This window comes from Eoetvoesiella caeni, from assembly GCF_003315175.1.
In the GTDB taxonomy this organism is placed as follows: domain Bacteria; phylum Pseudomonadota; class Gammaproteobacteria; order Burkholderiales; family Burkholderiaceae_B; genus Eoetvoesia; species Eoetvoesia caeni.
The window spans coordinates 1-113,320 of the sequence record NZ_QNRQ01000003.1 but is presented as its reverse complement, the minus strand read 5'-3'; the positions used below and the strand labels follow the sequence as shown (position 1 = coordinate 113,320).

Annotated in this window: 104 protein-coding genes and 1 tRNA gene (1 of these 105 cut by a window edge); 63 read left to right on the top strand and 42 right to left on the bottom strand. The window is 58.5% G+C overall.

The window, feature by feature from the left end:
- The 4 genes from DFR37_RS07100 to DFR37_RS07085 form a co-directional block, all read right to left on the bottom strand.
- A protein-coding gene (locus DFR37_RS07100; RefSeq protein ID WP_113932540.1) for a fumarylacetoacetate hydrolase family protein crosses the window boundary here: on the bottom strand, positions 1–648 show its 5' portion. 261 nt of this gene lie to the left of the window's left edge; 648 of the gene's 909 nt are visible here — the first part of the coding sequence; its start codon is at positions 646–648; its stop codon lies off the left edge, out of view.
- 9 nt (positions 649–657) lie between these two features.
- A complete protein-coding gene (locus tag DFR37_RS07095; protein WP_113932539.1) occupies positions 658–2,361 on the bottom strand; it encodes a hydantoinase B/oxoprolinase family protein in 1,704 nt (567 codons plus the stop codon).
- Between the two features lies 1 nt (position 2,362).
- Positions 2,363–4,453, bottom strand: a complete 2,091-nt coding sequence (locus tag DFR37_RS07090) for a hydantoinase/oxoprolinase family protein (protein ID WP_113932538.1) — start codon at positions 4,451–4,453, stop codon at positions 2,363–2,365.
- Positions 4,454–4,554: 101 nt separating this feature from the next.
- Positions 4,555–5,976, bottom strand: coding sequence for an MFS transporter (locus DFR37_RS07085; protein ID WP_113932537.1), 1,422 nt, complete (start codon positions 5,974–5,976; stop codon positions 4,555–4,557).
- Positions 5,977–6,341: 365 nt separating this feature from the next.
- Between DFR37_RS07085 and DFR37_RS07075 the strand changes: the two genes are divergently transcribed.
- A complete protein-coding gene (locus DFR37_RS07075; protein ID WP_113932535.1) occupies positions 6,342–7,865 on the top strand; it encodes a YifB family Mg chelatase-like AAA ATPase in 1,524 nt (507 codons plus the stop codon).
- A gap of 21 nt (positions 7,866–7,886) precedes the next feature.
- On the opposite strand, the gene DFR37_RS07070 is transcribed toward DFR37_RS07075, so the two are convergent.
- Positions 7,887–9,248, bottom strand: a complete 1,362-nt coding sequence (locus tag DFR37_RS07070) for an MFS transporter (protein ID WP_113932856.1) — start codon at positions 9,246–9,248, stop codon at positions 7,887–7,889.
- Positions 9,249–9,459: 211 nt separating this feature from the next.
- On the opposite strand from DFR37_RS07070, the gene DFR37_RS07065 reads away from it, so the two are divergent.
- Positions 9,460–9,945, top strand: a complete 486-nt coding sequence (locus DFR37_RS07065; RefSeq protein ID WP_113932534.1) for a MarR family winged helix-turn-helix transcriptional regulator — start codon at positions 9,460–9,462, stop codon at positions 9,943–9,945.
- Positions 9,946–9,950: 5 nt separating this feature from the next.
- Here DFR37_RS07065 and DFR37_RS07060 read toward each other — a convergent pair whose 3' ends face one another.
- Positions 9,951–10,859 (bottom strand): LysR family transcriptional regulator, encoded by a 909-nt coding sequence (locus DFR37_RS07060; protein ID WP_113932533.1) that lies wholly within the window; start codon positions 10,857–10,859, stop codon positions 9,951–9,953.
- Positions 10,860–11,029: 170 nt separating this feature from the next.
- Here DFR37_RS07060 and DFR37_RS07055 point away from each other — a divergent pair, with 170 nt between their 5' ends.
- From DFR37_RS07055 to DFR37_RS07015, 9 genes are all read left to right on the top strand, one after another.
- A complete protein-coding gene (locus DFR37_RS07055) occupies positions 11,030–12,115 on the top strand; it encodes an aromatic ring-hydroxylating dioxygenase subunit alpha (protein ID WP_113932532.1) in 1,086 nt (361 codons plus the stop codon).
- Positions 12,116–12,127: 12 nt separating this feature from the next.
- Entirely contained in the window at positions 12,128–13,192 is a 1,065-nt protein-coding gene (locus DFR37_RS07050; protein WP_242341760.1) for a xylose isomerase, read from the top strand.
- Positions 13,193–13,294: 102 nt separating this feature from the next.
- A complete protein-coding gene (locus DFR37_RS07045) occupies positions 13,295–14,695 on the top strand; it encodes a nucleobase:cation symporter-2 family protein (protein ID WP_242341761.1) in 1,401 nt (466 codons plus the stop codon).
- Positions 14,696–14,920: 225 nt separating this feature from the next.
- A complete protein-coding gene (gene rpmI, locus DFR37_RS07040; RefSeq protein WP_113932531.1) occupies positions 14,921–15,118 on the top strand; it encodes a 50S ribosomal protein L35 in 198 nt (65 codons plus the stop codon).
- A 19-nt stretch (positions 15,119–15,137) separates the two neighbouring features.
- Complete coding sequence (gene rplT / locus DFR37_RS07035; RefSeq protein WP_113932530.1) at positions 15,138–15,497, top strand: 50S ribosomal protein L20; 360 nt, start codon at positions 15,138–15,140, stop codon at positions 15,495–15,497.
- A 110-nt stretch (positions 15,498–15,607) separates the two neighbouring features.
- Positions 15,608–16,630, top strand: coding sequence for a phenylalanine--tRNA ligase subunit alpha (pheS, locus tag DFR37_RS07030; protein ID WP_113932529.1), 1,023 nt, complete (start codon positions 15,608–15,610; stop codon positions 16,628–16,630).
- A 37-nt stretch (positions 16,631–16,667) separates the two neighbouring features.
- On the top strand, positions 16,668–19,079 hold the full coding sequence (gene pheT, locus DFR37_RS07025) for a phenylalanine--tRNA ligase subunit beta (RefSeq protein ID WP_113932528.1): 2,412 nt from the start codon (positions 16,668–16,670) through the stop codon (positions 19,077–19,079).
- 12 nt (positions 19,080–19,091) lie between these two features.
- Positions 19,092–19,421, top strand: a complete 330-nt coding sequence (locus DFR37_RS07020) for an integration host factor subunit alpha (protein WP_113932527.1) — start codon at positions 19,092–19,094, stop codon at positions 19,419–19,421.
- Between the two features lie 75 nt (positions 19,422–19,496).
- Positions 19,497–19,883, top strand: coding sequence for a MerR family transcriptional regulator (locus DFR37_RS07015; RefSeq protein ID WP_113932526.1), 387 nt, complete (start codon positions 19,497–19,499; stop codon positions 19,881–19,883).
- Positions 19,884–20,041: 158 nt separating this feature from the next.
- Here the strand turns inward: DFR37_RS07015 and DFR37_RS07010 are convergent, their stop codons facing one another.
- Entirely contained in the window at positions 20,042–20,947 is a 906-nt protein-coding gene (locus DFR37_RS07010) for an anti-sigma factor domain-containing protein (protein WP_113932525.1), read from the bottom strand.
- Positions 20,944–21,471 (bottom strand): sigma-70 family RNA polymerase sigma factor, encoded by a 528-nt coding sequence (locus tag DFR37_RS07005; RefSeq protein ID WP_170139848.1) that lies wholly within the window; start codon positions 21,469–21,471, stop codon positions 20,944–20,946. The genes DFR37_RS07010 and DFR37_RS07005 overlap by 4 nt, the downstream gene beginning before the upstream one ends.
- A 133-nt stretch (positions 21,472–21,604) precedes the next feature.
- On the opposite strand from DFR37_RS07005, the gene DFR37_RS07000 reads away from it, so the two are divergent.
- The 8 genes from DFR37_RS07000 to sufT all read left to right on the top strand — a co-directional run bounded on the left by DFR37_RS07000 (position 21,605) and on the right by sufT (position 29,800).
- On the top strand, positions 21,605–23,404 hold the full coding sequence (locus DFR37_RS07000) for an ABCB family ABC transporter ATP-binding protein/permease (RefSeq protein WP_113932524.1): 1,800 nt from the start codon (positions 21,605–21,607) through the stop codon (positions 23,402–23,404).
- Positions 23,405–23,528: 124 nt separating this feature from the next.
- A complete protein-coding gene (locus DFR37_RS06995; protein WP_113932523.1) occupies positions 23,529–24,002 on the top strand; it encodes an SUF system Fe-S cluster assembly regulator in 474 nt (157 codons plus the stop codon).
- Positions 23,965–25,413 (top strand): Fe-S cluster assembly protein SufB, encoded by a 1,449-nt coding sequence (gene sufB / locus DFR37_RS06990; RefSeq protein ID WP_113932522.1) that lies wholly within the window; start codon positions 23,965–23,967, stop codon positions 25,411–25,413. Before DFR37_RS06995 ends, sufB begins: the two co-directional genes overlap by 38 nt.
- 15 nt (positions 25,414–25,428) lie before the next feature.
- The gene (gene sufC / locus DFR37_RS06985) at positions 25,429–26,208 is read left to right on the top strand and encodes a Fe-S cluster assembly ATPase SufC (protein WP_113932521.1); all 780 of its coding nucleotides are present in this window, start codon (positions 25,429–25,431) and stop codon (positions 26,206–26,208) included.
- Positions 26,205–27,518 (top strand): Fe-S cluster assembly protein SufD, encoded by a 1,314-nt coding sequence (gene sufD, locus DFR37_RS06980; RefSeq protein WP_113932520.1) that lies wholly within the window; start codon positions 26,205–26,207, stop codon positions 27,516–27,518. The genes sufC and sufD overlap by 4 nt, the downstream gene beginning before the upstream one ends.
- Positions 27,515–28,768 (top strand): cysteine desulfurase, encoded by a 1,254-nt coding sequence (locus tag DFR37_RS06975; RefSeq protein ID WP_113932519.1) that lies wholly within the window; start codon positions 27,515–27,517, stop codon positions 28,766–28,768. The genes sufD and DFR37_RS06975 overlap by 4 nt, the downstream gene beginning before the upstream one ends.
- Before the next feature lie 11 nt (positions 28,769–28,779).
- On the top strand, positions 28,780–29,226 hold the full coding sequence (sufU, locus tag DFR37_RS06970) for a Fe-S cluster assembly sulfur transfer protein SufU (protein ID WP_180148058.1): 447 nt from the start codon (positions 28,780–28,782) through the stop codon (positions 29,224–29,226).
- A 13-nt stretch (positions 29,227–29,239) separates the two neighbouring features.
- On the top strand, positions 29,240–29,800 hold the full coding sequence (gene sufT, locus DFR37_RS06965) for a putative Fe-S cluster assembly protein SufT (protein ID WP_113932517.1): 561 nt from the start codon (positions 29,240–29,242) through the stop codon (positions 29,798–29,800).
- A 37-nt stretch (positions 29,801–29,837) separates the two neighbouring features.
- Here the strand turns inward: sufT and DFR37_RS06960 are convergent, their stop codons facing one another.
- On the bottom strand, positions 29,838–30,593 hold the full coding sequence (locus DFR37_RS06960) for a response regulator transcription factor (RefSeq protein WP_170139847.1): 756 nt from the start codon (positions 30,591–30,593) through the stop codon (positions 29,838–29,840).
- Between DFR37_RS06960 and pgaD the strand changes: the two genes are divergently transcribed.
- The 7 genes from pgaD to csgH all read left to right on the top strand — a co-directional run bounded on the left by pgaD (position 30,583) and on the right by csgH (position 35,022).
- Positions 30,583–31,053 carry a poly-beta-1,6-N-acetyl-D-glucosamine biosynthesis protein PgaD gene (gene pgaD, locus DFR37_RS06955; RefSeq protein WP_170139846.1) on the top strand — a complete coding sequence of 157 codons (471 nt, stop codon included), beginning with the start codon at positions 30,583–30,585 and terminating at the stop codon, positions 31,051–31,053. The genes DFR37_RS06960 and pgaD overlap by 11 nt on opposite strands.
- 329 nt (positions 31,054–31,382) lie before the next feature.
- A complete protein-coding gene (locus tag DFR37_RS06950; RefSeq protein WP_113932515.1) occupies positions 31,383–31,832 on the top strand; it encodes a curli production assembly/transport protein CsgE in 450 nt (149 codons plus the stop codon).
- A complete protein-coding gene (locus DFR37_RS06945; RefSeq protein ID WP_113932514.1) occupies positions 31,833–32,219 on the top strand; it encodes a curli assembly protein CsgF in 387 nt (128 codons plus the stop codon).
- The gene (locus DFR37_RS06940) at positions 32,216–33,166 is read left to right on the top strand and encodes a CsgG/HfaB family protein (protein ID WP_113932513.1); all 951 of its coding nucleotides are present in this window, start codon (positions 32,216–32,218) and stop codon (positions 33,164–33,166) included. The genes DFR37_RS06945 and DFR37_RS06940 overlap by 4 nt, the downstream gene beginning before the upstream one ends.
- A gap of 39 nt (positions 33,167–33,205) precedes the next feature.
- Complete coding sequence (locus DFR37_RS06935; RefSeq protein WP_113932512.1) at positions 33,206–33,754, top strand: hypothetical protein; 549 nt, start codon at positions 33,206–33,208, stop codon at positions 33,752–33,754.
- 103 nt (positions 33,755–33,857) lie between these two features.
- The gene (locus tag DFR37_RS06930; RefSeq protein ID WP_113932511.1) at positions 33,858–34,616 is read left to right on the top strand and encodes a hypothetical protein; all 759 of its coding nucleotides are present in this window, start codon (positions 33,858–33,860) and stop codon (positions 34,614–34,616) included.
- Between the two features lie 88 nt (positions 34,617–34,704).
- Positions 34,705–35,022 (top strand): curli-like amyloid fiber formation chaperone CsgH, encoded by a 318-nt coding sequence (gene csgH / locus DFR37_RS06925; protein WP_113932510.1) that lies wholly within the window; start codon positions 34,705–34,707, stop codon positions 35,020–35,022.
- A gap of 439 nt (positions 35,023–35,461) precedes the next feature.
- On the opposite strand, the gene pgaC is transcribed toward csgH, so the two are convergent.
- From pgaC to pgaA, 3 genes are read right to left on the bottom strand one after another with little or no spacing between them, the layout of a single operon-like run.
- The gene (gene pgaC / locus DFR37_RS06920; RefSeq protein WP_113932509.1) at positions 35,462–36,793 is read right to left on the bottom strand and encodes a poly-beta-1,6-N-acetyl-D-glucosamine synthase; all 1,332 of its coding nucleotides are present in this window, start codon (positions 36,791–36,793) and stop codon (positions 35,462–35,464) included.
- Positions 36,790–38,841: a poly-beta-1,6-N-acetyl-D-glucosamine N-deacetylase PgaB gene (pgaB, locus tag DFR37_RS06915; RefSeq protein WP_113932508.1), complete on the bottom strand. Its 2,052-nt coding sequence runs from the start codon at positions 38,839–38,841 to the stop codon at positions 36,790–36,792. Before pgaB ends, pgaC begins: the two co-directional genes overlap by 4 nt.
- A 9-nt stretch (positions 38,842–38,850) precedes the next feature.
- Complete coding sequence (gene pgaA, locus DFR37_RS06910) at positions 38,851–41,295, bottom strand: poly-beta-1,6 N-acetyl-D-glucosamine export porin PgaA (protein WP_242341762.1); 2,445 nt, start codon at positions 41,293–41,295, stop codon at positions 38,851–38,853.
- A gap of 453 nt (positions 41,296–41,748) precedes the next feature.
- Between pgaA and DFR37_RS06905 the strand changes: the two genes are divergently transcribed.
- On the top strand, positions 41,749–43,539 hold the full coding sequence (locus DFR37_RS06905) for a GGDEF domain-containing protein (protein WP_113932507.1): 1,791 nt from the start codon (positions 41,749–41,751) through the stop codon (positions 43,537–43,539).
- Between the two features lie 89 nt (positions 43,540–43,628).
- Here the strand turns inward: DFR37_RS06905 and DFR37_RS06900 are convergent.
- From DFR37_RS06900 to DFR37_RS06890, 3 genes are all read right to left on the bottom strand, one after another.
- Positions 43,629–43,705: transfer RNA gene (locus DFR37_RS06900), tRNA-Pro, on the bottom strand.
- A 177-nt stretch (positions 43,706–43,882) separates the two neighbouring features.
- Positions 43,883–45,250, bottom strand: coding sequence for a TrkH family potassium uptake protein (locus DFR37_RS06895; RefSeq protein WP_113932506.1), 1,368 nt, complete (start codon positions 45,248–45,250; stop codon positions 43,883–43,885).
- 5 nt (positions 45,251–45,255) lie between these two features.
- Complete coding sequence (locus DFR37_RS06890; RefSeq protein WP_113932505.1) at positions 45,256–45,909, bottom strand: potassium channel family protein; 654 nt, start codon at positions 45,907–45,909, stop codon at positions 45,256–45,258.
- Positions 45,910–46,169: 260 nt separating this feature from the next.
- Between DFR37_RS06890 and DFR37_RS06885 the strand changes: the two genes are divergently transcribed.
- Positions 46,170–47,249, top strand: a complete 1,080-nt coding sequence (locus DFR37_RS06885; protein WP_113932504.1) for an alkene reductase — start codon at positions 46,170–46,172, stop codon at positions 47,247–47,249.
- Positions 47,250–47,276: 27 nt separating this feature from the next.
- A complete protein-coding gene (locus DFR37_RS06880) occupies positions 47,277–47,678 on the top strand; it encodes a BPTD_2524 family lipoprotein (protein ID WP_113932503.1) in 402 nt (133 codons plus the stop codon).
- A 66-nt stretch (positions 47,679–47,744) separates the two neighbouring features.
- Here DFR37_RS06880 and DFR37_RS06875 read toward each other — a convergent pair whose 3' ends face one another.
- From DFR37_RS06875 to imuA, 5 genes are all read right to left on the bottom strand, one after another.
- Positions 47,745–48,164 carry a PaaI family thioesterase gene (locus DFR37_RS06875; protein ID WP_276330268.1) on the bottom strand — a complete coding sequence of 140 codons (420 nt, stop codon included), beginning with the start codon at positions 48,162–48,164 and terminating at the stop codon, positions 47,745–47,747.
- On the bottom strand, positions 48,161–48,619 hold the full coding sequence (locus DFR37_RS06870) for a GatB/YqeY domain-containing protein (RefSeq protein ID WP_218951429.1): 459 nt from the start codon (positions 48,617–48,619) through the stop codon (positions 48,161–48,163). Before DFR37_RS06870 ends, DFR37_RS06875 begins: the two co-directional genes overlap by 4 nt.
- 231 nt (positions 48,620–48,850) lie before the next feature.
- Complete coding sequence (locus DFR37_RS06860; RefSeq protein ID WP_113932502.1) at positions 48,851–52,042, bottom strand: error-prone DNA polymerase; 3,192 nt, start codon at positions 52,040–52,042, stop codon at positions 48,851–48,853.
- Between the two features lie 23 nt (positions 52,043–52,065).
- Entirely contained in the window at positions 52,066–53,610 is a 1,545-nt protein-coding gene (locus tag DFR37_RS06855; RefSeq protein ID WP_113932501.1) for a Y-family DNA polymerase, read from the bottom strand.
- On the bottom strand, positions 53,540–54,265 hold the full coding sequence (imuA, locus tag DFR37_RS06850; RefSeq protein ID WP_242341763.1) for a translesion DNA synthesis-associated protein ImuA: 726 nt from the start codon (positions 54,263–54,265) through the stop codon (positions 53,540–53,542). The genes DFR37_RS06855 and imuA overlap by 71 nt, the downstream gene beginning before the upstream one ends.
- Before the next feature lie 278 nt (positions 54,266–54,543).
- Here imuA and ypfH point away from each other — a divergent pair, with 278 nt between their 5' ends.
- Complete coding sequence (gene ypfH, locus DFR37_RS06845; RefSeq protein ID WP_113932500.1) at positions 54,544–55,299, top strand: esterase; 756 nt, start codon at positions 54,544–54,546, stop codon at positions 55,297–55,299.
- A 15-nt stretch (positions 55,300–55,314) separates the two neighbouring features.
- Here the strand turns inward: ypfH and DFR37_RS06840 are convergent, their stop codons facing one another.
- Together DFR37_RS06840 and pbpG are read right to left on the bottom strand one after the other, a co-directional pair.
- On the bottom strand, positions 55,315–56,100 hold the full coding sequence (locus DFR37_RS06840) for an NRDE family protein (protein ID WP_113932499.1): 786 nt from the start codon (positions 56,098–56,100) through the stop codon (positions 55,315–55,317).
- A gap of 27 nt (positions 56,101–56,127) precedes the next feature.
- Complete coding sequence (pbpG, locus tag DFR37_RS06835; RefSeq protein WP_113932847.1) at positions 56,128–57,174, bottom strand: D-alanyl-D-alanine endopeptidase; 1,047 nt, start codon at positions 57,172–57,174, stop codon at positions 56,128–56,130.
- Between the two features lie 328 nt (positions 57,175–57,502).
- On the opposite strand from pbpG, the gene DFR37_RS06830 reads away from it, so the two are divergent.
- Positions 57,503–58,453 (top strand): 5'-methylthioadenosine/S-adenosylhomocysteine nucleosidase, encoded by a 951-nt coding sequence (locus DFR37_RS06830; RefSeq protein WP_113932498.1) that lies wholly within the window; start codon positions 57,503–57,505, stop codon positions 58,451–58,453.
- Positions 58,450–58,959 carry a cupin domain-containing protein gene (locus tag DFR37_RS06825; RefSeq protein WP_113932497.1) on the top strand — a complete coding sequence of 170 codons (510 nt, stop codon included), beginning with the start codon at positions 58,450–58,452 and terminating at the stop codon, positions 58,957–58,959. The genes DFR37_RS06830 and DFR37_RS06825 overlap by 4 nt, the downstream gene beginning before the upstream one ends.
- A gap of 10 nt (positions 58,960–58,969) precedes the next feature.
- On the opposite strand, the gene DFR37_RS06820 is transcribed toward DFR37_RS06825, so the two are convergent.
- Entirely contained in the window at positions 58,970–59,701 is a 732-nt protein-coding gene (locus DFR37_RS06820; RefSeq protein ID WP_113932496.1) for a hypothetical protein, read from the bottom strand.
- Positions 59,702–59,732: 31 nt separating this feature from the next.
- Positions 59,733–60,689: a YicC family protein gene (locus DFR37_RS06815; protein ID WP_113932495.1), complete on the bottom strand. Its 957-nt coding sequence runs from the start codon at positions 60,687–60,689 to the stop codon at positions 59,733–59,735.
- A 296-nt stretch (positions 60,690–60,985) separates the two neighbouring features.
- On the opposite strand from DFR37_RS06815, the gene rph reads away from it, so the two are divergent.
- The 6 genes from rph to ntrC all read left to right on the top strand — a co-directional run bounded on the left by rph (position 60,986) and on the right by ntrC (position 67,916).
- The gene (gene rph, locus DFR37_RS06810; protein ID WP_113932494.1) at positions 60,986–61,726 is read left to right on the top strand and encodes a ribonuclease PH; all 741 of its coding nucleotides are present in this window, start codon (positions 60,986–60,988) and stop codon (positions 61,724–61,726) included.
- 43 nt (positions 61,727–61,769) lie between these two features.
- Positions 61,770–62,381, top strand: coding sequence for an RdgB/HAM1 family non-canonical purine NTP pyrophosphatase (gene rdgB / locus DFR37_RS06805; RefSeq protein WP_113932493.1), 612 nt, complete (start codon positions 61,770–61,772; stop codon positions 62,379–62,381).
- Positions 62,382–63,629 carry a radical SAM family heme chaperone HemW gene (gene hemW, locus DFR37_RS06800; RefSeq protein ID WP_113932492.1) on the top strand — a complete coding sequence of 416 codons (1,248 nt, stop codon included), beginning with the start codon at positions 62,382–62,384 and terminating at the stop codon, positions 63,627–63,629.
- A 283-nt stretch (positions 63,630–63,912) separates the two neighbouring features.
- Entirely contained in the window at positions 63,913–65,325 is a 1,413-nt protein-coding gene (glnA, locus tag DFR37_RS06795) for a type I glutamate--ammonia ligase (RefSeq protein WP_113932491.1), read from the top strand.
- A gap of 30 nt (positions 65,326–65,355) precedes the next feature.
- Entirely contained in the window at positions 65,356–66,408 is a 1,053-nt protein-coding gene (glnL, locus tag DFR37_RS06790) for a nitrogen regulation protein NR(II) (protein WP_113932490.1), read from the top strand.
- Entirely contained in the window at positions 66,405–67,916 is a 1,512-nt protein-coding gene (ntrC, locus tag DFR37_RS06785) for a nitrogen regulation protein NR(I) (RefSeq protein WP_113932489.1), read from the top strand. The genes glnL and ntrC overlap by 4 nt, the downstream gene beginning before the upstream one ends.
- A gap of 51 nt (positions 67,917–67,967) precedes the next feature.
- Here the strand turns inward: ntrC and DFR37_RS06780 are convergent, their stop codons facing one another.
- From DFR37_RS06780 to DFR37_RS06770, 3 genes are all read right to left on the bottom strand, one after another.
- The gene (locus DFR37_RS06780; protein ID WP_113932488.1) at positions 67,968–68,750 is read right to left on the bottom strand and encodes an ABC transporter ATP-binding protein; all 783 of its coding nucleotides are present in this window, start codon (positions 68,748–68,750) and stop codon (positions 67,968–67,970) included.
- A gap of 3 nt (positions 68,751–68,753) precedes the next feature.
- The gene (locus DFR37_RS06775) at positions 68,754–70,433 is read right to left on the bottom strand and encodes an ABC transporter permease (RefSeq protein ID WP_242341765.1); all 1,680 of its coding nucleotides are present in this window, start codon (positions 70,431–70,433) and stop codon (positions 68,754–68,756) included.
- Between the two features lie 124 nt (positions 70,434–70,557).
- Positions 70,558–71,598: a Fe(3+) ABC transporter substrate-binding protein gene (locus tag DFR37_RS06770; RefSeq protein ID WP_113932487.1), complete on the bottom strand. Its 1,041-nt coding sequence runs from the start codon at positions 71,596–71,598 to the stop codon at positions 70,558–70,560.
- A gap of 476 nt (positions 71,599–72,074) precedes the next feature.
- Between DFR37_RS06770 and DFR37_RS06765 the strand changes: the two genes are divergently transcribed.
- The 12 genes from DFR37_RS06765 to DFR37_RS06705 all read left to right on the top strand — a co-directional run bounded on the left by DFR37_RS06765 (position 72,075) and on the right by DFR37_RS06705 (position 83,764).
- Positions 72,075–72,851: a ferredoxin--NADP reductase gene (locus tag DFR37_RS06765; RefSeq protein WP_113932486.1), complete on the top strand. Its 777-nt coding sequence runs from the start codon at positions 72,075–72,077 to the stop codon at positions 72,849–72,851.
- A gap of 155 nt (positions 72,852–73,006) precedes the next feature.
- Positions 73,007–73,393 carry a Rid family detoxifying hydrolase gene (locus DFR37_RS06760; RefSeq protein WP_113932485.1) on the top strand — a complete coding sequence of 129 codons (387 nt, stop codon included), beginning with the start codon at positions 73,007–73,009 and terminating at the stop codon, positions 73,391–73,393.
- Positions 73,394–73,499: 106 nt separating this feature from the next.
- Positions 73,500–75,518, top strand: a complete 2,019-nt coding sequence (gene recG / locus DFR37_RS06755; RefSeq protein WP_218951442.1) for an ATP-dependent DNA helicase RecG — start codon at positions 73,500–73,502, stop codon at positions 75,516–75,518.
- 23 nt (positions 75,519–75,541) lie between these two features.
- Positions 75,542–76,498 carry a LysR substrate-binding domain-containing protein gene (locus DFR37_RS06750; RefSeq protein ID WP_113932483.1) on the top strand — a complete coding sequence of 319 codons (957 nt, stop codon included), beginning with the start codon at positions 75,542–75,544 and terminating at the stop codon, positions 76,496–76,498.
- Positions 76,499–76,618: 120 nt separating this feature from the next.
- Complete coding sequence (locus DFR37_RS06745) at positions 76,619–77,119, top strand: Dps family protein (RefSeq protein WP_113932482.1); 501 nt, start codon at positions 76,619–76,621, stop codon at positions 77,117–77,119.
- Positions 77,120–77,127: 8 nt separating this feature from the next.
- Positions 77,128–78,240, top strand: coding sequence for a high-affinity branched-chain amino acid ABC transporter substrate-binding protein (locus tag DFR37_RS06740; RefSeq protein WP_113932845.1), 1,113 nt, complete (start codon positions 77,128–77,130; stop codon positions 78,238–78,240).
- Between the two features lie 43 nt (positions 78,241–78,283).
- The gene (gene proC / locus DFR37_RS06735; RefSeq protein WP_113932481.1) at positions 78,284–79,117 is read left to right on the top strand and encodes a pyrroline-5-carboxylate reductase; all 834 of its coding nucleotides are present in this window, start codon (positions 78,284–78,286) and stop codon (positions 79,115–79,117) included.
- Positions 79,114–79,719 carry a VUT family protein gene (locus DFR37_RS06730; protein WP_113932480.1) on the top strand — a complete coding sequence of 202 codons (606 nt, stop codon included), beginning with the start codon at positions 79,114–79,116 and terminating at the stop codon, positions 79,717–79,719. The genes proC and DFR37_RS06730 overlap by 4 nt, the downstream gene beginning before the upstream one ends.
- A gap of 19 nt (positions 79,720–79,738) precedes the next feature.
- Positions 79,739–80,668, top strand: coding sequence for an ABC transporter permease subunit (locus DFR37_RS06725; RefSeq protein ID WP_113932479.1), 930 nt, complete (start codon positions 79,739–79,741; stop codon positions 80,666–80,668).
- The gene (gene livM / locus DFR37_RS23275) at positions 80,665–82,164 is read left to right on the top strand and encodes a high-affinity branched-chain amino acid ABC transporter permease LivM (RefSeq protein ID WP_242341766.1); all 1,500 of its coding nucleotides are present in this window, start codon (positions 80,665–80,667) and stop codon (positions 82,162–82,164) included. Before DFR37_RS06725 ends, livM begins: the two co-directional genes overlap by 4 nt.
- Positions 82,161–82,928, top strand: a complete 768-nt coding sequence (livG, locus tag DFR37_RS06710; RefSeq protein ID WP_113932478.1) for a high-affinity branched-chain amino acid ABC transporter ATP-binding protein LivG — start codon at positions 82,161–82,163, stop codon at positions 82,926–82,928. Before livM ends, livG begins: the two co-directional genes overlap by 4 nt.
- A 98-nt stretch (positions 82,929–83,026) precedes the next feature.
- Positions 83,027–83,764, top strand: coding sequence for an ABC transporter ATP-binding protein (locus DFR37_RS06705; RefSeq protein ID WP_113932477.1), 738 nt, complete (start codon positions 83,027–83,029; stop codon positions 83,762–83,764).
- Here DFR37_RS06705 and DFR37_RS06700 read toward each other — a convergent pair.
- Together DFR37_RS06700 and DFR37_RS06695 are read right to left on the bottom strand one after the other, a co-directional pair.
- A complete protein-coding gene (locus tag DFR37_RS06700; protein WP_211317227.1) occupies positions 83,691–84,911 on the bottom strand; it encodes an MFS transporter in 1,221 nt (406 codons plus the stop codon). The two genes, DFR37_RS06705 and DFR37_RS06700, sit on opposite strands and share 74 nt — an antisense overlap.
- Positions 84,912–85,063: 152 nt before the next feature.
- Positions 85,064–85,675, bottom strand: coding sequence for a glutathione S-transferase family protein (locus DFR37_RS06695; RefSeq protein WP_113932476.1), 612 nt, complete (start codon positions 85,673–85,675; stop codon positions 85,064–85,066).
- A gap of 227 nt (positions 85,676–85,902) precedes the next feature.
- Between DFR37_RS06695 and DFR37_RS06690 the strand changes: the two genes are divergently transcribed.
- The 6 genes from DFR37_RS06690 (at position 85,903) to DFR37_RS06665 (ending at position 92,284) form a co-directional block, all read left to right on the top strand.
- Positions 85,903–86,676: an SDR family oxidoreductase gene (locus DFR37_RS06690; protein WP_113932475.1), complete on the top strand. Its 774-nt coding sequence runs from the start codon at positions 85,903–85,905 to the stop codon at positions 86,674–86,676.
- A gap of 8 nt (positions 86,677–86,684) precedes the next feature.
- Positions 86,685–87,842, top strand: coding sequence for a type I glyceraldehyde-3-phosphate dehydrogenase (locus DFR37_RS06685; protein ID WP_242341767.1), 1,158 nt, complete (start codon positions 86,685–86,687; stop codon positions 87,840–87,842).
- Positions 87,843–87,972: 130 nt separating this feature from the next.
- Entirely contained in the window at positions 87,973–89,370 is a 1,398-nt protein-coding gene (fumC, locus tag DFR37_RS06680) for a class II fumarate hydratase (RefSeq protein ID WP_113932474.1), read from the top strand.
- A gap of 72 nt (positions 89,371–89,442) precedes the next feature.
- On the top strand, positions 89,443–89,826 hold the full coding sequence (locus DFR37_RS06675; protein WP_113932473.1) for a DUF488 domain-containing protein: 384 nt from the start codon (positions 89,443–89,445) through the stop codon (positions 89,824–89,826).
- A gap of 89 nt (positions 89,827–89,915) precedes the next feature.
- Entirely contained in the window at positions 89,916–91,370 is a 1,455-nt protein-coding gene (locus DFR37_RS06670; protein ID WP_242341768.1) for an NfeD family protein, read from the top strand.
- 56 nt (positions 91,371–91,426) lie between these two features.
- Positions 91,427–92,284, top strand: coding sequence for a slipin family protein (locus DFR37_RS06665; protein WP_113932471.1), 858 nt, complete (start codon positions 91,427–91,429; stop codon positions 92,282–92,284).
- 47 nt (positions 92,285–92,331) lie between these two features.
- Here DFR37_RS06665 and DFR37_RS06660 read toward each other — a convergent pair whose 3' ends face one another.
- The 4 genes from DFR37_RS06660 to DFR37_RS06650 all read right to left on the bottom strand — a co-directional run bounded on the left by DFR37_RS06660 (position 92,332) and on the right by DFR37_RS06650 (position 95,495).
- A complete protein-coding gene (locus DFR37_RS06660) occupies positions 92,332–92,757 on the bottom strand; it encodes a universal stress protein (protein WP_113932470.1) in 426 nt (141 codons plus the stop codon).
- 15 nt (positions 92,758–92,772) lie between these two features.
- Positions 92,773–92,898 carry a hypothetical protein gene (locus tag DFR37_RS23420; protein WP_276330267.1) on the bottom strand — a complete coding sequence of 42 codons (126 nt, stop codon included), beginning with the start codon at positions 92,896–92,898 and terminating at the stop codon, positions 92,773–92,775.
- 67 nt (positions 92,899–92,965) lie between these two features.
- Complete coding sequence (locus DFR37_RS06655) at positions 92,966–93,433, bottom strand: MarR family winged helix-turn-helix transcriptional regulator (RefSeq protein ID WP_242341769.1); 468 nt, start codon at positions 93,431–93,433, stop codon at positions 92,966–92,968.
- A gap of 70 nt (positions 93,434–93,503) precedes the next feature.
- A complete protein-coding gene (locus DFR37_RS06650) occupies positions 93,504–95,495 on the bottom strand; it encodes an acetoacetate--CoA ligase (protein ID WP_113932469.1) in 1,992 nt (663 codons plus the stop codon).
- A 230-nt stretch (positions 95,496–95,725) separates the two neighbouring features.
- On the opposite strand from DFR37_RS06650, the gene DFR37_RS06645 reads away from it, so the two are divergent.
- Entirely contained in the window at positions 95,726–96,277 is a 552-nt protein-coding gene (locus tag DFR37_RS06645) for an NADPH-dependent FMN reductase (protein ID WP_113932468.1), read from the top strand.
- 181 nt (positions 96,278–96,458) lie between these two features.
- On the opposite strand, the gene DFR37_RS06640 is transcribed toward DFR37_RS06645, so the two are convergent.
- Both DFR37_RS06640 and mgtA read right to left on the bottom strand, forming a co-directional pair.
- The gene (locus DFR37_RS06640; RefSeq protein WP_113932467.1) at positions 96,459–97,613 is read right to left on the bottom strand and encodes an ABC transporter substrate-binding protein; all 1,155 of its coding nucleotides are present in this window, start codon (positions 97,611–97,613) and stop codon (positions 96,459–96,461) included.
- A 205-nt stretch (positions 97,614–97,818) separates the two neighbouring features.
- Complete coding sequence (gene mgtA, locus DFR37_RS06635) at positions 97,819–100,608, bottom strand: magnesium-translocating P-type ATPase (RefSeq protein ID WP_113932466.1); 2,790 nt, start codon at positions 100,606–100,608, stop codon at positions 97,819–97,821.
- Positions 100,609–100,963: 355 nt separating this feature from the next.
- Between mgtA and DFR37_RS06630 the strand changes: the two genes are divergently transcribed.
- A complete protein-coding gene (locus DFR37_RS06630) occupies positions 100,964–101,833 on the top strand; it encodes a pirin family protein (RefSeq protein ID WP_113932465.1) in 870 nt (289 codons plus the stop codon).
- A gap of 29 nt (positions 101,834–101,862) precedes the next feature.
- Here DFR37_RS06630 and DFR37_RS06625 read toward each other — a convergent pair whose 3' ends face one another.
- Complete coding sequence (locus DFR37_RS06625; RefSeq protein WP_113932464.1) at positions 101,863–102,135, bottom strand: hypothetical protein; 273 nt, start codon at positions 102,133–102,135, stop codon at positions 101,863–101,865.
- A 339-nt stretch (positions 102,136–102,474) separates the two neighbouring features.
- On the opposite strand from DFR37_RS06625, the gene DFR37_RS06620 reads away from it, so the two are divergent.
- Both DFR37_RS06620 and DFR37_RS06615 read left to right on the top strand, forming a co-directional pair.
- Positions 102,475–104,229 (top strand): methyl-accepting chemotaxis protein, encoded by a 1,755-nt coding sequence (locus DFR37_RS06620; protein WP_113932463.1) that lies wholly within the window; start codon positions 102,475–102,477, stop codon positions 104,227–104,229.
- A gap of 178 nt (positions 104,230–104,407) precedes the next feature.
- On the top strand, positions 104,408–104,824 hold the full coding sequence (locus DFR37_RS06615; protein ID WP_113932462.1) for a hypothetical protein: 417 nt from the start codon (positions 104,408–104,410) through the stop codon (positions 104,822–104,824).
- Positions 104,825–104,832: 8 nt separating this feature from the next.
- Here DFR37_RS06615 and DFR37_RS06610 read toward each other — a convergent pair whose 3' ends face one another.
- Genes DFR37_RS06610 through DFR37_RS06590 form a run of 5 tightly spaced genes read right to left on the bottom strand, consistent with a single transcriptional unit; the run spans position 104,833 to position 109,416 of the window.
- Complete coding sequence (locus DFR37_RS06610) at positions 104,833–105,561, bottom strand: ABC transporter ATP-binding protein (protein WP_113932461.1); 729 nt, start codon at positions 105,559–105,561, stop codon at positions 104,833–104,835.
- Positions 105,558–106,367, bottom strand: a complete 810-nt coding sequence (locus DFR37_RS06605) for an ABC transporter ATP-binding protein (protein WP_242341770.1) — start codon at positions 106,365–106,367, stop codon at positions 105,558–105,560. Before DFR37_RS06605 ends, DFR37_RS06610 begins: the two co-directional genes overlap by 4 nt.
- An 11-nt stretch (positions 106,368–106,378) precedes the next feature.
- Positions 106,379–107,326, bottom strand: coding sequence for a branched-chain amino acid ABC transporter permease (locus DFR37_RS06600; RefSeq protein WP_113932460.1), 948 nt, complete (start codon positions 107,324–107,326; stop codon positions 106,379–106,381).
- The gene (locus DFR37_RS06595) at positions 107,323–108,186 is read right to left on the bottom strand and encodes a branched-chain amino acid ABC transporter permease (RefSeq protein ID WP_113932459.1); all 864 of its coding nucleotides are present in this window, start codon (positions 108,184–108,186) and stop codon (positions 107,323–107,325) included. The genes DFR37_RS06600 and DFR37_RS06595 overlap by 4 nt, the downstream gene beginning before the upstream one ends.
- A gap of 18 nt (positions 108,187–108,204) precedes the next feature.
- Positions 108,205–109,416, bottom strand: a complete 1,212-nt coding sequence (locus DFR37_RS06590; protein ID WP_113932458.1) for an amino acid ABC transporter substrate-binding protein — start codon at positions 109,414–109,416, stop codon at positions 108,205–108,207.
- Positions 109,417–109,656: 240 nt separating this feature from the next.
- On the opposite strand from DFR37_RS06590, the gene DFR37_RS06585 reads away from it, so the two are divergent.
- The 3 genes from DFR37_RS06585 to DFR37_RS06575 all read left to right on the top strand — a co-directional run bounded on the left by DFR37_RS06585 (position 109,657) and on the right by DFR37_RS06575 (position 112,453).
- Positions 109,657–110,730 carry a diguanylate cyclase domain-containing protein gene (locus tag DFR37_RS06585; protein ID WP_113932457.1) on the top strand — a complete coding sequence of 358 codons (1,074 nt, stop codon included), beginning with the start codon at positions 109,657–109,659 and terminating at the stop codon, positions 110,728–110,730.
- Between the two features lie 83 nt (positions 110,731–110,813).
- On the top strand, positions 110,814–111,824 hold the full coding sequence (locus DFR37_RS06580) for a VTT domain-containing protein (RefSeq protein WP_211317226.1): 1,011 nt from the start codon (positions 110,814–110,816) through the stop codon (positions 111,822–111,824).
- A 185-nt stretch (positions 111,825–112,009) separates the two neighbouring features.
- Positions 112,010–112,453 carry a CHRD domain-containing protein gene (locus tag DFR37_RS06575; protein ID WP_113932456.1) on the top strand — a complete coding sequence of 148 codons (444 nt, stop codon included), beginning with the start codon at positions 112,010–112,012 and terminating at the stop codon, positions 112,451–112,453.
- Here DFR37_RS06575 and DFR37_RS06570 read toward each other — a convergent pair.
- Complete coding sequence (locus tag DFR37_RS06570) at positions 112,443–112,643, bottom strand: c-type cytochrome (RefSeq protein WP_245954002.1); 201 nt, start codon at positions 112,641–112,643, stop codon at positions 112,443–112,445. The genes DFR37_RS06575 and DFR37_RS06570 overlap by 11 nt on opposite strands.
- Positions 112,644–113,320: the final 677 nt, after the last annotated feature.

The following is a 113,320-nucleotide window of genomic DNA, read 5'->3' as shown; positions in this document are numbered from 1 at the left end:
ATCCTCCACCGGAGTCAGCCAGGGGCCAAGAGGGCAAGAGCCGTCGAAGCTCTTCTGGCCTATCCAGTCGTATTTGAAGGGCGAGCGAAAGTCCGCCTGCTCGCGCTGCAAATAGTCCCGCGCCGAGAAGTCGTTGGCGCAGGTTACCGCAGCGATGCAGCTCAGGGCGTTGTCCAGGTTAAGGTGGCGCGCCCGTGTCCCCACCACCAGGGCCAGTTCGGCCTCCCAGTCGAGCTTTTCGGATTCCGCCGCCACCGTCGTTCCAGTTGCCGTGACGCAGGCCGACGATTTAATGAAATGCCACGGCTTGAAGCCGGTTTCGTGAGGGTCGGCTTCGCGTTCGAGCTTCAGGATCCTGGCCATGTTCTCGACATGGTCCTTGTAGTTGGCGCCGGCGCAGTAGATGGCCGGCGGGCGGGGGATGGGAGCGGCCAGCGTTATGTCTTCCAGCGGAACGCCGGTCCCGGTGGTGCTGGCTGCAAAGGCGGCCAGTCTGGGGCGGAGCGTACTCCAGTCTTCAAGAATGTGGATCATCGAATGGTAGCGTGCATCGGCCAGCGCTTCCGTTGCCGGGTAGACTAGGCCGTTCACCAGAATGCCGGCGACGATCTCGTCTCCTGCTTGATAGCTAAGTAATTTGTATGCCATGTTTTCCTCTTAATCCGGGATGAAACCGTAGTCGCGCTTGGCTGCGGCAAGACTGATGTATCCTTCCGCCACGTCGTGGGCTATTTTTTCTCGTGGGCGTTTTGCTGGGTCGCCGTAGCCGCCTCCGCCGCCGGAATGCAGCGCAACAGCGTCGCCCTTCTTCAGGCGCCGGTGGGCCAGCTTTGCATTGGGAAGCCTGGGTTCCCAGACGCCGTTCGTACGGATGCCGACCGAGTTGCCTTCAGCTTCCAGGCCGCCGTTCAGGCCCCAGGGCTTGCAGCGCGAGCGCTCTATGGATGTATTGAACGAGAAGGGGGCCAGGGCCTGCACCACCAGCGTGGCTCCCAGCCCGCCGCGATGCAGGCCGGCTCCGCCGCTGTCTTGCCTGAGTTCGTAGCGTTCGATCAATATGGGGTACTTGGCTTCGATCTGCTCTGACGGGCTGTTGTGCGTGTCGCCGTCATTGATGCAAACCGTCACTGAAACGCCGTCCTCTGTCGACTTGGCGCCCCAGCCGCCGCCCAGAGGGCCGATGCTGGCAATGAAGAAGCGTCCGTCTTTTGGCGAAAAGCCGTGCAGTGTCGCAACCACCAGGTCCGCGTGGTGGCCGGCGATGACGTGATCGGGGAGAGCCGGGGCAAGCGCCTTGAATATAGTGTCGATGACGGTCATGGGGAAGGTCATCCACCAGCGCATCGGCGCGGGGCGGGTGGCGCTGATGACGCTGCCTTCCGGCATGATGACTTTCAGGGACCGGAAGCTGCCGTCGTTGACGGGATACCATTCGGGAGTGGTCAGGCATTTATAGGCCACTTGCGCGCAGGCAATGCCGGTTGTGATGCCCGAGTTGTAAAAGCCGCCGACCTGCTTGCTGACTTCGGAGAGGTCGATGGTGACCTGGCCGCCCTTGACGATAACGCTGACGCGAATCGGGATAGGCACGCCTTCGTTGATGCCGTCGTCGTCCATGAACGATTCGGCGTTATAGACGCCGTCCGGTATTTTCTCGGCATTGGCCCGTGCCGCCGCATCGGTATGGTCCATGATGCTTGCTATGGACTCCAGCACTTCGTTCCGGCCGTAGCGTTCGATCAGTTCCAGAAAGCGCCGTTCGCCAGTGGTGACAGCCGTGATCTGGGCTCTCAGGTCGCCCATGGCCAGGTCGGGAAGCCGCACATTGATCATGATCATGTCCAGCAGGTCCTGGTTGACGATTCCCCGGCTCTGGTACTTGAGGATGGGAATCTGCAAGCCCTCGGAATAAATGTCCGTGGTGACATGGCCCATGGATCCGCCGATATCCAGCCAATGCGCCATGCAGCAGGTGAATCCGACGAGTTCATTTTTATGGAAAACCGGCAAGGTGAAAGTGACGTGGTTCAGATGGCTGCCGGTAATATAGGCATCGTTGGTTACGATGATGTCGCCCGGGTGGATGTTTTCCAGGCCGTAGTGGCGAATTTTGGCCTTGATGGTTTCGGACATTCCCCGGATGAACATCGGCAGCCCCAGGCCGATCGAAATCGTGTCGCCTTCAGCCGTGAACAAGCCTACCGTGAAATCCAGAGCCTCATAGATGATCATGTTGTAGGCAGTGCGCATGAGATTGGTTTTCATCTCTTCGGTAACCGCCAGTACACCGTTGCGAACAAGTTCCACCGTGATGGCGTCGACCTTGTGCCGGTGGCCGGCCTCAAGTGCTATTGCGTTCATATTATTCTCCGATGGTGATGTCAAGATTGCCGAAGGCATCCACCAGCAAGCTGTCGCCCGGGTATATGACCGTGGTCGATGCATGTTCTTCAACCAGGGCGGGGCCGGAAATCTGATGTCCGCTTTGCAGCAGCAGGCGGTCATATACGGGTGTGTCGATGAATCCCTTTTGATCGAAAAAGACTTTCTTCGTGCGGGCGACGGCTTGGCGAACGTTCCTGCTGGCATCCGGCGTTTGTTTCTCTTGCGGCGGCTTCGGCATACGGCCCGCCACCGAGACTCTGACGCTGACGATCTGCGCGGCTTCTTTCGGGGCGCAAGTGCCGTAGCGCTGCAAGTGCACCTGATCAAAAGCCTGCTTCACTGCGTCGACGTCGCGCCGGTCAAAATGCTGCTGGGCCAGCTCGACCGTAACGGCATGCTCTTGTCCGACATAGCGCATGTCTGCGTACCGCTTGATCTGGATAGATTGGGGCAGGATCGCCGAGTTCGAAATCGCGTTGCGCCCGGTTTGTTCCATTTCGGAGTACAGCGTTTCAATGCCGTCGAAAGCTCCCGGCGTCAGGGCTTCGAAACATGAGCGGACATAGTCGTATCGCAGATCGCTGAACAGCATGCCGTAGGCGGAAAAGTGTCCGGGAGAGAAGGGGATGATGACCCTGCGTATGCCAAGTTCGCGGGCTATGGCCGATGAGTGCAATGGGCCTGCTCCGCCGTAAACAATCATTGTGAACGCGCCGGCATCCAGCCCACGCTCGGTCGTTACGCCCTTGACGGCGTATGACATGGCTGTGACTGCGATTCGAAGGACACCGTTGGCGGCTGTCGTGGTGTCGAGGTGCAGCGGTTCGGCAAGGTGGCGGTCGACGGCATCGGCGGCCGCGCCGACATCCAGCTTCATGCTGCCGCCCAGAAACGAGTCGGGGTCCAGTCGTCCCAGCAACAGGTTGGCATCGGTTACTGTCGGCTTGTCGCCGCCGCGCCCATAGCATGCCGGACCCGGCATCGATCCGGCGCTGCGCGGCCCAACCCGCAGCGCGCCGCCTTCGTTCAATACGGCAATACTGCCGCCGCCGGTGCCCACCTCGAATATGTCGATCATGGGAATCTGGATGGGTAGCGCCTTGGCATAGCCTCCGATCAAGGCGTTGCTGGTCGTTAGCGGCGCTCCGTTGCTGATGACGCCGGCCTTGGCCGTTGTGCCGCCCATGTCGAAGGCGATTGCCTGGGTCAGGCCCAACTGGGCGCATACCGCCTGGGCGCCTATGACGCCCGCGGCGGGTCCGGACTCCAGCATCCGCACACAGTGCTGCTTGGCGTCCTCGACGGGAAAGAGGCCGCCGGTTGATTGCACGGCATAGAAGTTTCCCGGAAATCCGTTCTGCTCCAGGTGCGATTCCAGCAACTGGAGATAGTTCGCGACCTTGGGTCCTACGTAGGCATTGGCCGCTACGGTCGATGCGCGCTCAAACTCGCGGTATTCCTTGGACAGCTCGTGCGAGGCGCTGACAAAGGCCATGGGCAGTTCTTCCCGGATGATTTCCTTTACCCGTTTCTCATGGGCGTCGTTGCTATAGGAATGCAGCAAGATTATGGCAACGGCCTCTACACCCTGTTCGCGCAGCCCGGCGGCGACATCCCTGACAGCGTTCTCGTCCAGTTCCTTGTGGACGCTTCCGTCCGCCAGCAGCCGCTCGTTCACTTCAAAACGTAAAGAACGTTTTATCAACGGCTCGTGTTTGGAAAAGAACAAGTTGTAGGCATCGGGCCGGTTGATGCGGCCAATTTCATAAATGTCCCGGAAACCTTCGGTCACCAAGAGAGCGGTGTGGGCGCCGCTGCGCTCAAGCAGGGTATTGATGGCTATGGTCGACCCATGCAGGAAGAGATCGGCCTCGCTGAACTGAACGCCGGCAATGTCCAGGGTCTCTTGAATACCCGTTACAAGGTTGTCGTGGGTTGACAAGGACTTGCCGAACAGCAGCTGCTTTCCGGTTTCGTCGAATGCGGCCAAATCGGTGAAGGTTCCGCCGATGTCCACGGCCAGCCGCAAGCGGCGCTGTTTCTGAACTACTGAAGTGTTGTCGTTCATTGTGCTCATGCTGAGTATGGAATCACGCGCCAAAGGCTTCGCACGTGTTCAATGTCTGTTTCAGAGCCGAAGCAGGCTCGGGGTCGACAGGGTTCGCAGGACTATGACGCAATCTCGTCCAAGGCCTTGCCTTTTGTTTCCAGGCCCAATACAGCAACAGCCAGCAGCCCCACTACGGCGGTACCGCCAAAGAGCAGGAACACGGAGTTGATGCTGACGTTGGTAAGCAGGGCGCCGACCACCACGGGGCCGATGATCGAACCGACCCGCAGCGATGCGCTGGCCGCGCCCGCCCCGGTGGCGCGAATGCGCGTCGGATAGATTTCGGGGGCGTATACATACAGGCCGGCAAGCAGGAAAGTAATGAAGAACAGGCCGATGGACGCATAGATCATGACTTCAAACGCCGGAAGGCTTGTGCCTGCATAAGTCAGGTACAACATCGGCAACGCACTGCCCAGGAATCCCAGCATGAAGGTCATGCGGCGCCCGATATAGTCGATCAACAGAATGCCGGCGACCATGGCCGCCAAGCCCGCAATATTGCTGAACATGCCATAGCGCAGGGCGACGTCCACAGGCATGTGATATTCGGTGCGGTACAGCGTAGGCATCCACACTATCAGCCCATAGCCCGTCACCGAGGTGCAGAACGCAAGTATCCATACGCCGATGGTCCGTGGGGCCAGCCCGTCGGTAAACAAATGCTTGAAGGAAGGGCGCTTGCGCAGCGGCGGCGTGGCGACATTCAAAGGCGGCAAGGCGGCCCTGGCCTGGCTGGAAAGGTGGCTTTCCATGCCGGTGACGATTTCCTGGGCTTTGCGCAGCTGGCCATTGGTGGCCAGCCAGCGTGGCGACTCGGGGGCAAGGCGGGGAAGCAAAGCCGCAAGCACAATCGGCAAGGCGCCGATAAAGAACATGGACTGCCACCCGAAAGCCGGAATCACCCACACAGCAATGATCGAGGTCAGCAATACACCGAACGAGAAGCCGGACTGCAAGGTGAAGATGATGCGGCCTCTGTTCTTGGCGGGGCTCAATTCGTTCAAGTAAGTCGCCGCCACCGGCACTTCCCCGCCCAGTCCAATGCCCTGAATAAAACGCAGGATCAGGAAAATGGTGAATCCCCAAGCAAATGCGGACCCCAGGCTGAATACCGCAATGATGACAAGAGCGGCCCTGAAGGTCGGTATCCTGCCGTAACGTTCGGCCGCGGCTCCCATCATCAAGGCGCCGATCAACTGTCCGAAATAGCCGGCGGATATCAGCAGCCCGACCTCGCCGGGGGTCATGTGCCACTGGACGACAAGGACGGGCAGAACGAAGGCAATCGTTATGGCGTCGAAGGCGTCAAACACATGTCCGGTTGCCACGACGGCCAGCGCCTTGGCGTGCCACTTCGAAAAAGGCAGGCGCTCCAGCCGCGCCGATACTAAAGCTGCTTCCCGCCGGTCAATACCGGCACTGTCCGAGTCTGTCGCGGCAAGGCCTTCGGCCATCTCCGCAGGTATTGTATTTTCCATTGTCTCTCCAATTGGTGAAATATTTCACTTTTATGCATCTGTTCACTTTATGGTTGTTTTTGGACTACGAAGCACGCGTTTGCGTTTTTGTGAAATATTTCACTTTTATATGCAGCCTACGTCAAACGGGAACTTCTGAACTTATTAAATCAGTTTTTTTTTATGAGTGCAAGAAAATTGAACAGATTCGCTTTTCCGGTTCACGGGGGCGCCTGGAGCAGGTTCAGGCCGAAGCGCCAGGGCCAATTCTTCGCTGCGTACGTAGAACTGCCAAGGTTGTTTTTATCATTTTTCGGCGCCGGGATGCCATCCCGTGAGGCACACTTCCTCTATTGCCGTTCTGGGCTTTGTCTTGGAGGAAAGCCATGTCGCTGGCGGTGTTGGCAAGCCGGGCTTTGTGCGGCCTGGACGGCCTGGCGGTGCGGGTCGAGGTGCATGTGGGCAGCGGATTGCCGGCATTTCATTTGGTGGGGCTGCCCGACGCGGGCGTGCGCGAAAGCCGCGAGCGCGTGCGTTCGGCCGTCATCAGCAGCGGGTTTGAATTTCCCGCGGGACGCATCACGGCAAACTTGGCGCCGGCCGATCTGCCCAAAGAATCGGGGCGCTTCGATTTGCCGATAGCCTTGGGAATTCTGCTGGCTTCGGGGCAAGTCGCATTGCCCAACGGAGAAGCCGTCAGCGGGCTTGGCCAGTATGTGTTTGCGGGCGAGCTGTCCCTGACCGGCGCGCTGGCCCCGGTAGAAGCGCCTTTGGCCATCGCAATGGCGGTGCATCGCTCGCGCCCCGGATCCACCCTGGTCTTGCCGGCGTCCAGCGCCGGCATTGCCGCCAATGTCCATGGCTTGACGGTATTGGCCGCCCAAAGCCTGTGCGAAGTGGTGGCGCATTTTACGGGCTCAGTGCCTTTGCCCGTCGCCAGCGCCAGCCCGATAGCCGCCGATGGGGCGGCGGGCCTGTGCTTGTCCGAGGTGCGGGGCCAGGCCGTGGCGCGGCGGGTCCTGGAAATTGCGGCGGCGGGCGGGCATAGCCTTCTTATGGCCGGCCCGCCGGGTGCCGGCAAGAGCATGCTGGCGCATCGCTTGCCGGGCCTGCTGCCCGGCCTGGACGCCGAACAATCGCTTGAGGTCGCGGCCTTGCACAACGCGGCCGGCACAGCCCAGTGCCTGATCAGCAGTACGCCGCCATTCCGGGCGCCGCATCATTCGGCCTCCATGCCGGCGCTGGTTGGCGGGGGCATTCTTCCTCGCCCCGGAGAAATCAGCCTGGCTCATCGGGGCGTACTTTTTCTGGACGAGTTGCCTGAGTTCGGCCGCCGGGTGCTTGAATCGCTGCGCGAGCCGCTGGAAACCGGCACGGTGTCGATTGCCCGCGCTGCCCGCACAATGACGTTTCCAGCTTCGTTTCAACTTATCGCCGCAATGAATCCTTGCCCCTGCGGTTGGCTCGGCCATGCCCGGGTGGTTTGCCGCTGCACCGCCGAGCAAATAGCAAGATACCGCAATCGCTTGTCGGGGCCTTTACTGGATCGTGTGGACTTGCAGATAGCCTTGCCTTCGGCCGGCCTTGAATGGATGGACGATCCGCCCGGCGAAGCGTCGGCGCCAGTCCGGGCAAGAGTCATCCTGTGCCGCGAACTGCAGCAGGCCAGGCAAGCCTGCAGCAATGCCAGGCTAAGCGTGGCCGACCTTGAGCGCTTTTGCGTGCTGGACGGCAAGGCGAAGTCTTTGCTGCGCCAGGCCGTGCTGCGCTGGAGCTGGTCTGCGCGCGTGGTGCACCGGGTGTTGCGTGTCGCGCGCACACTGGCCGATTTATCGGCGCTAGATGCGATAGGCTCGGCGCATATAGCCGAAGCCATCCAATATCGGCAACCCTGGGGAACCCCGCCGTAAGCGCGGCGGGTGCCCAACGAATCAGGCTTGCTGCAAGGCGGCGTCTTGCGTTGTGTCGCTGCCGCGTTGCTGTTTGCGCTTGCGGGCCATCAGCGATATGGCGCCTGCCGCAATCAACGAAGGAATGCCGACGACCATGAACATGGTGGACATGCCCCAGCCCAGCGCCAGCATCCAGCCTCCGGCCAGAGAGCCCAGCACGGAGCCAATCCGGCCGATGCCCAAGGACCAGCTTACGCCCGTGGCGCGCGATGCTGTGGGGTAGAATGCGGCCGCCAGTGCGTTGGTGCCGACTTGCCCGCCCGAAACGCAGAAGCCCGCGGCAAATACGACGAATACCAGCATGGCTGTGTTGCCGGCGCTGCTTCCTATCAGGGCCGTAAAGACGGCGCCCAGCAGGTAGGTGATGGCCAGCACTCGCTGCGGCGAGTGGCGATCCATGAGGCGTCCGAGAATGATGGCGCCCAGCGTGCCGCCCACCTGGAACATGGCGGTAACCAGCGAGGCATTTTTCAGGGACATCCCGGTATTGTTGATGACAGTGGGCAGCCAGCTCGAAAGCAGATAGATGACCAGCAGCGTCATGAAGACGACGACCCATAGCGCCACGGTGCCGGCACGCAGTTTTGCGCTGAACAATTGCTTGACGGGGAATCCGGTCTGGGGCTTTTCAGCGACGGTGAATGTTGCGCTCGCCAGGTCTTCTTGCGGCGCAATGCGCTGCAATAGCTTTGTGATTCGCTGCGAGGCTCCTTGCTTGATTGCCAGGTAGCGCGCGGACTCCGGCAAGGCAAAGGCCAGGACGGGGACGAGCGCCAGCGGCAGTATGCCGCCCGCGATCAAAACGTAGTGCCAGCCCATGCTGGCCACGATATGCGCGGCGGCGATTCCGCCTAGCGCCGAGCCCAGGGTAAAGCCGCAGAACATGGTGGTGACGAGCACCGAGCGGTGCCGCGCCGGCGAGTACTCGGAGCTAAGAGTAATGGCGGTCGGCATGGCGCCGCCCAGGCCCAGGCCCGTCAGGAATCGCAGTGCGATCAACATCTCCACATTGGTGGACCACGCCGACAATAATGTCATCAGGCCAAAGAAGGCGACGCACACGATCAAGATCGGTTTGCGCCCGTAGCGGTCGGCCAGAGGGCCGAAGAGCAGGGCGCCGCCCATCAGGCCCACCAGGCCAGCACCGAAGACCGGCGCCAGGTGAACAGCGTCCAGCTGCCATTCGGCACGGATGGCGGGCGCAATGAAGCCTATTGCCGCTGTATCGAAGCCGTCGACGGCAACAATGAAGAAGCACAGTATGAGCGTGAGTATTTGAAAGCCTGACAGCTTTTTTTCATCAATAAAGTGTTGGACGTCGATAAAACGTGATGTTGGCATGATGGATAGTATTAGCGGATTTTTAAAGCGAACGATGAACTGGGACGCTATGGGAAGGTAATTTGGTCTGTCGGGCGGTGAATAGGCCCAACGGGCAGGCAAGTGCATCGCGCGGGTTATCCCCGATTGATTCAGAGTACTGATAGTTTGTATGCTTACTATAAGTATACTTCTAACAAGTCATGGCTGAATAAGGGAAAACCCTAGGATCATGGAAAATAGCAAACTGGTTTTCGAAGACGCAAATAGTCTGCCGGGCTATTACATTCGCCATCTGCAGCAGATTTCGGTTGCTATATTCCTGCGTGAAACCGAAGAGTTCGGCATTACGCCCGTGCAGTTTGCCGCACTGCGCTTCGTGGCCGCCAATCCGGATATCGACCAGCGCACATTGGCGGGTGCGGCGGGCCTGGATGCCTCGACCACGACCGGTGTCATCGACAGGCTGGAAGCGCGCAAGCTGCTCGAACGCCAGGCCTCTGCGACGGATCGCCGGGTCAAGCATGTGCGGGTGACGCCTGCTGGCGGCAAGCTGCTCGAAAGGATATTGCCCGCGGTTTCGCATGCTCAGCGTCTTATGCTTGAACCACTGCCGGAAAACGAACGCAAAGAATTCGTACGGATGCTTAGTGTGTTGGTCGAAGGCAACAACGAATTAAGCAGAGCCCCGAAAAACGAGCGCCATGCCTCCCGCTGACCAGCTTAGCCCAGGCTTTCGCCATTGCTCTTGATATAAGCATGCAGAAATTCCGCAAATGCCGCCGCGCCCGGCGACAGCGAACGGTGGCTGGGTGTGAAGATGGAAATCTTGCGCGTGATGATGGGGTCTACCAGGCGGCAGGCATGTAGATTGAAAGCGGGCAGCGAAGGGTGGTTGTTCATAGGCAGTACGCTTACACCCAGGCCGGCGCTGACCAGGCTTAATACGGTCGTGGCGAACGACACTTCATTGACAATATTCAGGTCCAGGCCATGATCGGCCAGGGCCTTGTCTATAAGCCTGCGTATGGGGCTTTTCGCAGCCAGCGCGATAAAAGGCAAGCCCTGCAAGTCGCTCCAGCTTACTTCGTCGCGCTGGGCCAGCGGATGATCATGCTGGAATAAGGCAATGAACCGGTCGTCGAAAAGCCAGTCTTCGTCCAGCCCGTGTTCAAGCTCGTTCGAGGTGCCAATGCCGAAGTCCACATTGCCCGACAGCACGGTGCGCATGATGTCTTCTTCGGCGATGTCGTGCAGGACGAACTGCATGTTGGGGTGGGCCTCTTTGAATTTCTTGAAGGTCTTGGACAGCAGGCCCGACGAAATCACCGTCGAAGCCACAATGCGCACGCGCCCGGTGCGCAAGGACGCCAGTTCGTGCATTTCCGCAATGGCGTTGTCCAGGGTGCCAAGCGTCTTGTCGGCTTCGCCGTAGAAGCGGGCTCCCGCTTCCGTCAGTTCGACCATGCGGGTGTGGCGGTCGAACAGGCGCACATTCAGGCTGTTCTCCAGCTCTTTGATCAGAGTGCTCAACGCCGACTGCGTGATGTGCATTTTCTGGGCGGCCAACGTGAACTGGCCCGTCTGAGCAACATGCAGGAAAGCGCGTAATTGGCGAACCGTTGGATCCATGATGGGTGTGCTGTTTGGTTAATTTATCGAATCATATTATGAATACATCTAAATTAACAATTTGTCTGATAAGTTGCCGTCGGATTAAATAGCAAAACAAGGCAGAATGCCGCCGACTTCTGCTACGGCATCGAATGCCTGATCAAGATATTTGCCAATAGGGGGTACGAATGAAGATGGAAAACGCGGCGCGCGATTATAGCGACCACCCACTCTACAAAACCATGCATCAGTTCTGGCATCCGGTGGCGTATTCGAGCGAGGTGGGCGAAAGCCCCATGCAAGTCGTGCTGCTCGACCAGGCCATTGTTCTTGTCCGGATCGAAGGCAAGGTCGCCGCCCTGGCCGATCGCTGTGCGCACCGCGGCGCGGCTCTGTCCAACGGCATGGTCGTGGACGGTGTGCTTGAGTGTCCTTATCATGGCTGGCGCTACGATGCCGCCGGCCGCTGCGTGAAGATTCCGGCCCGCAACGAACTCGTGGCGGCCATGAAGCCCAGCGTTCCCGCATACGCTGTGTGCGAGTCCGTAGGCATCGTATGGGTCTGCCTGGAGTCCGAGCCGAGGTTTCCCGTACCCGATTTTCCCGAGTATGACGACCCTAGCTACCGTCACATCCAGGGACCGGTTTACGACTGGGAAACCAGCGCACCGCGCCGCCTGGAGAATTTCGTAGATTTTTCGCATTTTGCCTTTGTGCACGACGGCAGCATAGGCAGCCGCTCGCGTCCCGAAGTCGACACTGTCGAGCCCTGGCGTGAAGAGCATGTGCTGCGATTCGAACGCCCCTACATTAAAGAGCCCAGCGTGGGCCAGAAACGCAAGATGCTGGGTATCGAAGGCGACCAGTGGATCGCTGTGGCCAACTCGTATCGCGTGATGCTGCCGCATGCCGTGCATTTGCGCCGTACATTCGAGAACGGCAAGCACTACGTGCTGATGATGGCGGCGTCGCCCGTGTCGGCCACCAAGACTCGCAGTTTTTGGTGGATCAGCCGTGACTTCGGTGTCGAACCCGAACACGATGGCATCTTGCTGGACTTCGAACGAGTAGTGCTGGAGCAGGACAAGCCGGTCATCGAGTCGCAGCAGCCTAAATTGGCGCCCATGGTGGGGGAGGAAGTCCGTCTGGAGCTGCCGGTCGGCGGCGCGGATGCCGTAACGCTGGCGTATCGCCGCTGGTATGTGGAATTGATCCGAGAGTATCAGGCGCGTGGCCAGGCCCAAGGCGTCAAGGCTGCGGCGGCAGTTGCATAACAGGAGCCAGGCATGGATATGAAAGCAAACAAATTGGCTGATAAACGCATCAAGCTGGGTTGCGCTGGCCGGGGGGTGCAGAACTCGGCCCCGGGCAATCCGGTGTCTTTGCAGGAACTGCCGGTCGACACCCAGTTTCGCATGGTGGTCGAGGCGGGGGTGTTCGACTTTTTCGACCGCCTGCCGCTGGCCGATAAAGTCGACGACTACATCAAGGCCGTCGAAAAATACGATTTTCCGGTTTGGGGGTCGGCCTGGACTTACCGCATCGGCGACGAGCCCTTGAAAGTCCTGGAAGGGCATTTGGTCAATTGCGCCGCGACCGGGGTGCGCTATCACAATATGATGGTGCTTACTCACCATGCCAAAGGCCATGTGGTTACCGACGAGGAACTGATCGATCTGTATTTGCGTTCATACGAACTGGGACACAAATATGGAATTGAAATCGGGTTCGAAGTGCACATCCTGATGTGGTCGGAAGATTTCAGGCGGGTGACTCCCGTGGCGAACAAGATCCGCGCCCAGGGCGTTCCGTTCAACTTTGTAATGGACTACAGCCATTGCATCTTCAAGATAGGCAATCCGTCCGAGCAGGACATTTCCGGCATACGCGAAGATGTGGCGGCTGGAAAAGTGGTGCTGGATCCGTTTGAGAAGGGCAATCTGGCCGACGAATGGCTTTCAATGAACATGGTCTGGTGGCAGCAGAACCGGCCCGCCGTGCCCAATGGGCCGGTCAATATATGGGCCAAGGGCGACGACGGTAAACCGGGCCGCGGCGTGCAGTATCCGTTTGTGCGGCCGCGGCCGGGCGAGTGGTACGACGAATGGCATGAATACTTGCTCGAGCCGAGCAAAGAGCTTATTCGCAAGACGTTGCGCTACCACCTGACGCATGACGACAGCCCATTGCAGCTTATGACTGTGGACTACATCAATCTGCCCGACTACGGTTTGGGCGTGCACTACAACACTTACGAAAGTAGCGTCGCCGTGGGCCGTTTTATTCGCGAGACGCAGGCGCAAATCGAAAAGGAACTGCAAGCCCTCAAAGAATCCCAACCGGTCGATTAAGTGGCATGATGCCGGCCGGGGGTGCACAAGAAAAAATTACGAGACAACAACGTCGGCCCGGTTCAAATAAAAGCAAGGCCGGCATGCTTCTAAGGAGTAAGCATGGAGATGGATGCAGCGATCGACGGCGCGGAGCGCGCCAGGATGTCGGCGGATAACCAGCGCGAGCAGGCCGTCGCGCCGGTGGACGAAGTCCTGCCGGCCAATAAACTGTTTTTCTTCGGCCTGCAGCATGTGCTGGTCATGTATGCCGGCGCTATTGCGGTCCCCATACTTATAGGCGGCGCGGCCAAGCTCTCGATGGAGGAAATCGGCTTTTTGATCAGCGCCGATTTGTTCGTCTGCGGCGTTGCTTCCATTATTCAGTCGGTCGGCATCTGGAAGTTCGGCATTCGCTTGCCTTTGATGATGGGCTGTACCTTTGCCGCCGTGCCGCCCATGATGGTCATGGTCAGCAACCCGGAGACCGGCCTGCTTGGCATGTTCGGGGCGATCATAGCCGCCGGCCTCATCACGATGCTGCTGGCGCCCCTGGTAGGGCGCTTGATCAAATTGTTTCCGCCGGTGGTCACGGGCACCGTCATCACGGTGACCGGCCTTAACCTGATTCCTGTCGGGGTGAATTGGGTGGCGGGCAGGGGCCAGGCTGTCGGCGACCCGGTCAATCTGCTCATCAGCCTTATTGTCTTGCTTTCCATCATCACCATAACCAAATACGCCAGCGGGTTCTTGCGCAATGTGGCCGTGCTTATCGGCATCGGCATTGGCTTCGCCGTGGCGGCGATTCTGGGCAAGGTGGACTTCTCGCGCATGAGCAACGCCCATTGGTTCGAATTCATCGCGCCCATGCACTTTGGCGTGCCGCAGTTCGACATCGGCCCTATTATTGCCTTGTCGGTCATCATGATCGTGGTGATGGTCGAGACCACCGGCATGATGCTGGCCGTCGCGGAAATGGTCGGCAAGAAAGTAAATGCCAAAGACATTACCAGGGGTCTGCGGGTCGATGGCCTGGCAACGTTCATCGGCGGTATTTTCAACACCTTTCCCTATGTCACATACTCGCAGAATGTCGGGCTGGTGGGGGTGACAGGAATCAAAAGCCGCTGGGTCTGCGCGGCGGCCGGCCTGATCATGATTGTGCTGGCGTTGCTGCCCAAGCTTTCGATTGTGTTTGCGCTGATACCCCAGTCGGTTCTGGGCGGCGCCGGCATCGTCATGTTCGGCATGGTCGTTGCCACGGGCATCAAGGTGCTGGCCGATGTGAACTATTCAAAAGAAAGCAGCCGCCATAATTTGTTCATTGTGGCGGTCAGCATGGTCATGGGCATGATTCCCATGGTCAATCCAGGAGTATTCAGCAGGCTGCCCCAGTGGCTGTCGCCGTTTACGCACAGCGGTATTGTCCTGGCGGCGCTTACCGCATTGCTGCTGAATTTATATCTGAACGGCTATGACGGTAAACTGTCGGACGACGCCATTGCGCAGCGCGTGGGGTCGTAGTTGCTGAATTTGGCACTGGACACGGACGACAAAATCGTCATATAATCAGGGGCTTTTCGTAATTTATTGATTGCGGGAAGTGTATTTTGCCTTACACATTGAAAAATGAAATGCGCCAAGGTACTTAATACATTTTGATAAGCGACGCGCTGGTTGTACAAGTATTTTCGTTGCATGAAAATCACCTGCCGTCGTATCGAACATAGCTAAAAGCAAAGTCACATCATGCCTAAGATGAAAACCAAGCGGGGCGCTGCCAAGCGCTTCCAGGTCCGTGGTAGCGGGTCGATCAAGCGGGGCCAGGCGTTCAAGCGTCACATCCTCACCAAAAAAACCACCAAGAACAAGCGCCAGCTGCGCGGTTCGGCGGCCGTCCATAAGTCGGACGTCGCTTCGGTCAAGGCCATGTTGCCTTTTGCTTGATTAACGGAGATCCACTACTATGCCACGCGTAAAACGCGGCGTTACTGCCCGTGCCCGTCACAAAAAAGTTATTAAAGCAGCAAAAGGTTATCGCGGCCGCCGCGGTAATGTATTCCGCATCGCCAAACAGGCGGTCATGCGCGCAGGGCAATACGCCTACCGCGACCGCCGCAACAAGAAGCGCACTTTCCGCGCTTTGTGGATCACTCGCATCAACGCGGCTTGCCGCGAGCTGGGCGTTTCGTACAGCGTGTTCATCGCCGGTACGAAAAAAGCCTCGATCGAGCTCGACCGCAAGGTACTGGCCGATATGGCTGTGCATGACAAGGCTGGTTTTGCAGCGGTTGTTGCACAGGCGCAAGCTGCTTTGGCAGCCTAATCGGTTATATATCGGTTGCAGTGTCCGGGGCCGGCAATGGCTCCGGTTCTGTTTTGCTACGAACGGGGCTCTTTGCGGGCTCCGTTTGCATTTGGAAAAGCGATTAATCCATGACTTCTTCGGTTGACGGCCTGATTCTCCAGGCGAAAGAACTGTTTGCCCAAGCCACCGAGGCGGCGGCGTTGGAAAACGCCAAAGCCAAGTTTCTTGGCAAGCAGGGCGCCCTGACCGCCATGCTCAAGGGCATGGCCCAGATGGACCCCGAAACCAAACGCACCGAAGGCGCACGCATTAATCAGCTCAAGCAGCAAATCGAAGGCTTGCTCAACGACCGGCGCGCCGAACTGGCCCAGGCCGAGCTGGACAAGCGTCTGGCTTCCGAGACCATCGATGTTTCCTTGCCTGGGCGCGGCCGCCGCGCCGGGGGCGTCCACCCGGTAATCCAGACTTGGCAACGGGTCGAGGCTATTTTCCAGTCTATTGGTTTCGATGTGGCCGACGGCCCCGAGATCGAGAACGACTGGACCAATTTCACCGCCTTGAACAATCCGGAAAATCATCCGGCGCGTTCCATGCAGGACACTTTTTATGTCGACATGAAGGATGCTCAGGGCTTGCCTTTGCTGCTGCGCACGCATACCAGTCCCATGCAGGTACGTTATGCGCGCATGCACAAGCCGCCCATCAAAGTCATAGCGCCAGGGCGCACCTATCGCGTCGACAGCGATGCAACGCATTCGCCCATGTTCCATCAAGTGGAAGGCCTGTGGATCGCCGAAGACATTTCTTTTGCCGACCTCAAAGGCGTGTACAGCAATTTCTTGCGGGCATTCTTTGAAACCGACGATCTGTCCGTCCGGTTTCGTCCTTCGTTTTTCCCGTTTACCGAGCCGTCGGCCGAAATCGACATGATGTTTACCTCGGGCCCCAACCAGGGCCGGTGGCTGGAAATCTCGGGGTCCGGCCAGGTGCATCCCCAGGTCGTGCGCAATTTCGGCCTGGACCCCGAGCGTTACATCGGGTTTGCGTTTGGTTCGGGGCTGGAGCGCCTGGCCATGTTGCGTTATGGCGTCAACGATTTGCGCCAGTTCTTCGAAGGCGATCTGCGCTTTTTACGCCAGTTCAATCGCTAATTCCTTTACCTGCGCAGTTAAACGGACCTGACTTATTATGCAATTCCCAGAATCCTGGCTACGTACGTTCGCCAATCCCGGCCTCAGCACCGACGAGCTGTCGCACCGCCTGACCATGGCGGGGCTGGAAGTCGAGGAGACCGCGGCGGCCGCTCCTCCTTTTACCGGCATCGTCGTGGCGCATATTGTCGAGATTGCGCCGCACCCCGATGCCGACAAGTTGCGTGTTTGCCAGGTGGACGATGGCTCCGGCTCGCTTTTGCAAATCGTTTGCGGCGCGCCCAACGCGGCCGCGGGGCTTAAAGTGCCTTTGGCGCGCATTGGCGCGCGGCTGCCCGGCGACATGAAAATAAGCAAGGCCAAGATGCGTGGAGTCGAGTCCTTCGGCATGCTGTGCTCGGCGCGCGAGCTGGGTATTTCCCAGGACCATGGCGGCTTGCTTGAACTGGCTGCCGATGCGCAAGTGGGGCTGTCCATACGCGAAGCGCTGGACCTGGACGATACGCTGTTCACGATCAAGCTGACTCCCAACCGCGCCGACTGCCTTTCTATATTGGGCGTGGCGCGCGAAGTGGCGGCGTTGACCGGCGTACCTTTGATCATGCCGGCTTTTGACGCCGTACCGGTCGAGCTCGAAGACCGCCTTGCCGTGGACGTGCAGGCGCCCGATTTATGCGGCCGCTTTGCCGGGCGCGTGGTTCGCGGGGTCAATGCGCGCGCGGCAACGCCCGCCTGGATGAAGTCGCGCCTTGAACGCGCGGGGCAGCGCTCGATCTCGGCTTTGGTCGACATTTCCAATTACGTCATGCTCGAGTTGGGCCGTCCCACCCATGTGTTCGATCTGCAGCGTGTAGACGGCGGTCTGACGGTACGCTGGGCGCGCAGCGGCGAGACGCTGGAACTGCTTAACGGCCAGACGGTGACGCTGGAACCCGATGTCGGCATTGTCGCAGCCGGCGGCATGCCCGAAAGCCTGGCCGGCATCATGGGCGGTGAAGCCAGCGCTGTAACGCTGGACACCACAGACATATACCTGGAAGCGGCTTTCTGGTGGCCCGAAGCCATCATGGGCCGCTCCAAGCGTTTCAAATTCAGCTCCGAGGCCAGCCACCGATTCGAGCGCGGCGTGGATTTCGATTCGATCCCGCAGCACCTGGAACGCATGACCCGGCTGATCATCGATATTTGCGGTGGCCAGGCCGGCCCGATCGACGACCAGATCGTCAATCTGCCGCCGCGGGCCCCGGTGGACATGCGCCTGGCGCGCTGCCATCGCATTCTGGGCGTGCCGGTCGAGCAAAGCGAAGTCGAGCGCATCTTTACCAGCCTGAACTTGCCGTTCACGCTGCAGGACGGCGTGTTCACGGTGACGCCGCCATCGTATCGCTTCGATATTTTCATTGAAGAAGACCTCATCGAAGAAGTGGCGCGTGTCTACGGCTTCGAGCGCATTCCCGACTTGCCACCGCTGGCCAGGGCCGAGATGCGCGTGGCGCCCGAAACCTTGCGCGGGCCACATGCTTTGCGCCGCATCATGGCCGGCCTGGACTACCAGGAAGTCGTCAATTTTTCCTTCGTCGAAGAGGCCTGGGAAACGGATTACGCCGGCAATAGCGACCCTATCCGCCTTTTGAATCCCATAGCCAGCCAATTGGCTGTCATGCGCTCCGGCCTGATAGGCGGCCTGGTCGCGAATATCGTCCATAACGCCAATCGCAAGCAAAGCCGGGTGCGTGTTTTCGAACTTGGGCGCGTGTTTGCGCGCGATGCCTCGGTGGGCGATACCGACTTGACCGTCGCCGGAGTGGACCAGCCGCAACGCCTTGCCGGCGCTGCCTGGGGCCCCGCGGTGGACGAACAGTGGGGTACGCCCACGCGCCATGTCGACTTCTATGATGTAAAAATGGATGTCGAAGTTTTGCTGGGCGAGCAGGCTGGGGGGTTGGTGTGCGTGGCGGCAACGCACCCGGCTTTGCATCCGGGACGCAGCGCACGCCTGGTCCTGGATGGGCGCGACATAGGCTGGCTGGGCGAGCTGCACCCGCGCTTGGCCCAGAAGGCCGAGCTCACGCACGCGCCGGTGGTGTTCGAGGTCGACGTGCAGGCTATTTCCGCCGCCAGGCTGCCGCAGCCGACGGAAGTGTCGCGCCAGCCTATCGTGGTGCGCGACCTTGCGGTATGGGTCGATGTTAAAGTTTCGTATCAGGATTTATTGGGTACGCTGTCCCAAACCATCGCGTCTAATGCTACTCTTAGCGTTATCAAGGACATAAAGCTGTTTGATGTCTGGCGTGACAAGGCAGCGGGCGATGTTTCCGAAAAAAGCATGGCTTTCCATTTTTGGTTGCAAGACCCCGAAGTAACGCTTGACGACGCCCGGGTCGAGCAGTGCATGAGTCTGTTATTACAAGCGCTAGTCAGCGCACACGGAGTGCGCTTGCGCGCATAAGGAACTTAAGCAATGAATTCAGATCCGCGTACGCTAACCAAGGCAGAACTGGCCGAGTTGCTGTTCGAGCGCGTCGGCTTGAACAAGCGCGAAGCCAAAGACATCGTCGACACGTTTTTCGAAGAGATACGTGACTCGCTGGCTCGCGGGGTCGAGGTAAAGCTTTCGGGCTTTGGTAATTTCCAGGTGCGCGACAAGCCGCCGCGTCCCGGCCGCAACCCTAAAACCGGCGAAGTCATTCCCATCGAGGCGCGCCGCGTAGTTACTTTCCATGCTAGCCAGAAGCTCAAGAGCGTGGTCGAATTGACCGGCGGGCGGCCAGCTTCGGCCGGCACAGATTAATCCGGGCGCATGGCGCTGGCATATGCGTTATTCGGCTTTATTCGAGCTGTTCATTAATCGGCCTAAAATCTGCACATGAGTCAACCCGAAACACCTGTTATTTTGCCGCCTATCCCGGCCAAACGTTATTTCACCATCGGCGAGGTCAGCGACCTATGCTGCGTCAAGCCGCATGTGCTGCGCTATTGGGAACAAGAGTTCACGCAGCTCAAGCCGGTCAAGCGCCGCGGCAACCGCCGCTACTACCAGCATCACGAAGTGCTGCTTATCCGCCGCATACGCGACTTGCTTTACGAGCAAGGATTTACGATCAGCGGTGCTCGCAATCGCCTTGGCGACGTACGCGACGCCCCACACGACCAGGATGCCGCGGTGCGCCTAAGCGGCCAGGAGTTCCAGGCCTTGCGCACCGACCTTGTCGCGGTGCGGGACATGCTTGCGCAGGCGCTGGAAGGTTCTTGATCCGCGTATTTCGGCAGTTGGGCGGTTTGACCGCATAGCCGCTTGTCGGCCGTAGCCGGCAAAGACGCTTCGATTTGAAAAACACCCCAAGAAATGGACGTTCATTCCGTTTCTGGGGTGTTTTTCATGGTGCTGTCAGGCACCGTTGCGCTTGGCGGTCAGTTCAGTGCGACCAGCCTTCCGATAAACAGGATCGGCCCCCTGGGCGCTTGCGGCGGCGTTGCTTCGCGCACTTCCTGGGTTATCTCGAAGATCTGCCCCGCCGGCAGCGGGCCTGTGGCGCTGGCCGGCACCGTTGCCGGGGTATTGGGGCTTAGGGCGGCCACCAGGCGTGGCGCTTCAGTGTCCTGTCGGGTCCATAAGTACACGGCGCTGTCCTGGGGCACTTCGATGGCGACTTTGGGCGTCAGGATCAGATTCCCGAGCCTGTCGATAGTGGCGATCCAGCCTGGAGTGGAAGACTGGCCAGGGGCTTGCAGCACGGCGGCCAACTGAGCAGGGGCTTGCGCGGGCGGCTGGGCCATGGAACTGCTTTCTTCAGGCTCGGCCGCGGAAAACGCTGTCGTAGAGTCGGATGTATGCCGTGGCGACAGCATGGCCGTCGCCAGCGCCAGCGCCAGGACAACGGCGATCGCACGCCAAAGCCATAGGCTGGACCAGAAGCCCGCGCGCGGCGCGCTTTGCGCCGGCGCCGCGGTCTTTTTGGCCGGAGCGGTTGCCTGCGGCGGCCTGGACGGCTTGGGCGCCTGCTTCAGAGGCTTCTGCAAGGAGGGCTGCGCCGGCGCGGGGCTTGCCGTTTTTACCGGCGGCACGGCGCTGGGCCGCAACGGTACCGTGGTGTCGTGTCCCAGCGCGGTCTGGATCTGCAAAAGCAGGTCGGCAGGGGGCTCTAGCGGGGGCAGTTGATCGGCCAGCGCCAGGAAGCGGTCTTCCCATTTCAGCGCGCTGATGACGGCCTGGTCGTCGGAGCCGAGCAAGGCGTGCGCCTGGGCGGTTTCGCGCAGATTCAATAAGCCCAGGGCATATTCGGCGGTCAGGAATGGGTGGTTGTTGGTGCTGCTCATGCGGTCTGGGCCTCGAGTATGGCGGCCAATGCCGCATGCACGTGGGTTCTGACCTGTTCTTGCGAAACATGCGTCAGGGCCGCGATCTGTTCGTAGTTAAGGCCGCCGTAATATGCCATGAGCACGGGCAAGCGCTGAGTTTTGTCCAGGCCTTCCAGCGCGCGCACCAGGCTGGGAGTTTTGCCCGCGGCGGGTTGCGAGGGCAGTTCCGCCTGCCAGCCGGTTTTCATTGCCGGCGTGGGGCGGCCAGCCTGGCGCAGGCGGTTCATGATGCGGTAGCGCATGATGCTGTATATCCAGGCCCGGGCGGTGCCGGCCTGCGGATCATAACTGGCGGCGTTTTTCCAGATCAGGACAAAGGAATCGCGAACTATGGCCTGGGCGGCGCTGTTGTCGGCAAGCACGCGTACAGCCAGCGCAAGCATGCAGGGTGATTCCTGATGGTACAAGTCGCGCAGTGCCGCCTGGTTGCCTCGGGCGCAGGCAGCAAGATTGGCTTCGTAATCGAAAGAGTGGGCAGGCATCGAATCTCCAGTGTTTCGGGGGAGCGGTGCATATTGTATTAGGGTTGGCGCCCGGCGTGCGGCCAAGCGCTGCGTTCCAGGCCAAGATACTATACGTGTACCGGCCCATGCGGCCGCCTTTTCAATTGAAAGCATGAAATTCAGCCATACGGGCCCGGCGCCCAAAAACCGCGACGACATCCAGACCATCAAGTCGTTGTTTCCTTATATTTGGCAGTTCAAAGAGCGAGTCTTGCTGGCCATGGGCTGCCTGATAGCCGCCAAGGTCGCCAGCGTAATGCTGCCTTTGTATCTCAAGGACATCGTCGATAAACTGGGCATGCCGCAAACCATGCTGGTATTGCCCGTGGCTGCCTTGCTGGGCTACGGTTTTGCACGCTTGTCGACCAGTGTGTTCGGCGAGCTGCGCGATGCGTTGTTCGCGCGGGTAACCCAGGGGTCGATCCGGCGCATCGCCACCCGCTTGTTCAAGCATTTGTTTGCATTGTCGATGCGCTTTCATTTACAACGCCAGACCGGAGGCCTTAGCCGCGACATCGAACGAGGCACCAAAGGCATAGGGTTCCTGCTTAACTTTACCGTATTCAATGTATTGCCGACTCTGCTAGAGATCGGCATGGTGGCCGCCGTGCTGCTGTGGCGCTATGACTTGTTGTTCGCGGTGGTGACGATAGGTACGATACTGGCCTACATTGCCTTTACGTTGCTGGTAACCGAAAAGCGCATGGTGTATCGGCGCAGCATGAACGACCTGGACAGCAAGGCCAACAGCAAGGCTATCGACGCTTTGCTCAATTACGAGACTGTCAAGTATTTTGGCAACGAGAACTACGAAATCGAGCGCTACGATCGCAACCTGGAACGCTGGGTCGACTCGGCCGTCAAGAACCAGGTCTCGCTGAATTTTCTGAATATGGGGCAGGGCCTCATCATCACCACGGGCGTGACGCTGCTGCTTTGGTTGTCGGCGGCGGGCGTGGTCGCGCAGACCATGACAGTGGGCGACGTGGTCCTCGTTTCGGCCTACCTCACTCAACTGTACGCGCCGCTTAATTTCCTGGGGTTTGTGTACCGTGAAATCAAGCATGCGCTGGCCGATATGGAGCGCATGTTCGGCTTGCTGAAAGAACACGAGGAGGTCGCCGACAAAGCCGGGGCGCCCGACCTGAAGGCAGACCAGGCCGGCATCCAGTTCGAACATGTGGAATTCGGCTACGAGCCCAACCGGCAAATCCTTTTCGATGTGAACTTCTGTATTCCTCCCGGCAAGACTTTGGCTGTGGTAGGCGCTTCCGGGGCGGGAAAGTCGACCTTGTCCCGGCTGATGTTCAGGTTCTACGATGTAAGCGAAGGCGCCATACGCATCAACGGTACCGATTTGCGCGAGGTAAGCCAAGAGAGTCTGCGGCGCCATATCGGCATCGTGCCTCAGGATACGGTGCTGTTCAATGACAGCATTCTGTACAACATTGCCTACGGCAACCCCGACGCGTCCGAAGAGGACATTATCCGGGCCGCCAAGGCGGCGCAGATCCATGATTTCGTCATGAGTTTGCCCGAAGGCTACCAAACCCAGGTTGGCGAGCGCGGCTTGAAACTTTCAGGCGGTGAAAAGCAGCGTGTGGCGATTGCCAGGACCTTGCTCAAGGATCCTCCCATTCTCATTTTCGACGAGGCCACCAGCGCCCTGGATACGCACACAGAAAGAGAAATCCAGGACGAACTGACCCAGATCGCACGAGATCGGACAACTCTGATCATCGCCCACAGACTATCTACGATAGTGGACGCCGACGAGATTCTGGTGCTGGATCACGGCCGCGTGATCGAGCAGGGCTCGCACCGCGAATTGCTGCTTCTGGGCGGCCGTTATGCGCAGATGTGGATGATGCAACAGGCCGGTCAGGACGATGAGGCCGTTGTGCAGGAATAGCCGTGTGTTTCTTGACAGATACAGTACTAAAATGGTACTGTATGGCTAAGCGCGCAAGCTTGTCTCGCGGGCAATTTTAATTGTTTTGATCAACACCAGGCATTTTACCGGCTACGGAATTTTTATGTTGCGTGTCAGCAAAATTATCGACTACGGCACTTTGGTCCTGACCCATATGGCCAGCGAGCCTTCGCGCCATTACAGCGCGGCCGACCTGGCCGGGACGCTGGGAATCGGCCAACCCACGGTCAGCAAGGTGCTTAAAGCGCTAGGGCGCCACGAATTGGTGCGCAGCATGCGCGGCGCGCGCGGCGGCTATGCGCTTAATCGCCCGGCCGCGCAGATTTCCATCGCCCAGGTGGTCGATGCGCTGGACGACCAGCCCTTCGGGCTGACCGAATGCAGCGCAACGCCCGGCGTGTGCAGTTTCGAAGCCGACTGCCGCATCCGCTCGAACTGGATGCGCATCAACAATGTCGTGCGCCGCACGCTTGAAGACATCAGTATCGCCGATATGGCGCAGCCTATATCTATGCATTTTGAACCAGAGGTTTTATCGCATGAAAACAGCGACCGAAAAAATCGACTCGTTCCTTGACAGGGAATATGCGGCCGGTTTCATTACCGACATCGAGTCCGTCACGATACCCAAGGGGCTGTCGGAAGATACCATCAGGCTTTTGTCGGCCAAGAAGGGCGAGCCCGAGTTCATGCTCGAATGGCGCTTGTCGGCTTACCGCCATTGGCTGACCATGACGCCGCCCGACTGGGCCAAGCTGGGTTTTCCCGAAATCGACTTTCAGGACATTATTTACTACTCGGCGCCCAAGTCCAAGGCCGACGGCCCCAAGTCGCTCGACGAGGTCGACCCCGAACTTCTTCGCACCTACGAAAAACTGGGCGTGCCCCTGCACGAACGTGCCCGGCTGGCCGGCGTGGCGGTGGACGCGGTGTTCGACTCGGTTTCGGTGGCAACTACTTTTCGCAAGCAACTGCATGATGTCGGTGTTATTTTCTGTTCGTTTTCCGAAGCGGTCAAAGACTATCCCGACCTGGTCCGCCAGTACCTGGGCACCGTTGTGCCCCAGGGCGATAATTTTTACGCGGCGCTGAATTCAGCCGTGTTTTCCGACGGTTCTTTTGTATACATACCGAAGGGCGTGAAATGTCCGATGGAACTATCCACCTATTTTCGCATCAATGCGCAAGATACCGGGCAGTTCGAACGCACGCTCATCATCGCGGCAGAAGGCGCCAGCGTCAGCTACCTTGAAGGCTGTACGGCGCCCATGCGCGACGAAAACCAACTGCACGCGGCTGTGGTCGAGCTGGTGGCGCTGGACGACGCCAAGATCAAGTACTCGACGGTGCAAAACTGGTATCCCGGAGACAAAGACGGCAAGGGCGGCATCTATAACTTCGTCACCAAACGAGGCGACTGCCGCGGCGCGCGTTCGCATATTTCCTGGACCCAGGTTGAAACCGGCTCGGCCATTACCTGGAAGTACCCCAGCGTGGTGCTGCGCGGCGACGATTCCATTGGCGAATTTTATTCGGTGGCGTTAAGCAATCATCGCCAGCAGGCCGATACCGGCACCAAAATGATCCACATGGGGCGCAATACCACCAGCACGATCGTCTCGAAGGGCATTTCCGCCGGCCACGGCAGCAATACCTTCCGCGGACTGGTGCGCATGACGCCCAAGGCCGAGGACGCACGCAACTACACGCAGTGCGACTCCTTGCTGATCGGCAAGAAATGCGCGGCGCACACGTTCCCCACTATTGAAGTGCAAAACCCCACGGCCCAGGTCGAGCACGAGGCCACGACCTCGCGCATAGGCGAAGACCAATTGTTCTACGCCATGCAGCGCGGTCTGTCGGCCGAAGACGCCGTGTCGATGATAGTCAACGGGTTCTGTAAAGAAGTTTTCAAAGAATTGCCCATGGAGTTTGCGGTCGAAGCACAGAATCTGCTCGGCGTAAGTCTGGAAGGCAGCGTAGGTTGATAAACGAGGTTATACATGCTTGAAATTCGCGATTTACATGCTTCCATCCATAACAAACCAATCTTGCGCGGCCTGAGCCTATCGGTCAAGGCGGGTGAAGTGCATGCCATCATGGGCCCGAACGGCTCGGGTAAAAGCACGCTGTCGCAAGTATTGGCCGGTCGCGACAGCTACCATATCGAGGGCGGCACAGTAACCTGGCAGGGGCAGGACTTGCTTGCCATGCCTGTTGAAGAGCGCGCGCGCTCGGGACTGTTCATGGCCTTCCAGTATCCCATCGAGATACCCGGCGTATCCAATGCGTACTTCCTGAAAACCGCGGTCAATGCGGTTCGCCGCCATCAAGGCTTGCCAGAACTGGACGCCATGGACTTCCTTGCCCGCGTCAAAAGCGAAATGAAAGCCGTCGGCATGAGGGAAGAATTTTTATACCGTTCGGTCAACGAAGGTTTTTCGGGCGGCGAGAAAAAGCGCAATGAAATCCTGCAAATGGCTCTGCTCGAACCGCGCCTAGCCATACTTGACGAAACCGATTCCGGTTTGGACATCGACGCCCTGAAGGTCGTTGCCGATGGCGTGAATCGCCTGCGTTCGCCCGAGCGTTCGCTTATTGTCATTACGCACTATCAGCGCTTGCTTGACTATATCGTGCCCGACTTCGTGCACGTGCTTTCGGCTGGCCGCATTGTCCGCTCCGGCGGACGCGAACTGGCGCTCGAACTCGAAGAGCGCGGCTATGGCTGGCTGGGCGAGGCGGCAAAGCCGGGCAAGCCCGGCCAAGGAGCAGCCGCATGAGTGCGCAAGAATTCTTCGCGGCCGGCTTCAAGTCGGGCTCGGGGGCTTTGGCCGGCGCCAATGTGCCGTGGCTGGCGGCACTGCGCCAGCGCGCTTTCGACCGATTCATGCAGGAAGGATGGCCGGTCAGCCGGCAAGAGAACTGGCATCACACTTCGTTGGCCGCGCTCGAGCAGCACGAGTTTGCCGCGGCGCAAGCGTCAGCCACTGTTCCCCAGGCCTTTTTGCAGACATTGCGCAACGGCGAGGCGGGACACTGGCTGGTGTTTGTCGATGGGCGTTATGCGCCGAACTTATCCGAGGTCGGCGCCTTGCCGGCGCGTGTGCGTATTGCTCTGCTTTCTGAAGCGCTGGCGGCGCATCCCGAGTATCTGCAAGAACACATGGGTACAGAAAGCGACGGCTCCAGCACGGATGCGTTGAACCTGGCCATGGCCGGCGACGGCGTTTGCCTGCACATCCCCAAGGACGTGCACGTCGATTTGCCCATACATGCGGTTTTTATCGCCGTTTCCAAGCAAGCCGCCAGCTTTTCGCGCAACGTGGTGGTCCTGGAAGAGGGCTCGCAGGCAACGCTGGTCGAACACTATCTGGGCGAGGGCGCCGGCGCATCCCTGAACAGCAACGTGTTGCGCGTGTCGCTGGCCCCCAAAGCCAAGCTTGTCCACCTTAAGTTGCAACAAGAAGACGAACAGGCTTTCCACCTGGGCGCAAGCGACGTCGCCCAGGCCCAGGGCTCTAGCTATGTTTCGCATTCGATGTCGTTCGGAGCCCGCCTGGCTCGCCACGATATTCTCACGCGCTTCAATGGCGAACACTGCGAAACCCTGCTTAACGGTCTTTATTATGTAAACGGACGCCGGCACGTCGACCATCATACGTATATCGACCATGCCAGCCCGTTCGGCGTCAGCCACGAATACTATCGCGGTATTTTGGCCGATACATCCCGGGGTGTATTTGCCGGACGCATACACGTTGCACCCGGGGCGGACGGCACCGATGCCATCCAGCGTTCGGACAGCTTGCTGCTGTCGCGCCTGGCCCGCGCCGATACGCGCCCCGAACTGGAAATTTACGCCGACGACGTCAAGTGTGCGCATGGTGCTACCGTGGGCCAGCTCGACGAAACCAGCATGTTCTACCTGCGTTCGCGAGGGCTGGACGAGGCCCACGCCCGCGGTATCCTGATTTACGCATTCGCCGCCCAGGCCATCAACCGGATCGAAGCCGAGCCCTTGCGCAATCGGGTTACCCGCGCCATCCGAAGCCTATTGCCGGGCCACGAATTGATAGGGAGCATGACATGAACGCGCCGGCTTATTTTCACGCCGAATCGCTCGACATGGGCAACAAGGCGGACTTTCCCATATTGTCGCGCCTGGTGCACGGCAAGCGGCTGGTCTACCTGGATAACGGCGCCACTACGCAAAAGCCGCAGTCGGTCATCGAGGCCGAACGCCGCTTTTACCAAGAATCCAACGCCAATATTCATCGCGGCGTGCACTGGCTTTCGCAGCACGCAACCGACTTGTACGAGCAGGGGCGCGAACGCGTGCGGCAGCTTCTCAATGCCGCTCAGGCCAATGAAATCGTCTTCACGCGCGGTACGACCGAAGCCATTAACTTGGTTGCGCAAAGCTGGGCGTGTTCCAAGCTTTCGCCCGGCGACGAAATTATCCTCAGCGGTCTGGAGCATCATTCCAATATCGTGCCGTGGCAACTGGCGTGCGAACGCACGGGGGCCAAGACTAAAGTCATTCCCTTGAACGATCAGGGCGAACTGGACCTGCAGCAGTACAAGCAGATGCTTGGCCCGCGCGTGCGCTTGGTCGCCATTGCACATATCTCGAATGCGCTGGGCACCATCAATCCGGTTACCGAAATGACCCGGCTGGCGCACGATGCCGGCGCGCTGGTTTTGGTCGACGGGGCCCAGGCGGTGGCGCACCAGCCGGTGGATGTCCAGGAAATCGGCTGCGACTTCTATGCCTTTTCCGGCCATAAACTCTACGGGCCTACTGGTATAGGTGCGCTGTACGGGCGTTACGACCTGCTGCAGGCCATGCCGCCCTGGCAGGGCGGAGGCGACATGATCCGCACAGTCAGTTTCGAGCGCAGCACCTATGCCGACGCGCCACAACGATTCGAAGCCGGTACTCCTAATATTGCCGGCGTAGTGGGCCTGGCCGCGGCCATCGACTATGTGCTGGATATCGGGCTTGAGCGCATTGCTGCGCACGAAGGCGCTTTGCTCGACTACGGCACCAAAGCCTTGCAGGCCGTCAGCGGCGTGCGTCTTATAGGCACCGCCGCCGACAAGGCCGGCATACTTTCTTTCGTCGTCGACGGCATTCATCCGCATGACCTGGGCACCATCCTGGACACAGACGGCGTGGCAATACGCGCCGGACACCACTGCGCCATGCCGGTCATGACGCGGTTCGGCATTCCGGGCACGGCAAGGGCTTCGCTTGCCCTGTACAACAACCGGGACGATATCGATGCGCTGGTCAAAGCCATCGGCGCGGCACAGACAATGTTTGGAGTGGAGCGGTAAGCATGGCCGATATGCAGCAAGATTTACGCGAGCTTTACCAGGAAGTCATCTTCGATCACAACCGGCATCCTCGCAATTTCCATGCGATGGAAGACGCCAGCCACGCGGCCGACGGCTACAACCCCTTGTGCGGCGATCAACTTACCGTATATCTGAAGGTGCACAACGGCATAGTCGAAGAGGCCAGTTTTGTCGGGCACGGTTGTGCCATTTCAACGGCGTCGGCCTCGCTCATGACGGAAGCGGTCAAGGGCAAGCCGCTGGCCGAGGTCGAGTCATTGTTTCAGGACATGCACGCCATGTTGACGCAGGCGCACCCTGAAGGCCGCGATTTCGGCAAGCTGGAGGTGCTGTCCGGCGTACGCGAATTTCCCGCCCGGGTAAAGTGCGCCACGCTGGCCTGGCACACTTTGCACAATGCATTGGCCGGCATGCGCGATACCGCCCACACGGAATAGAAGGAAGCAAACCATGCATCACGAAAGAGAGCAAATCGAGGTTAGCCGAGACTGTCCTGCAGTCAGCGTTCCTTATGGGGCGCCGGTCACCATAGAAAAGGGCTGCATGGCCCAGATAACGCAAAAGCTGGGCGGCAGCTACACGGTTTATGTGGATGGCAACTTATACCGGGTTGAAGGCGTGGACGCCGATGCCCTGGGGTTCGAGCCCACCGAAGCCGTGAATACGCCGGTCATGCCAGAGGGCCCGCTTAGCGCGGAATCCGTTCGCGACATGGCCTGGAGTCTGCTGGCAACGTGCTTCGACCCCGAAATTCCCGTCGACATCGTCAATCTGGGGCTGGTGTACCGCTGCGAGGTAGAGACGCTGGGGCCGGACGACTACCGCATCGATGTGGACATGACCTTGACCGCCCCCGGCTGCGGCATGGGAACCATGATTGCCGACGAAGCCAGGGTCAAGCTGCTGTCCATACACGGCGTCAGCGATGTCAATGTCAATCTGGTCTGGGATCCGCCCTGGGGGCGCGAGATGATGAGCGAACTGGCGCGCCTTGAAATGGGCATGATGTAGCCGCAGCCACAGGGCGCGGCGCGGATTCGGTTTTTATTTACGCTGCTGACTTGTCTTCGTCGTTCTGGTTTAAGTCCGGGTTGCCGCCTATCGATGCCCAACCCAGCTTGGCTCCGCGCGAAATGGCCGCATATACCGCCGCATTGCGATTATGGACGTTCAGGCGCTGATACAAGGTTTCAGTGTGGGCCTTGGCCGTGGCGACCGATATGTTCAGATGCCGCCCCACCATTTTCATGGGATAGCCGCGTGCCAGCAGGACCAGGACTTCGTATTGGCGCGGTGTAAGGCCCAGCATTGCGGATTCTTCGCAAGCTTTCTTGAGCGGCCTGGGGGCGCTTTCAGCCAAAGCCCATTTGGCTTCTTCGTATTGGACCAGGTTGCGCTCGGCTTCGCTGGCGGTCCAGGAAGGCGATGGCGGAAAACAGGTGCCGCCGGCCAGAACCAGGCGGGTAGATGCTTGCAGGACCTCGGGTGCGGCGTTTTTCAGGACGTGGCCGGCCACCAGCTTGGGCAATGGCCGTATCCGCGCCTGAACGTTATTGTTTTCCGACAGCAATATTATGGAGCGCGGATCGTACCTGCGCTGTGTGGCGTCAATTAGGTCGTCGACGTCTTCGGCAACGCATACCGACAGTAAAACCAGGTCGCTTTGGCGTTGTTCGGCATGGGGCTGCGTTAGACTTGAATAATCGAACCCTTCAAGATTAATATCAGGCTCTACACTGGAGAGCAGCTGAACAATGCCCATTCTTAAAATGGCATGCGGCTCGACGACGATAATGGTTGTCATACTTCGTTCCCCTAGCACCGGCGTCATCGACGCATGCATGACAGCCGTCGGCTGGACAGGATTCTTGTACTTGATCGTTCACGGTTTGTTTTCCATATCACTGGCCGGCGCCTTCAACCCAAGCGAGTCCTCGGCGCAAAGCATGGCGCCCACCTTGCAGACACTGCTCATCTACCTGACCATTGCGGTTTTCAATGCCATGCTTTTTACCGTATGGGGTACGTACCGAAAGCGGATTTTCCCCGAATTGCATCGCGCCGTCAGCCGCGGTGTGCCCAATAATGAAATTACCGCGGCGAAGTTCGCCATCACCGACACGCAGGTACATGAGGTCCAGGACAGCCAGGTCACGGTCATCCATCACCGGGACGACGGCGAGATAGCGGCCGTGATAACCGACAAGTCGCGCATACCGCCAGTAAGCAATGCCGACTACTTCGATGCTGCGCACATTGCCTGACAGGCACCGCCACCTTCAGGATCGAACGGCCGTGTACTGCGGCCGTTTTTATTTCCAACAGAATGCAACACGGCAACAACTTGAAAAATGTCGCCGGCAATATTTATTCACATCTGGATATTAAGCGAAGAAATTTCCGTCCTATGAAACTGGGCGCAGCTCCCCACTATTTCCTAGTGCATTTGTCTTAGTCGCCGGCCACATCTCGAGATATTGACTTACAGCTTCTGTCCTATATGTAAGCACTCTCAAGATAAGTAACATTATCTCAAGCGCTAAGTCCTAGCAACGACAAAGACTCATACGGCTTACGTACTGGAGGATAAAAAGTGTTCCGATCCGGCCTTGTATCCAGCTTGATCATGCTTGCATTGGCGGGGCAGTCTGCCGATGTGCGAGCACAGGAACCTCGCCAGCAAGGTAACGGTCTCGATTCAGGTCGCATCAGTAATGAGCCTCTACGTGGACTGATCATCAACCGGACCATTACTGTCGTGGGCTGGAATTTTTACACAAGCTTTTCGAGTATCTGGCAAGCGCTATATCCCGCATCAAAAGACACGCTCGCCATTACTGAAAGACCTACGGCCAAATTCGGCAGTGAAATTTGGATCAGTTATGAAAACCAGAATGTCTATCACACCTTCCTGTCGCCAGCGCGGTCGCGGGCCAGGGACGAAAGCAAGCAAGCCATAGAGATCGTTCGCAAAAATGTAGCGGAAATCGACCTTCGTCGCAAATTATTTCAGGACGCCGACTTGGGTCCCGAGGAGATGTAAATGAATACCCAAAAAAGCAAATACGGCGTTCATAGAACGGGACTGCGGGCTTTGGCGGCGGCCCTCGCCGCACTGCCGTGGCTTGCCGCAGGCCCCGCGGCGGCGGGACAGCTGGTCTATACGCCCGTGAACCCGTCCTTCGGCGGAAATCCGCTGAATGGCTCATATCTCCTCCAAAAGGCCCAGTCCGGCAAAAGCTATCCGCTGCCCACCGACGATCTGGACTTCATGAACTCGTTGGGCATCGTCGCTCAAACCGACAATACCCTTATATTCAAAAAGGGAGACAGCTATTACTCCTACGGCATCGATACTGGGACATTGCGCCTGATCGATTTCAATAGCACCACAGGCGCGGGCCTGGAGTCTTCCGGGAGCCTGAAATGAAAGGCGCCAAACTACTTGCCCTGCCCTCCTATCTTCGGGCTCGACGCCTGTTCGTAGCTGGGCTGGCGTCTTTGACCTTGTCGGCTTGCGCCTTGCAAAAGCCCTCGAATGTCTCCGACGAGGCGCAATTGACCCCCGCGACACCCTCGACCATAGCCTTAATGAGGTTGCCGCCGCCGCAGAAAAAAATCGTAGCGGCCGTCTATGGCTTCCGGGACGAAACGGGGCAATACAAGCCCGCGCCGGACAGCTCATTCTCGACAGCGGTCACCCAAGGCGCTGCCTCGATGCTGATGAAAGCGCTGAAAGATTCCGGCTGGTACACCCCGGTGGAACGCGAAGGCTTGCAGTCGCTTTTGACAGAGCGCCGCGTGCTGCGTGCGGTTGACGAGCAGCCCCAGGGCAAAGGCACGACATCAGTTCCCAACCTGCTGCCGGCCTCCATCATTCTTGAAGGCGGAGTCATCGCATATGACAGCAATACCCGCACCGGCGGGCTGGGTGCGCAATTCCTTGGTATCGGGCTGTCGACCAAGTACAGCGTGGATCAAGTCACCATCAATCTGCGCGCGGTCGACGTCATGACAGGCGCGGTTCTGGACAGTGTCTCGACCACCAAGACCATCTACTCCTATGAGATTCACCCCAGCTATTTCCGCTTCGTCAATTACTACGACCTGCTCGAGATCGAAGGCGGCTACACCCATAACGAGCCCGCGCAGCTGGCAGTCAAAGAAGCAATAGATGCCGCCGTCATGCACCTGACCGTGCAGGGCATCAAAAACAATCTGTGGCAGTTGAGGAACTCCGCCGACTGGAATTCGCCGGCCATCCAGCGGTATCTGAAAACTGAAAACGATTATGCGGTGACGGTAACGCCTCGCCACGACAACCCCACCTCTGGAGCCTCTACCCCAGCTGTGGCCGACACTCAATCCACGTTGTAAATGTGAAGTCGATCCACACCACATTACCAGGAGTCAGCCATGTCTCAATTCAAAACAACCCAAACCCGCGGCAAAGAGCGTCGCGGGCTGGCGATGGGCGCCTTCGCCCTGCTGCTGGCCGTTCCCCTGGCCGCCTACAGCCAGAACCCGGACTTGGCTTCAATGTCCGAGCTTCCCGTCGCCGAGCTGGGCCAAACCTCTCTTAAAGCCATGGTGGTTCAAAAGGGAGAGTTGAACACCAGCCAGGTCAGTCAGAAAGGAGCTTTCGAGAATGCGTCGGTAAGCCAGACCGGCCGCGACAACAGCGTCAGCATTAATCAGGTGGGCTTCAACAACCTGGCCGTGGCGGCCCAGTACGGCATCGGCAATGGAGTCCAGGTTGCGCAATACGGCAGCAACGATACCGCAATAGCCAATCAGTATGGCATGGGCAACCAGGCAGGCGTAAGTCAGTACACGGACAATGCCAGCGCCACGCTGAACCAGATTGGCAACCTCAATCAGTTAAGCGTCATGCAAACCACTCCGGGCGTGATGGCGCCCATCTACCAGATTGGCAATCATCTGCAGCTGAAAGTCTTCAAGTAAACGAAACAGCACTCGTGACATCGATTTTTTGACAAAACCCGGTACCAAGGCCGCCGGGTGGCGTATTAAACCCTGGTCTTGTCTACTCCAAAGGAGTTTCACCATGAAAATCACTCTTTGCGCATTGGCATCCGGACTTGCCCTGGCTTTTGCCGGACCAACAGCATTTGCTGCGGGCTCGACGGGCGAAACCTACCAGAACGGTTTCAACAACGACGCGGCTATTTCGCAGTCATACAACTCGGATGCTACCGCCTATATAGGACAGGAGGGCGCTTTGAATGTAGCTTCGGCTTCACAACAGCATACCCAGCACTCCAGCATCGACGTTGGCCAGAAAGGCTTCAACAATACGGCTAACGCCAGCCAAAAAGACACGAACCATGCCACTTCCAAGGTCGAACAGAAAGGTCTTCTGAACGTGGCCAGCACTAGCCAGGAAAATGGCAATAATCAGAAAGCTGATGTCTATCAGGCCGGATTCAATAATACCGCCAGCGTGAAGCAGTCTTGGAATACCGGGGCCGACTCGAAGGTCGTCCAGGAAGGCGTCATGAACGTAGCCAATACGAATCAATCGTTCGGTGTCGACCAAAAGGCCGATGTCTATCAAATTGGCTATAGGAACACGGCCAATGCCACTCAGATGGGGAACTGGGGGGCGGATTCCAAGATCGTCCAGGAAGGCGCTCTTAACGTAGCGACGACGACCCAGAAGTATGGCATAGGCCAATCCGCCGACATCTACCAAGGCGGCTTCAACAATACCTCTACCATTACCCAGACGGGCTCCTCGCTGAAAGGTACTTCAGTCCAGCTTGGCGCCATGAACGTCAGCAACATTACCCAGGTAGGCTGGTAATACCTAAAGCCCGAGCCAGGGCCAGTTCGCGGAAGGCCTCGTACGGGGCCTGCCGCGAACCGCAAGGCGCGTACACAAGGAGACAATCATGATGGCAGCCGATTTGAATCTGCAGGTATGGCTCGAGACCGGGTCCAATACCCACCCGAACGTGATTATTCCCTATGTGCAAACCCCTGAAAGCAGGACTTTGCAATACAGCCTTCATACAGTAAAAAGCGGCAAGCAGGGACGAACCGAAATGAGGCAGGCGGGCACGGTTACCGCCCAGGCCAACGTAGCGACTCCGTTGGTGCGCATGTCAATAACAAGGCAGTCGCAAGATAGTTGTCACATAGAAATCGTAATATCGGATGGGCAAGTGCTGAAAAAAACTTACTCTTTCGAGTGCCCGGTGCCGGCCTGATGGGCTGAAATTAGGGTTTTCCAGATGTCAACGATTAAAATTTCAAAGCCATTTAAGGCCAATGTAACTAAGCCATTGATATTATGTATCTATGGGTTAAAAGATCTACACGACACCGGTTTGTACTGATATTATCGAACACCCAGCGGCAGTAATGTGCAGCAAACCACATTATTTGCCTATTTGGGTAAATTGGCCGGCATACATCCTGCCGCCTTGATGTCAATACGAGCAGCCTACAAGTACCAACTAACTAGAAACGCTCACAAACAGATTTTCGACGTAAAGTAAGCAAAAAACTGCCCTACTTTGCGTTGCATGGCACCCCTGAAAGGCCAGCTAGCGGCAAATGCAATTTACTGCCGATTGGTTCTTTATTGTGCCTGAAACTCTGAGGACAAATGGGTGGTACGGGTATATGGTGTACGAACAATTTTAATCATGGCGACTCCTTTATGCCTCGGTCCGGGCTGATCCATCTGGCGCGACGGCGCCGAGCCCTAAGCATTACTTTGGGGAAACTTGTCAAGGTTGTACATAAGCTAATGAGCCAGTAGACGAATGGATACCAGACGATCCAGTACAACGAGTTCGACAGGCCCGGCTCGTACCTGCGATCGATAAGAACGCTTACACTGAATTGCAATAGGCACATCAGCGCAAGCACCATCCCCGTGAAAGACGGAATAAGCAGCGAGGGGATATGTATGCTGGGCGGCAGCGGAACAATCATGCCAAGCAGCCAAAGCAATACCGTCAGAGCAACGCCAAAGGCCCAGACTGTCGACAAGACATACTCCAGCACCAGAAGCCACATGCGGCGCTGTTCCCAGTTGCCCAGGCAATCAAGGTTCTTGCGCAGGACCTCGGCGCCGCCTTGGGCCCAGCGTTGGCGCTGATGCCACAATCCCCTTAAGGTTTCGGGCATCAGCACGCCGCACAAGGCGCGCGGCTCGAAGAAGATCGTCCAATGCTTGCGCTGCAGTTTCCACGTGATATCGATGTCCTCGGTGATCATGTCCACGCTCCAGTAGTCGACCTCTTCGAGCGCTTCGCGCCGAAATGCCGTCACTACTCCGGAGACGCTGTATATCTGGCCGTATACGCGTTGGGCGCGTTTGGTCAGGCCGATAATGGATGAGAACTCGCCCACCTGTATGCGGCCTATCAGTGTCGAGCGCGTGCGTATGCGCGGGTTTCCCGTTACCGCGCCAACGCGCGGGTGGTTGACCAGGGGGGCCACCAGATAGCTTACGGCGCTGGGTTCCAGCATGGCGTCGCCGTCGATGCAAACCAGATAGTCGCTGCGCGAAGCCAGAGCTCCCATGCGCAGCGCCATGGCTTTACCCTGGTTGCGGGCCAGGTGTATGACGCGCAGGCGCGGGTGTTCCGCGGTGAGCCTGTCGAACAGATCCCCCGTGCCGTCGGTGGAGCCATCGTTGACGGCGACGACTTCGACATGAGGATAGTCCTGCTGCAGCGCTGCCAGTATGGTTTCTTCGGCATGCGCTTCTTCGTTGTGGCAAGGAATAATAATGCTGACCAAAGGCGAACCCTTGAGCCATGGCGTAGGCAGTCCCGGCCGCCACGGCCAGTGCCGCTCCCAGACGAACCAGAAATACAGCCCGCCCGCGATCCATATGCCGGACATGAACAAGGGATAGAAAAAGACGAAGTTCAACAGTACGTCGCTTGTCAGAGTAGCCAGCAAGCCGACAGGTGCTCCCAGTACAAGGCAAAGGACGACAAAGGCGATTAGTCTATCGATCATTTGAATGGATACCAGGAGGTTGAAATGGCGGGCCGGATAATATCGACGCGAGGTTGATTTTTGACAAAGTCGTCGGGGTAGTACCCAAAGCTGGTTGCTCCGCGTAACAGCAGGCGATTCATCCAGTGGGCAATCAGCTTTGAGTCGATGGCGCCGGCGTCGGCGTCGGCCGTATCGGCCTGGCGGTTCCAGTCGCGCGCCTGGACTTCGAAGACGGTCTTGTCCAGCGCGCCTGGCCGGGCAGCCACGGCATCGACCAGTTTGTCCAGCCATGCATCGGCGCGATTGCGCGGGACCCCTTCCATCAGCGGCATGGCCATGGGGACCGTCCAGTCGTAAGTGCTTAGGAAGTCGTCCAGGTTCTGTGCGAACCAGGCTTCGCTTTGCGGTTCGAGTATGGGCGGCGCATAGATATTGCGCGCGGTCTGGATTTGCGGCCCGCGAATATTACGAACGTGTTGTGTCAGCGTCTTGGTGAAGTCGATGAGGTATCGGCTTTTAAAACGCATCCAGCGCTGGGCAATGGCCGGGTCGGCGTTCAAGGCTGCCGGAGTATCCGGCAGGCCGGCCTGCCGGTATGCGGCCAGGGCTGGAGGGCTGGCATCCTCGAAGTCCGAGAGCAAGGCATCGTCGTGATACAAGATGCCGCCGAAGCTGCTGCTTCTGGCAAGGTCTTCGTAGATCTCCGTGATCTGCTTGCGTGCTTCGGGGTCGAACGGAGAGAGCCGCCGATACTGCTTCGGGTCAATGCCGACAGCGCCTGTCTTGGGATCCCAGCGCTCGACCCGGGCGATAGAGGGCGCAAGATCAAAACTCAGTACAGGCATCCAGGCAAATACCTGAACCGAAGCGGTACTGGAGGCGCGCGTCATCAATTGCCAGGCCACCCGGTTGAAGAGATCGGCACGCATGGGTAGGTGCCGGTTCGGAAAGTAAACCGACTTGACCAGTCCGTCGCCGTCCGGATCGGCAAAAGCTTGCAGGAACACGGTATTGATGTTCAGGTCGGCAATGCGCTGAACCAACTCGCCCACGTTGCGATCCATTTGTACCGGATCGGGATCGTAAACATAGTCCAGGTCGACATGCGCAACCCGTATGGGATTGCGGTTCTCGACAGAAATCACGGCGTTCGCGAATTCCGACAGCCGCGGATCCTCGGATACGAGCAGGCGCGGTACATTCATCAGGCTGTTCACATTGCCCAGCCTCCCTTCCTCCAGGGTAAGCGCCATTTGATAGCCGTGCTTCTTAAGTATCTGCAAGGTCTGCCCATTGGCCGCGCCATATGGCCAAACCCAGACCCGCGGCGTTTTGCCCGTGATTTCCTTGAAACGGCGGTTGACGCGCTCCACGTCTGCGGTAATGCGGCGTTCGAATGCCGCGCGGCTTTCATGTTTGCCACTCTTGGGATCATAGATATAGGTTGCCGCGGCCGGCTGCAGATTGCCCTGGGGGTTGGCCAGCACGCCGTAGTGGAGGTTGTAGGTATGGGCGCCTATCTCTATAAGCGGCGACTTGGACAGTTCGCGCAGTTGAGCCACATTAAGAAAGCGCCCTCGGGGTGTCGATACACCGGCAAAGTCGACGGGTTTGTCGGCGGGTGTATCGACCCATGTACCGACGGGCGCCAGCAAGGCAGGCCAGTTGTAGGCCTTCAGCATGGGAAAGACCCGGGTGTAGAAACTGCTGTAGCCGTCGTCGAATGAAAGCAGGATGGCTTTGGGCGGCAGCGCAGGGCCGCCATCGCGCGCGGCCAATATCTGGCTTATGGAAACAGGCTGGTAGTTGTTCTCGCGCAGCCAGGCAAACTGCCTTTGCAAATTGTCGGCGCGCACGGCTACATAGGTCTGGTCGGGATCCCGGTCTTCAATATCATGGTAGGCTAGTACGGCAAAGCTGCCCTGGGGCCAGGGCTGTTCATTCGCGGCGAAGGGGCGCTGGTCGGGCGGAACGAATGGCACTGAATTGGCGGCGCATCCGCCCAGCAGCAACAAGGTATACAAGCCAAGCAACAAGGCACGCATGCGGGAGAGGGATTCGAGCATCGCCGTTTCCTAAAAGCGGAAGTTGAGGTTGGCCATGACGTTCAGGTCGCGCTCTCGCACGCCGTCATAAGGCCGGCTGACGCCAGTGACCGAGAGGCCCACATCCACGACTTTATTGAAGCGGTAGCGCAAGCCGTATCCGAGCAGCCCGATTGCGCCCGTGCCGTAACCTTGTTGCGTGTAAGCGCCTGCGCCCAGCGTGAAGGTTTGTTCCAGTGCGGTGTCGTAATGGCGGTAGAGCGTATGGGTAAGGCTTACGGACGGCACGGCGGTGATGTCGGAGCGGGGATTGAAGTAGGGCGCATCCTCCAAAGTATTGCGCGATGCACTGAGGTCCAGATGCAGGTCGACGGCAACGCGCGGCGAACTGTAGACGCGTTCGCGGCCATTGATTTGCATTTCTAGCCGGTTGTTGCCGTCGCTGAATCGGCTGGGCGATACCGAGAAAGCCCATTCGCGCCCTTCGTTGGCCTGCCAGTGCGCGAAGATCGACAGTTTGTTGCTGTAGACATTGTTGGCCAACGCACGCAGCGGGGTTTCGCGGGAGCGAAATGCCGCCGAGGCTCCTATCTGCCACTGGTCGCTCAGGTCGTAGGCGGCCGATAGGCGCGCACCGGTCTTGGTGCCGAATCCATAGTTGTTGGCCGAGACCTCCGCTTCCGCAGTAAGGTCGCGTCCGCGCCATTCGGCGCCGCCGCGCATCCACCGGTAGATGCCGCGGCCTTCTTCAAAGTCGCCATGGGCGTAGCCGACTCCGGCGAATCCCCGCCAGTTGTAATCGATAGGAGGCGTGTATAAAACGGTGTCGACGCCAAAGTCGCCGTTGCCAGAAACCGGACTGTTGGATGCGCTGTCCAGGTAAGCAGCGACGCGCAATTCCGATTTCTGGTGTACTTCCCATTCCCGCGCCAACTGCTTGCTTGATCCGGATTCGGGATATCTTGCCAGGGCCGTGTCTTTCAACACTTCCGCTTGCCTCCAGTCCTGCAGAGTCAACGCCGTCATACCTTGCTCGATGATCAAGTTATGATTCTGCGGTTCCAGGGTTTCGGCCATCTTCAATTCCTTTTCGGCCTGGCGCGGCCAGGTTCTGTCCCTGTGGATTTGTGCCAGCGCGACGCGCAGGCTTACATCGCGCGGGGCGAGTGCCAGCATGGGTGAAAGGCTTTGGTCGGCGTCGGCCAGATCACGGGTGTATTGCTTTCCGACGGCCGCCGTCTGCGCCAGGATCAGGTGTGCATCGTTGGGGCGTCTTTGCGGAACGCCCTTGATGTAAATCCATGTGGCCTGGCCCGCCTGGGCATCGGTTATCAGCTTGTCGGCCTCATTGAAATGCCCGCTTTCTATCATTGAATAAAACAGGCTGGTTTGATCGTCTGCTTTTTCAATTTCTCCCGGCTGGGCGATTTCACTATCCAGCGCCTTCTGGAACAAGTCGCGCGACTTGTCGGGTTGGCGCAGATAAAGATAAGCGGCGGCCACCTCGTTCAATATGTAGTCGGGCGGCGTAATCCCTTCGGCGATCAGCCGTTCGTATTCATTCACGGTCTCTTGCATGCGTGCACGTGCTTCAAGCGCTTGCATGCGGTCTATCCGGGCACGCAGAACGGACCTTTGCGCATCGGAGGACTGCCATTGCTCGAGCTCGTTCTGGTAGCGCTCAAGGGCTTTGTCGGCGATGTCGTATCGCTCTTGCCGTGTGCGCGTCGGCATGGAAGCCAGATTGCTCAATTCGGCGGCGTAATCACCTTCCAGTTCGCGCATTTCTGCCGCATTGACCGCTTGTGGGTGGGCCTGAGCCGTGCGCAATGCGGCAAGAGCCAAGCGCGCTTGTTGAAGGGCCAGGATATAGCCGCGGATGACGGCTGTCTTATTGGGTGCCAGTATGCGCGCCCGGTCGGCGTGCTGCAGGGCCGCGTAGGGTTCCCGCTTGACGCGGAAGGCATAGCTCAAGGCCAAATGAGCGTCAGCGCTGCTGGGGTTGGCGCTGACGATAGCTTGCAGCCGGTTCAGCGCCTGATCGGTCTGGCCGGCATCGGCCAGGGTCATTGCCTCGTCCAGTGCAAAGGCCTGCTCCTTCGGGTAGCGCTTCTGGCCAGTGCGGTATAGAGCCAGGGCCTGATCCCAGTCTTTGGTATCCCGATATGCGCGGGCTACCGCCAACAGAACGGATGCCGGCAGTTTTTCGTGAGCCTGCCCTGACTGTTGATACAACCGCAGGACTTCATTGGACAAACCCGCCCACGACGCGATCAGCATGTGGTCATAGCGGCTGCGCATGTCTGCCTGGCCTTGTTGTTCGCGCTGCTGCAGCATTTCCAGGGCCGGCTGGTAGTCGCCATTGCGGGCTCGCTGAATCAGCATGTCGTAATCCGAAGCGGCCAACGCAAGCGCGGGCGCCGCGCTCAAGAGCAGCATCAAGGGCAGGCAAAGGGCGCGTGTCATGTCGTTCATGCCGGTTCTTTTGCAGTGCGACGCACTAAAGGTGTTGGGCTCATCGTCTTTGCTCCTTCGCTGTTGGATTCATTGGCACAGGGGCAGGGCGATCTTCGATGCCAGGATCAGGATTGAGGCGGGGACTTATGTCTCGATACAGATTTGATACGTTTGTATCTTAAGCATCCGGGTATGCAGGCGACATGCGGCAAACGACTTAGGCTGCGGCCCTCATATGTTGTAAACAGACCGGTCTAGGACATAGGCTGTAAACCATAGTGTTTAAATGGCCGAGTGCTGTTCCGTACGTATCTGCTGATAAAAATTTCCTGCCTTTGGCGCTACCCTCTTGTATAGTTACGGATTGTTGAAATCGGGCCGTCGCTTTGGCCGCCTGGAGACAACAGCGGTGTAGTCGTCGGGCAGCATGTAAAGGCCGTAACAACCACTAACGAAGGGTGTCTGCGCAGCATGAGCAACTCTGGGGATTTTTATTTAAAGAAAATTCTTGCGGCACGGCAGCTATACGCTGTCTTTCAGCCTATTGTCGGGCTGGACAAGGGCGATATCCGCGGCTACGAAGGCCTTATCCGCGGCCCGTCCGACGGACCGCTGTATTCTCCGCTCGAGCTGTTCAAGGTCGCCGGCGAAAGCGGCCTTACCCTCGAGGTCGAAAGGCTATGCTGCTCTATTATCTTGAAGCGCTTCGCCCAATTGAATCTTCCGGGCAAGCTCTTTCTTAATGTCAGCCCAGGCGCCCTGGAAACCACGCACTATAAGCCGGATGATATTTTCAGTTTTCTGGACGGCATTGGCGTAGCTTCGGACAAAGTCGTATTCGAGCTGACCGAACAGCTGCATGGCGGCGGCGACTATCAGGCGCTGCGCGAAATCGTCTCGCGTTATCGCGGCCTGAGCTTTCAGATCGCCATCGACGATCTGGGCGAAGGCTTTTCCAGCCTGAGGCGCTGGTCGGAATTGCTGCCCGAATACGTCAAGATCGACATGCATTTCATTCGGGATGTAGACAGCAATATCGTCAAGCAGCAATTTGTGCGTTCATTGAATGCCATTGCGGGCGTGGCGGGCACGACGATAATCGCCGAAGGCATCGAAACCGAAAATGAATTCCGCTTTCTAAGCGAATGCGGAGTGGCATGCGGCCAAGGATTCTATATAGCGCACCCGCGCAGCAATCCCGATGCGGTGCTGCACATAGCCAGCCGACAACCCACCGGCCCCGCGCAATCGGCTCCGCGTCATAAAAATAGGCATCCGGTCCGCCAGGGGCGCCGTGCGCAAAGGCTTCTGCGCTCTGTGCCGGTGATCGCGCCGGCACTAAGCAACAACGATGTATGCGATCTGTTTGCCATGCATCCAGAGCTGCATACGCTGCCGGTGGTCGAACACGGCAAGCCCTTGGGCGTCATCACGCGTTCGGCGCTTATCGACAGGTTTGCGCGGCCTTACCAGCGCGAACTGTACGGCAAGAAGGCTTGTTCGATGTTCATGGACGACAAGCCGCTGGTGGCCGACAAGGACACCAGCCTGCAACAGCTTAGCCATATTCTGGTCGAAGCCGACCGCCACCGCCTGGTCAGCGATTTCATCATTACCGAAAATGGCCATTATCTGGGTATAGGCACCAGCCATGACCTATTGCGCGAACTCACCGACATGCAGATCGACGCCGCACGCTACGCCAATCCGCTTACGCAGTTGCCCGGCAATGTGCCTATCAACCAGCACATCGATTATTTGCTGCAGTCCGAATGCCACTTTCGCGTTTGCTATGCCGACCTGGATAATTTCAAGCCTTTCAACGATGTCTTTGGCTACAACCGCGGCGACGATGTCATACAAATGACCGGCGACATCCTAAGCAGCTTTACCGATGCCGAACACGATTTCGTGGGGCATATCGGCGGCGACGACTTTTTGCTGGTATTTCAAACGGCAGACTGGGAACATCGCTGCCGGGAAATGCTGCGCGAGTTTTCCAACGCCATGCTCGAATATTTCGGCGCCAACCACGAGGCTGCCCCGGGCTACGTCGCCAAAAGCAGAAGCGGCAAGAAGCAGTTCTACTCTTTGCCCACGTTGTCTTTGGGCGTAATCGAAGTAGAGCCGCTGCGGTTCGAGTCCCATTACCAGATAGCCGCCGCCGCGGCCCTGGCGAAGACCCAGGCAAAGAAAACCAAGGGCAATAGTTTGTTTATCGAGCGGCGCCGCCCGCGGGCCATGCATTCTTTTTCGGGTTGACACGCGCGGCTGAACTGCACGTAATAACGAAGTAGAGGCCGCAAATGAACAAGGGCTTGCAGATAAATCTGCAAGCCCTTGGCTTTTATTGGTCGGGACGGCGGGATTCGAACTCGCGACCCCTTGCACCCCATGCAAGTGCGCTACCAGGCTGCGCTACGCCCCGAATATCCAGGGAATTCCCCGGCTTACCGAACCAAGAGTGTAGGGGTTGAACGGCCAGATCGATTAACCTGATTGGCCGGCTTTATTAAACCCTAAGCCCGGTAAAGAACGAGATTCTAGCATAGATTTTCAAGGGCGGGTTGGCGCCTTCAATGCGCAGAATTAAGCAGATTGGATACTAGCCGACCTGGATGTCGGTTTCAGCGTAGCGAATACGGCTACGGCTTTGCGTGGCCAGGCTGTACACCAAGGTCAGGGGTCCCAGGCGTCCGGCGAACATAAGAATGATCAGCAAGCTCTGGCTGGGAACAGAAAGCTTGGCGCTCAAGCCGTAAGACATGCCGGTGGTACTGAGGGCCGAGATGGTTTCGAACAAGATGTCGATAAAGGGTTCCTGGTCGAAAATAGTGATCAGGAAAACAGAGGCCACAGCCAGGCCGAGGGTTACCAGCAGCAAGGCCAGCGACTTCTGTATGGTGTCGGGCGAAACCGCGCGCTTCATCAGGACGACTTCGGGCCGCTGGAAAATATAGGAATAAGCGGCGGCCAGCAAGACAATGAACGTGCCTATCTTTATGCCGCTGGCGGTACTGAGCGAGCCTCCGCCGATGAACATGAGCACAATGGAAACCAGCTTGCTGCTGTCGCTTAGCAGGCCTACGTCGATGCTGCTGAACCCCGCCGTGCGCGATGCCACGCTTTGCAGCCAGGCCGACAGGGCCTGCTCTTGTATGGGCAGGGTGCCCAGGGTGCCGACGTTGCGAAACTCCAGCGCCCAGATCAGCGCGAAGCCAACGATATTCAGCACCAGGGTGCCAAGCAGTATGAGCTTGGTGTACGGGGTGAACCTGGACCAGCGGCGTTTGCCGCCGACTTCGCTCAATACGGAAAACCCGATACCGCCCAGGATAATGAGCAACGTGGTGGTCAGAATGGTGACGGGATCGCCGATATACAACGACAACTGCGTTGCCTGAAGTGAAAAGCCCGCATTATTGAAGGCCATGACAGTATGGAACGCGGAGCGGAAGAGGGCCGTGGGCAGGTCGGACTCTGGCCACCAGCGCAGAAAAAGAATGGCGGCTCCGGCGGCCTCGATGACTATCGTGATTTTGAAAACGGCAAAAGCGGTTTTACGTACTTTTGACACGCTGGTTTGGTTGAAGGCTTCCAAGGCCAGCGCCTGTTGCTGCAAACTGATTTTTTTACCCAGCGTCAGCGCGGCCAGCACGGCGAAGGTGACGATGCCCAGACCGCCTATCTGCACCAGCAGGGCGATGACGAACTGTCCGAAGTGCGAAAACGTCGTTCCTATGTCGACCAAGGTCAGCCCGGTGATGGTAACGGCGGAAGTGGCAGTGAACAGGGCGGCAAAATAGCTGATGGGCCTGGTGGTGGCAATGGGCAGATATAGCAGAACGGACCCAAGCACAATCAGTACAAGAACGCCCATGGCTAGCACCAAAGGAGGACTGGCATTGAATTTGCCTGTTTTGCGAAAGCGCTTGTAAAGCAGATAGGTATGGAAGGGGTCCCAATTGCGCATATCGATCAGGTCAGTTTGGGCGCGATGGCTTTCAGGGTATTTAAGTGGCCCAGCAGCACCATGATGTCTTTGGCGTTAAGTACGAAACTGTCGTCGGGATGGACAATGACTTCGGCTTTGCGCTTGATCAGCAGTACATGGAGGGCACTGGGGCTGCTGGCTACGAACGAGCCTACGCTTGCGCCATTCAGCTGTTCGCCGATGTCTATCTCTACGATGAATTCGCCATTGCCGATGGAAATGTAATCGTTGACCATAGGGTAGCTGAGCAACTGGGCTACCCGAATGCCCATCTCTTCTTCGGGATGGACAATGCGCGCCACTCCGATTTTGCTGAGTATGAGGTGCTGGGCATGGGAAGTGGCCTTGACCCAAATGTTCTTCACCCCCAGGCCCTTCAGGTGAACGACGCAAAGCAGGCTGGCTTGAAGATCGGAGCCTATGGCGACCAGCACCACGTCGTAGTTGTCCAGCCCAAGCTCTTCCAAAGCCTGCTTGTCGGTGACATCGGCAATGACGGCATGTGTCAGTTCGTCGACATGGCGATTGACTGCTTTCGAGTCAGTGTCGACGCCCAGCACCGAATGCCCCAGCTTCATGAGTTCTATCGACGCGGCCGCGCCGAATCGCCCCAGCCCGATAACGGCAAATTGTCCCATCCGGCTTCCTTATGGTTATTGAAGCTGTTTTGTAGCATGAATTGCCCGGGCAAAATACGCCGCAAAGCCTGCGGCCGTCCGTTCGCCGGCGGGCGTTTTCAGCCTTTGCCGCCCTGATTGGACGCGTGCGGCCAGGCGGGCATGTGTGCACAATTGCCGCGGATTTGTAAATGATTCATAGGTCTTAAGTGTGTATTTGGAGCAGATGTGTTAACTTTAGAGATACTAGGGTTAACCTTAATACAAGAGTTGTATTCCATATGGTGAATTTGTTTGAGCCTGTGACTTTGGGCGCAGTACAGTTGAAAAATCGCATTGTGATGGCTCCCTTGACTCGCACGCGCGCCTATCCGGGCCGTATTCCCAACGAGTTGATGCGGCAATATTATTGCCAGCGTTCACAGGCGGGTCTCATTATTTCGGAAGCTACTTCCATTACTCCGCAAGGCGTGGGCTACCCCAATACCCCCGGTATTTGGTGCAAGGCGCAGATCGAAGGCTGGAAAAAAATAACCGAGACGGTGCATGCCAAGGGCGGCAAGATGTTTTTGCAGCTGTGGCACGTGGGCCGTGTTTCGGACCCGGAATACCTTAATGGAGGCATGCCGGTGGCGCCCAGCGCCATTGCATGCGACGGGCATGTCAGCCTGCTGCGGCCCAAGCGCAATTATGTCACTCCGCGTGCATTGCATACTGAGGAAATCGCCGCTATTGTGGCCGACTTTGCCCAGGCCGCCCGCAATGCCAAAGAGGCCGGATTCGATGGCGTTGAAGTGCATGGAGCCAATGGCTATCTGATCGACCAATTTCTGCACGACGGTTCGAACAAGCGCTGCGATCAGTATGGCGGGTCGGTTGAAAACCGGGCGCGCCTGTTGCTCGAGGTCGTGGACGCCTGTATTGGGATCTGGTGCGCTGACCGCGTCGGCGTGCACTTGTCGCCGCGCGGCGACTCTCATTCGATGTCGGACTCGAATCCTGCGCTTTTGTTCAATTATGTGGCCAGCCAGCTTGGGCAGCGCAAGATTGCTTTTCTCTTTACGCGCGAATCGCCCAAGGACGATAGCCTGATGAGCGGAATCAGAAAGTCGTTTGGCGGCCCCGTTATTGCCAACGAAGGCTATGATCTGGCCTGCGCAGAGCGTATATTAAGCCTAGGCCATGCTGATGCCGTGGCATTCGGCAAGGCGTTTATTGCCAATCCGGATCTTGTTGCGCGTTTACGTGCCGGGGCTGCCTTGAACGAATGCGACTCAAGCACTTTTTACGGAGACGGCGCCAAAGGCTACACAGACTATCCTGCGCTGGCAGCATGCAGCCCTGAAGTGGCGGCTGGTTAGCTGGCGTTCCTTACGCGAGGCAGAGCGATGAAGAGTTTGATTGCAAGCTGTGGATTTGCCCTGGCCCTGGGCGGCTGCGCGGTAGGCATACATCCCGGCGACGATTCCCCCAGCGTTTCTTACACTGCAACCAATAGTTATCAAACGGTTTATTTGCGCGTCCAGAATCAGGCAGCCGAATGCTTGCGCGGCAATGGCGGTTTTGCTGTCGTTGCGAACGTGGACCCCGCCACGCAGGCCGGCGAAGTGCTTGTGAAAGAGGACATTACCGGAGCCGTCATGGCGCGCACGGTGTTAAAGGCGGTCGACGACCGGCATACTCAGGTCACGCACACTGTTTCAGGGCACCGACCGTGGGATGTCAATGCTTTGCATGCCATGCGCGAATCGGTCCTGATGGATACATCGGTCTGTTTTGCTTATAAATAAACAGAAAACCGGCAAGGAAATGCCGGCCTGAAATAAACGCCAGGACCGGTATGGCGCTAACCGGCTCTAGCTGGCGCCATGGGCCCGGGGCCGCATGATCTTGAATGTAGCGCTTGCCGTGGCCAGCAATTGGCCGTCTTCGTCCAGGGCGCGGCCTTCGCAAAACGCCAAAGATCTTCCCATGCGCAGGCATTTGGCCTCGAAAACCACCGTGCCGCGTGCGGGGGCAATGAAGTGGGTGGTCATGTCGATGGTGGCCATGCCTGTTGAAGGATCGTTGGCGCGGGCCGCTGCGCTAAGCGTGAAGTCCAAAGCCCCCATCAGCGTTCCCCCGTGGATTTCGCCCCGGCTGTTGCTGATTTCCTGACGGTAAGGCAAGCGTGTGCGGGTCAGTTCGGGTGAGAACGCTTCGGGCACGAGGCCGATGTAGGCCATGAAGGGAATGTCCACGCCAAAGTAGCCGGCGTTATTGTCCGTGGGCTTCAATTGAGGCGCGCCTTGACTTGGGCCGAGATGGCCGACATGTCGGCGCGCCCGGCTAAAGATGTTTTAAGCAAGGCCATGACTTTGCCCATGGCGGGTGCGCCGGTGACGCCTTGTGCGGTGACTTCGGCCACCGCGGCCTGGATGGCGGCATCGATTTCGGCAGGGTCGGCCTGCTGGGGCAGGAACTCTTGCAGCACCAGGAGTTCGTCTTTTTCGTGTTGGGCGGTTTCGGTGCGGCCTGCCTGCTCGAACGCGGCGATGGATTCCCGGCGTTGCTTCACTTGTTTTTCAATGATGGAGGTAACCTCGGCATCGTCCAGCTCACGGCGCTCGTCCACCTCTTTTTGCTTGACGGCGGCCTGCAGAAAACGCAGCGTGCCCAAGCGGGCGCTGTCCTTGGCGCGCATGGCGGTTTTAACGGCGTCGGCAAGACGGGGCTTGAGCAAGTTGCTCATGATGAGCTCCTGATAAGTAGCTGGCGCGGCAGACGCGTCATGGATGAAAAGATGCCGTATTTTAGCGCAGCGTCCCTTTGGGGGTAGCGAACCGCGAGAGCGGTGAAGCGTGGGGGCACCCTTTTGCCGCCGGGCCGCCCCAAGGCAAAAGCGCCCCCTCGGGGGGCAGCAAGCCGCGAGAGCGGCGTAGCGTGGGGGCATCCTTTTGCCGCCGGGGCACCATACCTTTTTTTAGTGGAAATCCCGGCTTCGGGTGGACAACTCGCCCAGCAAGGAACTTAAATCGACCAGGCGGCTGGCCAACAAATGGCATATTCCACTTTTCCGCTGCCAGACACCGTAGACGCCCAGCAGTTGGCTTTGCACCAGTTCTAGCCGTTGGCGTTCGACCAGCTCGGGGCGGACGATGACATTGACCGGCCCGGTTTCGTCTTCCAGGCTGACAAACACTATGCCCTTGGCCGTTTGCGGGCGCTGGCGCATGGTTACGATGCCGCAGGCCCTGGCCAGGCGGTTGTCGGGGTAGTCTTCTTGCAGGACGGCGGCGGGCACAAACCGGCGTGCTTCCAGGGCAGGGCGCAGCAACGCCACAGGATGGCGCCGCAAGGACAGCCCCAGTGCCCGGTAGTCGTTTGTAATATGCTCTTGCTCGGGCGGTGGCGCCAGCGTCGGCGCAGCGGTTTCAGGAATGTCGGCCGCGCGCAGCAAACCTTTGAGCGGCATATTGGCCGCTTCCCAGCGCGCTATGCGGCGATGGCCGCTTAATATCAACAAAGCATCGGCGCTGGCCAGCGCATCCATATCGTGCCGGCTTAGCTGCGCCCGTCGCGCCAGATCCTGGGTGCTTGCGAATGGACTGGCGCTGCGTGCGGCTTCAATGCGCAGCCCCGCTTCTTGCGAGAGGCCGGCCACCATGTGCAGGCCCAGGCGCACAGCGGGGCGCGCCCTTGCATCTCCATTCTCCTCTTGAGGGGCCGCGAACTGACTTTCCCAAGTACTGTGGACCACGTCGACAGGCAGAACCCGGACGTTGTGGCGCCGCGCGTCCTGAACCAATTGGCTGGCCGAATAAAAGCCCATGGGCTGTGAGTTGAGCAACGCCGCAAGAAAAGCTTCGGGCTCGTGGCGCTTGAGCCAGGCGCTAAGGTAGGCCAGTTTGGCAAAGCTGGCCGAATGGCTTTCGGGAAAACCGTACTCTCCGAAGCCTTCCAATTGCCTGTAAATAGCCTCGATAAAATCGGAGGGATAGCCGTTTTTCTTCATGCCGGCAATCAGTTTGGGCCGCAATTTGTCGATGGTGCCTTTACGTTTCCAGGCCGCCATGGAGCGCCGGAGCTCGTCGGCTTCGCCGGGGCTGAAGTCTGCGGCAACCATGGCAATTTGCATGACCTGCTCCTGGAAAATGGGTATGCCCAGCGTACGATTGAGAATATGTTCGAGTTTCGGGGACGCAGGTATGGCGGTATCGACCCCTTGGCGGCGACGCAGATAAGGGTGGACCATGTCGCCATGAATAGGGCCGGGCCGGACTATGGCGATTTGAATGACCAGATCGTAAAAGGATCGAGGCTTCAAGCGGGGCAGCATGCTCATTTGCGCACGCGACTCAATCTGAAAGACGCCGACGGTGTCGGCCTGGCAGATCATGTCGAAAGTCTCCTCGTCGTTGTCGGGAACGTTCTGCATGGTGAAGGGATGCCCCCGGCGCTGGCCGGCCAGTTCCAGGGTGCGGCGCAGGGCGGAAAGCATGCCCAGGGCAAGCACGTCGACTTTCAGCAGGCCCATGGCGTCCAGGTCGTCTTTGTCCCATTGGACGACGCTGCGATCGGGCATGGCGGCGTTTTCGATGGGAACCAGGCGGGTTAACTTGCCGCTGGAAACGACGAATCCTCCGGGATGCTGAGACAGGTGACGGGGAAAGCCCTTCAGGGTTTGAGCCAGAGCAGCCCAGGCCTGTACTGTATGCGAATTGGGTTCCAGGCCTTGTTCGGCCATCTTTTCAAGCAAGGACTGCTGGCCGTCCCAGTATTCGAACGAGCGTGCGATACGGTCGACCAGGTCAAGGCCTATTCCTAGCGCCTTGCCGGTATCGCGTACTGCGCTACGGGTGCGGTAGGTCGTGACCACGGCCGTCAGGGCGGCGCGTTGGCGCCCATATTTGTTGTAGACATATTGAATGACTTCTTCGCGCCGCTGATGTTCGAAGTCGACGTCGATGTCGGGCGGCTCGTTCCTGTCGGTGCTGATGAAACGGGCAAACAGGGTGTTGCCGTTTTCAGGGTTGACCTCGGTAATGCCCAGGCAGTAGCAAACAGCGGAATTGGCGGCCGAGCCGCGGCCCTGGCATAGAATGCCGCGCTCGCGTGCGAACATCACGAGGTCGTAGACAGTGAGGAAATACGACTCGTAGCGCAGGCCTGTAATGATGTCCAGCTCGGACTCGACCTGCTTCAGGACATTTTCAGGAATGCCTGCGGGATAACGCTGCCTTGCGCCACGCAGGGTTTCCTGGTGCAGATAGGCGCGGGGCGTCATGCCGCCCGGCCCCGCTTCGGTGGGATAGAGATAGCGGATTTCGTCGAGATTGAATGTGCACAGGCTGGCGATGCGCAGCGTTTCCAGCAAGGTTTGCCGGGGATATAGGCGCATCAGGCGCGAGCGGCTGCGCAAGTGATGTTCGGCATTGCTTTTTAGCGCATAGCCGCACTGGCCGATGGTTTCATGGAGACGGATGGCGGTCAGGGTATCGTGCATGGGCTGGCGCGAACGGCTATGCATTTCAGCCTGGCCGATTGCGGTGATGGGCAGGCCGTGGGTTTGTCCGGCTTGTTGTATGGTAGCCAGGTGCTGGGCGTCATTGTGGCGGTGCTGCAGGCCCAGACCTAGCCACAGGCGGCCGGGAAACGCCGGTTGTACAAGACCGATTTGCCGCCGCAGCATGCCGGAGCCTATGCCGTACTCCGGGACAAGAATGACTTGGCAATTGGGCAGGCCGCATAAATGCTGGTAGCCCGAACCCGGGTTGTAGAGTTGATCGGGTTCGAGCGTGTACTGGCCTTTCTGGGGGCTGCGCATGCGGACCAGCGTAATGAATTCAGACAGATTCCCATAGCCGTCAACGTTGCTGGCCAGCGCAATAATCTGCAGGGGCGGCATTTGCGGAGCCTGCAAAAAAAATCGGCTGCCGATAATCAGCTTGAAATCGGGGTAGTGTTCTTTATTGATTTGCTTGACGGCCACGTGTGCCCGGACAACGCCAGCCAAAGAGCAGTCGTCGCTTAATGCCAAGGCGGCGTAGCCCAGTTCGGCGGCCCGGTGCACCAGCTCTTCGGGCTGGGATGCGCCTTTTAAAAACGAGAAATTCGAGAGGCAGTCAAGTTCGGCGTAGCCGTCGAGGATGCTGGCTTGGGGTGGCGTGGACATGGCGTAGGCGGCTTGAAAGCGTTTTAGCCGAACAGGCCATGCAAAAACCAGCGGGCCTCGAGCGATGCGCGCTGACGGTAAATCCAATAACGCGCGAATTGAGGGTCTTGGGCAATAAAGTAATCGCGCTGTTCATTGCCGGTGCCGTCCCACCAGCCGCTTTCTATTCGTTCAGGTCCCCGAATAAGACGCAAGACGGCGTTCCGGTAAACGGGGCGGTCGTTGCTGGTATCCAGCGCGCAAGGCTGGGCCAGCAACCAAAATGGCCGGGCATGCGGGTCTAGTCTGAGAAATTCAGCGCTTTGACGACAGGCCCAAGCGCTAGTCTCGTTTGGGGTGCGGGCAAGCGTGGCTGTTTTTTTTCCGGATGTCGGGGCCATGGGAGCCCATATATTGGCCCGTTCGGGGCGGTGGTCGGCAAAGGGCTGGGGTTGGAGCAGGTTTTCGCCGCCCAGGCGTGCACGCAACAGGTCAAGCAAGCGCAGCTCGTCGGTCTGCCACTGGGCCGGCTCGGGGAACAAGCTTAGGCTGGGCTCAGGCCGCGACTGAACGGCGGGAATGGAAAGCTCCAGCGCGATGACCTGGGCGCGCAATGTGAATTGGCGCAGTTGCTCGGCCAGTACGCGCATGAAGTCTTCGGGCTGCCAGCCGGGTTGGGATAGCAATAAGAGCAGGCGGCTTGGCGGCAGGGCATGGCGGCCTTTTTCGTGGTGCAGTAAAAAAACCAGGGTGTCGGCTGCACACTGCCGGGCATGCAGCCATGTGCAGAGCTGTTCGATAAGATGCTTGGCCACAAACTGGACGGCATGAGTGTGCTCCAGATTTTCCAGCAGGTCGTGGCGCAGCGAGAAAAGTTCAGGTGGCTGAAACCAGGCAAAAGATTCAGGGCTGCGTCCATAGGCGGTGTCCAGGCCCTGGATAATGGCCGGGTCGCTGCGTTGGCGCACGCCGTTGCGGGGCAGCTGTTGCAAGTGCGCCAAGGTACGGCAGCCAAGGCCTTTGAACCAGTTCAAAAAATTTTTCTGGGAAACCAGCAGGTTGATCGGCAAAGGATCGAGCATGCGGTGCAAGGTTTTTAGTTTTACAGCGCGGCGTAAAACCGTTTGGCTTTGGCTGGCCAAGAGTTTTGCACCCTGGGCCGTGGGCGCTGTGCTGAGGCGGTAGCAAAGCGCTTGATGCCGCTGCAGCGTCGCCCGGATATCCCGGCATAAGGCGCGTATTCCTTTGAATAGCATCAGGCTGGCGCTTACCTCCAGCAACAGGCCGGAGAAAACGCCGGCTTCGCCAAGCACGATATTGGGCGTGTATTGAAGCAGGTCAAGGGCAAGGCGTTGCAGGCTTTGTTGTTCTGCCTGCGGGTTGCGATTCAGCAAGGCCGCTTCGGGAAGCAGGCTTGCGGCGGTGGCGCGGCGCATGCCCAGGCGCAGGCCTTGGGTCTGGGCGGCGGGCGTCAAGGCATGGATGCGGTCTTGTTCGAGCACGGCAGCCAAAGGAGTTTTAGTGGGCCACAGGGGAAAAAGCGTGTCCAGGCTGTGGCAAGGCAGGCAAAGCCCGATCCAAAGAGACATGGGACGAATTCCTGGGAGAAGATGCGGCAGGGTAAAGCGCGATGAAAACCGGTTGGCCGCAGCTTGGACCCTGGCGTTTGACTATGGATATTTCCAGCCCTTGCCGGCAGGGCACCAGGCTTAAGCGCAAAGGCGCTATGCTGCTTTGCTGCAAGGCGATTTGCGGGCGTAGCAGTATGAGCATGGTTTCGCTTTGCCGCGCCGCCAGGTGCAGCCGGCGCAGGCTGGCGGAGTGGACATTCGAGAGCCAGCAAAGCAAGGCGGCACAAGTGTTGTGTTTCAGGATTTGCTCGCAGGCCCATAAGGCATCGCCATTGCTGCCGGACCGCACCCAGAGCAACCGGCGCGCATCAAGCTGCCAGTTGTGCCAGCACTGCGCATAAGGCACATAAGGCGGTTGCACAAGAGCAATGCGGCGTTCAGGGGGCAGGCGGGAAAAGGCGGGCCCCAGCAGATGGATTTCGCCGATGCCGGAACGGCTTAGCGCCAGTTCGGTTAGTGCGCCCAAAGGCCAGCCCAACCCGGGAAGCTCGCGATCGAGTTGATCGAAACCTGTGGAGATGGTGGAGCAGGCGGCTTGCGCCAGTTGCGATCCGCGCCAAAGAGAGGGGTGGATATGTTCTGGATGCTGCAGTATGGAAGGCAGGGGTTTCATGGCATGCGCCGGCAAAGAAGAAAAGCAATACAGATATTCCACAAGAATTCAAGCCTGTATTTATACTGTATTAATATACAGTATTCTTGGCGTGTGGAACAAGCTGGATTACATTCGGGGCTGATACCAGGGCAAGCCGTTTGCCGCCTTAGCCTGCGAGCCCAAGAATTAGCGAGGCAGGCTGGCAGTGCGATATATTATTATTGAGGTTTGATCCGCCCACGCGTCCTGAACACCTGGCCGGTTTTCTTTTAATATCTTGCCGATTCCATGCCGCCATGACCCAGACCGCCGTGCCAAATCCTATTATTTATGTTCCGGTATCGAGCCAACCCAAGCAGTTGTTTTTGCTGCTGCATGGGGCCTCGAGCAACCCAGGCCAGCTCGAGTCCTTGACCCAGGCCATTAAACGCGCCTTCCCGCAGGCCCTGATCATCCTCCCTTATGGAACCGTCTCCGACAGCCAGGACGGATATAGCTGGTTCGACCTGTCGGGCCTGGATGAAAGCAATTACATCGAGCGGGTGCAGGCGGCATTGCCGGCGCTTATTGCATATATCCAGCAGGTACAGGCCAAATACGGTTTAACCGGCGAACATACCGCTTTGGCTGGTTTCGATCATGGCGCCACGATTGCGCTTGAAGCCAGCCTGGCCCAGCCTGACCTGGCGGGCAGGGTACTGGCCTTTTCAGGCTGCTACGCTCAGTTGCCTGGCATGGCGCCGCCGGCCACCACCTTGCATTTCCTGCATGGCACCGACGATCCGTTTATTCCGGTTGCCGATATTCGCAGCCTGCATGGGCATCTTGCCGATTTGCAGGGCGACGCAACCCTGGACATCGCTTCCGGCGTAGGCCATGAAATGCACGAGGCTCTGGTCGAGCAGGCTGTTGTACGCTTGCAGACCTGCATCCCTTTGCGTAGCTGGCAAGAAGCGTTGGGCAGCCTTAAAGAACAGGGTCCCGCGGCCGATGACGACCTTGACCTGGATTTCGACGACGAGCCGGGCAAGCCCGGGCCGACCCTGCATTAAAGATTTCCGTGAAGCTCAGGCCCGTCCCGGCTCCAGCGTGAACGGCCAGTCGTGGCGTTCGCTGACTTGGCCGTCGGGAGCATAGCTGGTTTCACTGAACAAAACCCGTCCGCTGGCGTGTATGGCGATGACGGTCGAGCAGCGTGTGCCGTAATCGGGGCTAATGATAAAAGGGCTGCTAAGCAGGCGCTCTCGTTCTAAAGACAGGCCTGTGGCGGGCAAATCGGCGTCGAGCGCTTGCGTGCCGTCTCTTAGTATCTCGAAAACCGGCGTCAGCGTGCGGCACAATTGTTCCGACGGATAGCGGTCCAGCGCATGGCGCAAGCGTTCGGCCTTGGGCCATGGGGTATCGAGCAGATGATTGGAAATGACATAGCGGCCGGCACCCAGTTCGCGCATTTGTCCGGCAGGCAGCCGATTGCTGACATAGCAAGCGCCCGCGGGGTTGCCGACAATCAAGTTAAAGCCGTTGTAGGCGGAAGCTTCGGCCATGCGCCGGCGGGCGTAGTCCTGCGGAGCTTCATATCCTTCAAGATACTGGCTGCTCAGTTCGCCGCGCGAGGGGGCGTCGGCAATGAATGCGGCGGGATCCCGATAATTGGTCAGAAAGGCGTAGCGCCCTTGGCGGGTAATCCCCAGCCAAGTGCCGTGAGCCTGGCTGTCTATGCCTGAAATTATGTCGGGCCGTTGCGGCCAGGGCGCCGCGGGCTTGGTCGGGCGATTATGGAACTCGTCGCGGTTGGCGGCAATGAAAAGCGGCCAGTCGGGATGCGTTCCGATGGCCAGATAGGCTATGCACATAGCGTTTTCAGGCTAGCGCCCCAAGCTTTAAAGCATGGCAAGCAGAGTGTTGTTTTCAACGTAGTTGCGCATGCGGACGGCATCGCCGATGCGGGAGTAGCGCCCAGTGGAGTTCAAGAACACCATGGCGACATCGCGGTTGTCGATGCGTGTAACCATGACCAGGCATTCGCCCGCTTCGTTGATGAAGCCGGTCTTGGATATTTTGATGTCCCAGTTTGAATTCTTGACCAAGCCATTGGTATTGTTATACGTAAGCTGGCGACCACCGTTTAGCGCAACCTGATAGCTTTCGTCGGTAGTGTATCGGTGGATAAGGGCTTGCTTGTTTACAGCGGCCAAAAGCTTGGCCAGATCGCGCGGGGTGGAAACGTTGTCGGTCGATAGGCCGGTGGGTTCGACAAAATGCGTATTGCGCATGCCCAGAGCGCGCGCTTTGTCGTTCATGGCCCGGACAAAGGCCGGTAAACCGCCAGGGTAATGGCGGCCCAGCGCGTGTGCGGCGCGGTTCTCGGACGACATCAAAGCCAGGTGCAGCATGTCGGCGCGGCTAAGGCGGGTGCCGACGGCAAGCCGCGAGCGCGAGTGGCGCAAACGGTCAACATCGTCTTCGCTGATGCTGAGCATTTCGTCCATGGGAAGGCGGGCTTCGGCCACAATCAATGCCGTCATCAACTTGGAGATGGAAGCAATGGGCCGAACTTCTGTGCTGTTTTTATCGTAAAGAACCGCCGAGGTTTGCAGGTCGATGACGAAAGCAGCCTCGGAGCGCAACTGGGCCGAGCTGCCGGGGGCTGAATGGCTGCTGCGAGGCGTTATATCGCCCAGGCGGCTTTCGCGCAGGGCTACTTGAACCTTGTGGCCGTTTTTGCTTGCGGCGCTTGAGCGCCCGGTTGCGGAACGCAGGCTTTGGCGTTGTGCAACTTTGCTCTTGCGGGCGGTGGTTTTGGCGGTTGGTTTTTTCTTGGCGGATTGCTGGGTGCTGGCCGTTTTTTTTGCGGAATGCGTACGGCTGGAGGGCTGCTGTGTTTGGGCCTGGGCCGAGGCATTGAGGCAAAGGCTCAGGATAAACATGAGCGTATATGCCAATACCCACAGGGGCGCTTGATTCCGGGTAGCTTGCATGGCCGTGCTTATAAATGATTAAGATTCTTGGTTGAGGCAAATCATATCAGAAAATTAAAATAATACCAATATATTAGTGGCTTACATGGTCTTCTTAAATTGATTGCTAGGATTAACCCTTAAAAACGCGGATAAAGGCGAATATATTAGCTAATTCGGCAAGGCCGGCATGGCGGCCAGGCTGCCACGCATCCGTTTGATGTCCGGCGCGACTGCAGCCATGCCACCAGTTGCGGTAGTATTGCAAACACTTACATAATTTGCCGGGGTTGACCTGATGCGTTCGGATTTTGCGCTTTTTCGCCGCTTGCCGCTGCTTCGTCTTGTGCCGTTCATTGTGCTTTTCGCTTTATGTGCGGTGCGTCCCGTGCAGGCCGCCGGCGAACTCCTCGATAATACTCCTCGTATTGCGATAGTTTCGGCTTTCGAGCCCGAATTGACGCTATTGTTCAAGCGGATGGAGCAGTCCCGCAAGTATTCGGTCAACGGCGTGGAATTTACAACCGGGGTCTTGCAGGGCAAGCCGGTAGTGCTGTTTCTAAGCGGCATCAGCATGGTCAATGCCGCCATGAATACGCAATTGGCATTGGATCGTTTTACCGTTACCCATCTTGTCTTTAGCGGAATAGCCGGCGGGGTGAATCCCCAGCTTCATATTGGCGACGTGACCGTGGTCGAGCGCTGGGGACAGTATCTGGAAGTCTTGATGGGCCGCGAGCTTGCGCCCGGGGTTTATCGCGATACGGGCGACGGCAACGACACCGGACTGCCCAGTTTCGGCATGATGCATACCCGGCCCGTTTACGTCAGATCCGCGGCCGATCCCCAACTGCGCAAGAAGTTCTGGTTCGACGTCGACCCGGCCATGCTGGCCATTGCCAAGACCTTGCAAAGCGTCGAACTGAACGGCTGCACGGCAAAGGACGACTGCCTGGCACGGCAGCCCAGGCTGGTGGTCGGCGGCAACGGCGTATCGGGCCAGGCCTTTGTCGACAACGCGGCTTTTCGCAAGTACGTGTTCCAGGCCTTCAAGGCCAATGTGCTGGACATGGAAAGCGCCGCCTGCGCCATGGTGGCCTACAGCAATAGCGTGCCGTTCATTGCGTTTCGTTCGCTTAGCGATTTGGCCGGAGGCGGCGATGGCGCCAATGAAATGCACACTTTCATGAACGTCGCCGCAGACAATTCTGCCAAGGTCCTGCTGGCTTTTTTGGCGGCGTGGAAGTGAAAGGCGGGGCTTTGCAGGTTGCAAGCCTGGTGCGGCGGTTCAATCTATCGCCGCATCCTGAAGGCGGCTATTACAGCGAAACCTATCGCGGCAAGCAACAGGTGAATCTGGCGTCGGGCCAGGAACGCAGCGCCTCGACGGCTATTTATTATTTGCTGGACAACAATGCTTTTTCGGCCTGGCATCGCATAGCGTCGGACGAAGTCTGGCATTTCTATGCCGGTAGTCCTTTGCTTGTACACGTTTTGCTTCCGGGCGGCGAACTTCTGACGCACCGCCTGGGCAGTGCGCTTGAGTCTTCAGCTTGTGTATTCCAGGCAGCGGTGCCCGCCGGCTGCTGGTTTGCGGCCGAACTGGCCGAGCCGGGCACTTTCGCTTTTGTGGGGTGCACTGTGGCTCCGGGGTTCGAGTTCAGTGAGTTCGAGCTGGCCAAGGAGGCGGACTTGCAGCCATGGAGGGCATCCGCCAAAGCGCTTGTGACCCGCTTGCTGAAGCCCGCGAGCTGACCGTGGCGGCCTAGCGCACCGGCAAGAAGTTAAAGAACAGCAAGCCTTGCATGTAGTTGATGCCTATCCTGCGCAAATTTTCATCCAGCAGGTTTGCCACCAGGTCCAGCCTGCCAATAATCTGGCCGAATTCGCGCTCGAAGCTAAGGTTGCTTTGGTCGTCCGATATTTCGTTGGCCAGCAGCAAATGTCGGCCGGAGGCATCGCGGCGGCTGGCCAGCATCCAGTCGGCCACTTCAACATTGCGGGCGGCGTTGTATATGTGCTGGGCGTTGAGGCTGTCGGACACATAGAATCGGGTCTTGCCGTTATGCGCCTGGATAATCATGTCGGCCAGCCCAAAAATAAAGGCGGCGACCCGATCCCCTTGATAGCCGGGGTCCAAAGAAACCGACAGCATCTGGATATAGCTTAGCCCGTTAAGCTGCGCTGGGCGCTCTCCCGTCTGGATGGATTTTTTGGCGCGCTGTATGGCGCTGGCCAGGTCGGGAGCTCCGGACTTGCGCCACTGTGCCGGGTTGCGGCGGTACAGCTTTTCGAGCAGGCGGTTCAGGCTTTCCAGGTTGTCGCGCATGGCTATCGTGACCGTCCGGTTGAAGTCCGTCTGCGCGAACTGGTCAATCGAAATTTCCTCGTTGTGCGGTTGTTTTCCGGGCACGGCCGACGGCGCGTCCAGTATCCCGCATCCGCTGACGGCAAGTGCCAGAGCGACGATGTTCAATACTGCGGCAATCCGTTTCATTCCGCCCCGATCCGTTGCGTCCAACAACGGTCTATTCGATGTTTTGCGCTTGTTCGCGCAACTGCTCGATAAGCAGCTTGAGGTCGATGGCGGCGCGCGTAACATTGATGCTGCCGGCTTTGGAACCCAGCGTATTGGCTTCGCGATTCATTTCCTGAAAAAGAAAGTCCAGGCGCTTGCCGGTACTGCCAGGCTTGCCTTGGGCTGCTTGCGGTTTGGACGAACCGTTGCGGGACGTTGCGGCCTGTCCTCCGGATAGCAGCAGTTGCAGTTCGCTGATGTGCGAGCGCAGGCGGGCAAGCTCTTCGGCTATATCAATGCGTAGGGAAAACAACGAGGTTTCCTGGGCAATGCGGGCCGATAGCTCCGGCCCCGTGATTTGCGTGAAGCCTGTCGGGCAGGCCGCTTCAAGAGCGTCTTTCAGTTTGGTGGCCAGCTTTTTTTGATGCTCGTCCAGCAGTTGAGGCAGGGCAAGTTCCACTTCGTCGACAATTCGGCCGATCGCTGCTGCGCTTTCCAGCATGCCTTGCGCCAGGCGTTCGCCTTCGCGTTCGCGATTGGCCTGGAATTCGCCCAGCGCCTGATCGGCAGCTTGCGCGCACATGGCCGTCCAGACTTCAACGGTAAAGCCGGGGTCGTCGGAATTGCCGGCGCCTTTGATAAGGTCGGCAAGCTGCGGGGCGGCCACGTCGGGGATTACCGCACGGGCGGCCTTGAGCTGTTCGGCGATGGCAGCCATATAGTCCGCATCCAGCGCCTGGACGATTGCGCTTTTGGTCTTTGAATAATTGATGCGAACATCGACTTTGCCGCGCGCAAGGGCCTGGCCGAGCTTTTCACGCACCGGGCCTTCCAGTATGCGCAGGTCGTCGGGAAGGCGAAAGTTAACATCCAGGAAGCGGCTGTTGACGCTGCGAAATTCTATGCTCAGGGTGCCTTCGGCGGACTCGGCGCGGGCCGCGCCGAATGCGGTCATGCTACGGATCATGGGGTGTCCTGCGTAATGTGTCTACAATCTCTATTATTGCCGATATTGAAGGCCCCGCGGCGCAAGTCGCGCAGGCGGTGCAGCGTGGGGGCCTTTTTTACCGCCGGGCCGCCCCAAGGTAAAAACGCCCCCTTGGGGGGCAGCAAGCCGCGTAAGCGGTGCAGCGTGGGGCCTTTTTACCGCCGGGCCGCCCCAAGGTAAAAACGCCCCCTTGGGGGGCAGCAAGCCGCGCAAGCGGTGCGGCGTGGGGGCCTTTTTCCTCTTCTTCTCTTTTTTGTTTTGCCAAGGAGCCGTTTTTGTCCACTTCCACCATTTCGCGCCCCTCGGGCCGAACGACAACCCAATTGCGGCCGCTTTCCATTGAAACGGGCTACACGCGCCACGCAGAAGGATCGGTGCTGATCAAGGCGGGCGACACGCACGTGTTGTGCAATGCCAGCGTGCTGGAAAAAGTGCCGCCGTTTCTGAAAGGCAAGGGACAGGGCTGGGTTACCGCCGAGTACGGCATGCTGCCGCGCTCGACCCATACACGCTCGGACCGCGAAGCGGCACGCGGCAAGCAAAGCGGACGCACACAGGAAATTCAACGCCTTATCGGCCGCAGCCTGAGGGCCGTGTTCGACATGCAAGCGCTGGGCGAGCGCACCCTGCAACTGGACTGCGATGTCTTGCAGGCCGACGGCGGCACCCGCTGCGCCAGCATTACCGGGGCCTGGATCGCGGCGGCTTTGGCCGTGCGCACGCTTACAGGGCAAGGCTTGCTCAAAGCCTCTCCGATAAAGGATCACGTAGCGGCCGTATCGGTAGGCATGGTCGACGGCCGGCCTGTGCTGGACCTGGACTACATCGAGGATTCGGGCTGCGACTCGGATATGAATATCGTCATGACCGGATCGGGCGGCTTTGTCGAAGTGCAAGGGACGGCGGAAGGGCAGACCTTTGACCGCGGCGCCCTGGACCAATTGCTGGATTTGGCGCACGCCGGCATCGGCGAGCTGATCGCGGCGCAGCGCGAAGCGCTGGCGCGCGCCGGCTAGAAGCGCGTCGGTTAAAATAAACCCACTTTCACACTGTATCTGTATGACCGCCAACAAAGTCGTCCTTGCCTCGAACAACGCAGGCAAACTCAAAGAATTTTCCGCCATCCTCCAATCCGCAGGCATCGCCATGGTGCCCCAGGGAGAACTGGGCGTGCCCGAGGCTGAAGAGCCGTTTGCCACGTTTGTCGAAAACGCACTGACCAAGGCGCGCCATGCCAGTGCATTGACCGGCTTGCCGGCGCTGGCAGACGATTCCGGCTTGTGTGTTGCCGCACTGGATGGCGCGCCCGGCGTTTATTCCGCACGCTATGCGGCGCTGAACGGCGGCGAAAAGTCGGACGCGGCCAACAACCGTTTATTGGTGGAAACGCTGGCGGGTAAAGCCAACCGCGCCGCCAGCTATATTGCAGTGCTGGTTTATGTGCGCAGCGCGACCGATCCGCGCCCGCTCATTGCCGAAGGCGTCTGGAATGGAGAAATCGTCGACGACCCGCGTGGCAGGCATGGCTTTGGCTACGATCCTCATTTCTACTTGCCGCAATTAAAGCAAACGGTGGCCGAGCTTGAGCCCTCGGTCAAGAATCGCCTTAGCCACCGTGCCCAGGCGCTGGAAAAATTGCTCGAGGCATTATTGAAAGAGGGCGGTATATAAATGGTGCGCCGGGTTTTTTCCATTGTGCCCGAAGGAAAACCTGCCCATGACGAGCCCAGGTTGCCCCCCGACAGCACAGCGGCGGGCGCGGGTGCTACAACATTAAGCAGCCTGCCGCCGCTTTCGCTGTATGTCCATGTGCCCTGGTGCGTGCGAAAATGCCCTTATTGCGATTTCAATTCGCACGAAGCCAAAGGCACGGTCCCCGAAGAGCAGTATCTGGCCGCTTTGCGAGCCGACCTCGAACAAGCATTGCCCTTGATCTGGGGCCGCCAGGTAGTGTCTATTTTCATAGGCGGAGGCACGCCCAGCTTGCTTTCTGCATCCGCTGTCGACCAAATGCTTGCCATGTTCCGCGCTTACCTGAATCTTTGGCCACAGGCCGAGATCACCATGGAAGCCAATCCCGGTACCGTAGAGGCCGCCCGTTTCAAAGAATACGCAAGCAGCGGAATCAACCGTATCTCCCTGGGAATACAAAGCTTCAACGACAGCGCCTTGCAAGCCCTGGGCCGCATTCACGATTCCAAACAGGCCTGCGCGGCCATCGACATTGCTCAGAACGCGGTGCAGAGAGTCAATCTGGACATTATGTTTGCCTTGCCCCGGCAAACCGTGGATGCATGCGCCCAGGACTTGCGTCAGGCAATGTCGTTCCAGACCGAGCATTTGTCGCTGTATCACCTGACGCTGGAGCCCAATACAGTATTTGCCAAGTTTCCGCCGCCGGTGCCCGACGACGATACCGGCGCGGCCATGCAGGAAATGATTGCCGAAGCCACCCAAGAAGCGGGCTGGGAGCGCTACGAAGTATCCGCCTATGCCAAGCCGGGAGCGCGCTGCCTCCACAACGTAAACTATTGGGAATTCGGCGACTATCTGGGCATAGGGCCGGGGGCACACGGAAAATTGTCCTTTCATGATCGCATCGTTCGGCAGGCCCGGCTTAAAAACCCACAAGCCTGGATGGACAAGGCCGTGCGCATGGATGGCAGCCATTTGGCGCAGAACAGCCAGGTCATGCCCGACGAATTGCCTTTCGAATTCATGCTCAACGCCTTGCGCCTGAAGCATGGCGTGCCGGCCAGCAGCTTTACCGAGCGTACGGGGCTTTCGCTGATGGCCATCATGCCGGCGCTGGATCGTGCAGTCGCCAAAGGCCTGTTGTCGCCCGACCCCGGCCGTTTGCAGGCCACCGAGCACGGCTGGCGGTTTCTGAACGATTTATTGTCCGAGTTTTTAGATTGACCGCGAACGGAGCACAAGCGTTGTCGCTGCGCGGGCCTGGGCTGAAAGGCCAGCGCTTTTTTTGCCCCAAAACACAGCGTGCACTAGTTTTTGCTCCATAATGGTGCAGATGCACGATTGTGGGGCGGTAACGGACGTGCACCAGTGCGGTTTTTCCGGGTATTACGCCAAATTCCCGGGGATAGCCGGAATCCACAGTATCAAAAAACTGGCATGCTTATTGCTTAAGCTTTGCTCAGGAAGTTACACCACTATTTGACCTCTCATTGTCCAGGAGTCTTTCATGTCCACCCCCGAAGAAGTTGTAAAGTTAATTGCAGAACGCGAAGTTGCATTTGTCGACTTCCGTTTCACCGACACGCTGGGCCGCGAGCACCACATGAGCGTGCCGGGCCATACCGTGGACGAAGAAAAGCTGGAGGCTGGGCAGGCTTTCGATGGCTCGTCCATTGCGGGCTGGAAGGGTATTGAAGCGTCGGACATGGTGCTTATCCCCGACTCCTCGACGGCGCACATGGATCCGTTCCGCGAAGAAGCCACGTTGATTTTGACTTGCGACGTTGTCGAACCCTCCGATTTGAAAGGCTATGATCGCGATCCGCGCTCGCTGGCCAAGCGCGCCGAAGCCTACCTCAAGTCCAGCGGCCTGGGCGATACGGCTTATTTCGGCCCCGAACCAGAATTCTTCGTGTTCGACAGCATTACCTGGAACGACGACCCGTCGGGCTGCTTCGTCAAGATCAGATCGGAAGAGGCCTCCTGGTCGCGCGGCCTTGACATGGAAGGCCGCAACCTGGGCCATCGTCCCAGCGTCAAGGGCGGCTATGTTCCCGTGCCTCCGGTCGATTCCTTCCAGGACATGCGTTCTGAAATGTGCCTGCTGCTGGAACAGCAAGGCGTGCCGGTCGAAGTGCATCACCACGAAGTCGCGGGCCCCGGCCAGCTGGAGATCGGCACCCGGTTCAGCACGCTGGTGCAGCGCGCCGACTGGAACCAGATCATGAAATACACCATCCACAACGTTGCGCACGTTTACGGCAAGACGGCAACTTTCATGCCCAAGCCGGTCGTGGGCGACAACGGCTCGGGCATGCACGTGCACCAGTCCATCTGGAAAGACGGTCAAAATCTCTTTGCGGGCAACGGCTACGCCGGCCTGTCCGAATTCGCGCTGTATTACATCGGCGGCATCATCAAGCACGCCCGCGCGCTCAACGCCATCACCAATCCGGGTACCAATTCGTACAAGCGCCTGGTGCCGCACTACGAGGCGCCGGTCAAGCTGGCCTACTCGGCCCGCAACCGCTCGGCCTCCATCCGCATCCCTTACGTGGGCAGCCCCAAGGCGCGCCGCGTCGAGGCCCGTTTCCCCGATCCGCTGGCCAACCCGTACCTGGCATTTTCAGCCTTGATGATGGCCGGTCTGGATGGCGTGCAAAACAAGATTCATCCCGGCGATCCCGCCGACAAGAATCTGTACGACCTGCCGCCGGAAGAAGACGCAAAAATCCCGACGGTATGCGCCTCGCTGGAAGAAGCGGTTATTGCCCTGGACAACGATCGCGAGTTCCTGACCCGCGGCGGCGTGTTCAGCAACGATATGCTGGACGCCTATATCGAACTCAAGATGGCCGAAATCACGCGTTTGCGCATGACCACGCACCCCGTAGAGTTCGATATGTACTACAGCCTTTAAGCGCCCTGGCGATCAACAGGTCGTGATGCCATGAGCAACCTTGAAAATTACGACCTGCTTGCAAGCGCCATTGTCCTGCTCGACGGGCAGGGCAAGGTGGTTTACGCCAATAGCGCCGCGCAAGAGCTCTTTGGCTTGTCGCAAAGGCAGTTGCTGGGCGTGGGCGCCGAGTCTTTGTTCGGTGCCGATGCCATGCTGGAACCGCGCTTTCTGGACGCCGTACACGGCAAGTACGGAGTATTGCGCCAGAACGCCGCGGCCCGGCACCTGAATACGGACATACCCGTCAGCCTGGCGATTGTGCCGCTGGAAGGCCAGCCCTGGAGCGCCTTGCTGGAAATCAGGACCCTGGACCAGCATCTGGACCGAGCCCAGCAGTTGGACAAGGAGCTTACCGTTCAGCGCGAATCCTTGCGCAACCTGGCTCACGAAATCAAAAACCCTTTAGGCGGCATACGAGGTGCGGCGCAGTTGCTGGAGGCCGAACAGCAAGCCGGGCCCTTGTGCGAATATACCGGGGTCATCATTGCCGAGGCCGACCGCCTTACCGCGCTTATCGACCGCCTTATTGCCCCGCAAAAACAGGCGCTCAGTAAATCCCTGTTCAATATCCACGAGATTTGCGAACGGGTCTACACCTTGCTGCGGGCGGAGTTCGCGGGGCAATTGGAGCTGGTGCGCGATTACGATGCTTCGGTGCCTGAACTACAAGGTGATGCCGCCCGTTTGCTGCAGGCTTTGTTGAACATTGGCCGCAATGCGGCACAGGCGTTGGCCGAGGCCGGTGCGGCAACGGTTGCGCCCAAGCTGGTGTTGCGTACCCGCATAGGCCGCCAGATGGCGTTGGCGACCGGGTCTGCGCGCATGGCGGTAGTGGTTTCTGTTATTGATAACGGCCCTGGCGTGCCCCAGGAGCTGCACGACAAAATATTCCATCCATTGGTAACGGGCAGAGCCAACGGCACGGGGCTTGGACTGAGCCTGGCGCAGGAGTTCGTGCAGCAGCATGGCGGGGTAATCGAGTTCGAGTCGCGCGCGGGGTTTACGGAGTTTCGTCTGATCTTACCTTTGGAGCTGGCATGAAACCGGTCTGGATAGTCGATGACGACCAAAGCATACGCTGGGTGCTGGAAAAAGCCGTGCAGCGGGCGCAGATGCCGGTACAAAGTTTCTCGTCCGCACAGGCAATGCTTGATGCATTGCCACAGGCCGAGCCGGCCGTGCTGGTAACCGACATTCGCATGCCCGGCCAGGACGGGCTGACTTTGCTGCAAGAGGTCAAGCGTCTGCGTCCCGCCTTGCCCGTCATCATCATGACGGCATATACCGATCTGGGCAGCACGGTCGAGGCTTTTCAAAAGGGCGCCTTCGACTATCTGGCCAAGCCGTTCGACATCAATGAAGCGGTGGCGCTGATACAAAGAGCCGCCGTTGCGGGTCAGGAGCCGCTTGCGCCGGCGCCTGCCGCCGAGCCCGGCCGCGGATCCATCATGATGACGTCCGCGTCAGTTGCCATGCAGGACGTGTTCCGCGCAATCGGCCGCTTGGCCGCCTCGCCCGCGACGGTGCTGATTACCGGTGAATCCGGCACAGGCAAGGAATTGATAGCACACGCATTGCACGAGCATAGTTCGCGCGCCTCGGGGCCGTTCATTGCGCTGAACGCGGCCGCCATTCCCCGCGATCTGCTCGAGGCGGAATTGTTCGGCCATGAGCGCGGCGCTTTTACCGGGGCCACACAACTGCGGCGTGGCCGTTTCGAAGAGGCCCACAACGGCACTTTGTTTCTCGATGAAATCGGCGATATGCCGTTTGAATTGCAGACGCGCTTGTTGCGGGTGCTGGCCGAGGGCAGCTTCTATCGGGTTGGCGGATCGCAAGCGGTTTCGGTCAATGTGCGCATTGTCGCGGCCACGCACCAGCCGCTTGAACAGCGCGTCGCGCAAGGGCAGTTTCGCGAAGATTTATTCCATCGGCTCAATGTGATCCGCTTGCGCCTGCCGCCTTTGCGAGAGCGCAAGGAAGACATCCCGGCCTTGACGGCGCTGTTTTTGCAAAACAGCGCACGCAGCCTTGGTGTGCCGGTACGGCGCCTGACGCCTGCAGCCATGCAAGTGCTGGCCGCTTTCAATTACCCCGGCAATATTCGCCAGCTCGAAAATTTTTGCCATTGGATGACGGTCATGTCGTCCAGCCAGGTCGTCGACACCAAAGATTTGCCGCCCGAGATTACTGCGGCGCAACCGCGCGAGCCCGTGCATGTGCCGCCTGATGCGCAACCGTCGCTGGCGGCTCGTGAGGCGGCCGGGCATGCGTCCGCCGAGCATGTTCGCGGGCCGGGGGATGGACTTCGCCCCGAGGTCGAAGGCGTGGCCGGAACGCAATGGACCGATACGCTTGGGCATGAAGTTCAGGCCAAACTGCATCGCAACGAGCCGGGCATCATGGCAACATTGGCGCGCGAGTTTGAAACCGTGCTGCTGAATACAGCGCTGGCCCATTGCCGCGGCCGGCGGGCCGAGGCCGCGCAACGTCTGGGCATAGGCCGCAATACACTGACCCGCAAATGCCAGGAACTGGGCATAGACTAAGTGTCGAAATCCGCCCCGATCCGGCTTGGCGGCTCCGGGCGGCCAGGCCGGCTAGCTGGCTTCGCCCCGCAAATAGGCTTGGGCGCGCTGCGCCACCAGGGCTTCGCGGCGTATGAAGTCGGCAACGAAGGTGTCGGCCGGTTTCGTATGCAACCCGTAGGGAGTATCCCATTGGACAATCGCACCCTGGCGCATGACTCCGATGCGGTCGGCAATGGCAAAGGCTTCGGCCTGATTGTGGGTAACCAGCAGGGCGGTATGTCCGGTTTGCTTGAGGATCTCCCGTACTTCGAAGGCCAGGCGCTCGCGCGTGTCGATGTCGAGGTTGGAAAAGGGTTCGTCCAGCAGCAGCAGTTCAGGCTCGGGCGCCAGCGCCCTGGCCAGCGCAACACGTTGTTGCTGTCCGCCGGACAATTCGTGCGGATAGCGTTGTGCCGTGCCTTGCAGGCCCACTAGCTCAAGCAGTTCCGATACGCGTTTTGCGCTGCGGCTTTTATCTTGGCGGCGCAGGCCGAAGGCAATGTTTTTTTCAACGGTCAGGTGCGGAAAAAGCGCGTAATCCTGGAACATCATGCCCACTTGGCGGTGCTCGGGTTCCACTTGAAAGCCCACCGACGACAACAGAGTCTCGCCCAGGCGGATTTCGCCTTTGCGCAAAGGTTCGAATCCGGCAATGGCCCGCAGCACCGTCGTCTTGCCACAGCCCGAAGCGCCCAGCAGGCATCCGATATGGCCTTTTTCCAATTCCAGCGAAAAATTGCCGACGGCTTGCTGCAAGCCTTCAGGTGTTTCATAAGCCAGGGAAATCTGGTCCAGGTGCAGTAGTACGGACATGATTCAGTGTCCCGATTTAAGTTGATGGCGGGCCAGCAAAATAACGGGCAACAGCCCGGCCAGCACAATCGCGAGCGCCGCTACGGCGCCTTCTTCGTAGGTGCCGCGCGCAGCTTCCGCATAGAGCCAGGTGGCCAGCGTTTCGAAATTGACGGGACGCAACAAAAGGGTAGCCGGCAGCTCTTTCATGGCGTCCACGAATACCAGCAGCGCCGCCGCGCCAATGGCTGGGCGCAGCAAGGGCAGGTGCACGCGGCGCAAGGTGCCCGTGGGAGTTTCGCCCAGCAAGCGGGAGGCCTGTTCCAGCGAGGGCGGAATGCGGGCCAGGCCCGATTCCAGCCCGCCAACGGCTATGGCCAGGAAGCGGATGGCATAAGCGCCTACCAATGCGGTCGACGAACCCATAAGTATCAGGCCTGGCGAAACGCCGGTGAAGAGCTCGACCACCCATGACAAGGCGTCGTCGATAAAATTCACCGGAGCAAGCAGGCCGATGGCCAGCACCGTGCCGGGCAGGGCATAGCCGATGGTGGCCACCCGGGCCGCGACTTTGCTGGCCGCATAAGGGCTGCGGCTGCGTACGCCGCGCGCCGCCCATGTCACCACGAGGCCGCCGACGATGACGACAGCCGTGGCTATCAATGCGACCCGCACGGTGTTGTAGCCGCTATGCAGCAACTGTTCCGAAACGCCGCCGGCCTGCTGCAGGTGCTTGAAGGTCTCGGCCAAGAGATAAAGCGCGGGGACGACAAAGCCCACGATAATCGGTAACCAGCCCAGTACGACGGCTATCAGGGCTGCGGTTCCTTTCAGGGGCTTGGCCTGGATGGGGCGCATGCGTTGGGTATTGGCATAGCGCTGCCGTTTGCGGCCATGGCGTTCCAGCAAAATCAGGGCGACCACCAGGGCCAGCATGGCCAGTGCGATTTGCGCGGCGCCGGCCAGGTCGGATCGAGTGATCCAGGTCGTATACACCGATACCGTCAAGGTCTGGACCCCAAGGAACTCGGAGGCCCCTATATCGTTGAGCGTTTCCAGCAAGGCCAGGCTGACGCCCACGGCTATGGCCGGCCGCGCCAGGGGCAGGGCAACGCGGAAAAACACGCCGCGGCTCGACTGCCCGAGTATCCGGCCCGCCTCCAGCAAGCTGGCCGCCTGGGTCGAGAACATAATGCGGGTGCTCAGATAAACATAGGGGTACAGGACGAAACCGAGCAGGAAAATGGCGCCAGGCAGGGAGCGCAGATCGGGCAGGCGGAACTCGCGCGGACTGCCATAGCCCAGTATGTCGCGTATTACGGTTTGAACCGGTCCGATGGGATGCAGAATGTCCAGATAAGCGAAAGCCACGATATAGGTGGGCACGGCCAGCGGCAAAAGCAAAGCCCACGACAAAACGCCGCGCGATGGAAACGAATAAGCCGTAACCAGCCAGGCCGCCCCGGTGCCCAAACAACTGACCAAGATGCCCACGCCTATGAGCAGGGCCAGGGTGTTGCCCATGGCGGTGGGCAGCACATATTGCAGCAGGTGGGTCCAATGGCCTATGGAACCGGTAGTCGCCAGCCAGCCAAGGGTAATGACGGGCGAAACGACGCACACGGCAACCAGCAGCGAACCCAGACGCCAGGCGAGCCCTGCTTCATTGAAAAAAAGACGCTGAAAAAAGCGGCGCGAAGACAAACGCAGTGATTCCTGCAAAAAATGAGACGGCGCGCCCAATCGGGGCGCGCCTGGTTGTCGCTGCTATGTGCTGTCTGGCTGTTCCGAATTCAAGAACTGGCCGGGCAGCGCCATTGGCGGCGTTTTAGTTGTCGAAACCTACCTTGTCCACGAGCTCGCTGGCTTGCTTGCGGTGCTTGGCGATTTCGGTCAAAGGCAAGGGGTCGACCGTCAGCGGGCCAAAGCTGGCCACGACGGGGTCGAGCTTGACGTCGCTTCTGACGGGGTATTCGTAATTGGCGTTGGCGTAAAGGCCCTGGGCTTTCTCGGAAACGAGATATTCCAGCAACTTGACGGCGCCGTCTTTGTTGGGAGCGTATTTTGCCACGGATGCGCCCGAAATGTTGACATGGGTGCCGCGGCTCTTGTCGTTGGCAAACGTCGGACGGATCACTTTGATGGCATCGCCCCATTTTCGCGCGTCGGTGCCCGGCTTGGAATTTTTCATGTGGCCGACGTAGTAGGCATTGGCAATGCCGACGTCGCAGATTCCGCCAAGAATGTCGCGCGCCACGTCGCGATCGCCGCCCGCAGCCTTGCGGCCCAGGTTGGCCTTCACGCCGCGCAGCCAGGTTTCGGTTGCTTGCAGGCCGTTATGCGCAATCATGGCGGAAATCATGGCCGTGTTGTAGGGGTGCTGCCCCGAGCGTATGCAAACCTTGCCTTTCCACTTCGGATCGGCCAGGGACTCATAAGTAAGCGCCGAGACGTCGACATCGTTTGCCACGTAGGCTACACGATCGCGCAAAGACAGTGCGTACCATTGGTTGTCGGCCCCGCGAAGGTTGGCGGGAATCACCTCATTGAGCGCCTTAGAGGAAACAGGCTGCGTGACGCCGCCTTGGACCAGGTCGACGAGATTGCCGATGTCGACGGTCATCAGGATGTCGGCGGGCGATTTGTCGCCCTCGGCCTTGACGCGCTCGAGCAGGCCGTCTTTGACAAATACGGTATTGACCTTGATGCCGCTGTCCTGGGTGAACTGATCCAGGATCGGCTGGATCAGCTTGGGTTCGCGCGTGGTGTAGATATTGACATCGGCAGCCGCCGCAGCGGCGGACATTGCGGCCAATCCTGCCAGGATCAAAGGACGAAGCAAGGGTAAAAGCGTTCTGGATGAGCGCATGATGAAACTATCTCCTGGATTGGGGAAGCACTGAAAGTGGCGTCTGGATACCTGAGGGGCTAGATGAAGTAGCATTCTAAATAAAAATGCTTCTCATATAGATCAGTGTGAACAATAGCAGACAATTTTAATCAAAACAACTTTACATGCGAAAAAAGAGTGTGTACACTCAATTTTAACGAGTTTTGATTTGCTTCTGTCAAAGTGGTTTTTCAAAGATCAAGGTTGATTCAGGTATCAAGTCGGATCCAGGCGGTAAAGGTATGTACCTTGGTAGCTATTTGATTTTTTTTAACAAAGGCCGGCAGTCCCGATCCCTAGCTCAAATACGCTAAAATTATCTTTACATAGCCCCGATGTTTTACTTTGGGTTGGTGCAAATTGCACGTTTGCACTCTTTTTTGATCCAGCCCGGGCTTTTGCCTCTGGCCTTGCGGCCACGACTCGAAGCTTGGGCCTTCTATAGATATAGAAAAATGGCAGCCTTTAATTCTGAGCAGGTCCTAAGCGTCCGTCACTGGAACGACACTTTGTTTTCCTTCACAACCACGCGTGATGCGGGGCTGCGGTTTCATAACGGCCACTTTGTCATGCTGGGTCTCGAGGTTGAAGGAAAGCCCCTAATGCGCGCCTATAGCATTGCCAGCGCCAACTACGAAGAAAACCTCGAATTCCTCAGCATCAAGGTTCCCAACGGGCCCCTTACTTCGCGCTTGCAACACCTTAAAGTCGGCGACTCCGTGCTGGTCAGCAGAAAGCCAGTCGGCACGCTGGTAGTCGACGATCTCAAGCCGGGGAAAAATCTTTATCTGTTCGCAACCGGTACGGGTTTGGCTCCTTTCATGAGCATCATCAAAGATCCCGACATCTACGAGCGCTTCGAAAAAGTCGTCCTGATGCACGGGGTGCGCCACATCAGCGAACTGGCATATTCCGACTACATCCAAAACGAATTGCCAGCCAACGAGTATTTCGGCGAGATGATGAAAGACAAGCTGATCTACTATCCTACCGTTACACGCGAACCTTTCCGCAATCAGGGCCGTATTACCACCGTGGTAGAAAACGGCAAGCTGTTCGAAGACATCGGCTTGCCGCCGCTCAACCCTGAAACCGACCGTGCCATGCTGTGCGGCAGCCCCATGATGCTTACCGACATCAGCCGCATGCTGGACGACCGCGGCTTTGTGGTGTCGGCAGGTGTCGGCGAGCCCGGCGATTACGTCATCGAACGCGCCTTCGCCGAAAAATAAGGTATTGCTGCCCCCAAGGGGCTTTTTGCCTTGGGGCTACTTCAAGGCAAAAATATCATCTTGAAAGCCCTCGCGTGGTTGGCGGGGGCTTTTAATTTTTGCTATAGCTGTTTAAACTTTGATAGACATTATTCTAATTATTCCAGAGAGCATTCATGGCTAAGCAAATTATTCATACCGACGCGGCCCCCGCGGCGGTTGGCCCTTATTCACAGGCAGTCATTGCAGGAGCAGGCAAAACCGTTTATTTGTCCGGGCAGATCGGCTTGGAACCTGGAACGGGCGAATTGGTTTCCGAAAATTTCGAAGGGCAGGTCAGGCAGTCCTTTGCAAACATGCAGGCTGTCATAGAGGCCGCCGGCGGCACGCTGGACAGCATCGTTAAACTTACGCTTTTCCTGACAGACCTTAGCAAGTTTGCCAGTGCTAACTCCATCATGGCCGACATCATTCCCCAGCCATTTCCGGCACGCTCGACAATTGGCGTGGCCAGCCTGCCCAAGGGCGCGCAGTTCGAAGTCGAAGCCGTAATAGTCGTTTAAGCGCGCGGCAGCAGGCCATATCGTGTCAACCGTCAGTACGCAGCGCAAGGGCAAGCCTGCGCGGGCCAAGCCGCCCGCAGAATCCGCAAGTCCACAGCAAGGGTCGCTGGTCGAGCGCAAGCTGCAGCGGCTAGGGCTTATCGAGCCCCAGGACTTTGTCGTGCACCTGCCCATCCGCTACGAAGACGAGACGCAAATCGTTCCCATTGCATCGCTGCGTCCGGGGCAGAGCGGCCAAGTTGAAGCCGAGGTTTTGCGCAGCGAAGTCTTGTTTCGTCCGCGCCGGCAATTGTCCGCGCTGGTCGCCGACGACAGCGGCGAGCTGGCCTTGCGCTGGCTGAATTTCTACTCCAGCCAGCAAAAGCAATTGGCGGTCGGCAACCGGATCCGGATTCGAGGCGAGCTGCGCAGCGGTTTTCAAGGCCCCGAAATGGTGCATCCCAGGGTGACTGTTGCCGGGACGGCCTTGCCCAGCGCCTTGACCCCTGTCTATCCAACCACCGATGGCTTGTCGCAGCCTTCATTGCGGCGTGCCATAGACAAGGCCCTCGAGACCGCCGACCTTGAAGATACGCTTGGCCCGGAAATCCTCGGCCGCTATGGCCTGATTCCGTTTGCCCAGGCCATACGAGTACTGCATCATCCGCCGCCGGATGTGTCGTATTCCGACCTTATCGAACGCGGCCATCCCGCATGGCGGCGGATCAAGTTCGACGAGCTTTTGGCGCAGCAGCTTTCCCTGGCCCTGGCACGGGCGGCCCGCCTGAAGCAAAAGGCCAGGCCGCTTGCAGCCGGAGCAGGCCTCTTGCTGGCTTTGCGCGCCAACCTGCCGTTCCGGCTCACCGCCGCGCAAGAACGCGTGGCCTGCGAGATTTCAAACGATTTGCTGCGGGCTTTTCCCATGCATCGGCTGCTGCAGGGCGATGTCGGCAGCGGCAAGACGATAGTCGCCGCCTTGGCGGCGGCCCAGGCCATCGAGGCGGGCGCACAGGTGGCCATCATGGCGCCCACCGAAATCCTTGCCGAACAGCATTACTTGAAGCTGGCCGGCTGGCTGCAGCCTTTGGGTGTGGAAATCGCGTGGCTGACGGGCAGCCTGAGCATTAAGAAGCGCCGCGAAGCCGGCGAGCGCATTGCCAGCGGCCAGGCGCAATTGGTCGTCGGCACCCAGGCGTTGATTCAGGATAAAGTCGTCTTCGCCCAACTGGGCTTGATTGTGCTGGACGAGCAGCACCGGTTCGGCGTGGGCCAGCGCCTGCAGCTAAGCCGCAAAGGCGAAGCCGTGAAGGGCGGAACGGAATTCATACCGCATCAACTGAACATGAGCGCCACGCCCATACCGCGCACCCTGGCCATGACGTTTTTTGCCGATCTGGACGTTTCGGCCATCGACGAGTTGCCGCCGGGGCGCAGCCCCGTAGTGACCAAGCTGGTGGCCGATACCCGGCGCAGCGAGGTCGTGGCTCATGTGTCTACCGAAATCCGGGCGGGGCGCCAGGCATACTGGGTTTGCCCGCTGGTCGAGGAAAGCGAGGCGCTGCAGTTGCAGACCGCCGTCGATACCCATCTTTGGCTTACCCAGGCCTTGCCCGATGTGCGCGTGGGCCTGATCCATGGCCGCCTGAAGTCGGATGAAAAAGCCGCGATCATGGCTCAGTTTCGCCAGGGCGATATCGACGTACTGGTGGCCACGACCGTGATTGAGGTGGGTGTGGATATTCCGAATGCATCGCTGATGGTCGTCGAGCACGCCGAGCGCTTCGGCCTGGCGCAGTTGCATCAATTGCGCGGGCGGGTGGGGCGGGGCGGCAATCAGTCGGTGTGTGTCCTGATGTACCAGACTCCACTTTCCCAGATTGCGCGGCAGCGTCTTCGCGCCATGTACGAAACCACCGACGGTTTTGAAATTGCCCGGCGCGACCTGGAGCAGCGCGGGCCCGGCGAGTTTCTGGGCGTGCGGCAGTCGGGACAGGCGTTATTGCGGTTTGCCGACCTCGAGACCGACGCCTTGCTGGTCGGCCAGGCTCAGGAGCTGGCTGCCGAATTGCTTAAATCCGATATCGGCATGGCCAAGCGTCATTTGAAACGTTGGATGCGCGGCAAGCAAGATTTTTTGCGTACATGAATTTTTGATTCACTGGAACTGGCATGACATTGACTGAACTGAAATATATTGTGGCCGTGGCGCGCGAACGGCATTTCGGCCGCGCTGCGGATGCCTGCTTTGTCAGCCAGCCCACATTGTCCGTTGCCATACGCAAGCTTGAAGACGAGCTTGGCGTCGTCCTGTTCGAGCGCGGCGGTACGGAGATAGGCGTCACGCCCATCGGCCTGCGCGTGGTCGACCAGGCCCAGCGGGTGCTGGAAGAAGCCACGAACCTGAAAGAGATTGCGCGCCAGGGGCACGACCCTCTTGCCGGACCCTTGCGCGTGGGCGTGATTTACACCATCGGGCCTTATTTGCTGCCGCGCCTGGTGCCGGCGCAAATCAAGGTCACGCCGCAAATGCCTTTGATCCTGCAGGAAAACTATACGACGCGCTTGCTGGAATTGCTGCGCCAGGGCGAAATCGATTGCGCCATTGTGGCCTTGCCCATTCTTGACTCGGGACTGTCGGTGCAAGCTTTGTACGACGAGCCTTTTGTGGTTGCAGTGCCTCGGCAACACCCTTGGGCGCGGCTTCGAGAGATCAGCTCGAAGGACCTTAAAAACGAAACCATGCTGCTCCTGGGCACCGGGCACTGTTTTCGCGACCAGGTCCTTGAGGTGTGCCCCGAATTGTCCCGGTTTTCAGCTTCCAGCGAAGGCATCCAGCGCACTTTTGAAGGTTCATCGCTTGAAACCATACGGCATATGGTGGCGGCGGGCATCGGCATTACGGTGCTTCCGGCCAGCTCGTTGTCGGTGCAAAACCAGCAAAGCGACCTGCTGGCTTATGTCCCGTTCAAGAAGCCCATTCCCGATAGGCGCGTGGTCCTGGTCTGGCGCAAGAGTTTTCCGCGCCCGACCGCCATTCAGGCCTTGATTTCCGCCATCCATCAAAGCCGTCTGCCCGGGGTCACTTACCTTAACGATGAGCAAGCCACAGAGTTGCAACCCGCATAAACGTGGCCGCTCATGCTATCCTGATAACGCTTATTTCTAGTTTGGATATGGCGATTTTTAAGTAAGAACTGCATTTTTATTTAAGAATATCCAGTTTTGTTCACAACACCAGGAGTACTTATGGCTAAGAGTTCTGTAAAGACAAGTAAAGGCATGATGATCGACATCGGAATTTCCGAAAAAGATCGTGCGGCGGTGGCAGCCGAACTATCGAAAATGCTGGCCGATTCATACACACTTTATTTGACTACCCATAACTTTCACTGGAACGTGACGGGGCCGTTGTTCAACACCTTGCATCTGATGTTCATGACGCAATACACCGAAGAATGGCAGGCGCTGGACAGCATCGCCGAACGCATACGCGCGCTGGGTCACTACGCACCAGGCACTTATCGCGAATACGCCCAACTGTCGTCCATCAAAGAGCCTACTTCGGTACCCAACGCCGAAGAGATGATCGCGATTCTGGTCAAAGACAACGAAGCCGTCGCCAAAACCGCGCGAGCCGCCCTGAAACGCGCCGATGCGGCCGACGACCAGCCGACTGTCGACCTTCTGACCCAGCGCCTGGATATTCACGAAAAGAACGCGTGGATGTTGCGCAGCCTGCTGCAATAGGCTTGCCCATGGCCAGACCGCTATTCAGGGCACTGGCGCTGCTTGCCGGGTGCATTCTGGCGGTTGGCGCCCGGGCCGAGCCTCTTCGCATTGCGGTGGTCGGCCCGCTTACCGGGCCGGTTACCCAATACGGCAGCATGGTCCGGCAGGGCGTCGATACGGCGATAGAGCGAATCAACGCCGCCGGCGGTGTGCTGGGCCGCCAGCTTGAGGTTGCCGCCTATGACGACGGCTGCGAGTCCAAGCAAGGCCCTATTGTCGCCAACCGGGTTGTAAACGACGGCATACAGTATGTCGTCGGACCCGTCTGCTCGGGGCCCACCATTGCCGCTGCGGCCATCTACAATACCGAAGGCGTCGTCATGGTGACCCCTTCGGCCACTGCGCCGGCCGTAACGCAAGGAAAGCATTACGAATCCGTGTTCCGCACCATAGGCCGCGACGACCAGCAGGGTCCGGCTGCCGCCGAATTCATAGCCGAATCCATAAAGCCCAAAAAAGTGGCGGTGCTGCATGACAAGCAATCCTATGGTTTCGGCATAGCCAGCGCAGTCAAAAAAGGACTGGAACAAGCCGGTATCGACGTAGCGCTCTTTGAAGGCATCAATGCGGGCGACAGCGATTATTCGGCCATCATCACGCGCATCAAAAGCAGCCAGGCCGACTTTGTGTATTTTGGCGGCTACCATCCCGAAATGGGCCTGCTGCTGCGCCAAGGGGCCGAGCAAGGGCTCAAGGTTCAGTTCATGGGACCCGAGGGTGTGGGCAACCCTGACATCAATGCCATCGCCGGCGCCGCGGCCGAAGGCATGCTCATTACATTGCCGGCCGACTTATCCAGCGACCCGGCCAATGCCGCAATTACAAAAGCATTTCGCGATAAGCAGCGCGATCCCGGCGGCGCCTTCCAGCTTCCGGCGTACGCCGCGGTCCAGGTTCTGGCCGACAGCATACGGGCTGTCGGCGCCGACGACCCCATTGCCGTAGCGGCCTGGATGCACGCGCATTCATTCAAGACGCCGCTGGGTGAAATCGCGTGGGACGAGCAGGGCGATTTGCGTCATTTCAGGTTCGATGTGTTTCGGTGGCACCAGGACGGCACGAAAACCTTGTACAAATAGCCGGCAGCCAGGCTTCGATTGAAAAATCGTACAATACTGCACCATGAACCACGAACTCAAACTTGCTTTCATCGGCGGCGGCAATATGGCTTCCGCCCTGGCATCGGGCCTTATCGGCAAACGCTGCGGCGCGGACGACGTGCATATCATCGATGTGAACGAATCCGCACTCCAGCAATGGCGCGAAAAAGGCACCAGCGTTGCCGCGGCGCCCGACGCGGTGTTATCCCGTCAGCGCGTTTGGGTTTTTGCCGTCAAGCCTCAGGTCATGCGCGAAACGGTTGCCGCATGCAAGCCGTTTTTGCAGCCCGACACCTTGGTCATCAGCATTGCCGCGGGTATTTCCAGCCAGACTCTATCCGGCTGGCTGGGCGAGCCTGGCAAGCCCTGGACCCGGCTGGTTCGTTGCATGCCCAATACGCCCGCGCTGATCGGTGCGGGGGCAGCGGGTCTTATGGCCTTGCCCGGCGTAACCGACCAGGACAAGGCCCAGGCCCAATTGCTGTTCCGGGCCGTGGGTCAAACGTGCTGGGTCGACAGCGACGAGCAGATCGACGCCGTAACCGCATTGTCGGGCAGCGGTCCGGCTTATGTGTTTCTTTTTCTTGAAGCGCTCGTCGACGGCGCGGTCAAGCTGGGCTTGTCGGCCGAGCAGGCGCGCACTTTGGCATTGGCAACTCTCAATGGCGCCACCCAATTGGCGGCGCTCTCGCCCGAAACCCCCGCAACCCTGCGCGAACGGGTGACCTCCAAAGGAGGCACCACCGCTGCGGCGCTGGATATTTTCGCTCAACACCATTTTGCCGACGTCGTGCAACATGCCATGCAAGCGGCATTCGATCGCGCGGCCCAGCTTTCACAAGAGTTTTCCAAATGAATCAGTCCCGTAATTCGCGAACCTATTTTTCCATCACGCGCCTGCAGTTCTTTATTGCCGTGTGCGCCATGTGCGCCGTCGTCGTTGGCTCCAATATCCTGGTGCAGTATCCCATCAACCAATGGCTTACCTGGGGCGCGATTTCCTATCCGGTGGCCTTTCTTGTGTCGGACTTGCTCAATCGCCGCTTCGGCCCGGGTTCGGCCAGGCGCGTGGCCATCGTCGGTTTTGTGGTTGCGGTGGTTTTCTCGGTGTGGGTGGCCACGCCGCGCATCGCCCTGGCTTCGGGACTGGCGTTTTTGCTGGCCCAATTGCTGGACATCCAGGTGTTCGACCGCCTGCGCGAACAGCGCTGGTGGCGCGCGCCGCTGCTGGCCGGCGTTGCCGGCGCCACGCTGGATACCTTCATCTTTTTCAGCGTGGCCTTCGCCGGCACCGGCATAGACTGGGTGTCTTTGCTGACGGGCGACCTGGCTGTCAAACTGGTTGTAAACGCCACTATGCTGGTGCCGTTCCGCGCCTTGATGTGGAACCTGGCGCGGCCGCCGGTACTGGATTCCGGCCTGGCCGCACCCAAGGCATTGCACCGCCTTACGCCGTAGCGCGGCAGGGCAGGCTGGCGTGGCGGAATATATCCCACTGCTCGTTCAGCAATTGTTCAATGGGCTGTCCCTGGGCGCAATTTATGCCTTGATCGCCATAGGCTACACCATGGTGTACGGCATTATCGGCATGATCAATTTCGCCCACGGCGAAATTTACATGATAGGGGCGTATGCCGGCCTGGTCGCACTGTCGGCAGTGGGCATAAACAGCGGTTTGCCGATGGCTCTGGTAATTTTGCTCATGCTGGCCGTGGCAGCCGTCGTTACGGCGGCATACGGCTACGCCATCGAGAAAATCGCCTATGCGCCGGTCAGAGGGGGGCATAGGCTGGCGCCGTTGATCACCGCCATCGGCATGTCGATTTTCCTGCAGAACTGGGTGGCGATAGGGCAGGGGGCACGCGACGTTGCCGTCCCGGCCGTACTGCCGGGCTCGGTGCAATTTACCCTGGCAGATAGCAGTTTCCTCATCACCATGCCGTATTCGCGCCTGCTGATCATTGCCGTTACGGTGGTGCTTATGGCGGCTTTATCGCTTTATATCAGCCGCTCGCGCCTGGGCCGTGCTTCGCGTGCCTGTTCGCAAGATCTGCAAATGGCAAACTTGCTGGGCATAGACACCGGCCGCATCATTTCATTCACGTTCATCGTCGGCGCGGTGCTGGCAGCCGTGGGTGGCGTTCTTATCGCGCTGGCGATAGGCAAGCTCAACCCGTTCATTGGCTTTACTGTGGGGCTCAAGGCGTTTACCGCGGCCGTGCTGGGCGGCATCGGCAGCATCCCGGGCGCCATGCTGGGCGGAGTGCTGCTTGGCGTGACAGAAACCTTGGCGGCGGCTTATTTTTCTTCCGAATACAAGGATATTGTTGCCTTTGCCTTGTTGATACTGGTCCTGCTGTTTCGTCCTACAGGCTTGCTGGGCAAGCCCGAGATAGAAAAAGTATGAGGGCGGCCGATTTGAAAAATGCGCTGGTCGCGGCCATCCTGGCCGGCATCATCATTGCGCCGATATACGGAGTGCAGATAGTCCGGGCCGGGGCCGGTACGGCCTTGCAGCCCGATTGGCCCATGATCCTGGGCGGCATGGCACTCGTGTTTCTATTCCAGCTTTTCCGCCCGCTTGCGCTCGGCCCGCTGACCCAATGGCGTCTTAAAAGGCAACAGCTGCGCAGCGGTGAAGCGTGGGGGCCTTTTTTGCCGCCGGGCCGCCCCAAGGCAAAAAGCGCCCCCTCGGGGGGCAGCGAACCGCGCAGCGATGAAGCGTGGGGGCCTTTTTTGCCGCCGGGCCGCCCCAAGGCAAAAAGCGCCCCCTTGGGGGGCAGCGAACCGCGCAGCGGTGAAGCGTGGGGGCCTTTTTTGCCGCCGGGCCGCCCCAAGGCAAAAAGCGCCCCCTCGGGGGGCAGCGAACCGCGTAGCGGTGAAGCGTGGGGGCCTTTTTTCCCCCCGTTTGTTCGCCTTCGCCTCGTCGGCTTATGCGCATTGCTGCTGGCGGTAAGCCTTCCTTTCATCGCCGACCGCGCGCAGATCGATATCGCGACGCTGGCGCTTATCTATATAGTGCTGGGTCTGGGGCTGAATATAGTCGTGGGCTTTGCCGGCCTGCTTGACCTGGGCTATGTCGGCTTTTATGCAATCGGCGCGTATGCCTATGCCTTGCTTTACCATTGGGCCGGCTGGGGCTTTTGGCAGTCATTGCCGGTTGCGGGCTTTGCCGCGGCCATGTTCGGCTTTTTGCTGGGCTTTCCCGTGCTGCGTTTGCGCGGCGATTACCTGGCCATCGTCACCTTGGGATTTGGCGAAATTACCCGGCTGGTCCTGACCAATATGCAATCCATAACCAATGGCCCGGACGGTATAGCGGGGATCGCCAAGCCAACGGTATTCGGCCTGCCCATGACGCGCCGTGCACCTGAAGGGCAAATGACCTTTCATCAGTGGGCGGGTTGGGACTTCAGCACGCAAGACATGCTGGTCTATATGTACTTTCTGGCGCTTATCCTGGCGCTTTGCACCTTGCTGGTTACTTCGCGCCTGCAACGCATGCCCATAGGGCGGGCATGGGAGGCCTTGCGCGACGACGAGATCGCCTGCCGTTCCTTGGGTTTGAACCCCGCGCGCATCAAGCTGTCCGCGTTCACCCTGGGCGCCATGTTTGCGGGACTGGGCGGCGCCGTTTTTGCCGCTCGCCAGGGCCTGGTGAATCCCGAATCGTTTACCTTTACCGAATCGGCCCTGGTGCTGGCCATTGTGGTGCTGGGCGGCATGGGTTCGCAAGCGGGAGTCATCCTGGCTGCCATTGTGCTGACGATCGTTCCTGAACTGGCGCGCGAGCTGGTTGAATACCGGATGTTGATTTTCGGCCTGGTAATGGTGCTGATGATGATGTGGCGGCCCCAAGGGCTGCTGCCGGCCAGGCGGCCGCATGTGGAGCTGGAGCCATGAGCGCAGCTTTGTTGCGGGTACAGGGCTTATGCATGCGTTTTGGCGGCTTGCTGGCCGTCGATGATATCGCCTTCGATGTTGCCGCCCATGAGGTCTTTGCCATTATTGGACCTAACGGTGCCGGCAAAACCACCGTATTCAACTGCCTTAGCGGCTTTTACAAACCTAGTCATGGCACGGTCGCGCTTGGCGGCCACGAGGTCGCCGGTTTGTCCAGCCATGTCATGGCGCAAAAAGGCGTGGTGCGCACGTTCCAGAATGCGCGCTTGTTCAAGAGACTGACGGTGCTTGAGAATCTGCTGGTGGCCCAGCACCGGCATTTGCAAACGGGATTGCTGCCTGGTCTTTTGAAGCTGCGTTCCTATCGCGCCGCCGAGCGCGATGCTCTGGTTGCGGCCGCGCAATGGCTGGATTTCATGGATTTGCGCAGCTACGCCAACCGTCCGGCGGGGCAGTTGGCATACGGCCATCAGCGCAAGCTCGAGATTGCGCGCTGCATGGTCACCCGTCCACGCTTATTGCTGCTGGACGAACCTGCCGCGGGATTGAACCCGCGCGAAAAAGACGGCCTGCGGCAATTGATCGCACAACTGCGCACCGAATTCGGCGTGGCTATACTTTTGATAGAACATGATATGAGTCTCGTCATGGGCATTTCAGACCGCATCCTTGTCATGGACCACGGCAAATCCATCGCCATGGGCGTCCCCGAGGCGATTTGCGCGAATCCTGTCGTCATCAAGGCATACCTGGGAGAAGAGTGAATGCCTGCATTCAAGGCAGCCGGCCATACAGCCATTACATCCGCGCAGCGCCGGGCTTTGCCTGGCTTGATTCTATCGGCCGACCAGGCAGGACACTGATGCTCAGGCTGGAAAACATCTGCACGCATTATGGCGGCATCCAGGCCCTGGACGGCGTCAGCGTCGAGGTGAACCGCGGCGAAATCGTGGCGCTTATCGGTGCCAACGGAGCCGGCAAAACGACGCTGCTGATGACAATATGCGGGACGCCTCAGGCCAGCGCCGGCCGCATACTGTTCCAGGGCGACGACATTACCGCGCAGACCACCGCCGGGATCATGCGCCGCGGGATAGCGCTGGTACCCGAGGGGCGGCGGGTTTTCGCAAACATGACAGTAGCGGAAAACCTCAACATAGGAGGGTATTTCCTGAATAGGACGCAATTGTCCGAAGGCCTTGCCAAGGTGCATGAACTGTTTCCGCGCCTGCTGGAGCGCGCGCGGCAGCAGGCGGGCACGCTCTCGGGCGGGGAGCAGCAAATGTTGGCTATTGGGCGGGCCTTGATGAGCCGCCCGCGCTTGTTGCTGCTGGACGAACCTACGCTGGGCCTGGCGCCGCTGGTAATCCGGCAGATTTTCGAGGCGATCGGAGCCATCCGGGATACCGGCGTGACCGTGCTTCTGGTAGAGCAGAATGCCAGCAAGGCGCTGCAGCTGGCCGACAGGGCTTATGTCCTGGAAAGCGGACGGATCGTCCTGGCCGGCAGCGGAGCCGGCTTGCTTGCTAATGAGGCGGTGAAACGTGCGTACCTGGGGGGGCAGGATCAGCCTTCAGCGCCAGCCCGGCCAGCGCAATAGCGCAAAAGACGGCGCTGGCATAAAAAGTAAACGAGGCTCCAAGGCTATCCCACAGCAAGCCGGCAAGCACGCTGGCCAGCAACATGGCCATGCCGCTTACAAGGTTGAAGAAGCCATAGGCGGTGCCCCGCAAGTCGGCCGGCGCGGCATTGGCCACCATGGTGGCCAATAAGCCCTGCGTTATGCCCATATGAACGCCCCATAGAGCCACGCCGGCCAGCACCGCGGTCCAATGGTCGTTTATCGCCAGTACCAGGTCGGCCGCAATCAAAACCGCCAGGCCAAGCGCCAACAGCGTCTTGTGGCTCATGTGATCGGAGAGCTTGCCGAAGGGGTAGGCCGAAAAGGCGTAGATGACATTCATCGCGACCATGACCAGCGGCACCAATGCCACCGGTATGCCGCTTTGTTGCGCTCGCAATACGAGGAAGGCCTCGCTGAAGCGTGCCAACGTGAAAACGGCGCCAAGGCCGACCACCCACCAGTATGCGCGGCCAAGGCGTTCAAGGTTCTTGCGTTGCAGCGGGTTGCTGCGTTCGGGCGCCTGGGCGTGCCGCGGTTCGTGCACTCCAAAGAATAATAATGCAACCGCCATCAAGCCCGGAATCACGGCAACCCAGAACACCGAGCGAAAATCATCGGTCCACAGCAGCATCAAGCCCACGCCCAACAATGGGCCCGCAAATGCGCCTACCGTATCGAGCGACTGGCGCAAGCCGAACGCGGCTCCGCGCACATGCTGCGGCGTCAGGTCCGCCACCAGGGCATCGCGCGGCGCGCCTCGGATTCCTTTGCCCAGCCGGTCGATAAAGCGCGCGCCAAACACTAGGCCTACCGTCGGCGCCAGCGCGAACAAAGGCTTGCTCAGGGCGCCCAGCGCATAGCCGAACACCGCCAAGCCTTTTCTCTTGCCCAGATAGTCGCTCAAGGTTCCGGAAAACACTTTGACGATCAAGGCCGTAGACTCGGCGATTCCTTCAATGATGCCAACCTGAAGCACGCTGGCGCCAAGAACGCCAACCATGAACATCGGCAGCAAGCTGTGGATCATTTCCGAGGAAATATCCATCAGCAGGCTTACAAAGCCCAGTACCCACACGCCTCTGGGAATTTGCCCCAAGATACTTGCTGCCCGGGTCGGCATCATGCGAGCCTCTTGAAATGAGATATTTCTTGATCGGCAAAATCGGCCGGCGTCGTGCCGGCCGCGGAGATTGCATTTATCGTTGCCCGGTAAAGCGGCGGCCTGGAGACCGCAACGCGCGGCAGCTTCAACAGAAGCCGCCACGGCATTTCATTTCAGGCCAGGCCTTGCTTTTTAAGCGCTGCCTGCACGCCGGCGTCGGCGTCCATGCGGGTATAGAAGGCGGTCAGGTTCTGCATGTCGGAAAGATCGACTTGCTTTGCCTTGGCCCAGCGCTGGATGGTGTAGAGATAGGGGTCGGCAATAGAGCGGTTTTCTCCGGCCAGATAGGGTTTATTGGCCAGATCCTGGTTGGCGACGCCGAAAAGAAACTTGACGCGCTCTGTGGACTTGTCGACAAGAACCTGCTGAATGTTGGGATCGTCCGAATAACCCTGAGCGCCGAAGATCAATGAAAAAGTGCGGTGCAGGTCGGAATTGACGAATGACAGCCAGCGGCGCACTTCGGCGCGCTGCTCGGGCGTCTTGCCGTGCAATTGTGCTTCGGGATACTTCTCATTGAGGTATTCCATGATGGCAACATTCTGCGTAAGGGTAAGGTCGCCATCCGTAAACACGGGCACGGAACCGACGGGGTTCAGGGCAAGGAATTCGGGATCTTTCAGCGCAGTGCGTTCGACAAGCTGCAAGTCGTACGGCTTGCCTATCCATTCCAGAACTATTTGCGTTGCCAATGGGCAAGCGCCGGTCATGTAATACAGTTTCATTTGTCGTCCTAGTGTTGAGTTGTTGTAGCCTGAACCGCCGGTTCCCGCCCTGTTTGCAGCGATTTGCCGCCAAGTGGGCGAAAAATAGGCCGGGGCTCTTATTCTAGTACAGCGCAAAGGCAGTATTGAAGTGTTTCTGCGTTTAACATAGACGGTGTTTAAAACAATTTGCCCAGCCCTGATAAAAATCCGCCCAAGGCCGGATGCCGGGGCGCCCTGAAAAAGCCATGACAATACAACCGGATTTCTCTTTACACGGCCGCCTGGCCTTGATCACGGGCTCGACGCAAGGCCTGGGGTTTGCCATTGCGCAAGCCTATGCCGCGGCGGGGGCCAAGGTCATTATCAATGGGCGCAACGAAACGCGCGTCCTGAATGCCGTCGAGCAACTTGCCCGGCAAGGCTTTACGGCCTACCCGCTGGTCATGGACGTGGCCGGCCTGCACGAGATGCAAGACCGCTATGCACAGGTCTGCACCCAGTGGGGCACGCCCGACATCCTGGTCAACAATGTGGGAATAAGGCTGCGTAAATCCATGGCGGACGCCACGCTGGAAGAAATCGTCGAATTGATCAATGTCGACCTGGTGGCCGCAATCCAGTTGTCTCGGCTGGCGGCGCAAGCCATGGCAGAGCAGGCGCGGCCCGGCCGAATCATCACCATGACTTCGATCGCCGGGGGGCTGGCGCGCCTTGGCGATGCCGTTTACCCCATAGCCAAACAAGGCCTGACCGGCTTGATTCGCGCGCTGGCGGTTGAATACGGGCCGAGGCAGATAACCAGCAATGGCATAGCGCCCGGCAGTTTTGCCACTGAAACGAATCGGGCGCTTGCCGAGGATCCGGTCAGGGGGCCTGTTGTCATAGGCCGCAATCCGCTGGCGCGTTGGGCTCAGCCGCACGAAATTACCGGCGCCGCCGTTTTCCTGGCCTCGCCGGCTGCGTCGTATGTCAATGGGCATGTATTGGTCGTCGATGGCGGATTTTCAATTACGTTTTGAGTATTTAAATGACCATGAATCAAAGCGCCGGTTTCTTCCTTCAGGACGAGGCTACGCAAAGCAATCTTCTTCCACAGCCGCAGGCCGCCTCGCACAGCGGGCAAGAGGCGCCAGGACTGCGGCCCGGGGCCTTTACCGCACCGGTTCGTCTGGCCATCAACGGTTATGGCCGCATCGGGCGCTGCTTTCTGCGCGCCCTGAATGAATCGCCCTTCAGGAACCGGTTTCGCATCGTTGCCATCAACGAGCCCGCGGACCTGGCCAGCATGGCGTATTTGACGCGCTTCGATTCCACCCACGGAATCTTTCATGGCACAGTCGAGCAGGGCGCCGATTGCCTGATCGTCAACGGCGAAACCATCAGCGTGACGCATGCATCCAGGCCCGAGGACGTCGACTGGCAAAGCCTGGGCATCGATATGCTTGTCGAGTGTTCGGGCCGCTACGGCTCGCGCCCCGAACTCGAGCGTTTCTTGAAGGCGGGATGCCCCCGAGTGCTGCTTTCGCACCCGGGAAATAGCGCCGCCGACATCGACTTTACCATGGTGTACGGCATCAATCATCGGCAACTGCAAGGCGGCGAGCAATTGGTCTCGAATGCGTCGTGCACGACCAACGCCATCGTTCCGGTGTTGCAGTTGCTGGACGATGCATTCGGCATCGAGCAGGCCTGCCTGACCACTTTGCATTCGGTCATGAACGACCAGCCGCTCATCGACGGCTATCACAGCTCGGACCTGCGCCGCACAAGATCGGCCATGCAGTCCATAGTCCCCGTCTCCACCGGCTTGGCCAGGGGCGTCGAACGCCTCTTGCCGCAGTTGGCCGGCAAGGTGCAGGCCAAAGCCATACGCGTACCGACGCTTAACGTTTCAGCCATCGACCTGATGGCAAACCTTACTCGCAGCGCTACGCCCGGCGCACTTAACGCCTTGATGATGGAGGCCGCCAACGCCAGACCCGGACTGGCCGGGTATTCGGACAACCCACATGCATCGGTGGACTTCAACCACAACCCTTGCTCTTTCATCGTCGACGGCAGCCAGACGCGGGTCAACGGCACCAACCTGGCCAATCTATTCGTCTGGTTCGACAACGAATGGGGCTTTGTAAACCGCATGCTGGAAGCGGCCGGGATATGGGCGGCCAAATTCAGGCATGCCTAGCGGGCTTGCTTACCTTGATGGCACGCGGGTTAATCGCTGCCGTTTGCAAGAGCCGGCGTATAGTTGTTAATGTGACTACGGGCTCAATGCAAGCCTGGTCCTTTGATTTTTAACCGTATAAGGAATGGCCATGGCATCAACTCGTACCGAAACGGATTCAATGGGCGCAATCGAGGTGCCCGCCGAACGATATTGGGGCGCGCAAACCCAGCGCTCCATCGAAAACTTTCCTATCGGTGTCGATCGCTTCAAATGGCAGCGGCCTATTATCCGCGCTTTGGGCATCTTGAAGAAGGCCGCGGCCGAAGCCAATGCGGAACTGGGCGAATTGCCGCAGGACATTGCGCGGCTGGTCGTCCAGGCGGCGGACGAAGTAGAACAGGGCAGGCTCGATGCCGAATTCCCTTTGGTGGTTTTCCAGACCGGTTCGGGCACGCAGTCGAACATGAACGCCAACGAAGTCATCGCCAATCGCGCCATCGAACTGGGCGGAGGCCAGCGCGGCAGCAAAAGCCCGGTGCACCCCAACGATCATGTAAATCGCGGCCAGTCGTCCAACGACACATTCCCCACCGCCATGCATATTGCCGTGGCCCAGCAAGCCAACGACCATTTGTTGCCTTCCGTCCAGCGCCTGCACGACGTGCTGGCTGAAAAATCGCGTGCATTCGACACCGTGGTCAAGACAGGCCGCACGCACCTTCAGGACGCCACACCCATTACGCTGGGCCAGGAAATCGGGGCCTGGGTCGCACAAATTGAATTCTCGCTGCAGGCCGTACGCGCGGCGCTGCCGGGCATATACGATCTGGCCATAGGCGGAACCGCCGTGGGCACCGGCCTGAACGCCCATCCCCGTTTCGGCGAAACCGCCGCGGGGCACATCGCCCGCATTACAGGCTTGCCGTTTCAGGCGGCACCGAACAAATTCTTTGCTTTGTCGGCCCATGATGCGCTGGTCAACTTTTCGGCGGCGCTGCGCACCCTGGCCGGCGGCCTCATGAAAATGGCCAATGACGTTCGTTGGCTGGCCAGCGGGCCGCGCTGCGGCATAGGCGAGCTGATTATTCCCGATAACGAGCCGGGCTCGTCGATCATGCCGGGCAAGGTCAATCCTACGCAATGTGAGGCCATGACCATGGTTTGCGTGCAGGTATACGGCAACGACGCCGCCACGGCCTTTGCCGGCAGCCAGGGCAATTTCCAACTGAACGTGTTCAAGCCCGTCATGGTGCATAACGTGCTTGAAAGCATAGAACTGCTGGGCGATGCTTGCGCGGCTTTCACAGACCATTGCGCGCTGGGCATCGAACCCAATCTAGAACAAATCGAGCACAACCTCGAAAAAAACCTGATGCTGGTAACGGCCTTGAATCGCCATATCGGCTACGACCGGGCGGCGGCCATTGCAAAGAAGGCCCAGAAAGAAAAGACTACGCTGCGCGCCGCCGCGCTGGAACTGGGCTTTGTTACCGACCAGCAGTACGACGAATGGATAGTGCCTATCGATATGACGCATAGCGGCTGACAAAACAGCTATGCGCCCGATGCGCCGGTTCATCAGTTAGCCGGTCCTTTCGAAATAGATGCGAGGCAGGCCATGGTTAAACATGTTCAAATCCGCAGGGCCTACGAGGCCCCTGATGCTGGCGACGGTTTTCGGGTATTTGTCGATAGGCTATGGCCGCGAGGGCTTTCCAAAGAAGACTTCAAGTTCGATCTATGGTGCAAAGATCTTGCACCCAGCCCTGCCTTGCGAACCTGGTTTGGCCACAAGGTGGAGCACTGGGAGGGCTTTCAAGAGAATTACCAGCAAGAGTTGCGTACACCCGAGCAGCGCAAGCTAATGCGCGAAGTCGCCGAACAGGCGGATGGCGCCACCATAACCTTGGTGTACGGCGCCAAGGATACCCAGCACAACCATGCCTTGATCCTGGCCGACGAAATGAACCGCGTGCTGAAGACCAAACCCCGGAAGTCCTGAAGCCTGGTGCAAGCCCGTAACCCCAACGGACTATACTGGCCTCAGAACGGTACGGCGCAAGCCGTGCCGGACAACATTAGGAGCCCCACATGCGCAGGGTACTCCCGCGACCCTCTTCACGCAGCCCCTGCATCAGCCTGATGCGGTTGTTGTCGTTCATGGCGCTTGCGCTATTCGCCGCTATAAATGCATATAAAGGGTTCGCCCAGCCCAGCACGCCTTTGGTTGTCGAGGTACGAGTCGACGGCATTATCAGCCCGGCCAGCGCCGATTTTATTGTGCGGGGCCTTGAGCAAGCGGCCAAGGACAAAGCCGAGCTATTCGTCATACAGCTTGACACGCCCGGCGGCCTGGATACCTCCATGCGCACCGTTGTCCGCCAGATCCTGGCTTCGCCCGTGCCTGTCGCCACTTTTGTCGGGCCCGCGGGCGCGCGGGCGGCCAGCGCAGGCACATTCATTCTGTATGCCAGCCATATCGCGGCCATGACGCCGGCCAGCAATCTGGGAGCGGCTTCGCCGGTCCAAATCGGCGGCTCGCCGCAGCCGGCCGTGCCGGCAACGCCTGCCACTGCGCCCAAAGCGCAACAAGGCGGCGACGAAGGCGATACTCCCGCTAAAGATGCCAAGGCCGGGACGTCGGCGGCACACGGCGACACGATGATGAACAAGGTCACCAATGACGCCGCCGCCTACATACGCAGCCTGGCGCAATTGCGTGGACGCAATATCAAGTTCGCCGAAAGCGCCGTGCGGGACGCCGCCAGCATGTCGGCCTCCGAGGCGCTGGATGCCCATGTCGTCGATTTCGTCGCCAGCGACCTGGGCGACTTGCTCAAGCAGGTTGATGGGCGGGAAGTGAAGCTGACTACGGGCACCACGGTGCTGCATACGCTTGATGCGCGCATCCAGACCATAGAGCCGGGCTGGCGTTATCAGTTGCTGGCTCTTATCGCTAACCCGCAGGTGGCGCTGGTGCTGCTGATGGTGGGCATCTATGGCTTGTTCTACGAGATGCTCAACCCGGGCCTGGCCTTGCCCGGCGTGGCGGGCTTTATATGCTTGTTGCTAGGCCTGTATGCCTTCCAGTTGCTGCCTGTCAGTTGGACTGGAGTAGGACTGCTTGCGCTTGGCATATCATTGATGGTCGCCGAGGCCTTCCTGCCCAGCTTCGGCGTTATCGGGGCCGGTGGTGTCGTGGCATTTGTTTTAGGCGGCCTGTTCCTGACCGATACGGGCATTCCGGAGTTCGATTTGTCCATACCTTTTCTGGTTGCCGTGGCTCTGTGCAGCGTGGCGTTTTTGATTATTGTGGGCGCCGTGGCCGCCCGGGCCCACAAGCATCCGGTCGTAAGCGGCCGTGAAGACATGCTGGGTCAAGAGGGAGTCGTGGCCTCGGTTGGGCGAACGGCCGTCTATGCCAGTATCCATGGCGAAAGTTGGCGGGTTCGATGCCCCGATTCACTGCAAGAGGGAGACCAAGTGCGCGTCAAGGCCCTTGACGGGCTAACCCTTCTCGTCGAGCGTATCAAGGCTGGGCCTTGATTTCATTTCAATTTTGCCGCAAGCCCTGAGGCCGGCCGCGAAAAGGAGAAATACACATGCCTTATATCTTCAGTTTTTATGGTCTGAACATCGGTTTGCTGACCATCGTGGTCATTATTCTGCTGGTGTTGTTCAATGCGCTAAAGATTCTGCGCGAATACCAGCGCGGCGTTATTTTTACACTGGGCCGCTTCACCAAGGTAAAAGGCCCGGGCCTGATTTTCATAATTCCTGGAGTGCAGCAAATGGTCCGGGTGGACTTGCGCGTGGTCACCATGGACGTGCCCAGCCAGGACGTCATTTCACGCGACAACGTTTCAGTCAAGGTGAACGCGGTACTGTATTTTCGCGTGATCTCGCCTGAGAAGGCCATTATCCAAGTCGAACGCTACCTGGAGGCCACCAGCCAGCTTGCGCAGACTACGCTGCGTGCCGTGTTGGGCAAGCACGAGCTGGACGAAATGCTCTCCGAGCGCGAAAAGCTGAATCTGGATGTACAGAAAATACTGGATGAGCAAACCGACTCATGGGGTATCAAGGTGACCAATGTGGAAATCAAGCACATCGACTTGAACGAGAACATGATACGTGCCATTGCGCGCCAGGCCGAGGCCGAGCGTGAGCGTCGCGCCAAAGTCATTCATGCCGAAGGCGAAAAGCAGGCGGCGCAGGCTCTGATGGAAGCCGCGGAAACCTTGGCGCGGCAGCCTTCGGCAATGCAATTGCGTTATTTGCAGACATTGACGCAGGTCGCTGGCGACAAGTCTTCGACGCTGATCTTCCCGGTGCCGGTCGACTTATTGTCTGGCTTGATGGAGCGCAGGGCCGCGCCCAGCACGCCGACGGTACCGCCCGCGCCGGAGACCCCGCCGCTGCAGCCCGACTTGCCCCGAAGAATCGACCCCGTTGCCTGAGGCGCCCGCATTGGCCCAGGCGGTGTCCGCACCGCCCAGAGCCGGTACTATTTGATCAAGGTAACGGGAAGATCGGTCAGGCTGAGTACCTTGGTTGTGATCGACCCCAGGACCAGCCCTTTGATATAGCCCATTCCGCGCGTGCCCATCACGATGTGATCGCATTGATGCGACTTGGCATATTCGACGACGGTCTCTGCAACAGGGCCGACCTGGACGCTGACATTTGCCGCGGCCCCGGACTTTTCAAGCATTTCGCGCGCCGACGCCAACGCCTTTTCGCCTTCTTCGTTGTAGTAATCGTCTATGGTTTCTGCCGGAACGAAACGCTTCACGTTACCCGACAGTATGGGAGGCTGTACGGAAATAACGTGCAACCGGGCCGACGTGTCGTTCTTTAGAAAATTCAACGCGGCCTGAAGCGCATTCAACGAGGATGGGGAGCCGTCGACGGGAACAAGTAATGCAGTCATGGGGAGCCTTGGTTTTCAAAAAGGAAACAATAAAATGGGTGCGGTATAAGCGCCTTGCGCCGGTTGGCAGGAATGTGCCCAAATCGCCAGCCCGCCCTCAGCGCTTTGTTTCATCTTAAAGAAATTGCGTTTTGCAGTCATGATTAATATCAAGGGCCGCCGTAAAGACCGGCATGCCGCCTTCGGGATCATGCTTTTCTGCTGGCGTTTATTTCACGTAGACTTTCTGCAACAAGGCAATAAGCTGACGCCGCTCGGCGCCGTTTAGCATTGCAGTCGCTTCGCTTTCCAGTGCCGCCGCGGTTTTTTCGGCTTCGCGGCAAAGTGGCAGGCCGTCTACGGTCAACGACAATGTTTGTACGCGTTTATCGCTAAGACTGCGCTCGCGGGCGATCAGTCCCCGCGACTCAAGCCGGTCCAGTATGGGGGCCAGGTTGGGGGCCGAAACACCTATGCCTTCCGCAACGCGTTTCTGGCTTACGTCGGGATTGGCGCGCAACAGGCTAAGTACCGCAAAGTCGCCGGGGCGCAAATGAAATGCCGCCATTCGCGGATGGGAAAACGGGTCCAGCGCCGCGGAGGCGCGGCGGCAGTGGTAGCCCACGAGGCTGGCCATCATGTTTTGATTCAACTCGGCCTCGTTCTGGTCCTCAGAGAGATCAAATTTTGCTTTCATGCCTGCTTCTGATACCGGTGTCCTGTTTGGCCGGATGGAGGGCGGCTGAATCGACAGCCGCGTCGCGCCCTCAAACCGGTTCGGCCTGCTGTCCGGCAAACCATTGGGCAAACTCAATAAAATACTGCATGCTTTGAGGGTTGGACATGGCGTCGGGACTGGCTACTTTCTCAGCGGGCGCCCCCAGCAGCAGCTTGCGTACCGGCAATTCCATTTTCTTGCCCGTCAAGGTTCGTGGAATTTCGCTTACCTGATAGATTTCGTTGGGTACATGGCGGGCCGAGGCCTTGGTACGCACCTGGTTCTTTATACGTGTCTTCAGCTCATCGCTTAATTCGACGCCTGGGGCCGTCACCACGAACAACGGCATGAAAGAAGGTCGTCCCAGGTACTCAAGGTCCACGACCAGGCTGTCCTTGACTTCGGGCAGCTCTTCCACCACGCGGTAGATTTCGGCGGTGCCCATGCGTATGCCATAGCGGTTGATGGTCGTGTCCGAACGGCCGTAAATGATCGAAGTTCCGCGCTCGGTGAAAAGAATCCAGTCGCCATGGCGCCAGACGCCGTCGAATTCTTCGAAGTAGCTTTCGCGGTAGCGTTTGCCGCCTTCGTCCGCCCAGAAATATAAAGGCATGGACGGCATGGGCTGGGTAATGACCAGCTCGCCGACTTCGTTCAGCACGGGCTTGCCGGCCTCGTTAAAGGCATAGGCGGCCACGCCAAGTTCGCGGCATTGGATTTCGCCGGCATTGACGGGCAAATTAGGTGCGCTGGCAACAAAACCCGAAGCGATATCAGTACCGCCGCTGATAGAGGCCAGCCAGAGGTCGGCCTTGACATTGGCATAGACCCATTCATAGGCGTCCAGCGGCAGCGGCGAACCGGTGGAGGTAATGGTTCGCAGCGCGTCGAAGAGGGCGTCGCGGTTAGGCACCAGGCCTTCCTTCATGTTCTGGATAAGGAACGCCGCGCCGCAGCCGAAATGTGTAATGGCCTGCTCGTCGATAAAACGCCACAACGTGGACGCATCGGGCCAGGTCGGGTTGCCGTCGTACTGGATGACGGTTGCGCCCGAAAGCAGGCCGCCGACCATCAGGTTCCAGACTATCCAGCCCGTGCTGCCCAGGAACATAAAGCGGTCGCCGGGGCGCACATCGTGCTGTAGCTGCATGGTTTTCAAGTGCGTAAGCACGATGCCGCCGTGGCCGTGCACCATGGCTTTGGGCATGCCCGTGGTGCCGGACGAATAGACTATCCAAAGAGGATGATCGAACGGCAGGCGGGTATATTCCATTTGCGCCGGCCGCGCCGTGGCGTCCTCCCAGGATACGGCTGACGGCCATGCCGGAACTTGCGGCGCTGCGCTGGGGCCGGCCACATGCACCACGGTTTCTATGGAAGGCAGCTTTTCGATCAGTTCGGTTACGACCGCGCTGCGATCATGCACTTTGCCGTTATAACTGTAGCTGTCGACGGCGAACATGACCTTGGGCGCGATTTGCTGGAAGCGGTCCACCACCACGGACACGCCCATTTCGGGCGAGCAACTGGACCAGATGGCGCCTATGCTGGCACAGGCCAGAAACGCAATAACGGTTTCGGGCAGATTGGGCATATAAGAAACCACGCGGTCGCCCGCCTGCACGCCCATTTCCCGCAGGCGCGCGGCCAGCGCGCCGGTACTTTGTTCCAGCTGCGCCCATGAAACCTCTCGTAAAGGCCGGTTTTCGTAGCGCGAGATCAGGGCGGGGCGGTCTGACGACGCATTGCGAAAAACATGTTCGGCATAATTCAGCCTGGTATCCGGAAACCATTGCGCGCCGGGCATGCTGCGCGCGGCCAGCACCCGCGAGGGATCACCGTCGGCTTGAATGCTGAAGAACTGCCAAATGGACGACCAGAAGCCGTCCAGGTCGTCGACCGACCATTGCCACAAGGATTGGTAATCATCGAGATTTCGGCCTCGCTGCGTGGCAAGCCACTGCATATAGTCCGCCAGGCGCGTTGCGCTGATTTGTTCGGAACTGGGACGCCAGAGTTCGTCGCCTTGATTGATTGCCATCGGGATTGCTTCCTGCCTAGTGGTAGTTGGTAGTTGATTATGGGATTTAATCATTATGATTCAGAACTAAATTAAACTGTAGCTAGGGATAGCGATAGTATCGGCTTAAGCCGGACCCAAAACATGTCAAGAGGGCACGGGCTGCGCTTCGCCGTCGCCTCCCGGATGTTGTCAGGCGAGATGCCCTGGCGTATAGTAGATTCACTCCAAAACGCACTCAAAGGGACGTCATGAGCACATACCAAATAGCCGTCGTGGTAGGCAGCCTTCGCAAGGATTCCAACAATCGCAAACTGGCACATGCCATCGTCAAGCTGGCGCCTGCCGAATTCTCGTTCAAGGAAGTTGAAATTGGCGACCTGCCTCTTTACAACCAGGATCAGGACGGCAATCAGGCAGACTCCGTCAAACGCCTGAAAAGCGAAATCTCGGCGTCCCAAGGCGTTTTGTTTGTCACCGCCGAATACAACCGTTCCATTCCGGGTGTGCTTAAAAACGCATTGGATAACGCATCGCGCCCCTATGGGCAAAGCGCATGGGCGGGGAAGCCGGCCGGGGTTCTTGGCTCGTCCATTGGTGCAATAGGCTCCGCCTTGGCACAGCAACACCTGCGCAATGTCCTGGCTTACCTGAACATGCCTACGCTAGGCCAGCCAGAAGCTTTCATTCACATTACCGAAGGCTTTTTCGACGCTTCCGGAAACTTCGCAAATGAAAGCACCAAGAAATTCCTGCAATCCTGGATGGACGCCTATGTAGCCTGGGTCAAGAAACACGCTTAGGCTTTATGGCCCAGGTCCGGGCCGCGTAACCCTACGGGTGCTCCGTAGCGGTGTGCCGCCGGAATTCCATCCGCCGGTACGCATCAAAAAGAACCCGCCGAGGCGGGTTCTTTTTGGTCGTCGACCTCAGTGCCGGATTTGCGGCATCAGTCGTTCTGGCGCTGGCCAGTGCAGGCGGCTGTTACTTCTTGTCGTTCAGAAGCTTCCAGTCGCCATCTTTGACTTGAACCAGCACGCGTGCGCGCGAGTCCAGCCCAAAGTGGTCGGTAGGCGTCATGTTGTATACGCCGTGCGTGGCTACGACTTCTTTGGACTTTTCAATGCCGTCGCGCAAGGCTGCCCGAAACTCGGGTGTGCCGGGCTTGGCTGCTTTCAGTGCAGCGGGTACGGCGGCCTGGAACAGCAGGAAGGCGTCATAGAACTGTGCGCCGAAGGCCGACAAGGAACCCTTGCCGTATTTTTCCTCGTAGCGCTTGGTATAGTCCTGGCCTATTTTTTTGGAGGGATGGCTGTCGGGCAATTGGTCCGCAACAATTACAGGGCCAACTGGCAAAATCGTGCCTTCGACCGCTTTACCGCCTACGCGGATGAATTCTTTCGTTGCCGTGCCATGCGTTTGATAGATTTGACCTTTGAAGCCGCGATCCTGCAGCGTTACCTGAGGCAAGACCGACGGCGTACCCGAAGCGGCAACCAGGATGGCGTCGGGTTTGGACGCCACAAGCTTTACCGCCTGCCCGGTTACGCTGGTGTCATTGCGCTGGAAGCGCTCGACGTCGCCTATCTTGATGCCGGCGGCTTCGGCAGCCTTGGTCATGTCTTTAAGCCAGCTTTCGCCATAAGCATCGGTATAGCCGATGAAGCCCAGCGTTTTCACGCCATGCGCCTTCATGTGTTCGGCCAGGGCCTCGGCCATCAGGCTGATGGGCTGCGGCGCGCGGAAGACCCATTTGTTTTTCTCGGGCGGCAATTCAACCGGTGCAACGGCGATTTGCGGCGTCTTGGATTCGTTGGCGATTTCGGCAATGGCTGCCGTGGGCGGCGTGGAGGACGAACCCAGAATCACGTCGACCTTGTCTTCGGTTACCAGCTTGCGGGCATTCTTGCCGGCCTGCGAGGCGTCTGTGCCGTCATCCAGCACTATATAGTTTATTTTCTGACCGTCGATAGTGGCCGGCAGCAAGGCCACACTGTTCTTCTCGGGGATGCCCAAGGCGGCGGCCGGACCGGTGGTGGACAAGGAAATGCCCACATTGATGTCAGCCATGGCTGGCGCGGATAAAGCTGCGAAAGATGTTGCAGCGGCAATGGCAGCCAATTTAAAGCGTGTCTTCATGCATCCTCCTGGGATTTGTTTATTTACGGCTTGGTAGCTTCGGGCAATTCTGGGTACAACTCACGCTGGACTCTACGCCGCCTAAAAAAGCGGGTCAAGAACAATAGTTACCTTTGGCTTAAATTATTTACGTGATAACAAGCACTATACTTCGCTTTTTGAGGCGCGCCATTAGGGCTTGCCATTAGAGCAGGGTCGGCGCCCTTCATTGCCAGCCGTAGCGCTTCACATAAAGCCTCTTCATGGCCTGCACCAGCGCCATGTAGCCCAGCAGCACGGCAGGCAAAAACACAAAGTACAGCGGCGGCAATGACTGCAGCTTGAAGTAGCCGGCCAACGGCCCCATCGGCAGAAATATGCCTATGGCCATTACGCAGGCTGTCATGGCAAGCAAAGGCAGCGATGCCCGGCTTTGCACAAACGGCAGCTTAGGGCTGCGTATCATGTGCACGACCAGGGTTTGGGTCAGCAGCCCCACCACAAACCAGCCGGACTGGAACCGAGTTTGTTCTTCAATGGTGTTTGCACTGAAAAAAAACCACATTGCGGCAAACGTAATGATGTCGAAAACAGAGCTTATCGGTCCAAAGAACAACATAAAGCGACGGATTTCATCGGGCCGCCAGTTTTGCGGTTTGCGCAGCAGCTCTTCATCTACGTTGTCGAACGGGATGGCGATTTGCGACACATCGTAAAGCAGATTCTGCACCAGCAACTGCAGCGGCAGCATGGGCAAAAAAGGCAGGAATACGCTGGCAATCAGTACCGAGAACACATTGCCGAAATTCGAGCTGGCCGTCATTTTTATGTACTTGAGCATGTTGGCGAAGGTCTTCCGGCCTTCGATCACGCCTTCTTCAAGCACCATCAGGTTCTTTTCCAGCAAGATGATGTCGGCCGCCTCTTTGGCGATATCCACGCCCGAGTCCACCGAAATGCCGATATCGGCGGCGCGCAGGGCAGGTGCGTCGTTGATGCCATCGCCCATGAAACCGACAATATGTCCGTTGGCGCGCAGCGCTCGCACAATACGCTCTTTGTGCTCTGGAGTCAGCCTGGCAAAGATATGGATCTGCTCTACGGCCTGGCCCAGTTGCGCATCGCTCATCGCCTCGATTTCGTTGCCTAACGCAACCGCATGAGTGGGCAAGCCCACTTCACGGCATATTTTTACAGTCACCAGCTCGTTGTCGCCGGTCAGGACTTTGACGGCTACGCCATGTTCCGTCAGCGCCGCTATAGCCGGCGCGGTTGTCTCTTTGGGAGGATCCAGGAAAGCGATATAGCCCACCAGGGTCAGGTCCGACTCATCGGCGACGCTGTAGGTGTCCCTGGACGCGGGCATGCTTTTTACCGCAACCGCCACAACCCGCAGTCCCTCCCCGTTCAATTCGGCGGTAATGGCCCGCACTTGCGCAAGGTGCTCTTGCGTCAAAGGTTCGTCGTGTTCGCCGTGGCGCACTTGGGTGCATATGCCCAGCACTTCCTCGGTTGCGCCTTTGCAAATAAGCAAATGATGCCTGTCTTGCTCGGCCACCACTACGGACATGCGTCGACGATTGAAGTCGAACGGGATCTCGTCCACCTTGCCAAAGGCCGAGGCGACGCGCAGTTCGCGATGCACTTCGGCATGGGCCAGCACGGCGACATCAAGCAGGTTTTTAAGCCCGGTCTGGTAATAGCTGTTCAGATACGCCAGCTCCAGCACCTCGTCGGACTCCTGGCCGAACGCATCGGTATGACGCTCGAGGAAAATCCTGTCCTGGGTGAGCGTGCCGGTCTTGTCGGTACACAAGACGTTCATGGCGCCGAAATTCTGAATGGCGTCCAGCCGCTTCACAATTACCTTTTTGCGCGACAGGATCACCGCGCCTTTGGCCAGTGTGGACGTGACTATCATCGGCAGCATTTCGGGGGTCAGCCCGACCGCGATGGAAAGCGCAAACAGAAACGCCTCCAGCCAGTCGCCTTTGGTGTAGCCATTGATGAGCAGGACAATAGGCGACATCACCAGCATAAAGCGGATCAACAACCAACTGACTTTATTGACGCCGGCCTGGAAAGCGGTGGGCGAGCGGTCGACGGCGCTGACGCGCTGGGCCAGCGTGCCGAAATACGTCATTCCGCCAGTGCTTATGGCAACCGCCGTGGCCGACCCGGATATGACGTTCGTTCCCATGAAAAGAATGTTTTCCAGTTCGAACACATTGCCGCCGCGCGGCTCGGCCAGAGCGGGAAATTTTTCTATTGGCAGCGATTCGCCAGTCATGGCGGACTGGCTGACGAACAAGTCCTTGGCCGCCAGGACGCGCATGTCGGCGGGTATCATGTCGCCTGCCGACAGCAGGACAATATCGCCCGGCAGCAGCTCGGTGAAAGGGATTTCCGTTTTTTGCGATTGGGGCAAGAACGGCGGCGGTGCCTCTGGTACCCCAGGCGCTATTGCAGCCTCAGCCGACGCGGTGTAGCGCATGACTGTCGCTGTATTGCTGACCATGTTCTTAAGCGCATCGGCGGCCTTGTTGGACTTACCTTCCTGCCAGAACCGCAGTACGGTCGAAAGCAGGACCATGAACGAAATGACCAAGGTGGCCTTTTCGTCTTCGGTGATGAAGGATATTGCCGCCAGCAGGGTCAACAGCAAATTGAAAGGGTTGCGATAGCAATGCCATAGGTGGACCCACCATGGCAAGGGTCTTTCGTGGCCGATCTCGTTGGGTCCGACCACCTCGCGTACAGCCAGGACTTGTTCGGGGCTCAAACCGCCCGCGCTTGTGCCAAGTTTGTCCAGCAGTGCGGCCTTGTCGGATTGCGCAGCGGCAAGCAGGGTGTGCGCCAGTGCGGGCGTAGCTTCTTGCGATACATGGGCGCGCGACCAGGCGCCCAGACTGGTAAAGCGCCGGAAATGCCGGGACATATGGCGGCTGCGGACAAATCCCGCAAACAGCTCTTTAAGGACAGCGATATCCGGATTTGGAATTTTGTTGAAACGCATAGTGTGCTCCTCGGGCGAGCGCATAAGCGCGCGCAGCCGGTCCGGCCGAAAAAAAAGGGCCGAACGAAAAAATCGAGGGGAGCAGACGAGACGATCGGAAGGATCGAATTGGCCGCTAGCCCGCCAGAATGGCAAGGCAGCGGAACGGGAATGGTTCTGTAGCTACCTTGCGGTTAAGGTGCCGATACAAGATCGACAACTGGGACAGTCCACAGAAAAATCTCCGTAATGAAATGGAACTCCAAAATTCTAATCCCGCGGCCAGCGCCACGCAATCGCCGATTCGACCAATTGGCTGTATAACAATATAGTTCGGCCGGCTTTTTGCATCGGCCATGCCACTCCAGGAGAATCCATGCCCGAAATAGTCATAGACTCAAGAATTCACGATTTAGGCGGCGGCTTTGAAGTCGGACGGGTTCTGCCGTTCAGCAAGCGGCGCATGGTCGGTCCATTCATCTTTTTCGATCGCATGGGGCCGCAGGATCTGCAGGCTCCAATCCCCCGGAAATTCGACGTCCGGCCGCACCCTCACATCGGTTTGTCCACGGTCACTTATTTATTTGATGGACAAATGACGCATCGGGACAGCCTGGGTGTAGAGCAGGCCATTCTGCCCGGCGACCTGAACTGGATGACTTCGGGCCGCGGCATCAGTCATTCCGAGCGCTTCGACGGCATGCGGGAAAAGGGCGGCGGCATGGACGGCATACAAGCCTGGGTGGCGCTGCCTGAAGGCAACGAAGAGGACGCGCCCGCGTTCGACCATTACGACGCAGCGGTGTTGCCGTCCTTTACCGGCACCGGAGTGGCGGGGCGGATTATTGCCGGCAGCGCCTACAATCTGACCAGTCCGGCGATGACGCATTCGCCTTTATTTTATGTCGACGCCAGCTTGCAGCCCGGCGCGTTCATCGAGATGCCGTCGGGCCATCCGGAACGCGCGGTCTACGTGGCCCACGGCAGCATAGAGGTCGAAGGGATTCAATACAACAAGGGCCAAATGCTGGTATTTGCAGCGGGCGCCGCTCCGGCAATCAAGGCCCTGCAGGCCAGCCGTCTGATGCTGTTGGGTGGCGAGCCCTTGGGCCCGCGCCATATTTGGTGGAATTTTGTGTCCTCGCGCAAAGAGCGCATCGAACAGGCCAAGGCCGATTGGCAGGCCGGGAAAATAATGCTGCCGCCCCTGGACAATAAAGAATTTATTACCTTGCCGGAGGTATAAGCGGGGCGCCGGCCGCCGAATGGTCTGCGCTAGCGCCAGTGGCCGCGGTGGCCGCCCCAGCGGCGTCCATGTCCATGATAATGCCCGCCCCACGAGCGGCTGTAGCCGAAATTGAAATATACAGGCGGCGGCGCCACATAGACGCGCGGCGAAGGTGCGACATAAACCGGACCCGGTTCGACATAGGCCGGCCCGGAAGGGTAATAAGCATAACCGTCGTCGGCAGGCGCGTAAACCGCACAGCCGCCAAGCACGGAAAGGGCAAAAGCCGCAATGGCTATTCGGCGCAGGGTGCCGTTCATGATTCAACTTCGCCTTAAATAAAAGTAAATTGGTCTGTATACGGATTTGACCCGCAATGCGGCGCCTCGTTCGAATATTTATTCAAATGTTACACAGTAGACATCCAGCAATACCGCCAGTCCAGAAGACTGATTTTGCGGTCGCCGCCTTCCTTGACAGGCGCAGCGATATCCCGAACCTAGGGTAAACCCTAAAGTTTGGCTGAGCAAGGCCGTTAATCAATCATGCATACCTCATAAATCTGAGCCGCCTCGAGCGGCAATGCGTTTTTTGAAGGCTTTCTCTTGTCCGGCTTACCGCTATCGCGCCAAGCCTCGTCCATTGCTTTAGGAAGATCTATGAACTGGTTTACCGACATGAAAATCGGCGTCAAGCTGATCGGCGGTTTTTTACTTGTGGCAATCATTGCCGCCATCATTGGCGTGATGGGTTTGCGCGCCGTCGATCAACTTCACAGCCTTGCCGCCAGGATGTACGACGTCGAGCTGGTTGGGCTGCGCCATGCCACAGATGCCAAGGCCGCCGTGCTGATGGCGGGGCGTACCGCGCGCAGCGCATTGCTGGCGCCGACCGCGGCAGAGCGCGATCAGCAGTTGGAAGCGCTTAAGCAGTATTTGAGCGCAGCCGATACTGAATTGAAGACCCTGGATACTTTGCTTGTCACCCAGGAAGGCAAAACCTTCGTAAGGAACACGCACGACGCCCTTCGCGCATATGAAGGGGGGATCAAGAAAATGATCGGTGTCCTGGTTGCCGAGCCTCCTGGTCAGGCAGTCAAGGCGAATGAAATACTGACTCACGAAATTCACTTGACCGGCAATAAGCTCGAGGACCTCATGGACGGACTGGTTCAAGGCAAGCAGAACAATGCCAAGCAGGCCGCCGTGCAAACGAATGGTATTTACGATTTTATTTTCGCAGTCATGATTTCATTGACCGCGGGCGGCGCTTTGCTGGCTCTGGGGCTCGGGGTGCTCATTACGCGCGGCCTGACGCGTCAGTTGGGCGGCGAACCCAAGGAAGTAGCGGGCGTGGCCCACGCCATTGCCGACGGCGACCTGACCACGGCGATAGATACCGCCAAGGCGCGCGACGGCAGTGTGATCCATGCCATGAGCCGGATGCAAGCCTCCCTGCGCCAGGTCGTTGGGTCGGTACGGGAAAGCAGTGACAGCATAGCCACAGGGTCGCATCAAATTGCCCTGGGCAATGCCGACCTGTCCCAGCGCACTGAAGAACAGGCTGCCAATATCACGGAAACGGCGGCCGCCATGGAACAATTGGCCAGCACAGTCAAAAGCAACGCCGAAGTTTCCGAGCAGGCCGTTACGCTGGCCACGACCGCCAGCACAGTGGCCAGCCAGGGCGGGCATGCGGTCAATAACGTGGTCGAAACCATGGACGGCATCGCCCAGGCTTCGCGCAAGATCGTCGACATTATTGCGGTGATCGACGGTATTGCATTCCAGACCAATATCCTGGCGCTGAATGCTTCAGTCGAAGCTGCAAGGGCAGGCGAAGAGGGGCGCGGCTTTGCCGTGGTTGCCAGCGAAGTGCGCAACCTGGCTCAAAAAAGCGCCGCGGCCGCAAAAGAAATTAAAACGCTTATCGACGATAGCGCCAGCAGAGTAGAGGCGGGCAGCCAGATGGCCGATGCCGCCGGTGCGACCATGCTGGACATCGTCAATCAGGTCAAGCGCGTTACCGACTTGATCAATGAAATCCATTCGGCGACCACCGAGCAAGCATCCGGGCTGGAACAAATCAATAACGCCGTTACGCAGCTTAGCGACGTGACCCAGCAGAACGCGGCCCTGGTCGAAGAGTCCGCCGCGGCAGCCGAAAGCCTGGACGCACAGGCGGAACAATTGGTGGCCGCCGTCGGCGCCTTCAAACTCGGCCAAAGACGTGCGGGCCGGCCGGAAAACGCCTCGGCGCTCAATGCAAATAGAGCATCGGCTCCGACTGTTCGCCAGCAGGCCTCCGGGCCTGCCATGCACCGGCTTGGTTCGGTTGCTGCCGCCAGCCGGTTGCGTTCTCCTCTTGTAGAAACGCCGCTAGCCGCGAAAAACGACGAGTGGGAATCGTTCTAGGATAATCGCTCGCAATCGGGATGATCACCGGGCCAGGCCCGGCTTTTTGCGCCGATGTCCATGCCGCGCAGGACAGCTGTTAAAGTACCGGAGTTATGAAACTTAACCATCCTGGCAAGCCTGTGCATCCGACTTTGAATGCACGGACCAACCAGACAGCACACTAGGCGCCGAATTTATGTTTTATTCATTGTTGCTGGCTACATTCGTTGTCGCAGCGCTGGTTTCACTACTGGTGGTGAAGCTGTTCGATAAGCCCATAGGCTTGATTCTCGACCGCATCATCCAGGACCGGATCAGCTCGGCGTGGCGCCGATATATTACGTTTGCGGCCTTCGTTGCCGGCATCTCGGGCGGGGTTCGCATCTACGCGCTTGAGCGCTATATCGAACCCGCGAAAGAAAACGCGGCGCCCCTGGCGCTGAATGGAGAGCGCTGGACTCTAGAAATCTACCGAACCGTCATCGAATGCCTGCAAAGCATAGCCTGGACCTATCTGGTGGTATTTGCCTTTGCCCTGGTCGCCTATGTCGTCGTAAAAAACGCCGAGCTGCGCCAACAGCGGGCCAAGGACAAAAGCGCGGCGCCAGATTGAACGGTATTTCACGTTCCCAAATATGCATGCCGGACCTTCGGGTCGTCGACAAGTTCGCGCGCCGGCCCGCTTTGCACGATACGGCCCGTTTCCATGACGTAGCCGCGGTCCGCTATGGACAAAGCCAGATGAATGTCTTGCTCCACCAGGAATACGGTTACGCCGTTGCGCCTGATGCCCACCAGGATGTCCATTAGCTGTTCCACAATGATCGGTGCCAGACCCAGGCTCATCTCGTCGACCATGATCAATATCGGTGAGGCCATCAGGGCACGGGCCAGGGCGCACAGCTGCTGTTCGCCGCCCGACATGCTGCCGGCCATTTGGCGCCTGCGCTCGGCAAGCCTGGGGAACATTTCGTATATGCGTTCCAGGTCCTGCGCTATTGCACTCTTGTCGGAACGCCGATAGGCGCCCATAAGCAGGTTGTCGTGCACGCTCATGCGCCCGAACAGCTGGCGGCCTTCAGGCACTTGCACCATGCCCAGCGCGAAAACCTGGTCGGAAGTGGCCGCGCTCAATTCACGGCCGTTCAGGACTATGCGGCCAGTGCACGGCAGGACGCGAGACAAAGCGCGCAGCAGCGTGCTTTTCCCAGCTCCGTTGCTGCCTATCAACGCGACGATCTCGGCGCGATAAATCCGCAGGTCAATATCGGTAATGGCCAGCATTTCGCCATAGCCGGCGCTAAGTTTCTCGACCAAGAGCAACGGTTCTTGCGTAGTGTCCCGACTCATGCGCGCCTCTTGCCCAGATAAGCTTGAACGACGGCGGCGTCCGACAGGACCAGCTCGGGCCTGCCATCGGCGATCTTTTCCCCATGGTGCAATACGATCAAGCGGTCCGACAAGTCCTTGATGGCTTTGAGCACATGCTCGATGACAAGCACGCTGATGCCTTGGTCCCGCACTTTTCGAATTACGTCGATCACCTCTTCGATCTCGACCAGATTCAGGCCCGACATTACTTCGTCGCACAGCAATACTTTTGGCTGCATGGCAAGCGCCTTTGCCAACTCCAGCCGTTTGCGGCTTGGGCCGCCAAGCTCGTCGGCACGTTGCCCTGCGAACTTGCCCAGGCCGACAAAGTCCAGGCATTCGCGAGCCTGCTCCCGTGCGGGGCCAAGGCCGGGCAAGCCCAAGCCGCGTCCGAATAGCGCGCCCACTGCTACATTATCCAAAACGGAAAGCCCAGGGAAGGGCTGCATGATCTGAAATGTACGGCCAATGCCCTGCCGCGCTCGTCGGTAAGGAGCCAGGCGGGTAATGTCCTTGCCTTGAAAAACAATTTCGCCGCTGTCGGGAAAAAGCGTGCCGCTGACAAGATTAATGAGCGTCGTTTTTCCCGCGCCATTGGGGCCGACCAGCCCCAGTATTTCTCCGGCGTCCAAGTGAAAGCTTACATTGTTGACGGCCAGCAGGCCGGCAAAGCGGCGTGTCACCTTGCGCGCATCGAGTATCGGAATGGAGGGCTCGCGCGCCAATTCTTCGCCTTGCGCATCGCTAGCCGAGGCGGGCATCGAACCGGAAACGGAATTTGCCATGTGGTCCACCGTCATAACCTGTGCGCCCGAATGTTTTCAATAAAGTAGCGCCATCCTGCCTTGCGTGAGCGACGCAGGACGTCGGCCAAGCCACGCGGCATGAAGACTACGGCCACCACAATGACCAGCCCAAAGAACAGGCTGGCAAGGCTGGTGATCTCGCTGGCAAGCACCTCGGAAAGCGCCGACAAAGTAAACGCGCCGACTATGGGGCCCAGCACTGTCCCAGATCCGCCCAGCACAGCCATGATGATCATCTTCACATTCAGGCTGATGTCGAAGGCGCTCTCGGGGTCCAGGAAGGTAATCCAGTAGGCGTGAATACCGCCGGCCAGGGCACTGAAAACGCCGGACAGCGCAAACGCCATCACCTTATAAAGCGTCGTGTTCACGCCCATGACGGCGGCGCCTTCCTCGTTTTCTCTTATTGCGATAAGGCCGAATCCGAAGCGGCTATGCGCAAGCCAGAACACGCATAAGGTCGTCAGTGCCAGCAAGCCCAATGACAGCTCATAGAACAAGGGGTCGTTGTTCAACGGCGGTAGGACCAGGCCGATATTTCGGCCGGCCAGTCCAATATTGCTGACGATGGCAATCATCACCTGCGCCAGCGCCAGCGTGGCAATGGCAAAGTAGTGGCCACGCAGCCTCAGCACGGGCAGGCCTAGCACCACGGCAAAGACCACGGCCATCAAGACGCCAAAGGCCAGGCCGACCGCAAATGGCTGCTGCCATTGCACCATGGCGATGCCCACGCCATAGCTGCCCAGACCATAGAACACGGAATTGCCGAACGAGGCATAGCCCGTATAGCCGCCAATAATGTTCCAGCCCTGCGCCAGGACAGCCAGTAAGAGGGCGCTGATGCCGAACTGCGTCAGCACATCGGAACCCAGCCACGGTACAGCCGCCAAGAGCAGTCCGGCAACCACTACCAAGGCGGCATACCGGGCCTTCATGCCGTTTTTCCAAGCAAGCCGCTAGGACGGACTATCAATACAAGAATCAAAATGCTGAAGCTGGCGACATCGGAGAATGTGGGTCCTATGTACAAGGCCGTCAGCGATTCAACGATGCCCAGGAACAGCCCCCCGACAAGAACGCCCAATGGGTTGTCCAGGCCGCCGATGATGGAAATAGCAAATGATTTGGCGGTAAGCGAAGCGCCTATATATGGGTTGATCTGCGACACTGTGCCGTACAGGCCGCCTGCGGCACCCGCCAGCGCCAGGCCCAGGCCGAAGGTCAGCGCATACAGATGGCGCGGTTCAACGCCGTATAAACGTGCCGCCACCAGGTTCTGGGCGGTGGCGCGGATGGCGCGCCCCAGCCGGGTGTGCAGCAAGAACAGCCACATGCCGATAGTCAAGCCCAAGGCAACGGCGAAGGCCGCCAAGCGCACCACGGGTATCGTCAGCGCGCCCAGTTGGAAGCTATTGCCGGCATACGCGGGGTTGATCGTGCGATAGTCGGCGGAAAACGCCAATTGCGCCAGGTAAGTTAGTACGACCTCCAGCCCGAATGTAAGAAGCAGGGTATTGAACATGGGCGCGCGAACAACCAGGTTCAACAGGCCTCTTTGCAGCGCATAGCCCAACGCAAACATCAATATGGCGGTAATCGGCAAACCAAGGAAGGGATCTATGCTGGCATAGACATACAAATGCCATGAAATATAGGCGCCCAGCATGATGAACGCCCCGTGCGCCAGATTGACAATATTCAACACGCCCCATACCAACGCCAGGCCCAGCGCCATGACGGCGTACAGCCCGCCAAGCAAGATGCCGTTGACCAAGACTTGTATGAGCAGATCCATGAGTTGGCAGCCTGGGGGTTACTGGCGCGCTCCCCAAGCAGGCATCGGGTATTTTGCCTGCGCTGTAAACGTTTTGCCGTTATAAACGGCCACCAGTTTGTCGCCCTGTACTTGCACCACATCCTGCGGCAAGTCGATTTGCCCGTTCGCCGCGAACGCTATCGGGCCATAAAGGCTGTCGAACTTGATCTTGGCCAATTCGTCGCGTACTTTTTTCGGGTCGGTAGACCCCGCATTTTCCATGGCCTGGACCAGGGTTTCAACATCGGCCGCTCCCGACGCCGCGTGGTAGTCCGGGTCGTAGCCGTACTTGGCGCGATACGCCTGGGCGAACTGCTGGGCGTCTCCGAACCAGCGGTCCTTCAAGTCCGCGGACGGCAGCCAGGCCGTCATGCCGAAGGCGTAGTCGGCGTCCTTGCCAAGCGCCTTGCGAAAGTCTTCGCTGGGCACGCCCACAGTAAACGAATAGAGCTTGGGCGCAACCGCCAGGCTTTTTGCCTGCCGCACGAAATTCAATATTTCGGTTTCGTGCCCCGCCACAAGTACAACGTCAACATTCTTGCTTTTGATCTGCGAGAGCAGGGTGTTGAAGTCGCTTGCGTTGGTACTGTAGCGCTCGTCCATGACAATCTGCAGGCCTGCTGATTTCAGCTTGGGGCGCGTGCCGTTGGCCACGGAAACATCGAATGAGTCATCCGCATACAGCAGGGCGGCAGTCTTGGGCGCGGGCTTGAGATGCGCAAGCATGTCGATGGTGCTGCCGAAGTAATTGCTGGCTGGCGCGAGCGTACCGAATATATATTTGAAATTGCGCGAAAAGATCTGGTCCGATGCGCCGCCGCCTTGAACCATGGGCACCCGGTATTTTTCCGACACGGCGGAGTCCGCAATAGCGAAATTGCTGGCAAAAGGTCCCAGCAGTAAATTGACCTTGTCTTGTGTTAGCAACTGCGTGTACTGGCGCACGCTTAGATTTACATCCGACTGATTATCGTAAAGCTTCAGCGCCAGCTTGTGCGCTTGGCCGCCGATCTTGACGCCGCCCGCCGCATTAATCTTGTCGACGGTAATCTGGTAAGCATCGCGATAATATCGACCTGTGTTCGCCAATGGACCTGTCAACTGAACCGAGGCACCAAGAACTATGTCTTGCGCGTGAGCCGGGCTTAAAGGCAAAGCCGCGGAAACGGCCAAACACAGGGATAGAAGAACAGAGCCGCTACTCGACATGACAATTTCTCCTGAAACATTGTGTCTACATGTTGAGGCGGCAAAGTTGACTAAATCCTGAAAAAAACGAAAGGTGTTAGCTTTGGTCACACAATAGTCACCGATGATGTTTTCTTTGCAAGCAATTGACATTCCCGCAAGCCAAGTCGCATTACAAGCAGTATCATCCCGTCATCTGGTTTTTACTTTTCGCCTCTGGTCGGCCCATTGATGCCGCAGGCGTTTTTCTGATGGATTCCCATGGTTCAAGTTCCTAATACCGCTGAAACCGCAAATAACGGTCCGCTTGCATCAAGCCTGCAATACGGCGTCGCCAGTCTATTGGCACGTGCAGAAACGGTTTCAGACGCGCTGTTCAATGCTGTTAAGAAAATAGCCGACAGCGGTGGCTGGGAGATGGGTGTTGCCTGGTTGGCGGACGAAAGCGGCAACCTCAGCTATCAAAGCGAATGGCATAAAGCCGGCTGCGATGCTGCTGGGCTTTTAGGCCAGATCCAAAACGCCGAATCTGCCCTTGTTGCCGCTTTGCCGGGTAAAGTGCTGCAGACGGGCGAATTGGCCTCAGCCAGCGACATTCGCGTCGAACCTCGGCCTGCATTGGTTGACGTGGCCGCCGGCGAGAAGCGGTATAGCGCGTTGGCGTTTCCTTTACGCTACGCGGCAAACACACTGGGAGTGGTTGCGTTGTTCTGTAGCTCCAAGTATGACCTTGACGACGGCGCACGGCGCATGTTCGAAGGGCTGGCTCAGGATATAGGCCAGTTTTTGCATGCCCGCGGCGGATACGAAAAGCGCGTGAAGCAGGCGGCATTGCACGATGAAGTTACCGGCCTGCCGGGCTGGCCTCTGTTCCTGGACCGCGGCCGCCAGATGCTGTTGCTGGCCGAACGCAACGATTCCAGCCTTGCCGTGCTGCATATCAATCTGGATTTTTCGGCGGTGGAGCAGGGCAAGGAAGGCCGTCATGCAACGACCCATGAACTGCTGGCGCGGGCGGCCGAACGCTTAAGCAGCTGCGTGCGAAGCTATGACACGGTCGCCCGTTTCGCGGACAACCAATTCACGGTTTTGCTGCCGGAAATGATCGATGCCGACGATGCATTGGTCGTAGCGCAAAAAATCATCGCCACCATGTCGCCATCCTTGGCTGTTGCCGGCTTGGAATATACCGTAAGCACCAGTGTCGGAATCGCCAGACACCCCCAGGACGGCTTCGATATGCCGACTTTGCTTGGGCAAGCCAGCCAGGCCTTGCTGCAGGCAAAGCTGCTGGGCATAAACCAGTGTGCGCTGTACGGAGAATTTGCCCGATGAAGCGCAGATATTCGGCTGCGATCAGGCCTTCTTTTCCATAGCTGTCTTATAAGTTGTTGTCGACCCGTATATACTTTCTTTGAATGCATCGCCAGGCAATTCAGGTCAACGACCGGCGCAACGTATACAACAGCCAGAACATGGATTTCTTTTTCAACTTGGTTTCGGAGCATGGCTTGTGGGCTGTGTTTGCGGGTGTTTTTATCGAACAAGTGGGCGCGCCCATTCCGGCCTTGCCGTTTTTGCTGGTCGCCGGCATGGATGCCATAGACAACAGTCTTTACGGTGTCATGGCACTGGTCGTCGCGTCGGTGGCTTCCATGCTGGCGGATCTGCTCTGGTTTCTGGCTGGGCGCCGCCATGGCCGGCGTATGTTGTCGCTGCTGTGCAAGATCGCTATCTCGCCTGATTCCTGCGTGCGGCAAAGCGAACTGAGTTTTGCCAAGCATGGGGTCGCGACTCTGGTCATATCCAAATTCGTGCCGGGGATTTCCACTCTTGCACCGCCCATGGCGGGAGCCATGGGCATGAGCACCACCTCGTTCGTGATCTTCAACCTGGCCGGCTCCGTTCTGTGGGCTGGCTGCGGTCTTATGCTGGGTATTCTGTTTCATGAGCAGATCCAGAATGTCCTGATCTATCTGGACAACCTGGGCGGCAGTGCGCTTGTCGTTATTGGCGCGCTGTTGGGACTGTATATTGGATTCCGAGTGTGGAGGCGCCTGCGTCTGTCCCGCCTGAAATCCAGGCTTTCCCTGGTGCAACCAGCCGAGTTGGCTCAAATGCTCGAAAACAATACCCCAATGTTTCTGCTTGATGTCCGGCAGGGCGGGGCGGAAGGGGGATTGGTAGACCGCATACAGGGCGCTAGGAATATCGATCTCGGCTTGCTGGCGAAGCATGCGAGCTTGCCCGAATGGAAAGACGAGACAGACGTCATTGTCTACTGTGCCTGTCCCAACGACGCCTCAGCCGTGAAAGCGGCTTACGTCTTGCGCCGGCGCGGCATCAAAGCGCGCGTGCTCAATGGCGGCATGGACGGATGGATACAGTCGGGTTTCGCGTTGGAGCACATCAAGGCAGAGCGGCTGTAGTTGCAAGCAAGGCTGCGGCGCTGACGCCACCTGGGCAAGTGCCCAACCAGCCTTGCTGCCCCTACTATAGCGGTTGTTGCGTGATCAGTTAACAGTAGGCACACTATGTGCTGGAGCAGGGGATTGATCTATGGTCGGCCAGGCCCGGCAACCAAGCCAAGGCCTTAACTTCAAGGAGTACATATATGACAAGCAAGCCAGTTTTCTTGAAATCCCGCCTGGCGGGGCTCGCAAGCAGTGCGATCATTGTTGTTCTGGCCGCAGGCTATGGCGTTGCTCAAGCGGCGCAAAGCAAGGTGACGCTTAGCGGCGCCCATGAGGTTCCCGCGGTCACCACGTCTGCGAAGGGCAACGGCACAATCACTGTTGGCGATGACAAGGCGGTCAGCGGCAGCGTTACCACCTCGGGGGTAGTCGGCACCATGGCGCACATCCATGAAGCTGCCGCAGGCAAGAACGGGCCGGTGATCATCCCCCTGGAAAAGAAAGGCGACAATCAGTGGGCAGTGCCTGCAAATGCCAAGCTGACTGATGCGCAATACAAGGCATATAAAGAGGGCAACCTCTATGTCAACGTCCATAGCGCCGAGCACAAAGGCGGCGAAATTCGCGATCAGCTCAAGCCGTAATGCAGGACCGAGCCATCACTGTGGCGCTTGCTGCGTAATTTCCTTCTGCGCAGCCAGCGCCCGTTCGGGCCAAGTGCTCTTGATATAAGCCAGCACGGCCAGAATCGGGTTGACCTTCAAGCTTGGCACCGTGGCAAGCGGCGCAGTTGTTGGCATAGACTTTTTGCCCAAGCGCCACAAGGGCTGCCATTCAACCATTCATTTTATAAAACGTGCTTGATGCCCAAGGATACAAGGATGAATCGGGCGAAGCGCTGCGCGCCGCTGAGTCGCTGGAATAACAGTGCAATCTTCCATTTCTATTATTTAACATAATACACATTATGCGTATTATGTAGGGAAAGCTGCGACCCTTTCATTGGCCTGTTTATCACCATGGATTGGAGCGCTCGGAACTAAATTACAGGACGGATGCGGAACTAAAGTTGGCCTATTGATGCTTTGCATCTACGGGACAAATTTAGTTCCGTTTTCTCAATCCACGCAGTCGGTCTTTCTTAGCAGACGTCTAAAAGACTAAAACTGTAAATACTCGGGGACTAAAACTGTACCTTTAGCAGCTATTTACCGCTCCCGAGAAGAAGCCATCTTTTATTAAATTAAACTTGTCTTCGGGCTAAAGGTTTATAGTTAAGCTAACAAGCTTGGTCCTGCGGTGATGGGACGCGGCCCAGATCGCGCCGATGGGCTGCGTGGACTATGGCGCCGAACCTGCACCCGACACCGTGCGCCTGTAATCGACCACCCTAGCGTCTATGCTGCAACATGACTCTGAATCGGCCAGACTTTTATAGACAGTTCGTTGCCTCAGAAAGGTACTGCCGTTCGTAGTTTACCGGCGAAAGGTTCGCGGCATGGCCATGCCGA

Excerpts from the sequence above, each read along its gene's own strand:
- DFR37_RS07095 (WP_113932539.1), bottom strand. The coding sequence starts at position 2,361 with ATGAACGCAATAGCACTTGAGGCCGGCCACCGGCACAAGGTCGACGCC.
- DFR37_RS07090 (WP_113932538.1), bottom strand. The coding sequence starts at position 4,453 with ATGAACGACAACACTTCAGTAGTTCAGAAACAGCGCCGCTTGCGGCTG.
- DFR37_RS07085 (WP_113932537.1), bottom strand. The coding sequence starts at position 5,976 with ATGGAAAATACAATACCTGCGGAGATGGCCGAAGGCCTTGCCGCGACA.
- DFR37_RS07075 (WP_113932535.1), top strand. The coding sequence starts at position 6,342 with ATGTCGCTGGCGGTGTTGGCAAGCCGGGCTTTGTGCGGCCTGGACGGC.
- DFR37_RS07070 (WP_113932856.1), bottom strand. The coding sequence starts at position 9,248 with ATGCCAACATCACGTTTTATCGACGTCCAACACTTTATTGATGAAAAA.
- DFR37_RS07065 (WP_113932534.1), top strand. The coding sequence starts at position 9,460 with ATGGAAAATAGCAAACTGGTTTTCGAAGACGCAAATAGTCTGCCGGGC.
- DFR37_RS07060 (WP_113932533.1), bottom strand. The coding sequence starts at position 10,859 with ATGGATCCAACGGTTCGCCAATTACGCGCTTTCCTGCATGTTGCTCAG.
- DFR37_RS07055 (WP_113932532.1), top strand. The coding sequence starts at position 11,030 with ATGAAGATGGAAAACGCGGCGCGCGATTATAGCGACCACCCACTCTAC.
- DFR37_RS07050 (WP_242341760.1), top strand. The coding sequence starts at position 12,128 with ATGGATATGAAAGCAAACAAATTGGCTGATAAACGCATCAAGCTGGGT.
- DFR37_RS07045 (WP_242341761.1), top strand. The coding sequence starts at position 13,295 with ATGGAGATGGATGCAGCGATCGACGGCGCGGAGCGCGCCAGGATGTCG.
- rpmI (WP_113932531.1), top strand. The coding sequence starts at position 14,921 with ATGCCTAAGATGAAAACCAAGCGGGGCGCTGCCAAGCGCTTCCAGGTC.
- rplT (WP_113932530.1), top strand. The coding sequence starts at position 15,138 with ATGCCACGCGTAAAACGCGGCGTTACTGCCCGTGCCCGTCACAAAAAA.
- pheS (WP_113932529.1), top strand. The coding sequence starts at position 15,608 with ATGACTTCTTCGGTTGACGGCCTGATTCTCCAGGCGAAAGAACTGTTT.
- pheT (WP_113932528.1), top strand. The coding sequence starts at position 16,668 with ATGCAATTCCCAGAATCCTGGCTACGTACGTTCGCCAATCCCGGCCTC.
- DFR37_RS07020 (WP_113932527.1), top strand. The coding sequence starts at position 19,092 with ATGAATTCAGATCCGCGTACGCTAACCAAGGCAGAACTGGCCGAGTTG.
- DFR37_RS07015 (WP_113932526.1), top strand. The coding sequence starts at position 19,497 with ATGAGTCAACCCGAAACACCTGTTATTTTGCCGCCTATCCCGGCCAAA.
- DFR37_RS07010 (WP_113932525.1), bottom strand. The coding sequence starts at position 20,947 with ATGAGCAGCACCAACAACCACCCATTCCTGACCGCCGAATATGCCCTG.
- DFR37_RS07005 (WP_170139848.1), bottom strand. The coding sequence starts at position 21,471 with ATGCCTGCCCACTCTTTCGATTACGAAGCCAATCTTGCTGCCTGCGCC.
- DFR37_RS07000 (WP_113932524.1), top strand. The coding sequence starts at position 21,605 with ATGAAATTCAGCCATACGGGCCCGGCGCCCAAAAACCGCGACGACATC.
- DFR37_RS06995 (WP_113932523.1), top strand. The coding sequence starts at position 23,529 with ATGTTGCGTGTCAGCAAAATTATCGACTACGGCACTTTGGTCCTGACC.
- sufB (WP_113932522.1), top strand. The coding sequence starts at position 23,965 with ATGAAAACAGCGACCGAAAAAATCGACTCGTTCCTTGACAGGGAATAT.
- sufC (WP_113932521.1), top strand. The coding sequence starts at position 25,429 with ATGCTTGAAATTCGCGATTTACATGCTTCCATCCATAACAAACCAATC.
- sufD (WP_113932520.1), top strand. The coding sequence starts at position 26,205 with ATGAGTGCGCAAGAATTCTTCGCGGCCGGCTTCAAGTCGGGCTCGGGG.
- DFR37_RS06975 (WP_113932519.1), top strand. The coding sequence starts at position 27,515 with ATGAACGCGCCGGCTTATTTTCACGCCGAATCGCTCGACATGGGCAAC.
- sufU (WP_180148058.1), top strand. The coding sequence starts at position 28,780 with ATGCAGCAAGATTTACGCGAGCTTTACCAGGAAGTCATCTTCGATCAC.
- sufT (WP_113932517.1), top strand. The coding sequence starts at position 29,240 with ATGCATCACGAAAGAGAGCAAATCGAGGTTAGCCGAGACTGTCCTGCA.
- pgaD (WP_170139846.1), top strand. The coding sequence starts at position 30,583 with ATGGTTGTCATACTTCGTTCCCCTAGCACCGGCGTCATCGACGCATGC.
- DFR37_RS06960 (WP_170139847.1), bottom strand. The coding sequence starts at position 30,593 with ATGACAACCATTATCGTCGTCGAGCCGCATGCCATTTTAAGAATGGGC.
- DFR37_RS06945 (WP_113932514.1), top strand. The coding sequence starts at position 31,833 with ATGAATACCCAAAAAAGCAAATACGGCGTTCATAGAACGGGACTGCGG.
- DFR37_RS06940 (WP_113932513.1), top strand. The coding sequence starts at position 32,216 with ATGAAAGGCGCCAAACTACTTGCCCTGCCCTCCTATCTTCGGGCTCGA.
- DFR37_RS06935 (WP_113932512.1), top strand. The coding sequence starts at position 33,206 with ATGTCTCAATTCAAAACAACCCAAACCCGCGGCAAAGAGCGTCGCGGG.
- DFR37_RS06930 (WP_113932511.1), top strand. The coding sequence starts at position 33,858 with ATGAAAATCACTCTTTGCGCATTGGCATCCGGACTTGCCCTGGCTTTT.
- csgH (WP_113932510.1), top strand. The coding sequence starts at position 34,705 with ATGATGGCAGCCGATTTGAATCTGCAGGTATGGCTCGAGACCGGGTCC.
- pgaC (WP_113932509.1), bottom strand. The coding sequence starts at position 36,793 with ATGATCGATAGACTAATCGCCTTTGTCGTCCTTTGCCTTGTACTGGGA.
- pgaB (WP_113932508.1), bottom strand. The coding sequence starts at position 38,841 with ATGCTCGAATCCCTCTCCCGCATGCGTGCCTTGTTGCTTGGCTTGTAT.
- pgaA (WP_242341762.1), bottom strand. The coding sequence starts at position 41,295 with ATGAACGACATGACACGCGCCCTTTGCCTGCCCTTGATGCTGCTCTTG.
- DFR37_RS06905 (WP_113932507.1), top strand. The coding sequence starts at position 41,749 with ATGAGCAACTCTGGGGATTTTTATTTAAAGAAAATTCTTGCGGCACGG.
- DFR37_RS06895 (WP_113932506.1), bottom strand. The coding sequence starts at position 45,250 with ATGCGCAATTGGGACCCCTTCCATACCTATCTGCTTTACAAGCGCTTT.
- DFR37_RS06890 (WP_113932505.1), bottom strand. The coding sequence starts at position 45,909 with ATGGGACAATTTGCCGTTATCGGGCTGGGGCGATTCGGCGCGGCCGCG.
- DFR37_RS06885 (WP_113932504.1), top strand. The coding sequence starts at position 46,170 with ATGGTGAATTTGTTTGAGCCTGTGACTTTGGGCGCAGTACAGTTGAAA.
- DFR37_RS06880 (WP_113932503.1), top strand. The coding sequence starts at position 47,277 with ATGAAGAGTTTGATTGCAAGCTGTGGATTTGCCCTGGCCCTGGGCGGC.
- DFR37_RS06870 (WP_218951429.1), bottom strand. The coding sequence starts at position 48,619 with ATGAGCAACTTGCTCAAGCCCCGTCTTGCCGACGCCGTTAAAACCGCC.
- DFR37_RS06860 (WP_113932502.1), bottom strand. The coding sequence starts at position 52,042 with ATGTCCACGCCACCCCAAGCCAGCATCCTCGACGGCTACGCCGAACTT.
- DFR37_RS06855 (WP_113932501.1), bottom strand. The coding sequence starts at position 53,610 with ATGTCTCTTTGGATCGGGCTTTGCCTGCCTTGCCACAGCCTGGACACG.
- imuA (WP_242341763.1), bottom strand. The coding sequence starts at position 54,265 with ATGAAACCCCTGCCTTCCATACTGCAGCATCCAGAACATATCCACCCC.
- ypfH (WP_113932500.1), top strand. The coding sequence starts at position 54,544 with ATGACCCAGACCGCCGTGCCAAATCCTATTATTTATGTTCCGGTATCG.
- DFR37_RS06840 (WP_113932499.1), bottom strand. The coding sequence starts at position 56,100 with ATGTGCATAGCCTATCTGGCCATCGGAACGCATCCCGACTGGCCGCTT.
- pbpG (WP_113932847.1), bottom strand. The coding sequence starts at position 57,174 with ATGTTTATCCTGAGCCTTTGCCTCAATGCCTCGGCCCAGGCCCAAACA.
- DFR37_RS06830 (WP_113932498.1), top strand. The coding sequence starts at position 57,503 with ATGCGTTCGGATTTTGCGCTTTTTCGCCGCTTGCCGCTGCTTCGTCTT.
- DFR37_RS06820 (WP_113932496.1), bottom strand. The coding sequence starts at position 59,701 with ATGAAACGGATTGCCGCAGTATTGAACATCGTCGCTCTGGCACTTGCC.
- DFR37_RS06815 (WP_113932495.1), bottom strand. The coding sequence starts at position 60,689 with ATGATCCGTAGCATGACCGCATTCGGCGCGGCCCGCGCCGAGTCCGCC.
- rdgB (WP_113932493.1), top strand. The coding sequence starts at position 61,770 with ATGACCGCCAACAAAGTCGTCCTTGCCTCGAACAACGCAGGCAAACTC.
- hemW (WP_113932492.1), top strand. The coding sequence starts at position 62,382 with ATGGTGCGCCGGGTTTTTTCCATTGTGCCCGAAGGAAAACCTGCCCAT.
- glnA (WP_113932491.1), top strand. The coding sequence starts at position 63,913 with ATGTCCACCCCCGAAGAAGTTGTAAAGTTAATTGCAGAACGCGAAGTT.
- glnL (WP_113932490.1), top strand. The coding sequence starts at position 65,356 with ATGAGCAACCTTGAAAATTACGACCTGCTTGCAAGCGCCATTGTCCTG.
- ntrC (WP_113932489.1), top strand. The coding sequence starts at position 66,405 with ATGAAACCGGTCTGGATAGTCGATGACGACCAAAGCATACGCTGGGTG.
- DFR37_RS06780 (WP_113932488.1), bottom strand. The coding sequence starts at position 68,750 with ATGTCCGTACTACTGCACCTGGACCAGATTTCCCTGGCTTATGAAACA.
- DFR37_RS06770 (WP_113932487.1), bottom strand. The coding sequence starts at position 71,598 with ATGCGCTCATCCAGAACGCTTTTACCCTTGCTTCGTCCTTTGATCCTG.
- DFR37_RS06765 (WP_113932486.1), top strand. The coding sequence starts at position 72,075 with ATGGCAGCCTTTAATTCTGAGCAGGTCCTAAGCGTCCGTCACTGGAAC.
- DFR37_RS06760 (WP_113932485.1), top strand. The coding sequence starts at position 73,007 with ATGGCTAAGCAAATTATTCATACCGACGCGGCCCCCGCGGCGGTTGGC.
- DFR37_RS06750 (WP_113932483.1), top strand. The coding sequence starts at position 75,542 with ATGACATTGACTGAACTGAAATATATTGTGGCCGTGGCGCGCGAACGG.
- DFR37_RS06745 (WP_113932482.1), top strand. The coding sequence starts at position 76,619 with ATGGCTAAGAGTTCTGTAAAGACAAGTAAAGGCATGATGATCGACATC.
- DFR37_RS06740 (WP_113932845.1), top strand. The coding sequence starts at position 77,128 with ATGGCCAGACCGCTATTCAGGGCACTGGCGCTGCTTGCCGGGTGCATT.
- proC (WP_113932481.1), top strand. The coding sequence starts at position 78,284 with ATGAACCACGAACTCAAACTTGCTTTCATCGGCGGCGGCAATATGGCT.
- DFR37_RS06730 (WP_113932480.1), top strand. The coding sequence starts at position 79,114 with ATGAATCAGTCCCGTAATTCGCGAACCTATTTTTCCATCACGCGCCTG.
- livM (WP_242341766.1), top strand. The coding sequence starts at position 80,665 with ATGAGGGCGGCCGATTTGAAAAATGCGCTGGTCGCGGCCATCCTGGCC.
- livG (WP_113932478.1), top strand. The coding sequence starts at position 82,161 with ATGAGCGCAGCTTTGTTGCGGGTACAGGGCTTATGCATGCGTTTTGGC.
- DFR37_RS06705 (WP_113932477.1), top strand. The coding sequence starts at position 83,027 with ATGCTCAGGCTGGAAAACATCTGCACGCATTATGGCGGCATCCAGGCC.
- DFR37_RS06700 (WP_211317227.1), bottom strand. The coding sequence starts at position 84,911 with ATGATGCCGACCCGGGCAGCAAGTATCTTGGGGCAAATTCCCAGAGGC.
- DFR37_RS06695 (WP_113932476.1), bottom strand. The coding sequence starts at position 85,675 with ATGAAACTGTATTACATGACCGGCGCTTGCCCATTGGCAACGCAAATA.
- DFR37_RS06690 (WP_113932475.1), top strand. The coding sequence starts at position 85,903 with ATGACAATACAACCGGATTTCTCTTTACACGGCCGCCTGGCCTTGATC.
- DFR37_RS06685 (WP_242341767.1), top strand. The coding sequence starts at position 86,685 with ATGACCATGAATCAAAGCGCCGGTTTCTTCCTTCAGGACGAGGCTACG.
- fumC (WP_113932474.1), top strand. The coding sequence starts at position 87,973 with ATGGCATCAACTCGTACCGAAACGGATTCAATGGGCGCAATCGAGGTG.
- DFR37_RS06675 (WP_113932473.1), top strand. The coding sequence starts at position 89,443 with ATGGTTAAACATGTTCAAATCCGCAGGGCCTACGAGGCCCCTGATGCT.
- DFR37_RS06670 (WP_242341768.1), top strand. The coding sequence starts at position 89,916 with ATGCGCAGGGTACTCCCGCGACCCTCTTCACGCAGCCCCTGCATCAGC.
- DFR37_RS06665 (WP_113932471.1), top strand. The coding sequence starts at position 91,427 with ATGCCTTATATCTTCAGTTTTTATGGTCTGAACATCGGTTTGCTGACC.
- DFR37_RS06660 (WP_113932470.1), bottom strand. The coding sequence starts at position 92,757 with ATGACTGCATTACTTGTTCCCGTCGACGGCTCCCCATCCTCGTTGAAT.
- DFR37_RS23420 (WP_276330267.1), bottom strand. The coding sequence starts at position 92,898 with ATGACTGCAAAACGCAATTTCTTTAAGATGAAACAAAGCGCTGAGGGC.
- DFR37_RS06655 (WP_242341769.1), bottom strand. The coding sequence starts at position 93,433 with ATGAAAGCAAAATTTGATCTCTCTGAGGACCAGAACGAGGCCGAGTTG.
- DFR37_RS06650 (WP_113932469.1), bottom strand. The coding sequence starts at position 95,495 with ATGGCAATCAATCAAGGCGACGAACTCTGGCGTCCCAGTTCCGAACAA.
- DFR37_RS06645 (WP_113932468.1), top strand. The coding sequence starts at position 95,726 with ATGAGCACATACCAAATAGCCGTCGTGGTAGGCAGCCTTCGCAAGGAT.
- DFR37_RS06640 (WP_113932467.1), bottom strand. The coding sequence starts at position 97,613 with ATGAAGACACGCTTTAAATTGGCTGCCATTGCCGCTGCAACATCTTTC.
- mgtA (WP_113932466.1), bottom strand. The coding sequence starts at position 100,608 with ATGCGTTTCAACAAAATTCCAAATCCGGATATCGCTGTCCTTAAAGAG.
- DFR37_RS06630 (WP_113932465.1), top strand. The coding sequence starts at position 100,964 with ATGCCCGAAATAGTCATAGACTCAAGAATTCACGATTTAGGCGGCGGC.
- DFR37_RS06625 (WP_113932464.1), bottom strand. The coding sequence starts at position 102,135 with ATGAACGGCACCCTGCGCCGAATAGCCATTGCGGCTTTTGCCCTTTCC.
- DFR37_RS06620 (WP_113932463.1), top strand. The coding sequence starts at position 102,475 with ATGAACTGGTTTACCGACATGAAAATCGGCGTCAAGCTGATCGGCGGT.
- DFR37_RS06615 (WP_113932462.1), top strand. The coding sequence starts at position 104,408 with ATGTTTTATTCATTGTTGCTGGCTACATTCGTTGTCGCAGCGCTGGTT.
- DFR37_RS06610 (WP_113932461.1), bottom strand. The coding sequence starts at position 105,561 with ATGAGTCGGGACACTACGCAAGAACCGTTGCTCTTGGTCGAGAAACTT.
- DFR37_RS06605 (WP_242341770.1), bottom strand. The coding sequence starts at position 106,367 with ATGGCAAATTCCGTTTCCGGTTCGATGCCCGCCTCGGCTAGCGATGCG.
- DFR37_RS06600 (WP_113932460.1), bottom strand. The coding sequence starts at position 107,326 with ATGAAGGCCCGGTATGCCGCCTTGGTAGTGGTTGCCGGACTGCTCTTG.
- DFR37_RS06595 (WP_113932459.1), bottom strand. The coding sequence starts at position 108,186 with ATGGATCTGCTCATACAAGTCTTGGTCAACGGCATCTTGCTTGGCGGG.
- DFR37_RS06590 (WP_113932458.1), bottom strand. The coding sequence starts at position 109,416 with ATGTCGAGTAGCGGCTCTGTTCTTCTATCCCTGTGTTTGGCCGTTTCC.
- DFR37_RS06585 (WP_113932457.1), top strand. The coding sequence starts at position 109,657 with ATGGTTCAAGTTCCTAATACCGCTGAAACCGCAAATAACGGTCCGCTT.
- DFR37_RS06580 (WP_211317226.1), top strand. The coding sequence starts at position 110,814 with ATGCATCGCCAGGCAATTCAGGTCAACGACCGGCGCAACGTATACAAC.
- DFR37_RS06575 (WP_113932456.1), top strand. The coding sequence starts at position 112,010 with ATGACAAGCAAGCCAGTTTTCTTGAAATCCCGCCTGGCGGGGCTCGCA.
- DFR37_RS06570 (WP_245954002.1), bottom strand. The coding sequence starts at position 112,643 with ATGGCAGCCCTTGTGGCGCTTGGGCAAAAAGTCTATGCCAACAACTGC.